Annotated in this window: 102 protein-coding genes (2 of these 102 cut by a window edge); 67 read left to right on the top strand and 35 right to left on the bottom strand. The window is 56.6% G+C overall.

What is annotated here, in order from left to right:
* The 7 genes from ACR0MI_RS10070 to ACR0MI_RS10040 form a co-directional block, all read left to right on the top strand.
* Positions 1-671, top strand: partial view of a M24 family metallopeptidase gene (locus ACR0MI_RS10070; protein ID WP_170614520.1) — the 3' portion only. Its footprint begins 475 nt before the window's first position; the window shows 671 of its 1,146 coding nt (coding positions 476-1,146); its start codon lies off the left edge, out of view; the stop codon is at positions 669-671.
* Positions 668-1,378 carry an aspartate racemase/maleate isomerase family protein gene (locus ACR0MI_RS10065; RefSeq protein ID WP_170614521.1) on the top strand — a complete coding sequence of 237 codons (711 nt, stop codon included), beginning with the start codon at positions 668-670 and terminating at the stop codon, positions 1,376-1,378. The genes ACR0MI_RS10070 and ACR0MI_RS10065 overlap by 4 nt, the downstream gene beginning before the upstream one ends.
* A 136-nt stretch (positions 1,379-1,514) precedes the next feature.
* Complete coding sequence (locus ACR0MI_RS10060) at positions 1,515-2,615, top strand: ABC transporter ATP-binding protein (protein ID WP_170614522.1); 1,101 nt, start codon at positions 1,515-1,517, stop codon at positions 2,613-2,615.
* 103 nt (positions 2,616-2,718) lie between these two features.
* Positions 2,719-3,810: an extracellular solute-binding protein gene (locus tag ACR0MI_RS10055; protein WP_480854265.1), complete on the top strand. Its 1,092-nt coding sequence runs from the start codon at positions 2,719-2,721 to the stop codon at positions 3,808-3,810.
* 72 nt (positions 3,811-3,882) lie between these two features.
* On the top strand, positions 3,883-5,157 hold the full coding sequence (locus ACR0MI_RS10050) for an ABC transporter permease (protein WP_170614524.1): 1,275 nt from the start codon (positions 3,883-3,885) through the stop codon (positions 5,155-5,157).
* 5 nt (positions 5,158-5,162) lie between these two features.
* On the top strand, positions 5,163-6,374 hold the full coding sequence (locus ACR0MI_RS10045) for an ABC transporter permease (RefSeq protein ID WP_170614525.1): 1,212 nt from the start codon (positions 5,163-5,165) through the stop codon (positions 6,372-6,374).
* A 162-nt stretch (positions 6,375-6,536) separates the two neighbouring features.
* Positions 6,537-7,757, top strand: coding sequence for an aminopeptidase P family protein (locus tag ACR0MI_RS10040; protein WP_170614526.1), 1,221 nt, complete (start codon positions 6,537-6,539; stop codon positions 7,755-7,757).
* Positions 7,758-7,975: 218 nt separating this feature from the next.
* Here ACR0MI_RS10040 and ACR0MI_RS10035 read toward each other — a convergent pair whose 3' ends face one another.
* From ACR0MI_RS10035 to ACR0MI_RS10010, 6 genes are read right to left on the bottom strand one after another with little or no spacing between them, the layout of a single operon-like run.
* Positions 7,976-8,752, bottom strand: a complete 777-nt coding sequence (locus tag ACR0MI_RS10035) for an SDR family oxidoreductase (RefSeq protein ID WP_170614527.1) — start codon at positions 8,750-8,752, stop codon at positions 7,976-7,978.
* Positions 8,753-8,768: 16 nt separating this feature from the next.
* Entirely contained in the window at positions 8,769-9,527 is a 759-nt protein-coding gene (locus tag ACR0MI_RS10030; RefSeq protein ID WP_170614672.1) for an SDR family oxidoreductase, read from the bottom strand.
* A gap of 35 nt (positions 9,528-9,562) precedes the next feature.
* A complete protein-coding gene (locus ACR0MI_RS10025; RefSeq protein WP_480854261.1) occupies positions 9,563-10,378 on the bottom strand; it encodes an ABC transporter permease in 816 nt (271 codons plus the stop codon).
* A gap of 9 nt (positions 10,379-10,387) precedes the next feature.
* A complete protein-coding gene (locus tag ACR0MI_RS10020; RefSeq protein WP_170614529.1) occupies positions 10,388-11,239 on the bottom strand; it encodes an ABC transporter permease in 852 nt (283 codons plus the stop codon).
* 27 nt (positions 11,240-11,266) lie between these two features.
* A complete protein-coding gene (locus ACR0MI_RS10015) occupies positions 11,267-12,430 on the bottom strand; it encodes an extracellular solute-binding protein (protein ID WP_170614530.1) in 1,164 nt (387 codons plus the stop codon).
* A gap of 30 nt (positions 12,431-12,460) precedes the next feature.
* Entirely contained in the window at positions 12,461-13,591 is a 1,131-nt protein-coding gene (locus tag ACR0MI_RS10010) for an ABC transporter ATP-binding protein (RefSeq protein WP_170614531.1), read from the bottom strand.
* A gap of 117 nt (positions 13,592-13,708) precedes the next feature.
* Here ACR0MI_RS10010 and ACR0MI_RS10005 point away from each other — a divergent pair, with 117 nt between their 5' ends.
* Complete coding sequence (locus ACR0MI_RS10005) at positions 13,709-14,503, top strand: helix-turn-helix transcriptional regulator (RefSeq protein ID WP_170680549.1); 795 nt, start codon at positions 13,709-13,711, stop codon at positions 14,501-14,503.
* A 108-nt stretch (positions 14,504-14,611) separates the two neighbouring features.
* On the opposite strand, the gene ACR0MI_RS10000 is transcribed toward ACR0MI_RS10005, so the two are convergent.
* The 3 genes from ACR0MI_RS10000 to ACR0MI_RS09990 all read right to left on the bottom strand — a co-directional run bounded on the left by ACR0MI_RS10000 (position 14,612) and on the right by ACR0MI_RS09990 (position 17,564).
* Positions 14,612-15,877 carry an NAD(P)/FAD-dependent oxidoreductase gene (locus ACR0MI_RS10000; protein WP_170816701.1) on the bottom strand — a complete coding sequence of 422 codons (1,266 nt, stop codon included), beginning with the start codon at positions 15,875-15,877 and terminating at the stop codon, positions 14,612-14,614.
* A 127-nt stretch (positions 15,878-16,004) separates the two neighbouring features.
* Complete coding sequence (locus ACR0MI_RS09995) at positions 16,005-16,247, bottom strand: hypothetical protein (protein WP_170614534.1); 243 nt, start codon at positions 16,245-16,247, stop codon at positions 16,005-16,007.
* Between the two features lie 15 nt (positions 16,248-16,262).
* Positions 16,263-17,564 (bottom strand): aromatic ring-hydroxylating oxygenase subunit alpha, encoded by a 1,302-nt coding sequence (locus ACR0MI_RS09990; RefSeq protein WP_480441274.1) that lies wholly within the window; start codon positions 17,562-17,564, stop codon positions 16,263-16,265.
* 375 nt (positions 17,565-17,939) lie between these two features.
* On the opposite strand from ACR0MI_RS09990, the gene ACR0MI_RS09985 reads away from it, so the two are divergent.
* From ACR0MI_RS09985 to ACR0MI_RS09965, 5 genes are all read left to right on the top strand, one after another.
* Positions 17,940-19,049: an extracellular solute-binding protein gene (locus tag ACR0MI_RS09985; RefSeq protein ID WP_170614535.1), complete on the top strand. Its 1,110-nt coding sequence runs from the start codon at positions 17,940-17,942 to the stop codon at positions 19,047-19,049.
* Between the two features lie 146 nt (positions 19,050-19,195).
* Positions 19,196-20,278: an ABC transporter ATP-binding protein gene (locus tag ACR0MI_RS09980; RefSeq protein ID WP_480854256.1), complete on the top strand. Its 1,083-nt coding sequence runs from the start codon at positions 19,196-19,198 to the stop codon at positions 20,276-20,278.
* A gap of 50 nt (positions 20,279-20,328) precedes the next feature.
* Positions 20,329-21,237: an ABC transporter permease subunit gene (locus ACR0MI_RS09975; protein ID WP_480441272.1), complete on the top strand. Its 909-nt coding sequence runs from the start codon at positions 20,329-20,331 to the stop codon at positions 21,235-21,237.
* A complete protein-coding gene (locus ACR0MI_RS09970; RefSeq protein WP_170614538.1) occupies positions 21,238-22,080 on the top strand; it encodes an ABC transporter permease subunit in 843 nt (280 codons plus the stop codon).
* A gap of 70 nt (positions 22,081-22,150) precedes the next feature.
* Positions 22,151-22,714, top strand: coding sequence for a TetR/AcrR family transcriptional regulator (locus ACR0MI_RS09965; RefSeq protein WP_170619664.1), 564 nt, complete (start codon positions 22,151-22,153; stop codon positions 22,712-22,714).
* Between the two features lie 24 nt (positions 22,715-22,738).
* Here ACR0MI_RS09965 and ACR0MI_RS09960 read toward each other — a convergent pair whose 3' ends face one another.
* The gene (locus ACR0MI_RS09960) at positions 22,739-25,198 is read right to left on the bottom strand and encodes a GcvT family protein (RefSeq protein ID WP_480441270.1); all 2,460 of its coding nucleotides are present in this window, start codon (positions 25,196-25,198) and stop codon (positions 22,739-22,741) included.
* Between the two features lie 188 nt (positions 25,199-25,386).
* Here ACR0MI_RS09960 and ACR0MI_RS09955 point away from each other — a divergent pair, with 188 nt between their 5' ends.
* On the top strand, positions 25,387-26,166 hold the full coding sequence (locus ACR0MI_RS09955) for a class I SAM-dependent methyltransferase (RefSeq protein WP_170614541.1): 780 nt from the start codon (positions 25,387-25,389) through the stop codon (positions 26,164-26,166).
* A 33-nt stretch (positions 26,167-26,199) separates the two neighbouring features.
* Here the strand turns inward: ACR0MI_RS09955 and ACR0MI_RS09950 are convergent, their stop codons facing one another.
* From ACR0MI_RS09950 to ACR0MI_RS09935, 4 genes are read right to left on the bottom strand one after another with little or no spacing between them, the layout of a single operon-like run.
* Entirely contained in the window at positions 26,200-27,579 is a 1,380-nt protein-coding gene (locus ACR0MI_RS09950) for an aminotransferase (protein ID WP_170614542.1), read from the bottom strand.
* A gap of 13 nt (positions 27,580-27,592) precedes the next feature.
* The gene (locus ACR0MI_RS09945) at positions 27,593-28,768 is read right to left on the bottom strand and encodes an aminomethyl transferase family protein (RefSeq protein ID WP_170614543.1); all 1,176 of its coding nucleotides are present in this window, start codon (positions 28,766-28,768) and stop codon (positions 27,593-27,595) included.
* Positions 28,765-30,297, bottom strand: a complete 1,533-nt coding sequence (locus ACR0MI_RS09940) for a phytoene desaturase family protein (RefSeq protein WP_170614544.1) — start codon at positions 30,295-30,297, stop codon at positions 28,765-28,767. Before ACR0MI_RS09940 ends, ACR0MI_RS09945 begins: the two co-directional genes overlap by 4 nt.
* Positions 30,294-31,940 carry a phytoene desaturase family protein gene (locus tag ACR0MI_RS09935; protein WP_170614545.1) on the bottom strand — a complete coding sequence of 549 codons (1,647 nt, stop codon included), beginning with the start codon at positions 31,938-31,940 and terminating at the stop codon, positions 30,294-30,296. The genes ACR0MI_RS09940 and ACR0MI_RS09935 overlap by 4 nt, the downstream gene beginning before the upstream one ends.
* 129 nt (positions 31,941-32,069) lie before the next feature.
* Between ACR0MI_RS09935 and ACR0MI_RS09930 the strand changes: the two genes are divergently transcribed.
* Positions 32,070-32,708: a TetR family transcriptional regulator C-terminal domain-containing protein gene (locus ACR0MI_RS09930; protein ID WP_170614546.1), complete on the top strand. Its 639-nt coding sequence runs from the start codon at positions 32,070-32,072 to the stop codon at positions 32,706-32,708.
* 79 nt (positions 32,709-32,787) lie between these two features.
* Entirely contained in the window at positions 32,788-34,089 is a 1,302-nt protein-coding gene (locus ACR0MI_RS09925) for an MATE family efflux transporter (protein WP_480489616.1), read from the top strand.
* 18 nt (positions 34,090-34,107) lie between these two features.
* Here the strand turns inward: ACR0MI_RS09925 and ACR0MI_RS09920 are convergent, their stop codons facing one another.
* A complete protein-coding gene (locus ACR0MI_RS09920) occupies positions 34,108-35,400 on the bottom strand; it encodes an NAD(P)/FAD-dependent oxidoreductase (RefSeq protein ID WP_170614548.1) in 1,293 nt (430 codons plus the stop codon).
* Between the two features lie 80 nt (positions 35,401-35,480).
* Between ACR0MI_RS09920 and ACR0MI_RS09915 the strand changes: the two genes are divergently transcribed.
* The 11 genes from ACR0MI_RS09915 (at position 35,481) to ACR0MI_RS09865 (ending at position 46,997) form a co-directional block, all read left to right on the top strand.
* Positions 35,481-35,810 carry a DUF6614 family protein gene (locus tag ACR0MI_RS09915; RefSeq protein WP_170614549.1) on the top strand — a complete coding sequence of 110 codons (330 nt, stop codon included), beginning with the start codon at positions 35,481-35,483 and terminating at the stop codon, positions 35,808-35,810.
* A gap of 23 nt (positions 35,811-35,833) precedes the next feature.
* Entirely contained in the window at positions 35,834-36,646 is an 813-nt protein-coding gene (locus ACR0MI_RS09910) for a TetR/AcrR family transcriptional regulator (RefSeq protein WP_480854246.1), read from the top strand.
* 75 nt (positions 36,647-36,721) lie between these two features.
* On the top strand, positions 36,722-38,788 hold the full coding sequence (locus ACR0MI_RS09905) for an oxidoreductase (protein WP_170614550.1): 2,067 nt from the start codon (positions 36,722-36,724) through the stop codon (positions 38,786-38,788).
* 53 nt (positions 38,789-38,841) lie between these two features.
* Positions 38,842-39,294: a GNAT family N-acetyltransferase gene (locus ACR0MI_RS09900; RefSeq protein WP_170614551.1), complete on the top strand. Its 453-nt coding sequence runs from the start codon at positions 38,842-38,844 to the stop codon at positions 39,292-39,294.
* 201 nt (positions 39,295-39,495) lie between these two features.
* Positions 39,496-40,518 (top strand): BMP family protein, encoded by a 1,023-nt coding sequence (locus ACR0MI_RS09895; protein WP_170614552.1) that lies wholly within the window; start codon positions 39,496-39,498, stop codon positions 40,516-40,518.
* The gene (locus ACR0MI_RS09890) at positions 40,518-42,056 is read left to right on the top strand and encodes an ABC transporter ATP-binding protein (protein ID WP_170614553.1); all 1,539 of its coding nucleotides are present in this window, start codon (positions 40,518-40,520) and stop codon (positions 42,054-42,056) included. The genes ACR0MI_RS09895 and ACR0MI_RS09890 overlap by 1 nt, the downstream gene beginning before the upstream one ends.
* The gene (locus tag ACR0MI_RS09885) at positions 42,046-43,095 is read left to right on the top strand and encodes an ABC transporter permease (protein WP_170614554.1); all 1,050 of its coding nucleotides are present in this window, start codon (positions 42,046-42,048) and stop codon (positions 43,093-43,095) included. Before ACR0MI_RS09890 ends, ACR0MI_RS09885 begins: the two co-directional genes overlap by 11 nt.
* Positions 43,095-44,039: an ABC transporter permease gene (locus ACR0MI_RS09880; protein WP_170614555.1), complete on the top strand. Its 945-nt coding sequence runs from the start codon at positions 43,095-43,097 to the stop codon at positions 44,037-44,039. Before ACR0MI_RS09885 ends, ACR0MI_RS09880 begins: the two co-directional genes overlap by 1 nt.
* Positions 44,039-45,313, top strand: coding sequence for an amidohydrolase family protein (locus ACR0MI_RS09875; RefSeq protein ID WP_170614556.1), 1,275 nt, complete (start codon positions 44,039-44,041; stop codon positions 45,311-45,313). Before ACR0MI_RS09880 ends, ACR0MI_RS09875 begins: the two co-directional genes overlap by 1 nt.
* A 367-nt stretch (positions 45,314-45,680) precedes the next feature.
* The gene (locus ACR0MI_RS09870) at positions 45,681-46,058 is read left to right on the top strand and encodes a nuclear transport factor 2 family protein (RefSeq protein WP_170614557.1); all 378 of its coding nucleotides are present in this window, start codon (positions 45,681-45,683) and stop codon (positions 46,056-46,058) included.
* Positions 46,059-46,151: 93 nt separating this feature from the next.
* The gene (locus ACR0MI_RS09865) at positions 46,152-46,997 is read left to right on the top strand and encodes a universal stress protein (protein ID WP_480854242.1); all 846 of its coding nucleotides are present in this window, start codon (positions 46,152-46,154) and stop codon (positions 46,995-46,997) included.
* Positions 46,998-47,080: 83 nt separating this feature from the next.
* Here ACR0MI_RS09865 and ACR0MI_RS09860 read toward each other — a convergent pair whose 3' ends face one another.
* Both ACR0MI_RS09860 and ACR0MI_RS09855 read right to left on the bottom strand, forming a co-directional pair.
* Positions 47,081-47,632: a flavodoxin domain-containing protein gene (locus tag ACR0MI_RS09860; protein WP_170614559.1), complete on the bottom strand. Its 552-nt coding sequence runs from the start codon at positions 47,630-47,632 to the stop codon at positions 47,081-47,083.
* Positions 47,633-47,942: 310 nt separating this feature from the next.
* The gene (locus tag ACR0MI_RS09855) at positions 47,943-49,247 is read right to left on the bottom strand and encodes a ferredoxin reductase family protein (protein WP_170614560.1); all 1,305 of its coding nucleotides are present in this window, start codon (positions 49,245-49,247) and stop codon (positions 47,943-47,945) included.
* Positions 49,248-49,539: 292 nt separating this feature from the next.
* Here ACR0MI_RS09855 and ACR0MI_RS09850 point away from each other — a divergent pair, with 292 nt between their 5' ends.
* Both ACR0MI_RS09850 and ACR0MI_RS09845 read left to right on the top strand, forming a co-directional pair.
* Positions 49,540-50,043, top strand: a complete 504-nt coding sequence (locus ACR0MI_RS09850) for an Hsp20/alpha crystallin family protein (protein WP_170614561.1) — start codon at positions 49,540-49,542, stop codon at positions 50,041-50,043.
* Positions 50,044-50,364: 321 nt separating this feature from the next.
* Positions 50,365-51,855 (top strand): S1 family peptidase, encoded by a 1,491-nt coding sequence (locus tag ACR0MI_RS09845; protein ID WP_170816705.1) that lies wholly within the window; start codon positions 50,365-50,367, stop codon positions 51,853-51,855.
* On the opposite strand, the gene ACR0MI_RS09840 is transcribed toward ACR0MI_RS09845, so the two are convergent.
* Both ACR0MI_RS09840 and ACR0MI_RS09835 read right to left on the bottom strand, forming a co-directional pair.
* Positions 51,856-53,472 carry an MFS transporter gene (locus ACR0MI_RS09840; protein ID WP_170614563.1) on the bottom strand — a complete coding sequence of 539 codons (1,617 nt, stop codon included), beginning with the start codon at positions 53,470-53,472 and terminating at the stop codon, positions 51,856-51,858. It lies immediately after the preceding gene.
* A 45-nt stretch (positions 53,473-53,517) separates the two neighbouring features.
* Positions 53,518-54,738 (bottom strand): amino acid permease, encoded by a 1,221-nt coding sequence (locus ACR0MI_RS09835; protein WP_170614564.1) that lies wholly within the window; start codon positions 54,736-54,738, stop codon positions 53,518-53,520.
* Between the two features lie 607 nt (positions 54,739-55,345).
* On the opposite strand from ACR0MI_RS09835, the gene ACR0MI_RS09830 reads away from it, so the two are divergent.
* From ACR0MI_RS09830 to ACR0MI_RS09795, 8 genes are all read left to right on the top strand, one after another.
* Positions 55,346-56,446, top strand: coding sequence for an MHYT domain-containing protein (locus tag ACR0MI_RS09830; protein WP_170614565.1), 1,101 nt, complete (start codon positions 55,346-55,348; stop codon positions 56,444-56,446).
* A gap of 140 nt (positions 56,447-56,586) precedes the next feature.
* On the top strand, positions 56,587-57,420 hold the full coding sequence (locus tag ACR0MI_RS09825; RefSeq protein ID WP_170614566.1) for an FAD binding domain-containing protein: 834 nt from the start codon (positions 56,587-56,589) through the stop codon (positions 57,418-57,420).
* Positions 57,421-57,433: 13 nt separating this feature from the next.
* On the top strand, positions 57,434-57,928 hold the full coding sequence (locus tag ACR0MI_RS09820) for a (2Fe-2S)-binding protein (protein ID WP_093963851.1): 495 nt from the start codon (positions 57,434-57,436) through the stop codon (positions 57,926-57,928).
* Entirely contained in the window at positions 57,925-60,342 is a 2,418-nt protein-coding gene (locus ACR0MI_RS09815; RefSeq protein WP_170614567.1) for an aerobic carbon-monoxide dehydrogenase large subunit, read from the top strand. Before ACR0MI_RS09820 ends, ACR0MI_RS09815 begins: the two co-directional genes overlap by 4 nt.
* Before the next feature lie 53 nt (positions 60,343-60,395).
* On the top strand, positions 60,396-61,262 hold the full coding sequence (locus tag ACR0MI_RS09810; protein ID WP_170614568.1) for an AAA family ATPase: 867 nt from the start codon (positions 60,396-60,398) through the stop codon (positions 61,260-61,262).
* Positions 61,262-62,449, top strand: a complete 1,188-nt coding sequence (locus ACR0MI_RS09805) for a VWA domain-containing protein (protein WP_170614675.1) — start codon at positions 61,262-61,264, stop codon at positions 62,447-62,449. Before ACR0MI_RS09810 ends, ACR0MI_RS09805 begins: the two co-directional genes overlap by 1 nt.
* A gap of 12 nt (positions 62,450-62,461) precedes the next feature.
* The gene (locus ACR0MI_RS09800; protein WP_170614569.1) at positions 62,462-63,274 is read left to right on the top strand and encodes an XdhC family protein; all 813 of its coding nucleotides are present in this window, start codon (positions 62,462-62,464) and stop codon (positions 63,272-63,274) included.
* A gap of 106 nt (positions 63,275-63,380) precedes the next feature.
* Positions 63,381-63,833 (top strand): SRPBCC family protein, encoded by a 453-nt coding sequence (locus ACR0MI_RS09795; RefSeq protein ID WP_170614570.1) that lies wholly within the window; start codon positions 63,381-63,383, stop codon positions 63,831-63,833.
* A gap of 146 nt (positions 63,834-63,979) precedes the next feature.
* Here ACR0MI_RS09795 and ACR0MI_RS09790 read toward each other — a convergent pair whose 3' ends face one another.
* The 13 genes from ACR0MI_RS09790 to ACR0MI_RS09730 form a co-directional block, all read right to left on the bottom strand.
* Positions 63,980-65,869 carry an amidohydrolase gene (locus tag ACR0MI_RS09790; protein ID WP_170614571.1) on the bottom strand — a complete coding sequence of 630 codons (1,890 nt, stop codon included), beginning with the start codon at positions 65,867-65,869 and terminating at the stop codon, positions 63,980-63,982.
* Positions 65,870-65,944: 75 nt separating this feature from the next.
* Positions 65,945-67,339, bottom strand: a complete 1,395-nt coding sequence (locus ACR0MI_RS09785) for an alpha/beta fold hydrolase (protein WP_170619667.1) — start codon at positions 67,337-67,339, stop codon at positions 65,945-65,947.
* Between the two features lie 168 nt (positions 67,340-67,507).
* Positions 67,508-67,873, bottom strand: coding sequence for a cupin domain-containing protein (locus tag ACR0MI_RS09780; RefSeq protein ID WP_170816707.1), 366 nt, complete (start codon positions 67,871-67,873; stop codon positions 67,508-67,510).
* A gap of 57 nt (positions 67,874-67,930) precedes the next feature.
* Entirely contained in the window at positions 67,931-69,463 is a 1,533-nt protein-coding gene (locus tag ACR0MI_RS09775; RefSeq protein WP_170614574.1) for a phospholipase D family protein, read from the bottom strand.
* A gap of 232 nt (positions 69,464-69,695) precedes the next feature.
* Entirely contained in the window at positions 69,696-70,811 is a 1,116-nt protein-coding gene (locus tag ACR0MI_RS09770) for a Gfo/Idh/MocA family protein (protein ID WP_170614575.1), read from the bottom strand.
* On the bottom strand, positions 70,808-71,884 hold the full coding sequence (locus ACR0MI_RS09765) for a Gfo/Idh/MocA family protein (protein ID WP_170614576.1): 1,077 nt from the start codon (positions 71,882-71,884) through the stop codon (positions 70,808-70,810). Before ACR0MI_RS09765 ends, ACR0MI_RS09770 begins: the two co-directional genes overlap by 4 nt.
* A gap of 12 nt (positions 71,885-71,896) precedes the next feature.
* Positions 71,897-72,904 (bottom strand): ABC transporter permease, encoded by a 1,008-nt coding sequence (locus ACR0MI_RS09760; protein WP_170614577.1) that lies wholly within the window; start codon positions 72,902-72,904, stop codon positions 71,897-71,899.
* Positions 72,901-73,842, bottom strand: a complete 942-nt coding sequence (locus ACR0MI_RS09755) for an ABC transporter permease (protein WP_170614578.1) — start codon at positions 73,840-73,842, stop codon at positions 72,901-72,903. Before ACR0MI_RS09755 ends, ACR0MI_RS09760 begins: the two co-directional genes overlap by 4 nt.
* Complete coding sequence (locus ACR0MI_RS09750) at positions 73,839-75,323, bottom strand: sugar ABC transporter ATP-binding protein (protein WP_170816708.1); 1,485 nt, start codon at positions 75,321-75,323, stop codon at positions 73,839-73,841. Before ACR0MI_RS09750 ends, ACR0MI_RS09755 begins: the two co-directional genes overlap by 4 nt.
* Before the next feature lie 75 nt (positions 75,324-75,398).
* The gene (locus ACR0MI_RS09745; RefSeq protein ID WP_170816709.1) at positions 75,399-76,436 is read right to left on the bottom strand and encodes an ABC transporter substrate-binding protein; all 1,038 of its coding nucleotides are present in this window, start codon (positions 76,434-76,436) and stop codon (positions 75,399-75,401) included.
* A 45-nt stretch (positions 76,437-76,481) separates the two neighbouring features.
* Positions 76,482-77,396, bottom strand: coding sequence for a sugar phosphate isomerase/epimerase family protein (locus tag ACR0MI_RS09740; protein WP_170816710.1), 915 nt, complete (start codon positions 77,394-77,396; stop codon positions 76,482-76,484).
* A 10-nt stretch (positions 77,397-77,406) separates the two neighbouring features.
* Positions 77,407-78,561 (bottom strand): Gfo/Idh/MocA family protein, encoded by a 1,155-nt coding sequence (locus ACR0MI_RS09735; RefSeq protein WP_170614582.1) that lies wholly within the window; start codon positions 78,559-78,561, stop codon positions 77,407-77,409.
* A 12-nt stretch (positions 78,562-78,573) separates the two neighbouring features.
* Entirely contained in the window at positions 78,574-79,302 is a 729-nt protein-coding gene (locus ACR0MI_RS09730) for an SDR family oxidoreductase (RefSeq protein WP_170614583.1), read from the bottom strand.
* 175 nt (positions 79,303-79,477) lie between these two features.
* On the opposite strand from ACR0MI_RS09730, the gene ACR0MI_RS09725 reads away from it, so the two are divergent.
* The 4 genes from ACR0MI_RS09725 (at position 79,478) to ACR0MI_RS09710 (ending at position 83,128) form a co-directional block, all read left to right on the top strand.
* Positions 79,478-80,506 (top strand): LacI family DNA-binding transcriptional regulator, encoded by a 1,029-nt coding sequence (locus ACR0MI_RS09725; RefSeq protein ID WP_170614584.1) that lies wholly within the window; start codon positions 79,478-79,480, stop codon positions 80,504-80,506.
* A gap of 78 nt (positions 80,507-80,584) precedes the next feature.
* Positions 80,585-81,745, top strand: a complete 1,161-nt coding sequence (locus ACR0MI_RS09720; RefSeq protein WP_170614585.1) for a fatty acid desaturase family protein — start codon at positions 80,585-80,587, stop codon at positions 81,743-81,745.
* Positions 81,745-82,056 carry a MocE family 2Fe-2S type ferredoxin gene (locus ACR0MI_RS09715; RefSeq protein WP_170614586.1) on the top strand — a complete coding sequence of 104 codons (312 nt, stop codon included), beginning with the start codon at positions 81,745-81,747 and terminating at the stop codon, positions 82,054-82,056. Before ACR0MI_RS09720 ends, ACR0MI_RS09715 begins: the two co-directional genes overlap by 1 nt.
* A 22-nt stretch (positions 82,057-82,078) precedes the next feature.
* Positions 82,079-83,128 (top strand): hypothetical protein, encoded by a 1,050-nt coding sequence (locus ACR0MI_RS09710; RefSeq protein WP_480854230.1) that lies wholly within the window; start codon positions 82,079-82,081, stop codon positions 83,126-83,128.
* A gap of 504 nt (positions 83,129-83,632) precedes the next feature.
* Here ACR0MI_RS09710 and ACR0MI_RS09705 read toward each other — a convergent pair.
* The gene (locus ACR0MI_RS09705; protein ID WP_170614588.1) at positions 83,633-84,667 is read right to left on the bottom strand and encodes a LacI family DNA-binding transcriptional regulator; all 1,035 of its coding nucleotides are present in this window, start codon (positions 84,665-84,667) and stop codon (positions 83,633-83,635) included.
* 130 nt (positions 84,668-84,797) lie between these two features.
* Between ACR0MI_RS09705 and ACR0MI_RS09700 the strand changes: the two genes are divergently transcribed.
* The 14 genes from ACR0MI_RS09700 to ACR0MI_RS09635 all read left to right on the top strand — a co-directional run bounded on the left by ACR0MI_RS09700 (position 84,798) and on the right by ACR0MI_RS09635 (position 97,788).
* On the top strand, positions 84,798-84,983 hold the full coding sequence (locus ACR0MI_RS09700) for a hypothetical protein (protein ID WP_170614589.1): 186 nt from the start codon (positions 84,798-84,800) through the stop codon (positions 84,981-84,983).
* Between the two features lie 22 nt (positions 84,984-85,005).
* Positions 85,006-86,151, top strand: coding sequence for a TRAP transporter substrate-binding protein (locus ACR0MI_RS09695; RefSeq protein ID WP_170614590.1), 1,146 nt, complete (start codon positions 85,006-85,008; stop codon positions 86,149-86,151).
* A 112-nt stretch (positions 86,152-86,263) separates the two neighbouring features.
* The gene (locus ACR0MI_RS09690) at positions 86,264-86,776 is read left to right on the top strand and encodes a TRAP transporter small permease (protein ID WP_170614591.1); all 513 of its coding nucleotides are present in this window, start codon (positions 86,264-86,266) and stop codon (positions 86,774-86,776) included.
* Positions 86,777-86,787: 11 nt separating this feature from the next.
* Positions 86,788-88,116, top strand: a complete 1,329-nt coding sequence (locus ACR0MI_RS09685; protein WP_170614592.1) for a TRAP transporter large permease — start codon at positions 86,788-86,790, stop codon at positions 88,114-88,116.
* 12 nt (positions 88,117-88,128) lie between these two features.
* Positions 88,129-89,436 (top strand): histidinol dehydrogenase, encoded by a 1,308-nt coding sequence (gene hisD, locus ACR0MI_RS09680; protein ID WP_170614593.1) that lies wholly within the window; start codon positions 88,129-88,131, stop codon positions 89,434-89,436.
* Positions 89,429-90,190 (top strand): SDR family oxidoreductase, encoded by a 762-nt coding sequence (locus tag ACR0MI_RS09675; protein WP_170614594.1) that lies wholly within the window; start codon positions 89,429-89,431, stop codon positions 90,188-90,190. Before hisD ends, ACR0MI_RS09675 begins: the two co-directional genes overlap by 8 nt.
* Complete coding sequence (locus ACR0MI_RS09670) at positions 90,187-91,167, top strand: alcohol dehydrogenase catalytic domain-containing protein (protein ID WP_170816711.1); 981 nt, start codon at positions 90,187-90,189, stop codon at positions 91,165-91,167. The genes ACR0MI_RS09675 and ACR0MI_RS09670 overlap by 4 nt, the downstream gene beginning before the upstream one ends.
* A 27-nt stretch (positions 91,168-91,194) precedes the next feature.
* Positions 91,195-91,605 carry a universal stress protein gene (locus ACR0MI_RS09665; RefSeq protein ID WP_170619671.1) on the top strand — a complete coding sequence of 137 codons (411 nt, stop codon included), beginning with the start codon at positions 91,195-91,197 and terminating at the stop codon, positions 91,603-91,605.
* A gap of 62 nt (positions 91,606-91,667) precedes the next feature.
* Positions 91,668-92,174: a sulfopyruvate decarboxylase subunit alpha gene (gene comD, locus ACR0MI_RS09660; protein WP_480854225.1), complete on the top strand. Its 507-nt coding sequence runs from the start codon at positions 91,668-91,670 to the stop codon at positions 92,172-92,174.
* Positions 92,171-92,725 (top strand): sulfopyruvate decarboxylase subunit beta, encoded by a 555-nt coding sequence (comE, locus tag ACR0MI_RS09655; RefSeq protein ID WP_170614598.1) that lies wholly within the window; start codon positions 92,171-92,173, stop codon positions 92,723-92,725. Before comD ends, comE begins: the two co-directional genes overlap by 4 nt.
* Complete coding sequence (locus ACR0MI_RS09650) at positions 92,725-93,819, top strand: alpha-hydroxy acid oxidase (RefSeq protein WP_480854223.1); 1,095 nt, start codon at positions 92,725-92,727, stop codon at positions 93,817-93,819. Before comE ends, ACR0MI_RS09650 begins: the two co-directional genes overlap by 1 nt.
* A 264-nt stretch (positions 93,820-94,083) precedes the next feature.
* The gene (xylB, locus tag ACR0MI_RS09645; protein ID WP_480854221.1) at positions 94,084-95,541 is read left to right on the top strand and encodes a xylulokinase; all 1,458 of its coding nucleotides are present in this window, start codon (positions 94,084-94,086) and stop codon (positions 95,539-95,541) included.
* Complete coding sequence (locus ACR0MI_RS09640) at positions 95,538-96,497, top strand: aldose epimerase family protein (protein WP_170614601.1); 960 nt, start codon at positions 95,538-95,540, stop codon at positions 96,495-96,497. Before xylB ends, ACR0MI_RS09640 begins: the two co-directional genes overlap by 4 nt.
* The gene (locus ACR0MI_RS09635) at positions 96,487-97,788 is read left to right on the top strand and encodes a cytochrome c peroxidase (RefSeq protein WP_170614602.1); all 1,302 of its coding nucleotides are present in this window, start codon (positions 96,487-96,489) and stop codon (positions 97,786-97,788) included. Before ACR0MI_RS09640 ends, ACR0MI_RS09635 begins: the two co-directional genes overlap by 11 nt.
* On the opposite strand, the gene ACR0MI_RS09630 is transcribed toward ACR0MI_RS09635, so the two are convergent.
* Positions 97,789-99,300, bottom strand: a complete 1,512-nt coding sequence (locus tag ACR0MI_RS09630) for a CRTAC1 family protein (protein WP_170816022.1) — start codon at positions 99,298-99,300, stop codon at positions 97,789-97,791.
* The gene (locus ACR0MI_RS09625; protein ID WP_170614604.1) at positions 99,290-100,507 is read right to left on the bottom strand and encodes an ROK family transcriptional regulator; all 1,218 of its coding nucleotides are present in this window, start codon (positions 100,505-100,507) and stop codon (positions 99,290-99,292) included. Before ACR0MI_RS09625 ends, ACR0MI_RS09630 begins: the two co-directional genes overlap by 11 nt.
* Positions 100,508-100,694: 187 nt before the next feature.
* On the opposite strand from ACR0MI_RS09625, the gene xylF reads away from it, so the two are divergent.
* The 12 genes from xylF to ACR0MI_RS09565 all read left to right on the top strand — a co-directional run.
* Positions 100,695-101,678, top strand: coding sequence for a D-xylose ABC transporter substrate-binding protein (xylF, locus tag ACR0MI_RS09620; protein ID WP_480441309.1), 984 nt, complete (start codon positions 100,695-100,697; stop codon positions 101,676-101,678).
* Positions 101,679-101,740: 62 nt separating this feature from the next.
* The gene (locus ACR0MI_RS09615) at positions 101,741-103,039 is read left to right on the top strand and encodes a sugar ABC transporter permease (RefSeq protein WP_170614606.1); all 1,299 of its coding nucleotides are present in this window, start codon (positions 101,741-101,743) and stop codon (positions 103,037-103,039) included.
* A complete protein-coding gene (locus tag ACR0MI_RS09610; RefSeq protein WP_170614607.1) occupies positions 103,039-103,842 on the top strand; it encodes an ATP-binding cassette domain-containing protein in 804 nt (267 codons plus the stop codon). The genes ACR0MI_RS09615 and ACR0MI_RS09610 overlap by 1 nt, the downstream gene beginning before the upstream one ends.
* Positions 103,843-103,851: 9 nt before the next feature.
* Positions 103,852-105,159 carry a xylose isomerase gene (xylA, locus tag ACR0MI_RS09605; protein ID WP_170614608.1) on the top strand — a complete coding sequence of 436 codons (1,308 nt, stop codon included), beginning with the start codon at positions 103,852-103,854 and terminating at the stop codon, positions 105,157-105,159.
* A 245-nt stretch (positions 105,160-105,404) separates the two neighbouring features.
* On the top strand, positions 105,405-105,989 hold the full coding sequence (locus ACR0MI_RS09600) for an ANTAR domain-containing protein (RefSeq protein ID WP_170614609.1): 585 nt from the start codon (positions 105,405-105,407) through the stop codon (positions 105,987-105,989).
* Positions 105,986-107,155: an ABC transporter substrate-binding protein gene (locus tag ACR0MI_RS09595; RefSeq protein ID WP_170614610.1), complete on the top strand. Its 1,170-nt coding sequence runs from the start codon at positions 105,986-105,988 to the stop codon at positions 107,153-107,155. The genes ACR0MI_RS09600 and ACR0MI_RS09595 overlap by 4 nt, the downstream gene beginning before the upstream one ends.
* 292 nt (positions 107,156-107,447) lie before the next feature.
* On the top strand, positions 107,448-108,812 hold the full coding sequence (locus tag ACR0MI_RS09590; RefSeq protein WP_170614611.1) for a CmpA/NrtA family ABC transporter substrate-binding protein: 1,365 nt from the start codon (positions 107,448-107,450) through the stop codon (positions 108,810-108,812).
* A 73-nt stretch (positions 108,813-108,885) separates the two neighbouring features.
* The gene (locus ACR0MI_RS09585) at positions 108,886-109,968 is read left to right on the top strand and encodes an ABC transporter permease (protein WP_170614612.1); all 1,083 of its coding nucleotides are present in this window, start codon (positions 108,886-108,888) and stop codon (positions 109,966-109,968) included.
* A gap of 5 nt (positions 109,969-109,973) precedes the next feature.
* Positions 109,974-111,653, top strand: coding sequence for an ABC transporter ATP-binding protein (locus tag ACR0MI_RS09580; RefSeq protein WP_170614613.1), 1,680 nt, complete (start codon positions 109,974-109,976; stop codon positions 111,651-111,653).
* A gap of 4 nt (positions 111,654-111,657) precedes the next feature.
* A complete protein-coding gene (gene nirB / locus ACR0MI_RS09575; protein WP_170614614.1) occupies positions 111,658-114,093 on the top strand; it encodes a nitrite reductase large subunit NirB in 2,436 nt (811 codons plus the stop codon).
* Positions 114,090-114,422 (top strand): nitrite reductase small subunit NirD, encoded by a 333-nt coding sequence (gene nirD / locus ACR0MI_RS09570; protein WP_170614615.1) that lies wholly within the window; start codon positions 114,090-114,092, stop codon positions 114,420-114,422. The genes nirB and nirD overlap by 4 nt, the downstream gene beginning before the upstream one ends.
* Positions 114,422-115,343, top strand: the 5' portion of a protein-coding gene (locus tag ACR0MI_RS09565; RefSeq protein WP_170816712.1) for a nitrate reductase. 1,718 nt of this gene lie beyond the right edge of the window; 922 of the gene's 2,640 nt are visible here — the first part of the coding sequence; its start codon is at positions 114,422-114,424; its stop codon lies beyond the right edge, outside the window. The genes nirD and ACR0MI_RS09565 overlap by 1 nt, the downstream gene beginning before the upstream one ends.

The following is a 115,343-nucleotide window of genomic DNA, read 5'->3' as shown; positions in this document are numbered from 1 at the left end:
AGGCAGAGATCACCAAAATCGAAACCGCATGCGGCATAGCCGGTCGGGCATTCGCCCGAGTTCCCGAGATTGCCCGGGTCGGCGTGCCTTTGGATGAGGTTTTTCGTCGTTTCCAGATACTCTGTCTGGAGGAAGGTGCCGACTGGGTGCCGTATCTCGCGGGTGGGGCAGAGCAGGGCGGTTACTCTGACGTGATTTCGCCTGCCTCTTCGTCGCCTTTGGCGATTGGCGATGTACTGATGCTTGACACCGGCCTGGTCTGGGATGGGTATTTCAGCGATTTCGACCGCAACTGGTCTGTGGGTCCTGCAAATCCCGACGTGAAATCTGCTTACGCTAGGCTGATTGAAGCGTCCGGCGCTGCGTTCGAAATCGCGCGGCCCGGCGCGACCGCGGCGGACTTGTTTCATGCCATGAATACGGTGCTGACCAAGGACTCTGAAGGCACGGATGCAGGGCGATTGGGACACGGATTGGGAATGTCGCTGACCGAATGGCCGTCTCTTATCCCGACGGACCAAACCGTCCTTGAACCTGGTATGGTGCTGACGTTGGAGCCGGGTATTGCGGTTGGTGACAAGATATTGGTTCACGAAGAAAACATCGTTGTAACAGCCGACGCCCCGCGGTTTATCAGCCCGCGCATCGGGCCGGAGATGATCGAGCTATGACCCACGTTCCCTACACGCTTGACGAAGACGACCCGCAGGCTTCGCCGCTTGGGTTGATTGTTCTGCAAGTCGACGAAACGATTGAGCCGGAATTCAGTGCGTATTTCTCAGACCGGAAGAACCCGCTTTACATAACGCGAATACCCAGTGGAATCGAGGTAACAACCGAGAGCCTTGCGGAAATGGAGAAAGCCCTGCCGGCGGCGGCGGGGTTGTTGCCAGGCGCGCGGCCTTTTCGGGTGGTTGGATATGGCTGCACGTCGGCCAGTTCGGTCATTGGATCAGAGCGTGTGGCAGAGCTTGTAAAGCAGGCGTGCAATACAGATGAAGTGACAAATCCATTGCGTGCCGCTACGGCCTGCGCTGCGCACCTAGGTGTTTCGAAATTCGCGCTGCTTTCTCCTTACATCGAGGAGGTCAACGCACCGCTGCGAAACGCGTTCTCGGAAAACGGAATAACCATGGATGTATTTGGAACCTTCGGGCAGGCCGAAGAGGCAAAGGTTGCGCGGATTTCGGTCCAATCCGTGGTTGAAGCCGCAACTGAACTGGGATCTGATCCGTCGGTTGAAGCCGTCTTCCTTAGCTGCACGAACCTTCGCACCCTTGATGCTATCCCCGAGATTCGTGAGCAGATCGGCAAGCCGGTTCTTTCGAGTAATCAAAGCCTTGCATGGCATATGCGTCGCCTCAACGGTGTTCACTGAGCGGTAAAGTTAAATTCAAAATGCGGAAATGCGCTATATATTGTTGCCAAGTGCCTACTGCATGGTCTTAACTGCTGCTTACAGATCAATGAAATCCGATACTCTCGGATAATCATTTGACGAAACAGGGGGTCTTGTGACCGGTACATTAAACGACGCCGCGTTTGTCGAATTCCAACGCGTTCAGAAGTCTTATGATGGCGAGAACCTCGTCGTTAAAGATCTAAATCTTGCGATGCCCAAGGGTGAGTTTCTGACAATGCTCGGGCCGTCAGGTTCGGGTAAGACGACATGTCTTATGATGCTCGCAGGGTTTGAAACCGCCACCCACGGTGAAATCCTGCTTGATGGCAAGCCCATCAACAATATTCCACCGCACAAGCGCGGAATCGGTATGGTTTTCCAGAACTATGCTCTGTTTCCGCACATGACAGTGGCCGAAAACCTTTCGTTCCCGTTGGAGGTCCGCAAGCTGGGCAAGTCCGAGCGGGAGGAAAAGGTTCAGCGCGCTTTGGATATGGTTCAGATGGGCCAATTTGGAGGTCGACGTCCGGCTCAGTTGTCCGGTGGCCAACAACAGCGGATCGCCTTGGCGCGCGCCCTGGTTTTCGAACCCGAACTGGTTTTGATGGACGAACCCCTGGGCGCATTGGACAAACAGCTGCGCGAGCATATGCAGTTCGAAATCACGCGCCTTGCGCATGAACTGGGAATCACCACGGTCTACGTTACTCACGACCAGACCGAGGCCCTGACCATGTCAGATCGTGTTGCCGTGTTTGACGATGGCCGCATTCAGCAGCTTGCGCCGCCTGATCAGCTGTACGAAGAACCGGAAAACAGCTTTGTTGCGCAATTCATCGGGGAAAACAACACCTTGGAAGGTGTCGTTAAATCGATTGGTGGTGGCACATGTGTTGTCCAACTGGATGATGGCTCTGAAATCGACGCGGTTCCGATCAATGTTCACAAACCGGGTGAACGGACCAAGGTGTCGATCCGGCCTGAGCGGGTAGAATTCAACAAGAATCGCCTGCACGCGGATGCGCATACTCTGAAGGCAACCGTCGAAGAGTTCATTTATATGGGCGACGTTTTCCGGTTCCGGATGTCCGTCGCAGGGAACGATGACTTCATAGTCAAAACCCGGAACGCACCAGACGCAATCCGCCTGTCCCCGGGGCAGGAGATCGAGATTGGTTGGCTGGCTCAGGATTGTCGTGCGCTCGACGCATAGACCAAGTCGCGCGGAACAAGCGCGACCTCACTGAGGGACTGGCTGGTGAATACCCGTGCATCAGCCGACCACACACATAAACGGGAAGAACTGGGAGTTATACATGAAAACAACCAAAACATTGTTGACAGCAGCGGCACTCGGGGTGATTGCTGGCGGTGCCTTCGCACAGGAAATGACCATCGTTTCCTGGGGCGGGGCCTATTCCAAGTCGCAGCTGAAGGCCTATCACGAGCCCTATTCCGAGAAGACCGGGGTGACCATCCTGAACGATGACAGCTCGAACGAAGCTGTGGCCAAGCTGCGTGCGATGAACGAAGCGGGCAACATCACCTGGGATGTGGTTGACGTTGTCGCTGCGGATGCAATTCGTCTGTGCGATGAAGGGCTTGCGCTTGAAATCGACTTTGACACCCAACTCGCTCCGGCGCCCGATGGAACACCGGCCTCCGAGGATTTCGGCGACCTGCTGGTCAGCGACTGCTTTATCCCGCAGATCGTCTACTCCACCACCTTCGGTTACCGCACCGATCTGGTGGGCGATACTCCACCGACCGACATCTGCGCCGTGTTCGATCTGGAAACCTATCCCGGCAAGCGTTCGCTGGAAAAACGCCCGATCAACAATATGGAATGGGCGCTGCTTTGTGATGGCGTGGCCAAAGATGACGTCTATGACGTCTTGGCCACTGCCGATGGTCAGGACCAGGCGCTGGCCAAGCTGGACACCATTAAAGACAGCGTTGTCTGGTGGTCCGCCGGTGCGGACACACCGCAGTTGCTGGCCGATGGCGAGGTTGTGATGGGTTCGACCTATAACGGTCGTTTGTTCAGCGTGATCGAAGAGCAGAAGCAGCCCGTCGCCATGCTTTGGGACGCGCAGGTGTTCGATCTGGACGGCTGGATCATCCCGGCCGGCCTGAGCGAAGAGCGTCAGCAGCGTGCGCTGGACTACATTATGTTCGCGACCGATACGCAGCGTCTGGCGGATCAGGCCAAGTACATCTCGTACGGCCCGGCACGCGCTTCGTCGGCTCCGTTGGTTGGTCAGCACGCCGATCTGGGTATCGACATGGCACCGCACATGCCGACCGATCCGGAGAACGCCAAGAACACGTTCCTTTACAACTACGAGTTCTGGGCTGACTACCGCGACGATATCGACGCCAAATTCCAGGCGTGGCTGGCGCAATAAGCAGCCGTTGAATTGGTGACACTGTCAGGGGCGGATTCCTGCCCCTGACCCAGAAAAAGCCAAGGGACAACAATGACTGACGCAACCCAAAACGCGGGCCCCATGCTGGCCGCTGATGGAACACCGCTTAAGCAGTCGCTGGCGCGTTCGCTACGACGGCAAAAGCTCCGGGCGTTGATGTTGGTTGCGCCGCTTCTTCTGTTTGTCCTGTTTTCATTCCTTGTTCCCATTGCATCGATGCTGTTCCGGTCGGTTGAAAACAGCATCGTGTCCGACACTCTTCCATTGACTGTTGAGGCCCTGAACAACTGGGACGAACAATCAGGAGAGTTGCCGGGCGAGGATGTGTATGACGCATTCGTGCGCGACATGATTGTTGCGATTGACAACAAAGAGCACACAAAGCTCGGCACGCGTTTGAACTATGAAGAGACTGGTATGTCCTCGATGTTCCGCAAATCCGGGCGTCAGATCAAAAAACTGGATCCTGAAACGGACGGGCCGTTCAAGGAGAAGTTGATCGAGATCCACGACGGCTGGGGGGATCCACAAACCTGGCGGGTGATGAAAACCCATTCACCGACGATCACCAACGGTTACTTCCTGAATGCCGTCGATATGCGCAGAACGCCGGAAGGGGCGCAGGCCCAACCGGAAGACAAGCAGATCCTCATCAAGCTTTTCGGACGCACGCTGTTCATGTCGCTCGTCATTACGGGTGCCTGTATCTTGCTTGCGTACCCTGTCAGCTATCTATTGGCGACGCTTCCGATGCGGGTGTCGAACCTGTTGATGATCCTGGTGCTGCTGCCATTCTGGACATCCCTTCTGGTTCGGACATCGGCCTGGAAAGTCATGTTGCAACAACAGGGGGTCATAAACGATACACTTGTTTGGTTGGGGCTGGTAGCGGACGACTCTCGACTGATCATCATCAACAACCAGATCGGCACAATCGTCGCGATGACGCATATCTTGCTGCCGTTTATGATCCTGCCAATGTATTCAGTGATGCAGACCATTCCGGCCACTTACACGCGCGCGGCCAAATCCATGGGTGCGACGAACTGGACGACTTTCTGGCGTATCTACTTCCCGCAATCCATTCCGGGGATCGGCGCCGGGTCGATCCTCGTGTTCATTCTGGCGATCGGTTACTACATTACGCCCGAGATCGTGGGCGGAACCAAAGGCGTCTTTATTTCGAACCGGATCGCCTATCACATCTCGTCCTCATTGAACTGGGGGCTTGCCGCGGCCTTGGGTACGATCCTTCTGGGGGTCGTGCTGCTGCTCTACTGGGTCTACGACAAGATCGTGGGCATCGATAACGTGAAGTTGGGATAATCAAGATGGCTGCACTGACACCGATATCCCGCAAACCCATGTCCATGGTTCTGCCCAGTGTCGCACTGGCAGGGGCTTTTGCCGGCATCTTTGTCGGCGCAGGAAATGGCTCGGTTTTTCTTGGCATTCTGGGTGGAGCTGTCCTGATTACGGGGCTGGCCTGGGTCTACATAAATCTTGTTAAGAATGAAAAACTCGCACGGTGGATCAACATCGTCGGATTCGGCGTCATAGGGTTTTTGGTGGCCGGCCTGATGGGCGGCGTCTTGGGTTTACTCGGCGGCTGGTTTTTCGTCTGGTTTATCTACTGGCTGTACGAGGGGCGCTATCGGCGCAAGCTTTTGCCGTACCTGACAGCGCAACAGGTGTTTTACCACTATCTGTTTCGCGTGATCTGTGGTGCGATCTTCGTCTTCCTGATCACGCCGATCCTTGTGGTGCTGCCGCTGTCGTTCAACGCGCAGGACTTCTTCACCTTTACGCCCGAGATGCTGCGGCTGGACCCGGAAGGCTATTCGCTCAAGCACTATCGGGACTTCTTCACCAACAACGAATGGCAGCGCAGCTTCAAGAACTCGCTCATCATTGCGCCGATTGCGACGGTTATTTCGGTATCGCTGGGAACTCTGGCCGCCATTGGTCTTAGCCAGTCCCACGTTCCCGGGCGCCGCGCGATCATGGGTATTCTGATTTCTCCGATGATTGTCCCGCTGATCATCTCGGCGACGGGCATGTTCTTTTTCTACAGCGATATCGGACGGTTCCTTGAAGGCACGCTGGGCATGAACAAGAACTTCGTGGGCTATCTGAAAGTGATTTTGGCCCACGCCGTGCTGGGTATTCCCTTTGTGATCATAACCGTGACGGCGACTCTGGTCGGTTTTGACCGGTCCCTGACCCGGGCTGCGGCCAATATGGGCGCGGGGCCGGTGCGGACCTTCTTCAAGATCCAGATGCCGCTGATCCTGCCCGGCGTCATCTCGGGTGGTCTGTTTGCCTTCATCACGTCATTCGACGAAGTGGTCGTGGTACTGTTTGTCGGTTCCGCCAGCCAGAAGACCTTGCCGTGGCAGATGTTCACCGGCCTGCGTGAGCAGATCAGCCCGACCATTCTGGCGGTTGCGACAATCCTGGTGGTCTTGTCGATTGCCCTGTTGACCACGGTCGAACTGTTGCGGCGCCGTTCCGAACGGTTGCGGGGTCTTTCGCCCGCTTGACGTAGCAAACAGTCTGATCTATCGATTCACCTGTTCATCTCCGCCGCGATGGCGTCGCGGCGTCTAAGGAGGTGATCGGCTCTCGGACCCCGAGACCGCCTGTCCTGAACGCCGGGACATGTGGCCGGGGATTGCACACCCGGCAAGGATGAGAGACCAAAGATGACTGACATTTCAAACCGCCCCGAGTTCTTCACCTGCCACAATGGTGACAAGGCCCCGTTGCCGTTCAGCAAGGCCGAGTATGACCGCCGTCTTGGCAAGCTGCGCGCCATCATGGCCAAGCGGGATATCCCCGTCGTGCTGCTGACGTCGATGCAGAACATCGCCTACTACTCGGGCTTTCTGTATTGTTCCTTCGGTCGCCCGTATGGCTGCGTTGTGACCCAAGACAACTGCACCACCGTGTCCGCCAATATCGATGCCGGGCAACCGTGGCGCCGGTCGGTTGAAGACAACGTGATCTACACCGACTGGAAGCGCGACAACTACTGGCGTGCCGTTGCAAGTCTGATCGGAAACGCCAAGCGGGTCGGGATCGAAAGCGACCACATGACCATTGCGGCGCGTGAAACTGCCCTGCGCATGCTGGGTGCCCCCGAGTTGGTCGATGTCGCGCCCGATACGATGGCGGCTCGTATGGTCAAATCCGCAGAGGAAATTGAACTGATCAAGGGCGGCGCGCGCACTGCGGATGTTGGCGGTGCGGCCATTCACGCGGCCATCCGCGAAGGCGTAACCGAGATCGAAGTTGCAATGGCGGGTCGAGACGCGATGGAAGAGGAAATCGCGCGTGCCTATCCGGATGCCGAATACCGCGACACCTGGGTTTGGTTCCAATCCGGTCTGAACACCGATGGCGCACATAACCCGGTGACAAAACGCGCGCTGCAAAAGGGCGATATCCTGTCCCTGAACACCTTCCCGATGATCTCGGGCTATTATACCGCACTGGAACGGACCCTGTTTCTGGGCGAGCCGGATGCCGACAGCCTGCGCCTTTGGAAGGCAAACGTGGCCGCGCACGAACTTGGCCTCAGCCTGATCAAGCCAGGCGCCACCTGTTCCGGCATCACTGCCGAGATCAACCGGTTCTTTGCCGACGAAGGCCTGCTTCAGTATCGTTCTTTCGGCTATGGCCACTCTTTTGGTGTTCTGAGTCATTACTATGGTCGTGAGGCCGGTCTGGAATTGCGTGAGGACATCGACACTGTGCTGGAACCCGGAATGGTCGTATCGATCGAGCCGATGCTGTGGATTCCCGAAGGCCAGCCCGGTGCGGGCGGTTACCGGGAACACGATATTCTGGTGGTGGGTGAAGACGGGGCCGAAAACATCACCGGTTTCCCATACGGACCGGGTCACAACATTATCGGTGCCTGATGATCAAGGGGGTGGAGCTTTGGCTCCACCCTTTTATGGATGCGCGCCGAGCAGGTATACATCGGCAATAATAGTGTTCCGGTTTTCGACGTATGGAGATTTCCCGAAAGTCGAAATTCCCTCGAGATGTAGATTTAGTCAGCCAGAAGCGGGCAGGGCGGCCGTCCTTCTGGGAATGCCAAGCCTTCGGAAATCAGTTTCCACCCGCTCTCCAGTCTTCAACCCTTCGCGTGCCAGCCGTTGTCGACATAGGTGGCTGTTCCATTGACGAAACTCGCATCATCCGAGGCGAGGAATACCACGGTTCTGGCCACTTCTTCAGGGTAGCAGATGCGCCCCTGCGTTGCGGCCATGCCGCTGTCCTCCCATTCCTGGCCGGCGGCGTCCAGTTCAGCAATTTCCTTCAGCCCATGTGCTGTTTCAACAAATCCGGGACAGACCGCGTTGCAGCGTATTCCGGCGTCCCGATACTCGGTCGAGATCGTGCGGGACAGTTGCAGGACGGCGGCCTTGGACATGCAGTAGACGGACTCCAGCGCGTACCCCAACTCGGCAGCGATCGACGAGGTGATGACGATCGAACCACCGCCGTTCTCGGCCATCTCTTTCACCGCGCGTCTGCAAACAAGGAAAGCAGATTTCACGTTCAGGTCCATCAGCCAATCGTATTCTTCTTCCGATGTCTCATGCAGTGATTTTACGATGATCGAGCCTGCATGATTGAACAACACATTGTATGCCCCGAACTCGGCGACGCTGGCATCAAATGCGGTGTCGATATCACGGGCGCTGGTGACGTCGCAGTGAAAGAACTTAGCTTTGCCGCCCTGATCACGGATCATCTGAGCTGTTTTCTGACCCTCGTCATCGTTGATATCGAAGATCGAAACAGTTGCGCCTTCCTGCGCGAACAACAGGGCCGTTGCACGCCCCATCCCTGTTGCTCCGCCGGCGATGACAGCCGTCTTTCCTTCCAGTCTTGCCCGGTGTGCCATCAATCCCTCCCGTTTTTCAGATACACTCACCCCCGTCGATCACCAACGCGTGGCCCGTTATGAAGGTGGACATGTCAGAGGCCAAAAACACGACCGCGTCGGCGATTTCATCGGCCTTTGCCCAACGCCCCATGGGGATGCTGTTCGCGATATAACTTTCCAAAGCCACCCGCCCGCCCATCTGGGTTTCAAAGCCAGCGTTGAATGGTGTGTCGACCCAACCGGGGCACAGCGCATTGAACCTGATATTGTCCTTGGCATAGTCCGCAGCCATCTGGCGCACCATCGCCACAACTGCGTGCTTCGTGGTCGCATAGGCAATCATTTCGCGGTCATACTGCACCCCAGAATTGGACGAAGTGATGATGACGCTGCCGCCGCCCTGCGCACGCATCTGCCCGACCACCGCCCGTGCCGCAACGAAATGCGCCCGTACGTTCAACCGCCAGCTTTCATCCATGCCTTCGGGGCTGACCTGTTCCAACGTGCCCTCGACCTGAATACCTGCGTGCGAATGCAGTATGTCCAGTCGGCCTAGTTTTTCGATTGTCGTCCGGAGTGCGCCAACAACGGCGCCGTCATCCGTCATGTCCAGCGCAATGCTGTCGGCACTGCCGCCATTTTCCATGATTTCTTGGGCCGTCGCTTCGGCCAGTTCACCGACAAGATCGGTTACGACAACGTGCGCCCCGCACTCAGCCATCGAGATGGCACTTGCCCTTCCGATACCGGATCCTGCCCCGGTCACAAAGGCAATGCGACCGTCGAGAGAGATCTTTTCAGAACGTGTCTTCATGAGCTTAACAGCTGTCATTTCTTCTTGTCTCCCCTCCGCAGAAGGACCTGGGCTGTGATCAATAGGACCAATGACGCGGCCAGAACCATTGTGCCTATGGCGTTGATCTCTGGCGTGACACCGCGGCGGATTGACGAAAAAACGTAAATTGGAAGCGTTGTCTCGGACCCTGCGACAAAGAATGCGATGATGAAGTCGTCAAAGCTGAAGGTGAAGCTTAATAGAAACCCGGCCAAAATCGCTGGAAAGATCAATGGCAAGGTGACCTGTCTAAACGTGCCAAATGGCGTCGCATAGAGATCCGACGACGCCTCGGTCAGGGTGGCGTCCATGCCGGAAAGTCTTGCGCGAACAATGATCACGACAAGGGCCATCGTGAACATGGTGTGCGCTGCAATGAGAGAGCCTATACCCATGTTGAGCTTTGGCGGCTCAGCCCCTTCGGGCCAGAGCGCTGCAATGCCCGGGTTCACGAAGTTGAACACAGTGACAAGTGCGATCAGGGTCGCAATTCCGATGACGATGCCGGGTATCATGATGGCCACGTAGATCAAACCGTCGAAGGCCGTGCGCATCGGCCCGCGGATACCTTGCAGACCCACAGCCGCCATTGTTCCGAACAAAGAGGCCAGAGTGGCCGATACAAGTGCCACGATAAGGCTGGTTTCCAACGCATCCATAACGAACGGGTTGTTCAGCGCCTTGCCGTACCATTGCGTGGACAAACCTTGCAGCTGGCTGGCATGGCGTCCGGCATTAAAACTAAAGAGCGCTATGACCCCGATTGGGATATAGAGAAACAAGTAAACGCACAGAGCATACAGTCGCATTTCATCCCCCTACATCAACGATACGTCTTCGCGCTGGGTCCCCAGTCGCGAGATCAGGCGCATGTAGATCGTGACCGAGATCAGCATGATGAACACCAGCGTCGCTGCCACCGCCGATCCATAAGCCCAGTTGCGCGATTGCAGGAACAGATCGACCAGCGCGTTGCCAACAAAGAACACTTTGCCTCCGCCCAGCAGCGCCGGGATCAGGAATTCCCCCATCAGGAGTATAAACACGAGCAGACAGCCCGTGGCCACGCCGGGCACCGACAATGGCAAAGTCACTTGCAGGAAGGTCCGCATAGGTGTGGCACCAAGGTCTGAAGAGGCTTCGAGCAGACGCTTGTCCAGCCGGTCGAGACTGACGAAGATCGGAAACACCATCAGCGGAAGGTAGCCATAGATGATACCAATCAAGACCGCGAAAGGTGTATTGATAAGACGTGGCTTTGCGAACCCGATAAAGTCGATCAGTTCTGGAATTCCGCGACCGCCCAGCAGGAATATCCACGCATAGCTGCGGATCAGGATCGAGGTCCAGAACGGAACGATCACCAGAACCAGCAGGATGGTTTTCCATTTAGGATCAGCCCTGACGGCCAGAAAATACGCCAGCGGATAGGCTATGAACAAGGCGGCAATGGTGCCGACCGGGGCAAGCACCATCGTGTTTTTGAACGCCGTCCAACGTGCCGGAAGGTTGGCGTATTGTTCCAGCGTGAAAGCCGGCACATATCCGCCAGCCGGGCCGCGTTCCCCAAAGCTGAAGATAAGAACGACCGTCAACGGCAGCACAAGCATCACCAGGAACCAGGTCCCGGCCGGGGCCAGCAAGAGCCAGTTGCGCGTTCTCGCATTCATGTCGTTCTCATCTCCGGTTTGCGGACTTTAGGCAGATTTGAACCGGGCCATAAGTTCAGCGCGGTTCGGGTCGGTCAGCGTTACCGCCGCACCGAATTCAAGCGCGTCCAGAAGTTCCTGCGCCGGATACAGGATCGGGTCGTTCTGCAACTCCTCAGGCAACATCGCGATCGATTTCGCATCTGCTGTCGGGTAGCCGTGCGCCAGCACCTCTTTAACGTTCACGGCGGGATCCAGCAGGTAGTTGATCAGCGCATAGGCTGCATCTATGTGGGGCGCCCCTTTCGGGATGGCGTAGTAATCGCTCCACAACTCGCCGCCTTCCTTGCCGAGGATGTACATGATCTCGGGCATGTCGGTGTTCAGCTGTTTGCCGTCACCAGACCAGGCCATCGCCAGTGTCGCGTCTCCGCTGCGCATGGACGGCTGGATGTCCGATGAAATTGCAAACAGGTGCGGCTTTGCGTCAATGAGCAGTTTCTCGGCGTCGGCCAGTTCCTTCTCGTCGACCGAGTTGAAGGAATAGCCAAAGTATTTCAGCGCGTTCCCGATCGTTGTCAGCTGATAGTCATGTACGATTGTACCGCCAGACAGATCTCCCATCGTCAAATCAAAGAATTCTTTCCAGCTCGACGGCGTGGGCGCACCGTTGAGTTGGCTGGTATTGGCGACAAAACCGGTCGAGCCCCAGTTTTTGGGAACGGCGTAGAGCTTGCCATCGACCGAGCCGGCCTCGGCATAACGCGGGTCATAGGCGGACGCGTCGTAGTTCGGCAGCCGCGATGTATCGAGCGGTTCGATCAGGTCTTCACTGACATAGGTGGTGATGGTGTAGTTGGTCGGGACGTACACGTCCCAGCCGGTTGCCCCGGCCTGAAGCTTGGCCAACATCTCTTCGTTCGACCCAAAGACGTTGACCTGAACATTGGCACCGGTCGCTTCGGCAAAGGCGTCGAAATTGGCGGTGTCGTGGTAGTTCGGCCAGGTGGCGAGAACCACGCGATCCCCAATATCGCCGGATGCCCAGGCGGGACCCGGCCGAAGACCCGGCACGGCCGAGCCAAGCACAGCCGTCGCCGCCCCCAGACCCGTCACACCGAGAAAGTGCCGGCGTGTGACCGAACCGCGCTTGTAGCGGTACAGCTCTTCCATGAATTTCTGCTTCGAGATGTGATCCGGTGTTTTTGTCATGAGTTTTCCCCTGTTGGCTGGATCGTTAGGTTAGTCTCCGGAAAGGATGAGCGCTCCGCTGGCGTTCCAGGACGCAAAGAGCGGCTCATCCACTTTGAACGATCCCTCGTTCAATTCTGACTGGCGTGGCGACAACACCAGGAACTCTCCCAGTGTGTCATGCCTGACCAGGTATTCGGTATGTTCCCCCAGAAAGATGCGATTGAGGACTGTGACCCCAAGGTCGGTTTCTGCCTTTGATGTCCTGCTGAGGTGGATTTGTTCAGGCCGAACGCTCAGGCCGACGGCTTCTCCCAAATTCAGATTGAATGGGTTCTGTCCCGTGACGGATTGCCCGGTAACCAGCTGCACATCGGCATTTTGGTTACTTGTTGCAGTGATCGAACCGTTGAAGATGTTGGTCGTGCCAACAAAACCAGCCACATATCGGTTTGCTGGCCGGTCATACAGGTCCTGTGGGCTGCCGACCTGCTCGATCCGGCCGTCGCGCATGATGCAGATCCTGTCACTCATCGACAGCGCTTCTTCCTGATCGTGGGTTACTAGGACAAAGGTAATGCCCAGACGGCGCTGGATGTTTTGCAGCTCGATCTGCATTTCCTTGCGCAATTTTCTGTCCAGCGCCGCCAGCGGTTCATCAAGCAGCAGCAGCTTGGGTTCGTTCACGATAGCTCGGGCAAGTGCTACGCGTTGTTGCTGTCCACCGGACATTTCCCAAATTCGGCGCGCTTCGTACCCTTCGAGCCGAACAATTTCCAATGCCTTGCTGACCTTTTGCGCGATCGTCGCTTTGGGCAGCTTCGGGCGCCGCTGTTTCAGACCGTATCCAATATTCTGTGCAACGGTCAGGTGCGGGAACAGTGCGTAATGCTGAAACACCATGTTGACCGGACGCAGATGGGCATCCAGCGAGTTCACCACCTCTCCGTCCAGCAAAACATCGCCTTCCGACGGGCTTTCAAAACCTGCCAGCATTCTAAGAGCCGTTGTCTTGCCGCACCCGGACGGACCTAGAAATGACAGAAACTCTCCTTCTGCGATTTTCAGGTTTAGATCATTGGCCGCCAACACGTCCCCAAACCTTTTGGACACGCCGCGAAGCTCGGCGATTGTGCTTCCTGTCGATCTGTCCGATTGTTGGGTATATTCACCGTTTGGCATTTTTTCGGGACATATCCTCATTTTTGAAATACCACTTGTTTCAGGTAAACGGTAAAAAGTTTGTCGATTCTTGTATATATCACGAATGTGGTATTCAAATTTGAGTAGGAGGCGGCCGTGACAGATTGGTTGACCGAAGCAGGCGCAGTCATAGCTGCTATCGGAACAGACGATTTCTCCCAGACGCTTTCAAAATCTCTGCAGGAAATCAGTGGGTTCGACTATACTGTCATATTTGGGTATCTCGGATCAGCGCGCCCGATCGACCTGTTTGACGATTTCCCAAAATCGAAGCGGAAGATCATGGTTGAGGATTATCAGGAGGGTCCATATCTTCTGGATCCGTTTTATCTGGCCAGCGCAAACTCCATTGATCCAGGTCTGTACCGGTTACGTGATCTGGCACCAGATCGGTTTTATCAGGGTGAGTACTTTCGAAATTACTATGTTCAGACCGGTTTGGCCGAAGAGATTTGCTATGTAGTTGACCTGCCTGACGAGGCAACCGTTTGTGTTTCCTTAATGCGGGCCGAAAAGGCTTTCAGTGCCAAGGACTTTCGGGAACTGGGGAAGGCCTGGCCGGTGGTCAGTGAAACCTGCAGGCATCACTGGAACGGATTGGCCGGAGAGTTTGGACAGAAACCGGCAAACACGCGCCGCAGGGGGCGGGTGCTGAATGTGGACGAGGCGTTTGAAAAGTTTGACGAAGGCCTGCTGACGCCTCGCGAAAAGGAGGTTGTCGAGTTTACCCTCAAGGGCCATTCCGCTGACGCAGTTGGCCGAATACTGGGTATTTCTCCAGGAACGGTTCGTATTCACCGCCGGAACATATACTCCAAGCTTAGAATCCGGTCTCAGGGAGAGTTGTTTTCGCGGTTCATCGACGCGCTGTTAGGGCCGGAAGAAAAGTGAAGCCCTCAGCGACGAACCGTTTGGCGCTTTCCAGAAACCGTTCCCAGCGGTGGGATGTTTGGCAGGCATAACAATTGCGCTTGCTGGGCCGGAATGGTTCCCGGTTTGTCAAAGCAACTGAGCCACCACATCTTCCGCCGCTCGCAAACCTTCCAGGTGGGCGCCACTGACAGAGCATTGTTGGTTGGGATGTGTCGCTTCGCCAGCAAAGTGGACCCATTCTGCATGGGGTTGTCGCAAAACGGCACGTTGGCCATAGCCCCCCGGCTGGGATCCTGCGTAAGACCCAAGCACGTATGGTTCATGTCGCCAGGCGGTTGCGTGTCCCTTGATGAATTTTTCTCTGATGGCCGAGCCGAAGAAACCAACCAGCGTCTCGAGCGCATGTTCGATGGCGCTTTCAGGTCCTGCGTTCTGCAAGTCCTTGGAAAGGCTTCCGGAACTTTCAAAGCTGGTGAGGCCGGTGCTTGAGATGTTGCAAAGAAAGCCTCCGCCGCGGGCCACTCCGGACGCGTCGGGTTCTAAGTGGTAGGTCAGCCATGTGTCGGGTTGCACGGGTAAGGCACCGGGGTGAAAAAGAAGGCCTGCGTGATTGTAGTCTCCCATAGTAATGAGTTCGAGCGCTGCGCGCCGGTCGGATTCAAGGGGAGGATCAAAACGGATGACGTCTTCGGCCAGCACCCCGACGGATACTGTTACGACCACGGTGCGCGCTTTGGTTTTGCCAGTCGCCGTGGTTACCTGCACACCGTCACTAAGGGCTTCGATTTCTGTGACCGGACTGGACAGTTTAATTGGAAGACCCTGCGCCGTGCACGCGATGAGGTGCCCGAAACCTTCACGGCAAAACCAGTCGTCGCCACCCTCCCAGGCAATGATGTCTCGCAGGGATGTGTCCGGCAAATCCCTGGCAAGCGACAGCGCAAATGTCATGGCTGCCGTAAATGACCAAGGTCCCTTGTCTTCCCAGATGTCAGCCAAAGACCGGTCGGTTGGAACTCCGGTACTTGTTTCAATTTCTGCATCGATGCGCGCCGCTTCAGCTATGTCTTTGTGGATGTCCTCTACTTCGTTCCAAAGAACGGCATCATTTTTAAGACCGTATGTCATTGCGTTATCCGGGGCCGCGTAAAGGTCAAGGCCAAGCGCAAGACCCGGCGCTTTCAGAGCGTTGGCATGTTCAGCGTGCATCCAATGCGCCCCCACGTCGAAAGGGACGCCAAAGATTTCCGTATCCGTGTGGGTGCGCCCCCCGACGCGGTTCGATGCCTCGACACAGACAACTGACAAACCTGCCGACATAAGAGCCCGGGTCGCCGCGATTCCCGCTGCGCCAGCGCCCACAACGACGACGTCATAGTCAAACGCGTTCACTTTGTTTCCTCCGGCGCATTGAGTGGCCTGTGTGTTGAATTCAAAGATTGCACTTCGACTGCTCGCCGTCGCGACGCCCACCAATCATCAGAAGCTTTCTGAGGTGTGATCCTTATCGCAGGCGTTATCATGCCTCAGTGCATCCATCCAAAACGCCAACCATTTCTGTCACTGAAACCCCTTCGTAACGGGCCAGATCAAGCGGGTCTTCGGCGTCAAATTTGCTGCACCTCCGGTAAATTTCCAGCATCTCGGCAGAGATTCTGCCGTTCTGATAAAAGTACATTGCGGCCGCATACCTTGTGGCGCCGGAGCCTTGGATTCCGACTTCCGTCACAAGGAGTTGTTTTTGAAGTTCTGCTTCCGACATAGAACGCGCCCTTGTTCACGTCTTGGGCGCAGCCGACATGGCGGTATTGAGCGACGCGACTTCATCTTCGCCTGGCGCGGTTTCTGAATTGTAGACGGGCAGTATTTTGCGGAGGTGGTCGTGATGTGACCGGACACCATATTCGAGGTCCGAAAGGTAGAAACCCTCGAACGATTCCGAAGCCATGGATTCGTTCGACCAGATCGTCAGTTGAATATCTTCCTCCACGGTTTCGCGATCAATCCGGGCGGCGAGATACCGGGCTGCCCTTTGTTGGCGATCTTCGTGCGGATTTCGATATGTTGCGCTCCGCAGCACGGACTTTTTCGTCGTGATTGGAAACTCCTGATAAAACAACATTGTCTCGGGAGTCACAGCAATTACAGCGTTTGGAAAAATGCCATAGTAAAGCCAGGTTTTGTGCAAGTGTTCGGGCAGGTGGGGTTGGGGCTTTGTGAACTTCTTGTAGTTGCGAACAGCCCATCTACGCCCTTTCGTCGGTGTGAAACTTGCATCAGAGCGTGAGACGCCATCGACATAAGGTTCGTCTGAATAGGTTGAACCGTACAAATCCTGCAGGGCAGGGTGCGCAAGCGGTACGTGGTACCCTTCGTTGTCCACGTCTCTGATTGATTTCCAGTTGACCGGCGTCTCCTCCGTCCAGATCCCGTCTGTCGGAACATGTTCGGCCATTTTGTAGGCTGAGATTTCCTGTTCAATCGGGGCCAGAAGTTCCGCCACAGATGGCTGGGGGCCCGGTTTGAAGCGAATAAACACAAGACCGTGCCAGATTTCCATTTCAAGTTCTTTCAGGCCGAACTTGTGCTTGTCCAGGTCCGGAAAGGACTCTGGCCGGGCGGCACCACGCAGCGTTCCATCAAGATTGTAAACCCAGCCATGAAATGGGCAAACCAAGGCGTTTTCACACTTTCCTTGATCTTTGGGAACGAGCCGTGATCCGCGATGACGACAAACATTAAGAAACGCTCGAATGTCCGAATTGTTGTCTCGTACGATCAGTGCGCGCTCGCCGCACATGTCGAAACAAAGAAAGCTGCCGGGTTCCGGAACATCCGAAACGTGACATGCTATTTGCCAATGGGTTTTGAACAGATTGCTCTTTTCAAGGTCCAGAAGAGCGGTGCTGTGATAGCACCAGCCCGGCAGTCCACGTCTGTCCCAATTGGCTGGAACTTCGATGTTCCGGGGTTCGTCATGCATCAGTTCAATCCGCGTAGTTTTGACTTGATCAGCCAGTGTTTTGGTCAGTTCGGCCAAACCAAGCCTGCGATCTTGGATTTCAGTTGGATCAGCCATCGTTCGATTAATTGTAGATTTTGCCCAATTTGGTCCGTTCGTCAATCGTTTCTGACTGAATGGTCATTCAAAGATAGATCCAAAATGGTTCCCTGCGACCCAATTGAGGTTGATGCGTGCGCGGAAAGTTAGAAAGTTTTCTGTCAATTAAGCGACTTGTCGGCTTTTGATCAAAATTGGATCAGCTTTGCTTGACAGCGGCGATTTCATCAGACTACCGTTTTGAATGGCCAGTCAGATAAATTCATGATGATTGGAGGGCAATGGGGTGCAAGATGAGCAAACCTGTCAAAAGGGGGGCTCATAAAAACAGTGTTCAGCAGACAAAGTAAGCAAAATTGCTGCAGCCACCACTCAGGGAGAGGAAGCGAAATTATGAACTCAATCAGGAAAGTCGCCGGGGTTACCGTTCTCGCAGTAACGGCTACTGCAATTTCCGGGTCGGTACTTGCACAAGAGCGTGTATTGAAAGTCACAAACTGGGGGGAATACATCGCTGAAGACACGATCGAGAACTTCGAAAAAGAGTACGGCATCAAGGTAATTTACGATCCGTACGACTCGGCTGAAGCAATCGATGCCAAGCTGCTGGCAGGAAACAGCGGCTATGATGTGGTCAGCCATGCAGGCAGTGATACGGCGCGGCTGATTAAGGCCGGCATCGTCGCGGAGCTTGATATGTCGAAGCTGGACAACGTTCAGCACATTGATCCGGCTATCATGGAGCAACTGGCTAGTGAGTGGGACCCGGGCAACAAGCATTTCATTCCGTATATGTGGGGAACACACGGGGTCACTTATAACGAAGAATTGGTGAAAGAGACGTATCCGGACGCGCCCATCGGTTCGATGGACATGGTGTTTGATCCCGTGCACATGAAAGAGCTGTCCAAGTGCGGTGTTTCTTTCCTGGATTCTCCGGGCGACATCATACCGATGGCTTTGGCGCACATGGGGTTGGATCCGAATTCCACGAACGCAGAAGACTATGAAAAGGTCGGAGAAATGCTGGCCGCAGTCCGCCCGTACATCAAAACCTTCGACAACTACGCGTACCAAAGAATGCCTCAGAAAGAGTTCTGCGTCTCAACCACTTGGGGACCGGATGGCCTTCTTGCGATGTCCGGGGCAGCCGAAGCCGACACTGGGGTTGTGCTGGACTTCTTCCTGCCTGAAGGCGAGCGCACCGCGCAGTTGTGGATCGACGGTTGGCTTATACCGGAAGACGCAGCCAACAAGGAAGACGCGCATCTTTTCTTGAACTATATGATGCGCCCTGAAGTTGCGGCCAATGACAGTAACTTCACCTGGTATGCGACTGCCAACCTTTCGGCCAAGCCAATGGTTGACGAAGCCGTCACATCCAGCCCGGCCGCATTCCCGACGTCTGATCAGGTTGCCAAGATGTACACAACTGCGGTTCTTCCTCCCAAGGTCGAGCGTTTGCAGACCCGTACCTGGACTGACTTCAAAGCCGGTAACTAATCCACTCACACCGGCAAGTGCAGTAGCGAACCTATTTGGATCGCTACTGCACTTCGGATCCATTCAGGCAGACTGCGAGGCCCAAATTGACCGTTTCCAAAGCTGTCAGTGCAGCACCTTGGCTAGACCAAACAGAACAACAACCATTGGTTCAGATCAGAGGTGTGACAAAGAAGTACGGTGAAGTAACGGCCGTCGATAACGTCGATCTGGATATCTACAAGGGTGAGTTGTTCTGTCTTCTGGGCGGATCAGGGTGCGGAAAGTCCACTCTGCTGCGAATGCTCGCAGGATTTGAGGATCTGAACGCCGGCTCAATCATCATTGATGGCGTCGATATGGCTGACGTTCCTGCCTACGAACGCCCCACCAACATGATGTTCCAAAGCTATGCGCTGTTTCCGCATATGTCTGTCGAAAAGAACGTATCTTTCGGGTTGGAACAAGACCATGTCCCAAAATTTGACATAGCCGACAGGGTGCACGACATCCTCAAGCTTGTCGAACTGGAAGACTTCAAAAAGAGAAAACCCAAGCAATTGTCAGGCGGGCAACGCCAGCGCGTTGCGCTGGCTCGTGCGTTGGTCAAACGCCCAAAGCTGCTGCTTTTGGATGAGCCTCTGGCTGCGCTTGACAAGAAGCTGCGCAAGCAAACGCAGTTTGAGCTTGCCAATATTCAGGACAAGGTCGGTGTCACGTTTATTGTGGTGACCCACGATCAGGAAGAAGCGATGACGTTGTCGTCGCGCATGGCGGTTATGGATGCTGGGCGGTTCAAGCAGATTGGAACGCCAACAGAAATATACGAGTTTCCCGCGTCTCGCTTTGTCGCCGACTTCATCGGGTCAGCGAATATTTTTGAGGGCAGGGTAACCGAGGAAGGTGCAGATCATGTTCGGGTCGAGACTGAATTCTGCGAGGTTTTCATAGATCACGGTCACTCCGTGAAAGTTGGCAGCAAGATCTGGGTGGCTTTGAGGCCCGAAAAAATCCGTCTTTCGAAATCCGATGAAGTTGCTCCAGGCCCCAACCAGACATCAGCCATCATCGACGACGTGGGTTATTTAGGAGAGACGTCGATCTACAAGGTGAGGCTTCCCAATGGAGAGATATTTGATGTCACCAGGCCCAACCAGTCACGCCCAACGCATGCCACCCAGCGCATTACGTGGGAGGACAAGGTGAATATCAGCTGGGATCCGTCCAGTGCCATGTTGCTCCACTCATGACGGATTTCACGGGAGATAGGCCTGAACCGTTACAGGTTGAACGACAGCCGATGCTTGGCCTATTTATGCGGCGCTTGCAAAGCAAGTGGCGACAGATCGTTACCGTCATACCGTTCTTCTGGCTTCTGGTTTTCTTCCTGGCACCGTTCTTTATTGTCGCCAAAATCAGCTTGGCTGAACTTGCCATTGCAAGCCCTCCATTCACCAGTTTGATCGAGTGGTCGGACAGCGGGATCATGACGATCCGTCTGGTGTTCGACAATTTTATCTACATCTGGGAAGACAGCCTTTATTTTGACACCTACGTCAACTCGCTCAAGATTTCGGTGACATCGACCTTCTTGTGCCTGTTTTTTGGCTACCCCATTGCCTATGCAATCGTGCGATCAGGCCCAGTCGCCAAGCCGCTATTGCTTTTCGCAATAATCCTGCCGTTCTGGACGTCGTTCCTGCTGCGCGTCTACGCGTGGATGGGATTGCTTGCAGATCAAGGTACGATCAATAACCTGTTGATCGCAATTGGTATAATCGACGAACCGATCCGGATGCTGTACACGGAATTCGCTGTCTATATTGGTATCGTCTACACCTACATGCCCTTCATGATCCTGCCGCTCTACGCGAACATGGAAAAGCTGGATGACAGCCTGAATGAAGCTGCAGCGGATCTCGGATCCCGGCCAACGAACACGTTCTTCAAAATCACGTTACCCTTGACGATGCCCGGCATCATCGCGGGCTCATTGCTGGTCTTCATTCCTGCGACTGGGGAATACGTTATTCCCGATCTTTTAGGGGGTGGAAACGTGCAAATGATTGGCCGGGTTCTCTATAACGAGTTCTCCAGAAACAGTGATTGGCCGGTTGCTGCTGCGGTGGCAATTGTTCTGCTGGTTATTCTGGTGCTGCCCATCATGGTGTTCCAACACTACCAGGGCAAAGCGTCGGAGGAGCAATAGATGTACAGCAAACGCTCCCGCTTCCTGACGATCATGCTGACACTAGGTTTGGCATTCTTCTATATCCCGATGATTTTGCTAATCATTTACTCGTTCAACTACTCCAAGCTGGTTCCGGTCTGGGGGGGATGGTCCTTACGATGGTACAAGGAGCTATTTCAATCTGCAGAAGTCTGGAGCGCGGTTTCCCTTAGCCTTCAGATCGCGGTTGTAAACGCAACCTTTGCAACAGCGCTTGGTACGCTTGCAGGTCTTGCGATGGTGCGATTTGGCCGGTTCAAAGGCCGGACTTTGTTTGGTGGCATGTTGGTCGCGCCGTTGGTGATGCCCGAGGTGATAACCGGATTGTCCTTGCTGGTTTTCTTTATTTCACTGAACCAGCTAATCGGATGGCCCGCCGAGCGCGGGTTCGCGACGATTACGATCGCGCATATTACTTTTTCGATGGCCTATGTCGCTGTGACAATTCAGGCACGATTGACCGGCGTGGGGCAAACTCTGGAAGAAGCTGCCGCCGATCTCGGTGCCAAGCCTTTTAAAGTCTTGACTGCAATCACCATTCCTCAGCTGACACCGGCCCTTATTTCAGGTTGGCTGCTGGCGTTTACTTTGTCTCTTGATGACCTGGTCATAGCCAGTTTTGTTACAGGTCCGGGTGCAAATACCTTGCCAATCCTGATCTTTTCGCGCATTCGACTGGGCCTCAGGCCGGATATTAATGCGCTTGCGACTATAATGATCCTCGTGATCGCCATTTGCGTCGCTATCGCAGCTATCGTTATGTTCCGGCAACAAAGGGCGGATCTGCTGGACAGACAAATGGCTGAACGAGAGGAAGGATAAATTGGAGTCGCACGAGCTTCAGAAAAAACGACGCACCGAACCTCCGGAAGTTCGCCGCCTGCAGTTGATAATGGCGGCCATAGACTCGATTTCGAGGCGCGGGTTTTCTGACACAACGCTGAAACACGTGACCGAAGCTGCCAATCTGTCCCATGGGGTTGTGAATTACCACTTCGACAGCAAGGAAGCATTGTATGACGCCGCGCTGGGTTTTCTGGCACAAGAGCACTACGAAAATTGGCTAAGGTATTATGACGACGCGGAACCTACGGCCGCACATCGGCTTGCGGCCATTATCCGCGCGGATTTTGACAAAAGCATCTGCACGCACAAGCGCCTAGCGGTTTGGTTTGCATTCTGGGGGCAAGCAAAGTACCGTCCTAATTACTTGAAGATTCACAATAAATTTGACAACGAGAGATACGATCGAATTCTGCGTCTATGTGGAGAGTTGATCGCCGACGGCGATTACGACGATCTTGAGGCCGAAAAAACAGCCCGAGCTGTTGAGGCAATGTCTGACGGCGCCTGGCTCAGCCTGATGTTGTATCCCAAGGTGGCTGACCGGCGAGAGTTCAGGGATGTTTGCCTGCTTTCGCTGTCGCGGTTCTTTCCAAAACACTTTCCGGTTTAAGCCGCAATACCCTGTAATTGTGCTTCAGCACTTTATCTTCTTCATCCCGGGGTCGTAGAGCGGCTTTAGCGAAGCAGTGGCGTCGAATTTCTCGCCGGCAATTTCGATCTGCCAGTGTCCCTTTGCGACGATGTCTGCCGTCAGCGGTTCTTCGGTTTCTGCAAAACCAATCCCGACAGCCGCGCCAAGCGTGTGCCCATACCCGCCAACCTGAATGTACCCGACTTCCTTGCCGTTCAGATAAATCATCTCGTTGCCATACATCAGGGGCTCATCGTCTTTCAGCAGAAACTGTAGCATTCGGTTTTTGGGTGTGCCTTTTGCATTTATTGCAGCCAGCGCTTCCCTGCCGATGAATCCTCCGGGTTTGTCCAGTTTGATGGCAAAACCAAGCCCGGCCTCAATGGGGTTGTCCGTGTTGTCCACATCGATTCCGAAATCACGATAGGCCTTTTCGAGTCGCAGGGAGTTTAGGGTTTGCATGCCCGCGTTTCGAACCCCCAAGTCACGACCCGCTTCCATTATCAGATCATATGTTTGAACGGCCTGAATGGCAGGCACATGAAGCTCCCAGCCAAGTTCCCCGATAAAGGTCACGCGATAGGCCAGAACAACGGCATACCCGACATCAATCTCTCGGGCCGTCATGAATGGGAAGCCTTCGTCCGACAAATCAGCGCCGGATATTCTGCTCAGAAGATCGCGTGACTTTGGGCCGTGAACGTTGATTTGGCAGCGCGCAGCAGTGATGTCTGTGATGACCACATTCTCATCGTTCAGAATGTGCCGCCGCATGCGCATTTCGGTATGACCTGCCGAGTTTTCGCCGACAATAACCCAGTACTTCCGCTCGGACAGTCGAGTAACCGTAAGGTCGGCCTCAAACCCACCTTGTTCATTCACCCAGGCAGTGTAGACCACGTGGCCAGGCTCAACATCAACCTCATTGCAGGAAAGGCGCGAGAGAAGGGCGCATGCATCTGGACCTTCGACGCTGAAACACGCCATTGATGTCATGTCCATGACGATGACTTCCTCGCGCGCTGCCTTGTGTTCTTCGGCGTGCCATTCAAACCAGTTTTGGCGATACCAACTGTATTTCTCGACCTTGGCCTGTTCCGGTGTCGGGGCAAACCAATCAGGTTGTTCCCAACCACTTCCTTCGCCGAAAAACGCCCCTGCATCCTTCAGGCGGTCATACAGCACGGAACGCTTTACGTTTCTGGCCGTCTTGTAATTCTCATTGTGGTAATGCTGGCCAAAGAGCTTGCCCAGCAGCTCCGGCGTTCTGTCGCGCCGGAACGCCGGTGTGGCCATTTCACGCGAAAAGCGATTGACGTTGATGCCCGTGACATCGATTGGGGGCAAGCCATCCACAATCCAATGGGCCAGAACCATACCGGTACCGGCGCCATTGAGGATGCCCAAAGAGTTCATCCCGCATGCAACCCAGAGGTTGCGAAGTTCCGGTGTCGGGCCAACAAGCGGTGCAAGATCGGGCGTAAAGCTCTCCGGTCCGCAGAACAGTTTCTTGACGCCATAATTCATCGTGTCAGGCACGCGCGAATAGGCTTTTTCAAGGTCGGGGCCAACACGTTCCCAGTCTGGCTCGATCTCTCCGAATTGCCATTCGTCGGGGATACCACCCAGCTTCCACGCCGCAGCACCTGGTTCGAAAAGACCCAACATCATCCCCCCAACTTCTTCGCGGTAATAAGTGTACGTGGAAGGGTCTTCGAGAACGGGCAGATCGCGGGGCAAGCCCGGGATGCTCTCGGTAATCAGGTAGTAGTGCTCAGCCGCTTGAAGGGGCAGGTTGACGCCATGCTTGGCCCCTAACTGGCGGGACCACATGCCACCGCATATCACAACGTTTTCAGCCGTGATGGCGTGACCGTTCGCAGTGCGGATTCCAGTCGCGGTGCCGTTCTCGACCAAAATCTCGTCGACCCGAACACCTTCGAAGAAGCGGGCGCCTCTGCTTCTGGCCCCCTTTGCCAGCGACATTGTCACGTCCACCGGGTTGGCGCGCCCGTCCTCGGGTATCAGGAACGCACCAACGACGTCCGACAGGTCACCAATAGGGAACAAATCCTGCGCTTCTTTTACTGAAACTTCGTGATTGTTTATCCCGAAACGGCGCATGAAGGCTGCGACACGGCGCATTTCATGCAGGCGTTCTTTGTTGGTCGCAATCTGCAGATATCCAACGTCCCGAAAACCAGTGGAAATACCGGTTTCTTTCTCAAGGTTGGCGTATAGATCGCGTCCATGCGTGTAGATTGCACATTCCGCTTCCGACTTGAGCAGGCCGGCCACGATAAGGCCCGCGGCATGCCAAGTCGTTCCGGATGTCAGTTGCCCCTGCTCAAGAACCACAACATCGGTATGGCCAAGCTTGGTCAGGTGATAGGCCGTATTCGCGCCAATGGAACCTCCCCCGATGATGACGGTCCGGGCGTGCGTCGGTAGGGTGTCAGCCATGGCGAGAATGTCCTTTCGTGGCGTTCATTTTCTCGCATATCAGTCATGGCGCTCAATGTCTACTGACTGAATGATCATTCAATAGTTAATTTTGAGCATCGCCTTCCTATCTGGAAAAGGGCTTGCCAAGGCAGCGCGATCAGGCTTCACTGTGTCGGTGAACTGGCAATCAGATGCGGGGGAAGCTTGTGTCAGACGATATCCTTTACGACCGTCAGGTGATCAACTTCCTGGAAGAGCTTTGGGGGGAGGGGTTCCTTTCGCCAGGAGGCCCCGAGGAAGTTGCTCGGGTTGTTGAGGGGATCGATCTCAAAGGCAAGCATATCCTTGATATTGGGTGTGGATCAGGGGCAATTGCAGTGCTGATGGCGCAGAAGTTCGGTGCGGGGAAAGTGACAGGCATTGATGTGGAGGCTCCCGTCTGCGCGGCGGCGAGAGAGCGAGTGAAGCGGGCCGGGTTGGAAGAAAGGGTGGAAATCCTTCAGGTCACTCCGGGCCCAATGCCTTTCGAAGATGGTACTTTTGACGTCGTGTTCTCAAAAGACTCGATCATCCACATTCCCGACAAAGCCGCGATGGCTGCCGAGGCCTTTCGGGTGTTGAAGCCGGGTGGTCGGTTTGCCGCTTCTGACTGGCTGACCAATCATGACGGGGACATGTCACCTGAGATGGCGCATTATGTGAAGATGGAAGCTTTGGAATTTCAAATGGCGTCGCCTTCCAAGTATCGCACCGCGATGGAGGCGGCCGGCTTCGAAGGCGTGGAATTGGTTAACCGCAATCCATGGTATGCGGAAGTTTCCGCCGCAGAACTTGCGGATTTGACCGGGCCGAACCGCGCTGGCTGGGAAGCCCGGCATGGTGCCGAGTTTATCGAACACCAAATCGAGATCTGGGACGCGATGCAGCCTGTGCTTAAATCCGGAGAGCACTGCCCGCATCACATCCGAGGTCGAAAGCCAGCATGACTTTGCCGGCGCCAAGTTGTGGCGTCGTGGCCGCTATTCGCCGTAGTCCTTACTGACCTGCGCCATTCCTGCCTCCATGATGTCGAACATGTCGTCTATCTGGGAAGGAGTGATGATCAGAGGAGGAGAGAACACGGCCATGTTTCCAAATGGTCGCAAAAGCAAACCCAACTCTTCACATGCGTCGTCCAGTTTCTGCCCAAACTTGACGTGTGCTTCATAGCTTTCGACCTTCAGCCCGGGGCGGCATTCGATACACCCCAGAAGACCGTCGCCGCGCACGTCCCCGACGATCGGGAACTTTTCCTTGATCTGGCGCAGGCGTTCTTGAAATTGCGGTGTTACGCGTTGAACGTGCCCAAGAATATCCTCCCGCTCCATGATCTCGATGTTTTTGATTGCTGCAACACAGCTCACCGGGTGCCCTGAATAGGTATAGCCATTGTAGAAGACATCGCCGCCCGGAGCGTCAGAGATGCGTTGCATTACTGCGTCCGAGATGATGCAAGCGCCAAGTGGCAGATACCCGGAAGTCAGGCCTTTTGCGCATGTAATAATGTCTGGAACGATGCCAAAAACGTCTTCTGATGCGAACCAATGTCCCAGCCTGCCAAAGCCGGTTACGACCTCATCCGAGATGTACAGAATGTCGTTTGCACGGCATATTTCGAGTGTGCGCTTGTGGTAGCCCGGAGGCGGGACAATCACGCCGCCAGAACACAGGATCGGTTCGGCGATAAATGCGGCAATACGGTCGGCACCTACCTCGGCAATCAGGTTTTCAAGGTCGGCGACCTTGGCGTCGCACCAGGCATCGACACTCATTCCCTCGGGCCGGTGATAAGGGTTCACGTCGGGTAGGAAACGCACCAAATCCTGCGCCTTTTCAAAGCTTGTTTCGAAGCGTTCTTTCCCGGTGACCGTTGCAGCCAGAAAAGTCGATCCGTGATAGCCTTTCTCCCGGCCGATCACGATTTTCTTTTCTGGCCTGCCAAGCCGCTTGTTCATGAAAAGCGCGGTTCTAAGTGCGGTATCGACGGCCGTGGACCCGCCGGTTGTAAAGTGCACTGTATTCAGGTCGCCTGGAGTGCGTTCTGCGATCATACGGGCCAAAACGGCCGCGGGCTCAGTCGTAAATGACCAGGGCGACGCGTAGGGCATCGTCATGACCTGCTGCGAAATGGCGTCGGCCATCTCCCGGCGGCCGTAACCGATCTGTGTGCACCACATACCGCCCGGGCCATCGATATAGCGCTTTCCGGCAGCATCCCAAAGGTAGATACCATCCGCTGTGTTGACCCGCATGTACTCATCGGAACCAAAGCCTTCGGTCCCGGCCCAAGGGTGTAGATGATGGTCGCGATCCCAGGTGACAAGATCGCCATCGGTTGGAGTGTTGCCAAGTGTGTTCACGTCTTCTTCTCCTTTAGGTGCGGGCGGGCGGTGTCGCACGTGCGCGCGGCGGTGCGAAAAAGGCTTTGGTGACGGGCGTGAGACGCGCCATTCTGGTATCCCATTTGCCTTCCTGCAGTGTGTAGATTTCCGCCATCAAACTGGATGAGCGGCTTGCATCCGGCATACGAACATGTGCCAGTGCGATGTTACGTTTGGCGGTGGGGGACCAAATTCCGGAGGTCACGTGCCCAACTTCTTTTCTGCGCCGGTTGTAGACCAATGACCCTTCCGAGGGTTTGAAGCCTTCGACATCGAAACGCATGAGGAGGCTTCTGGGAGCATCGCGTTTCGACAGCAACGCACGGCGACCATTGAAGTGGTCTTTCTCGAAGTCGACCAGCCGTCCTAGGCCGAGTTCGAATGGCGTTTGGCCCCGGTGCAACCGCTCGGTCGCATGAACGGGCTGAAAGTCCACCCCTGCGGTCAGAAATCCCGCCTCGATGCGTGCGATATTGACAGCATCGTACCCAATGGCGCGCAGTCCCTGATGCAAGCCACCTTTCCAAATTCTGTCCCAGAGATCTTCTGCCTTGTCCCAGTCGCACCAAAGCTCATAGCCGAGGTCACCGGTAAAGCCCGTCCGTGAAATCATGAGGTCAGGTTCGATCTGGACCAGATCGAATGGTTTTAGCGCGCCAACATCTAGTCCCGCAGCTTCCAACACCGCATAGGACGTCGGACCTTGCAACGAAAGGCCGGCAACGCTGTGAGTTTCATCCCGAACCGCAACATCGAAACCCCATGCCGCGTCCAGCAACCACGTCAGCATCGGTTCCTGACAGCACAAGCGCCAATCGTTGTCGCCGAGATGGAAAAGAGTCCCGTCATCGATGACCATGCCCTCTTCATCGCACCAGATTGCGTATCCAACGCGGCCCGCTGCGATCTTGCGGACGTCACGCGTGACCAGGCGATTGAGCATTGCGGTCGTGTCAGGACCTGTCAGCCTGTATTTGTGCATCGGTGAGATATCGAACACAGAGGCCTGATTGCGCAGCGCGAAATACTCGAACTCGACACTGTCGAGAACTCCGGGGGCAGCGTAACCCGCCCAGTCATACCAGTTTTGAGCGCGATTCTGCTCTTCGAGCTTCTTGTGAAAGGCGGCGGGGATTAAGCCAAGTTTCGGGTCGGTGAAGATGCTCATGGCTGCTCCTCCAGCGCCGCCAGGGCCGCATTGCGACCGGCGAGGCCCATGACATCGCCTCCGGGGTGGGTTCCAGCGCCGCACAGGTACAGCCCCTTGGGACCCATGGAATAGCGGCACATTCCGTTTGCGGGGCGAAGTGTCAGAAGCTGGTCCAGGGACATTTCCGCGTGGTGCCAGTGGCCCCCGGGCGCTCCGGTTGCGCTTTCGATTTGATCCGGTGTTATGACTTGTCTGCCTGCGATGTGATTCTTCAGGCCGGGCAGGGCGCGGCCCAGTGTATCTACGGCGATTTGCGCAAGCTGATCTTTCGCGGCTTCAGTCCAGCCGCCTTCTAGGTCGGATGGCGCGTATTGCATTATGGTCGACAACCAGCCTGATCCATCGGCTGTCTGCATCTTGAAGGCTTCGATCACCGGGGCCTTGGACATTTGTCGATATTTTGCTGGATTGAACGCAGCTTCCACGTATTCTGCGGAGGGGGCATAGATCAGACGACTATTTGCCAACCCTTCAGGCAAGCCGGGCAGTGGCATGTTGTCCTTTAATTTTAGGTTGACCTTGGCTGCTGTTCCTCGTGCCCGGATGTTCCGAATGCGCCGCATCGTTTCGATGTCAAAAACAGATGGCCCGGTCATACGGCTTGTTGGCTTAGGTGCGAGGTTGCTCAGCACGAGAGGTGCGGTCAAAGTTTGCCCATCGTTGGTTATGACGCCAGAGACGGCATCCTTGTCCACGAGAACGCGGGAAACCTCGGTTCCCGGCATCAGGACGCACCCCGCCTTTTGCGCTGCTTCAACGATTAAATCTGTCAGCGCAGACACTCCGTCCGCAGGTTGGGTAATGGTGCCCCCGTGACCCATCCGGTAGATCAGGTTGAACACGGTTCCCGAAGATCTTGGACCGGCGGCTGCCCCCCAGATTGCATCAGCAGCAAGCATCCCAGCCGCCGGTCCGTCCGACAAGTCATCAAGGACAATGTCATAGACATTGGACAGAACGACCTGCAGGAAGCGCCGCATTTCCGATTTACCCAGCCTTTTCAGTCCGATGCCCAATTTCGCCAGGCGCAGAACCTCAGCCATTCCGCCCCGCGAAAGCACAGCTTTGTGACCGCCGGGTGGTGGGGCTTCGGCGAGTTGGCGCAACAAGCCGCCATACGTAATCAACTGTTGCGTCAGATCGGACCAGGCTTTGGAGTCCGGGTGCGCTGTCCCGTCACTCCAGCAGACGCCTTCGTCACTGAAGACGATGTGCCGACCATCTTCAGCCAATGAGACCGTGGAGGTCGGTTTCCCGGCCAAAACAGGGTGTTGCAGGTCCAAACCGATGTCACTCAGGGCGCGCGGGCTGAGGTTGTAAAGCGAGTGGGCCAATGTTGGCCCCCCGTCCACGGAGTAGGACGCCATTCCACCAAAACTGTCAGATTTTTCAACGATGCAGACATTCTTGCCGCGCCGACCGAGAAGCGTTCCGGCAATCAACCCGTTGACGCCGCCACCCACGACAATTGCATCAAACTGGTTCATGCGGCATACCCCTTCATTCGGCCATGCCGTGTTTCGTTCCTCAGGATTGCGCGGGCCGCGTTGGCGCCGGGCGCACCCATAACTCCGCCACCCGGATGTGCGGACGAACCGCACAGATACAGCCCCTGGATTGGCAGGCTGTACTGCGACCACCCCGGGACCGGGCGATTGAAGAAAAGCTGGTCAAAGGTCAGTTCGCCTTGGAAAATGTTGCCTTCGGTCAAACCGACCTCGCGTTCGATTTCCAGCGGTGAACGGACTTCCATGTGCACAACGCGCTCGCGAATGTCAGGGCAAGCCACAGCCATCTGGTCCAGTACAGTTTCAGACATTGCCTTGCGCTGTTGGTCGTCCCAGTTGTCTGCCGACCGGACGCCGCCGACTTCCAGATCATATGGGGCGTACTGAACAAACACCGTCATCATATGCGCACCTGTCGGAGCCATCGTTGGGTCGATCTGGCTGGGGATCAGCATGTCAATGTACGGCTTTTCCGACCAGCGCCCCAGCTTCCAATCATCATAAGCCTTTTCCAGTTCAAAGAGGCTCTGCGACACATGCAGATCGCCCCTCAGAAAACTGGTGTGGTCTGGTGCGGCAGGAAAGTTTGGAAAGCGGTCAAGGGCGATGTTGAGTTTCGCCGAAGACCCGCGAATTTTGAAGTTCCGCACCGCTTTGGTGAAGTCATCCGGCAGATCGGCGGTATCAACGTGGTGTAAAATGGTGCGCTTGATATCCATGTTGGATGCGACGACTGGGGCATGGAAAACCTTGCCGTCTTCCAGCGCCACGCCTTCCACGCGTCCATCTTTGCTCAGGATTCTCTCGACCCCTGCACCTGTATGGATCGTACCGCCGTGATCTTTGAAAGACGCCGCAATAGCATTGGAAATCGCGCCCATGCCGCCGCGGGCGAAACCCCAGGCTCCGATGCCACCATCGATATCGCCCATGTAGTGGTGCAGCAGAACATAGGCGGTTCCGGGCGAATATACCCCAAGACCAGTACCGATAATTCCCGATCCAGCCAAATGTGCCTTGATCAGGTCGTTCTCGAAATGCTCATCCAGAAAGTCGCCAATGGACATTGTCCAGAATTTCAGCGTTTCACCAAGTTCGCGACTTCCCAGTCCGTGGGCCTTTTTGACAAGGTAAGCCATTTCGCCCAGGTCACGTGGGCGGAGCGAAGCAGGGTCCGGTGCGTCTCGAAGCAGAAACGGTCGGATAAAGCGGCATTGCCGCATGATAGATTGCGAATAGCGACGATAAGCGTCTGCATCACGTGCAGAATGGCGCGCCATCTCGCGCTTTAGGGCGTTGTGATCGGAGTAGTAGGCGAAGTAATCTCCGTCGCGTGTGAAGCTCGCACCACCTTCGTAGGGGATAACCTGAAGCCCGTATTTCGGGAGTTCGAGGTCTCTGGCGATTTCGCGCCGCAAAAGAGAGCAGACATAAGAGCAGTTCGAGTAAGTCCAGCCTTCGTGCAGCGAACGGCTGACTGCTGCGCCACCAATCCAGTCATTCTTTTCGACGACCAAAACACGCATGCCCGCACGGGACAAATAAGCGGCGGCTGTCAATCCGTTATGACCGGCACCGGCCACAATCACGTCGTATCTGTTCTCAGTCGTCAAATTTTTCATCCCTTTCCTCTCCGTTTACAGACCGGACATGATTCCGTAAAGTTTATTTGAGCGCTCAAATAAATTTTAGACCATTGACGCGTGTTTTTCGCGCACTGTAGATGGCGGTAATTCTAGGAGGAGCGGCAATTGGTCGACGCAGAGCGGAAACGCCCCCGCAAAGAGCGGAAGGAAAACGCAGATCGCCGCCGCCGGCAGCTGCTGGACGCGGCGTGCCGTTCCATACTGGCGCATGGATTGGCGAAAACGACACTTGCGACGGTCGCGTCCGAAGCCGAGCTGTCTCAGGGCGTTGCAGCCTTTTATTTCAAATCAAAGGGTGGCCTTCTCACCGAAACGCTTCGCGACTTGTACCGACGCTATGAGGAGCACTGGACGACCTCTCTGGAACAGGCAGGGGATAAGCCAGCGGAAAAGATAAGGGCACTCATCAATGCGGACTTCCACCCTGATGCATGTGGTCCGAACGTCCTGCCTTTGTGGTATGCGTTTTGGGGGGAACTCAGATTCCAGCAGCACTATGATGAGGTTGCGGAACACTTTGAAGCGCGGCGGCGCGAAACTTTGTATGCGATCTGGCAAGAATTGCTGGCCGAGGATGATGTTGCCTCTCCGGATCAAATGACGGAATGGATGGAGACGTTGACGGATGGTTATTGGCAGCGCCTGCATCTTGCGCCGGAAAACCTGAGCCGAGAAGAGGCGGAACAAGCTGCATGGGGATGCCTCGTGCGCCTGGTGCCGGGCCTGCTGACTGAAACGCCATAGCCACTTTCGGCTGAGAGGCCCCGATGTCATGACGCGAGTGCGGATCTCACAACAGCCGCTGCCGCCCAGGGCTGCGATAGTGCAGGAAGCGCGTGATGTTGCGCGACTTGCCCTGCCAATAGTCATTTCCCTTGCCGCCGCTGCTTTGATTGGCGTTGTGGATACCGTGATGGTGGCCCCATTGGGAACGCTTCCTCTGGCAGCAGTGTCGATAACGGCCTCGGTACTGATCATCTTTTACTCTGCGCTTTATGGCTTTGTGTCCGCAATTGGCGTGCGAATGGCGGAAGCCTTCGGCAAGTCCAGCGAGGAAGGGCTTGCTTCGGCCACAACTGCCGGGCTTTTGGTTTCTCTGCTCGTCGGGGTTGTCGGTGCGAGCGTAATGATCTGCCTGAAACCGGCTCTTTCCTGGATCGGACAGCCCCCGGAAGTCGTAGGCTTGCTTGGCGGCTACTGGAACGCGATGAGCCTTCTTTTGGTTCCATTCACTGTTTTCTACGCGTTAAAAGCTCTGTTTGACGCCATGAACCAACCTTGGATTGGCGTTGGGCTTGCGTTTCTTGCGGTCGGTTTCAACATTCCTTCGAATTATGTGTTGATCCACGGTGTTGCTGGCTGGCCTGGTCTGGGTCTTGTTGGGGCAGGGATCGCAAGTCTGTTGTCTCAGACGGTGCCTTTGATTGCGGCATTTGTGATTTTGGGCGCAAGGAAACGGAAATGGGACCTTCTGAGGACCGAAGGTTTTGACTGGTCTGAGTTCAAGGCGCAGATCAAAGAAGGGATCGTCATCTCCGTCGGTTACCTGGGGGAGGGGGCCGCTTACGCCGTAGCAGGCCTGATGCTTGGGTGGTTCAGCGCCGCCGCGCTTGCAGCACATCAAATCGTTTCTGCGGTCAGCGACGTTATTTACATGGTGCCGTTGGGCGTTTCGATTGCAATCTCAATACGCGTGGCTCAGGCAATCGGTGCCGGTGATAAGGACAGGCTGAAGCCAATTGTATTAGCGTCGCTTCTGGTCGTTGTGAGTTGGATGACAGTCGTTATCCTGGGTATTTTGGTTGGCCGTATTCCTCTGGCGAACAGCTTGTCAGATGATCCGAATGTCGTTTCTCTCGCGATTTCGATGTTCCTTGTGATCGCCGCAATGCAGATCGCAGATGGCGTTCAGGGGACAATGCTGGGCGCATTTCGGGGCATGATGGACAATCATGTTCCGGTTGCCATTACCCTGATTGCCTATTGGATCGTTGCTTTGCCGCTTGGATATGGATTGGGCTTTTGGCTCGGGTTCGGACCCAACGGTGTTTGGATTGGGTACGGCACGGGCCTCTCACTGGCCGCGATCGCATTGACCTATCGCTTCTTCTCCAAAAACCGTTAACCAGCGCGGTTTTCTGTCTCAAAGACCCAACTTGTCCAGGAGTTTCAGGCGCAGGATTTCTGCTTCGACAAGGGTCTCTCGGGCAAACGAAAAAGGTAGAGGTTTGAGGGGGGTAACCGGAAACTCAAGCTCATCGACTTTGATCCCGGCCGCCCACCGGGCCAGGACCCGCCCCATTGCGGTGGCGATGGCAACGCCGCGACCGTTGTAGCCCAGACCTGTCATTACGCCCGGGGTGAGTTCATGCAGGTGGGGATAGTGATCCCTCGTCAGCGCCACATACCCGCCCCACTCATATTCCCACTGAACTCCGGACAATTGGGGGAAAAGTTCAACGGAAATGCGTTTCAGTCGCTCAATTTGTTTGATGGTGGAATTGTCATAGTAGGTGCCGCGACCGCCCATCAGGAACCGGCCGTCTGCATCTTGCCTGAAGTACAAAAGAAGGCGTCTTGCGTCGGACAAGGCGTTGCCTTCTGGCAGAATTGTTTGGCGGATATTGTCGGACAATGGCGCCGTCGCCACCTGAACTGACCGAACGGGCAGGACGGATTGCGCCAGGCGCGGATGCAGATCACCAGAATAGGCGTTTGTGCAAATAAGGACCTTGTCCGAAAAGACAGCTCCGTTAGGTGTCTCAACCCGAAAGCGGCTGCCCTCTGACGAGAGCCGGTTGGCGGGCGTTTCTCCGAAGATTTCCACGCCAATGCGACGGGCTGCTTCGGCCAGTCCAAGTGCATAGTTCAGTGGGTGCAAAACTCCGCTGCGTCGGTCCAGAACTCCACCCAGATAGGCTTCTGTCCCGGTCAGACGCTGCATTCCGCCTTGATCAAGCTGAACCATGCCGCCGCCGTGATTGTCCCAATCCTCAGCAAGTTTGTGCAATTCGTTGAGTGTTTTGGTCGTATGCGCCGCGCGCAGCCATCCCGGGCGGTTTGCATCGCACCTAATGTCGTGCCGAGCGATCAAATCGAAAACAAGATCGGCCGCGTCACCGGCCATTCGGATCATTCTGTTTCCCCAGAAATCTCCAAACTTGGCCTTGATGCCGGTTGGCCCGTCCTTGAGGCCTACATTGATCTGCCCACCGTTGCGCCCAGACGCGCCCCAGCCCGGGTGTTGGGCGTCGATCAGAACAACTTTGATGCCTTCCTCGGCCAGGTGAAGGGCTGCCGAAAGGCCAGTGAATCCGGCACCAATCACCGCTACGTCTGATTGTCGCTCGCCAGTGAGTGGCGGGTATTCGGTTGAATAGCCTGCCGTTGCTGACCACAGGCTGTTTGCAATGACGGGGTTTTCGTTGCGGATCATCTATTGGCCTCGCGCGCTTGCCTTGCGGGGGGAATTGCATAGGTTTGGCGGGTGACGCCTTTCCGGACAGTATGTGAAGAATGCCTAGACTTTTGAACCAATTCGAACTGAAACCAGCCGTCAACCTCGACGCGTTCGAGCAGGCCTGGAACGCGTTTGTCGGACATTTGGTCGCGACGGGTCTGGCAACGAACGGGACGCCTTTGTGTAAACGCATTCCAGCAAGCGGTTACGATACCGACGAACAACGTGACCATTCGCTTATGGCTGTGATCGAGTTCAGGGATCAAATGCAGGCCGACGCGGCCTGGGCTGCCATCGAGGATCGCATTGAGCCACTGGGAGAATTGCATCGCAGTGTCATTTCTATGGTGCACGACCCGGTTTTCACCTTTTGGTCGGAGCTCTAGATCCATGATTGCGAACATTCGTATTGTTTTCAAATCATTTATCTTCATCATTGAATGATTATTCAATCAATGGCATAAACTCTGCAAATGTCAAACAGCCTCTTCCTGTTAAAGCGGGGCTAGGGGGCAAAGCCGATAACGAACTTGAGAAGATGGGAAGCATGCCGGTGAGTCAGACGCCAAGCGATAACACAAAACCGACAGGGCGCCGGCGTACCGAGTCCAAGGAGGTGCGGCGCCAACAGCTGATCAACGCCACAATCGACTCGATCGCACAAAACGGAATTGGTGGAACGACCATGTCCACCGTGACCGAGATTGCCGGCTTGTCGCTGGGCATCGTCAACTTCCACTTCAAAAGCAAACAGAACTTGCTGGAAGAAACGCTGTTGTTTCTTGCAAAGGAACACCATGAACAGTGGTTGGACGCTTTTGACAATGCAGGTTTACCGGCGCCCGAAAAGCTGTTGGCCATCGTCGATGCGCATTTTCACCCGCGGATTTGCTCGCCGAAGAAACTGGCCGTCTGGTTTGCGTTTTTTGGAGAGGCAGGGCGGCGCAAAGTTTACCGCAAACTGATCAATGACATCGATCTGGAGCGTTACAGCATCGCGCTGCGCCTGTGTTCGGAAATTGCTGAGGATGGCGGGTATGACGACATGCCGCCAAGGCAAGTCGCCAATATCCTGGAGGCTCTGTACGACGGAATCTGGTTGGAGCTTTTGACCTACCCGGAGAACTTTCGGCGTTCCGAAGCCCGGGATCACATCGTCGCCTTCCTGTCCAAGGTCTACCCGGATCATTTTCGAATGCCAGAATTCAAGAGCGGCAGTTGAGACAGTGCGGGTCAAATTTCCGGTTTTACAGACAAAACGGGCCTGCGCACTGCGCAGCAAACAAAAGGCACACGAATGAGCAGGGATCCTCGCTACGACATCCTTTTCGAACCAATACAAATCGGACCAGTCACTGCGCCAAACCGGTTCTACCAGGTTCCGCACTGCACAGGCATGGGCTGGCAATACCCGCGTACCCTTGCGGCCATGCGCAAGGTGAAAGCGCAAGGTGGATGGGGGGTCATATGTACGGAATACAACTCGATCCATCCATCATCTGACGACCTGCCGCATCCTTACGCGTCCCTTTGGGATGACAGCGATGTTCGGGCGCACGCTTTGATGACGGACGCGGTGCACGAATATGGCAGCCTTGCGGGTGCTGAGCTATGGTACGGAGGCGCCAACTCGAACAACCTGTTTTCCCGGTTGCCGAGCATGGACGTCGACAGCCGACCCAACGTTAAAGGGCATCCCTATCAAACCCGCGCGATGGACAAGCAGGACATCCGGGATTTGCGCCGGTGGCACCGCAAGGCCGCCTTGCGGGCGCGAGACGCGGGCTTTGACATTGTCTATGTCTACGCGACGCACGGATACCTTATCTCGAACTTTCTGCATCCACGGGTGAACACGCGCAGCGACGAATATGGCGGCAGCCTGGAAAACAGGGTGCGCCTGACCCGTGAACTGATCCAGGAAACCAAGGACGCCGTTGGGGACCGGTGCGCTGTGGCGGTCCGTTTCTCAGCAGACGAAGAGATCGGTGAGGATGGCCAGCCCATCTATGGTGAGCGTCGCGAGATGTTCGAGATGCTCGCTGATCTTCCGGATTTGTGGGATATCAACATCGCAGATTACTCGGTCGAGATGGGCGTTTCCCGTTTTACCAAAGAGGCAGCTCTTGAACCCTACATGTATTGGGTCAAGGCCGTGACGGATAAGCCCGTCGTGACTGTGGGTCGCTTCACGTCACCCGATACAATGGTCTCGCAGGTCAGGCGCGGAATTACGGATTTTATCGGTGCCGCGCGCCCGTCAATCGCTGATCCTTACCTTCCCAAGAAAGTCGAAGAAGGGCGCCTGTCTGCGATCCGTGAATGCATCGGGTGCAATGTCTGCTATGCCAGCGACACGATTGGCGTGCCAATTCGTTGCACGCAAAACCCGACAATGGGAGAGGAATGGCGCAAGGACTGGCATCCCGAAATCATTCGAAAGAAAGCTTCCGATGCACGCGCTCTGATTGTCGGGGCAGGGGCTGCTGGTCTTGAAGCCGCGCGGGCGCTTGGGGCGCGTGGGTATGATGTCCTGCTGGCAGAGGCTTCTCGTGAAATAGGCGGTCGGGTTGTGCGCGAAGCGGCACTTCCGGGCATGAGCGAGTACATTCGCGTCAGGGACTATCGCGAGCAGCAATTGATCGAAATGCCCAATGTTGAAATCTACCGGGAAAGCCCGCTGACGGCTGACGATATCTTCGCGGTTGAAGCTGACCACGTTGCAATCGCCACGGGCGCGACCTGGCGAAATGATTACCATGACGAGGAACGTTTCGTCCCGGTCGCGGAAGGAGCCGCCTTGAACCGCGTTTACACTCCCGATGACATCATGGATGGAAGGATTCCCGATGGGCCAACTCTCGTTTTTGACAGTGATGGCTATTACATGGCCAGCGTCATTGCCGAAAAAATTAGGGCGCGAGGTCACACCGTAACGTTTGTCACACCGTCCGACAGTGTGGCTGATTGGGCTGGAAAAACGTCCGAGCGTTGGCGCATCCGAACACATTTGCTTCGCCTGGGGATCGAGATCATGCCGTCAAAGACCCTCGGTCAGTTCGATGGCGAAATGGCGCATTTGAATTGTCTCTACGGCGGATCAGGTAAGACCTTACCCGTTGCCAACATTGTGATGGTGACAGCCCGGAAACCAAATGACGGCTTGTATCGGGAATTGAGCAGTCGGACGAAAACTGCGGAATTGCCATTCAGCCTCCGCCGCATTGGCGATTGCGATGCGCCCGCGATTATCGCGGCAGCAGTCTATGCCGGGCATAGATACGCCCAGGAATTGGATAGTTCCGTGGATGTGGACGTCCCGCTCAAACACGATCGTGTCGATGTCGGGCAACAGCTCATTTGACCGCTCGGTGCGGCCATCTCGATAAACACCTTGAAATGCAGGAGAAATCTGTGATGCCGGAAGGTCTGGTTATCCGCCCGCTTGAGTCGAAAGACAAGGAAGAGTGGCGCCGCTTGTGGACTGCCTATCTGGAGTTCTACGAGACCACCGTCCCGGAAGAAGTCTACGAGATTTCTTTCAGCAGGCTGTTGTCAACAGATACAGGTGAATACAACTGCCTCATTGCTGAACTGGACGGACAACCGGTTGGATTGGCACATTACCTGTTTCACAGGTTTATGTGGTCCGTCGAGGATACCTGCTATCTGATGGATCTGTTTGCAGACCCCGAGGTCCGAGGAAAGGGTGTCGGCCGTGCTCTGATCGAGGCCGTTTTTCAAACCGCAAAGCAGCATGGTGTTCCAACAACTTACTGGACCACTCAGGAGTTCAACTACAAGGGCCGAATGCTATACGACGAAGTGGCAAAACGAACGCCATTCATTGTCTACGAAAAAGACGAATAGTCAGCAGCGTCATTTCTGAAGGCCTTGGGCTGAGGAGGGCGGGTGTCTTTGACCACCTCGTTCAATGATCAAACCCAGCGCATTTGCTTGATTCAAGACCAATGCCGAGATCATTCGCCCAATATTCGGCACGTTTTCTTTGCGTTACACGACGTTCTTGCTACTGTCGGCTGACAACAAAGTCGATAGGGGGAATATGTCATGAAACGCGCCGAACTGCTTTACTCTGGAATTGATCGTCGGAGCCTGCTTTTGGGCGCGAGCGCCGCAGCCAGCCTCGCGACATTTCCCAAACGCCTCATTGCGCAAGAGCCTTTGAGCGTTGCGGGCATTTACACCGTTCCAGTTGAACAGCAATGGGTCAGCCGCATCCACATTGCGGCGGAAGCGGCGAAAGATGCGGGCCAGATTACTTATGCCTTTACCGAGAACACGGCCAATACCGACTATACCCGGGTCATGCGGGAATACGCCGAAGGCGGCGCCAAGCTGATCGTGGGCGAGATTTTCGGGGTCGAGGCAGAAGCACGGGAGGTGGTTCTGGATTACCCCGATACCGCGTTCCTGTTGGGTTCGTCTTTCCTTGAAGATCCGGCCCATCCCAATCTGGCCGTTTTCGACAACTATATTCAGGACGCTGCCTATCTTACCGGTATCATCGCCGGCGCCATGAGCGAGTCTGGCAATATCGGAATGGTTGGCGGTTTCCCGATACCAGAGGTCAACCGGCTCATGCACGCGTTCATGGCTGGCGTGCGCGAAATGAAACCCGACGCGACCTTCCAAGTTTCGTTCATCGGCTCGTGGTTCGATCCGCCCAAAGCGAAAGAGACGGCTTTTGCGATGATCGAAAATGGTGCAGACGTGATGTATGCCGAACGCTTCGGCGTTTCCGACGCGGCGCAGGAGCGCGGCGTTCTGGCGATCGGCAATGTCATCGACACTCAGGCGGACTATCCGGATACGGTGGTTGCCTCGGCGCTCTGGCATTTTGAACCTACGATGCAAGCGGCTCTTGCGGCGGTCGCCGACGGCAGCTTTTCGGCGGCCAATTACGGGCTTTACTCCTACATGAAGGAAGGCGGCTGCTCGCTCGCGCCTCTGGGCACATTCGAGGGCAAGGTGCCTGCCGATGCGATGGCGCTTGTTGCTGAACGAGAGGCTGCAATTCGGGCGGGTACTTATGTTGTGGAAGTGGACGATTCAGAGCCTGTGTCCTCCTGATGTCCAACGGTAGTTCGGCGCAGGAGGTTGTCCTGCGCCTTAATGGCATCACCAAGCGATTTGGCAATTTAACGGCCAATGACTCGGTTGACGTGACGCTTCACCGGGGCGAGGTCATCGCGCTTCTTGGTGAGAACGGCGCTGGCAAGACGACGCTCATGAACATCCTGTTCGGGCACTACACTGCGGACGAAGGAACCGCAGAGGTGTTTGGTCAAGTCTTGCCTGCCGGTGCAACCGGTGCAGCGCTGCGGGCCGGTGTCGGCATGGTTCACCAGCATTTCACGCTTGCCAATAACCTTACTGTTCTCGAAAATATCCTTCTGGGCACTTCTTCCCTTTGGTCGTTGGGCCGTGGCCGCCAGAAGGCGCAGTCACGCGTGATGAAACTGGCCGAAGAATTCGGGCTGGCCGTCGACCCATCGGCCAAGACAGGGCAGTTGTCGGTCGGCGAGCGGCAGCGCGTGGAAATCCTGAAGGCACTGTATCGCGATGCCCGCATCTTGATTTTGGATGAGCCGACAGCGGTGCTGACACCACAGGAAGCTGACGCGCTGTTCGAGACACTGCGCCGGGCTGTCGATCAGGGCCTTTCCGTCATCTTTATTTCCCATAAACTGCACGAGGTTATGGCAATCTCGGACCGGGTTCTTGTGCTGCGCCATGGCAAGCTGGTCGGGGAAACGCGCACGGATGAAACGACGCCTCATGCCCTTGCTGAGCTTATGGTCGGGGAAGAGATTACCCAACCCGTTCCATCCGAGGCCAAGCCCGGTGCCGTTCTACTAAGCTTGCGCGGTGTCTCTGCGCATCCGCCTGGGCACCGAACCGGCCTTCGAAACATCGATCTGGATCTGCGTGCAGGCCAGATAATGGGCCTTGCCGGTGTGTCCGGAAACGGGCAGGGCGCACTGGCCGATTTGCTGTCGGGCGAAGCCAGGCCAGAAAGCGGAGAGATGTGGCTTGGTCAGGAAAAGGCGCCACCCTGGTCTCCTCGCGCGTCCCTTGCGGCCCGGATCGGGCGCATTCCCGAGGATCGCCACAGCACTGGCAGCATTGCAGATTTCTCGTTGACCGAAAATGCCATCCTCGAAAGCTACAGGAATCCGGGGATCAGCCGAGCAGGTTGGATGCGCTGGGCCGCGGCACAAGCCTTCGCGCAGAAGGTGATCGCGCGATACGATGTGCGTTGTCCCGGTCCGGATACGCGAATTCGTCTGCTTTCGGGCGGCAATATGCAGAAACTCATCCTCGGGCGGGTTCTTGAATCCGATCCGGAAATCATCCTCGCCAACCAGCCCGTGAGAGGGCTTGATATCGGGGCCGTAACCTACGTTCAGGAGCGTCTGATAGCAGCCAGAGATGCGGGCGCGGCGATCCTGCTGATATCGGAAGACTTGGACGAAATCATGGGGCTTGCGGACGTGATCCGGGTGATGTCCGACGGCCGGCTCTCGCCTGAGTTCCCCCGTGGAACGATAACCCCCGCCGAGCTTGGGCGATGGATGGCCGGGGAGGGGTTTGAACGTGCGGCTTGAACCGATTGCCAACCCGTCCCTCGCCCGATCCGTGGGATTTCCAGCGGTGGCATTGGGGCTTTCGATCGTTATGGTATCGTTTCTCGTTCTACTTGCAGGGGCCAATCCTTTCGCCACGTTGGGACTGATACTAAAAGGAGCCGCAGGTTCGAAGTTCGCCGCGCTTGAGACCCTGAACCGGGCAACACCTTTGATCTTCACAGGTCTGGCGGTAGCCGTCGCCTTCCGCGCAAAGCTGTGGAACATCGGGGCGGAAGCACAGCTTTACATTGGCGCGCTTGTGACAGTCCTCTTCGGGACGTCGGCGTTGGGCCTGCCGGGGCCGCAACCACTGATACTGGTCGGTCTCGCCTCGATGCTGGGAGGGGCGCTGATGCTGCTGGGCCCGGTCATTCTCAAGACGCGTTTCGGCGTTGATGAAGTGGTGACGACATTGCTGCTCAACTTCATCGTGCTTCTTTTCATCTCGCTTCTGCTGGAGGGACCGCTCAAGGATCCCATGGGGATGGGGTGGCCGAAATCGCCCAGGCTGGATGCAGAAGCGCGCCTTCCTCGGATTGTCGAAGGGCTTCGTCTGCACTGGGGCTTTGCGCTGGCACTGATCTGTGCCGTGGTCGTCTGGGTGATTGAGACCCGGACCACGCTTGGTTACGAAATCCGGGCGGTGGGTCAGAACCCGACGGCTGCCCGTTTTGCGGGTATCCCTGTAAATCTTGTGCTCTTGAAAACCGCGTTTCTTTCGGGCGGGCTTGCGGCTCTGGCAGGTTTTTCGGAAGTCGCGGGGCTCAAGGGGTCCCTTACGCTGGATCTGAGTCCGGGCTTTGGCTACACGGGCATTATCGTCGCCATGCTTGCGCTACTTCACCCTCTTGGCGTCGTTCTTTCGGCGATTTTCGTAGCGGGCGTATTCGTCGGTGCCGACGGTATGAGCCGCGCTGCGAGTGTTCCGACCTATATCGCAGACCTTCTATTGGCGACCGCACTTTTGTTCATGGTCCTCGCCATCTTGCTGACGCGGTTCAGGATCGTGAGGGGCTGATGGAGATCTTCGAAATCCTCCTCTCTGCCAGTTTTTGGGCAGCTGCTGTGCGCATTGCTTCTCCGTTGATCTTTGCGACGATGGGAGAGTTGATCTGCGAACGCGCGGGGGTTCTGAACCTCGGGATCGAAGGAATCATGGTGGCCGGCGCCTTTGCCGGTTGGATGGCGGTCTATGTCGGTACCGGACTGTGGGCCGGTGTTTTCATTGCGATGCTGGCAGGTATGCTTTTCGGGCTTTTGCATGCGACGCTCACGGTGCCCTTTGGGTTGTCGCAGCATGTCGTGGGGCTTGGGATTACGCTTCTGGCGACATCAGCCGCCTATTATGCGTATCGCCTGGCCCTGCCGGAAGTCTCAAGCCCCCCGCGGATCAAACCCTTTCAACCACTTGAGGTTCCGATACTGTCGAAGATACCCGTTCTGGGGCAGGCGCTGTTCAACCAAACCCCGTTAACCTATCTGGCTTTTGTTATCGTTGGCGTAACTGCCTTCGTACTGTACCGGACGCCGCTGGGACTGGCCCTTCGGGCAGCCGGAGAGAATCCCTCTGCTGTAGAGGCTCAGGGTCTGTCTGTCACCGCGCTTAGAATGGGGGCGGTCATCATGGGGTCTGGTCTGATGGCTGTCGGGGGCGCGTTCCTCACCATGTCGGCCTTTGACAGCTTTTTCTTTGAGATGGTCAACGGGCGCGGCTGGATCTGTATCGCATTGGTGGTTTTCGGTGCTTGGCGGCCAGGCAAGGCATTGTTGGGTGCGCTACTTTTCGCTGCCTTCGATGCCCTGCAAATCCGCCTGCAGCAGACGGGGCTGGGGGCCCTCGTTCCCTACCAGATCTTCTTGATGATCCCTTACATCCTTTCGATCCTTGCATTGATCCTGATGTCGCGTCGTGCCGAAGTGCCAGCGGCGCTGATGATACCCTACAACCGCGGAGAACGCTGATGGCAAGCTTCGATATTCTTGTGAAGGGCGGGCGGCTGCCCGACGGAAACGTCGCCGATATCGGAATAACAGGCGACCGTATCACGGCAATCGGGCAGTTGGACGGCGCCGAGGCTGGTGCAATCATCGACGCGACCGGCGACCTGGTCTCGCCGCCTTTTGTCGACCCCCATTTTCATTTGGATGCAACGCTTAGCTATGGCATCCCTCGGATAAACGCATCGGGTACGCTGCTGGACGGGATCGGCCTTTGGGGCGAACTCAAGCAGGTGACAACGGTCGATGAAATGGTCGACCGAGCGCTTTCATACTGCGACTGGGCGGTCTCTATGGGCCTGCTTGCGATCCGGAGCCATGTGGACACCTGCGATGACAGCCTGAAGGGCGTCGAGGCCATGTTGCATGTGCGCGAAGTCGTTCGGCCTTACCTGGATCTTCAGCTTGTCGCCTTTCCCCAAGACGGTCTGCTGCGTGACCCCACAGCCCATGCCAATACATTGCGGGCGCTCGACATGGGGGTCGATGTCGTCGGCGGTATCCCACATTTTGAGAGGACCATGGCGGATGGCGCTGCCTCGGTCCGCATCTTGTGCGAAATCGCCGCTGAACGGGGCCTTCCGGTCGACATGCATTGTGACGAAACCGACGATCCTCATTCTCGGCATATCGAAACATTGGCCTATGAAACGACGCGACTGGGATTGCAGGGGCGGGTGGCAGGGTCTCACCTGACCTCAATGCATTCCATGGACAACTACTATGTCTCAAAGCTGCTTCCTCTGATCGCCGAGGCCGAAATCAGCGCCATTCCGAACCCACTGATCAACATTATGCTTCAGGGTCGGCATGACACTTTCCCGAAACGGCGCGGGCTGACCCGGGTGAAGGAAATGCAGGCTGAAGGTATCCGAGTTGGCTGGGGGCAGGATTGTGTGCGCGACCCCTGGTATTCGCTGGGAACCGCAGACATGCTTGACGTTGCTTTCATGGGGTTGCACGTCGCTCAGATGTCGTCTCCAGAAGATATGAGGCGGTGTTTTGACATGGTCACGGTTGAAAATGCTGCAATCCTCGGACTTGAAGACTATGGCCTTTACGAGGGCGCCATGGCCTCGCTTTTGGTTCTGGACGCCGGGGACCCCATTGAAGCTGTCCGCCTGAGACCTGACCGGTTGGTGGTGATCTCAAAGGGAAATGTGGTTTCCAAAAAGCAACGTAACGATAGCCGCCTCGCCCTTCCTGATCGGCCGAAAAGCGTGCGTAGGCGGCACTAGGGTTTCTGTGACGGTCTCGTCATGATTTTTCTTTGAAGGGTCGGGGGCTTTCGTAGCCTCACTCAATGGTTTTACGATTGGACTGGACGAACTATAGCCCGGTCTAGTCTGCGTTCTGTTTTGCGTACAAGCTACTGTTAATAAATAATAAGTGGAAACGCGACATTTGCGTGAATCCCGTTTTGAAACCAATATCTGGATCGATGAACCGTAGCTGAAAATCATGAAATAGCTGGGTGTGCCTTGACCCGTTTACCAAGGCGGACCGCAGGAAATGCTGGCGAACAGGGTCTCTGACCTCATTGATCTTTGTCAATATTGGCAAGGGTCAGAAGTGGTACAATCGGCGATAACAAAGGGGGTTCCCATGGAAGACTTAGTCCAAATTGGAAGAGCATTCGTTCAGGCCATGCGTGATCGCAGGGGGCTTATAAGCGTTGACGAAATGTACGCCGAAAACGCCCAGTCGATTGAGGCGGTTGTGCCGCCGGTTCGACAGTTTCGTATCACAAAGGGCCGGGACGCCATCAAGGGAAAGAGAGAGGATTGGCTGGCAGCGCATGAATTCCACGAACTCGATGTAGACGGACCCTATGTGCATCCACCCAACCGCTTTGCAGTGCGATTTAGTGCCGAAGTAACCCAGAAGGCCACAGGAAAACGTATGACCCTGAGCGAGATCGCCGTCTATTCTGTGGCAGAAGGCAAGATCGTAATGGAAGAGTTCTTCATGTTGCCGAAGTAGGAAGAACAACCATCATCTAAGTGGCTGCTTTTGTTGGGTTTGTGCGCTCGGCGAGTTTCCTGCCCGCAGTGACATCCTGGAGGGAGATCCGGAATGCAACGCAGAACTTCGACGTATTTCATTGGCGCGGATACTAGCGATGTATCGATACTTGAATGCGCCGATGCTGCCCAACGTCAGCGCGGCCATTTGACTTGCCTTCTGATCGCGGCGCTACCGAACCTGCCTTACTTGAAGTACGGATCCAGCAAATTCGTCGAGGCGGGTTTGCCCGCAAACTGGTTGGATCAATTGGAAGAGAAAAAGGCGACCTTAAAGTCCCGTGCGCGTGAAGTTGAAGCACTGCTTGCGCGCTCGGGCGCATCGGCGAGCGTCACGGTTTTCATGGGTTCCGGTGCGGACCTTAAGACTCTGGCGGCGCGCCAATCGTACTGCTGTGATGTCGCATACCTGGACCCGGAACTGCGCAATGACCCCGAAGTGTTTCACGAGGTTTGCCATGGCGTCTTGTTCCATTCGCCAGTCGCCATGATGATCAACGGAGACCCATATACCCAACGCGAGCGCATTTTTCTGGCGTGGAACGATAGTCTTGCTGCATCCAGAGCGGCCCATTTGGCTTTACCCTATTTTCTGGAAGCCAAGGAAGTTGTGATTGGTTGTTTCGATCCGCCGTTAGCACATGACCCGGAAAGTCAGGACCCCGGTACGGACATCGCCGCATGGCTCAGACACCACGGCTGTAGCGTGACCGTAGCGCATTTCCCGAGCGGCGGACTACCGATCGAACAGTGCATACAGGAACGTGCGAAGGAGGCCGGCTCTGACCTTATTGTTATGGGCGCTTACGGGCAGTCATACCTACGCGAGTCGATTTTTGGTGGAACTACAAGGGCCATGCTGCAACAAACCGGTCTTCCGGTTCTATTTGCGCACTGACTGACGCAAGTGGACGTCCAGTGTTTGTCTGGGTTCGATGGTCAGGTCCAAACACTATGAAAGAATGGGTTCAGTGTATTGAGTTAGGAATTGTCTGATATTGTCCGGTAGTTCCCATCCAGAAACCCCTTCACAATCGACGTGAGTTCGTCCCAGTCTGTGAATTCCCGCACGCCATCTCTCGGATCGATCTTCCGACCCAACAAGACGACGTGTTTAACGATCTCTTTCTCAAAATATCCGTAGCTGTCGGGTCTCACCGCGCCTGCGACCAATGCTGACGCATCTGGTTCGAAACTCGTTCGCAACAACATCTCGGTGAGGTAGTCGCGGGCTTCCTCGCGCCCCGATGCAAAGGCCGCCTTTAGACCCACAGAAAGCACGAGTGTTTTTCGTTTCACCAACTCGTCTTTAAACGACGCGATGAAAGCTTCGAATGAGGCAGGGTGTCGACGTTCGTGAACAGGGGCCAACAGAACAACGCGATCCACATCGTCCAGTTTTACCTGACCGGGAAGTTGATCGGTATTGATCAGTCTTGTGTCAAAGCCGGATTTCTTCGCGACATTGCTGATAAAATGCGCAATTTTGGCCGTCTGGCCCTCAACAGTGGCAAAGACGATAAGTACTGTCATTCCGATCCTCCCACAAATCGGTCTGAGAAGCGTTTCAAGTATTATGAATTGGCGTGAGTTCGCCTTTGATCTTAATCAAAGGCGCAAGTTGAGGCTGGCGATTCCAATACATTGAACGTGTTTCTGAAATTTGCATGACGACGCCTTACGCGGGGAAGAATTTCTGCTGTGATGGCTGGTCTTCTCTGCACTACCCAGTGGACGTCCGCGCTATCTCAGGGCAAATAATAAGATTGCGACGCAAACAGTAACATTGATGGACCACACTGCCAGTTTGACCCGTCGGCGCGCGGACAGGTTTCTAAACGGATCAATCATAGTCAAACCTTTCAGACAGAACCCGATGCGAAGGTGTTCCCCGGGCAACAAGGTGATCTTCGACAGTGTCCATCATGGCAGTGGGGCCGCAGAGTACGAAAAGCCAGTTGTCATAATGTTCTGAAGAAAGCGTTCGGTCCAAGAGGGCGCCGTCGATCCAACCTGTTTCACCGCTCCAGTTCTTCGGGGGCTCGGATAGAACAAATACAGTATCTTCCCTGGTCAGTTCTTCCCGATAAACAATCTGCTCCTCGATCCGGTTTCCATAGATGAGCTTGATATCGCGTCGCTCTGCGCTCAGACGAACTTGGCGCAGTATGCTGAGCAAAGGGGCGATGCCGACACCACCTGCGATAAGAACAATGCCTTGTTCAGCGCGTTTGCCGACCGAAAGGTTCCCGTGGGGGCCATCGAGATAGGCCAGCGTATCCGGCGCGATCTGCCCGAGACTGCCTGTGAAATCCCCAAGCTCTTTTATCACGAATGAAACTTCAGGACCTTCACCCGGTGCCGAGCTAATCGAAAACGGATTTTCACGCTGTGAAAAGACGTTGTGCCCCACATTGAGCCAGGCAAACTGGCCCGCTTCAAAGCTGAGGCCCTGGTGACCGACCGGTTTGAGGCGCAATTCCCATTGCTTCGGTGTCAGACGAGTGACCGAGGAAACACGCCACGGTTTCCGCATCTTAAACAAGGGGCGGACAAGATAGACATAAAGCAGAGTACCAACGGCAATGCCGGTCATTGCGAGCCACAGATATGTCAGTGACGGATGCCCACCGTAGCGACCTGCATGGATTGTGTGATGAAGAAGCAAACCGGCCAATGACAGAGCACCGAGACCGTGCAAAAGACGCCATGTTTCGTATTTGTATTCAAGGCTTTTTCGGGCGACCGCCGAGGCGACCAGAACGACGATCAGAAAAAAGGCCCCAATCCCCGAGGATAGCACTGGAAAGTCTGTCGTAATCGTCAGTTGGCGCGATACGTCCCACGGGCGGTGTCCGCCAGAAGGCGTGCCCTGGTAAAGTAGCGGGTGTATCAACGCAAAAACGAGTGCCGCGCGCGCCATCAGCTGATGCATGCGCATGGTCACATCCATGCCCACACCGGACGAAATGAACCTGAAGCGCCCGGAGAGCAGGAACTCTACCAGAATGATCGAAAATCCAATCATTCCCAGCCCGGATGCAAGTTCTTGGTGAAAAGATCGCGGTGGCCAGCCAAGTGACCAGGAAAAGCCCAACGGCGCCAAGATCAGCAGAACATAGATCAGCGCCAGATAGGGCCATTTCATATGGTTTTGCTCCACTGCGCCAGAGTTAGGCCATTCCCGCTGTCTCAAGTGGCTAGGCTAGGCGAGCCCCGGTTGGCGATCAAGCTTCCTGTGATCGGGTGTTTTCCCGTCCGGAACACTATGCCTGTTGGAGTGCTGTCATGTTCCGAAATGGTGGCAGAAGACTGGCCGGTCCGAACGGCCAGGCGGGAAAAAGATGCGAGCATTCCCTTGCGCAAGATCAAGGTCCTTGACCGGGGTTTCTGCGATAATACGGCGTCCGTATAGCCGGACAAAAGGAGGAGGTTCAGAAATGCTTGAAGACAAAAAGTCCCCGCAACTTTTCACCGGAACGCATCCGCTCTCCGACAACTTTCGACGTGAAATGGAAACCCTGATGTCCCGGTTCTTAGGAGGCGGATCTTCGTTTTTGCCACTGGAAACGGCTGCGCAACGTACGGGTCTGCCATCTCTTGATATGTCCGGCGCAATTTCCCCGGCCATTGATGTTCAGGAGACGGATACGGCAATCGTTCTGACGGCGGAATTGCCCGGTCTGGAAGAGGACGATGTTGAAATCGAAATCAAGGATCGCCGCCTCACCCTGCGAGGCCAGAAGAAGATCACACATGATGAGACGGGCGACCTGCGTGTCAGCGAAAGAAGCTATGGCAGCTTTTCACGGGCAATGACGCTGCCGGACACTGTTGATGTCGAGAATATCTCGGCCACCTTCGACAAGGGCGTTCTGAGCATCAACATGCCGAAAACCGAACCTCGGGATCCCAGCCGCAAGATCAAGGTTTCATCCAAATAGGTGGCATTTCGGCTGGGGCTTGAAACTGAAGGCCGATCATCGGTCGGCCTTCTTTGATTTGCAATCCAAGGAGTGTGCGGTTTGGTGAACCTGCTGGCACGGATTTGATGCTAAACTGACAGAGAAATCCAATCCTTCCTAGCGCCCAAAACGAAGCAATAGGTTTTGTACAGCCGTGTGCTAAAGTACCTCTGCTTGGCCTTTGAAAAGGGGGCTAAATTGCGGAACTCAGACGCGGCTGACACAAGCTCATCGCCGTGCCCCGACGAGGGGGGCGTGCGTGCCCTCCTTGAAAATTTGACCGGACCGTCGCGCGGGAACGTGAGCTGGTTGGCCGACAATGCCCTTACTGTTTCGGTTGGTGAAAGCCGGGCGTTGAGTCTTCGCCCCAAAGACGACATGCCTCCGCACGACAACGATATCGCAACTCTTCAGTGGGCGGACGGTGGCTATTCAATAACTGCGTCGTCTGGGCGTAATGTCTGGGTGAATGGGCGCAAAATATCGTCCGCGAGTCTCGGGCACGGCGACATGATCGAGTTCGGCGAAAAGGGCCCAATGTCCCGGTACAGGTTATGTAGCAAAACCTACCCGGCGCGTCATACGGTCGAAGAAATCCTAAGTGACGCCTACGCTTACGCCCGAACAAGCCGGCGGCCGTTTGCCAAAAGGATGTCCGGCGCGCTGCGCGACAGCAGTCGTCGGCTAGCGTCTCAGACGACAGTTCTGTTCAGGATCACGGTCGTCGCCGCACTTCTTCTGATCGCGGGCCTTGTGTTTCTGCTTTATCAAAACGATCAAAGGTTGGCGGACAGTATCCAACAGGAATCCCGCAAGATCGAAGCGGTTGCGGTGATGCTTGCACAGACACGTGAAGATGCGCTGACCCCGGATGATCTGGCCTCGTTGCGGGATGCCTTTGAAAACCAAGTCACGTCAACCGAGCAGCGTCTCGGAACCCTTGAACAGCGAGCAGGCGCATCGACACGGGTAATTACCGCCTCATCTAAGTCTGTCGCATTCATTCAGGGTGCCTACGGGTTGCGTCATCTGGAAAGCGGGAAGCTCTTGCGGCACATGTTGGGGCCGGACGGAGAAAACCTGAAAACCCCGTTTGGGCAGCCCTGGATCGAACCGGACGGCACGGGCGAACCCGCTGAATTCCAGTTCACGGGAACCGGTTTTCTGCTGGAAGGTGTTCCGCTTATGGCCACCAATCGCCATGTTGCCTTGCCGTGGACGTCCCGCGATCGGGTGGACGCTTTGAAAAGTGCGGGGTTGGAAGCGGAAATGCTGAGGCTGCTGGCCTATTTGCCAGGTCAACCGGATCCGATTGAGGCCAAGTTGGAGAAGTTCAGCGAAACGGCCGATGTCGCTCTTTTGTCAGTAGCTCCTGATCGGGTTCAGGGGCTGGGCGTGCCGTTGGCGGATGAACCGCCAAACGCTGGCGAAGAAGTCTACCTGTTGGGATACCCGACAGGCCTGAAGGCGCTGATTGCGCAGGCGGGGCCGGGCTTTCTTCAAACACTGGAGAAGGAAGGTTCGGTCAATTTCTGGTCCGTTGCTTCCCGATTGTCCGAGCAAAGCAAGATTCATCCGCTGGCCAGCCGGGGGATCGTTGCCAGAGCAAGCCCGGGTTCCATCGTTTACGACGCCGAAACCACAACCGGCGGAAGCGGAGGACCCGCCTTGAACCGGCGAGGCGAGGTAGTCGCCATCAACGCCGCGATCCTGCCTGAGTTTGGCGGCTCCAACATTGGCGTTCCGGTTGCGCACCTCAAAGAACTGTTGAGCGAGGCAGAAGGCCTGTAGTCAGTCGCTCGTTCGGAAGCGGGACTTCTGTACAAGGAAAACCGCCGCCAGCGGGACCGTGAGAGTGATCAGGGCGGCTGCAATCAGCAGATACCCGAGTTGGCTGTAGTCGGCAGTCGAGGTAACGACACCCGTTTCCGGATTGGTCACCGCGCGTGTAACGACGAATGTTTGGTTCAGGTATTTTGTTCCGAGACTGGCCGCCGACAACGCCATGTTGGTGAACGATGCCATCACCGCAAAAAAGGTCGCTTTCAGTTGGACCGGGGCGTTGCGTGCGATCCAGGCCAGCAACGGGACCATGGCAATTTGCCCAAGAGGCGATTCAACAGCCGTGTCGAGAATGGCAATGAATCTGGCGTCGACAACTCCGCCTGTATGCGCTGCTGTCCATTCATGAACGCCGTAGTAAAGGGCAAGGTTTGGAAGAGAGAGCAGACCAGCCGCGATCGTAAGCACCACCACCACGTGGGCGATTGAGCGTTTGGCCATGAATGGCCGCAGGACGATCAATCCAAGCAATGCCAGCAAGGACGTCAGCAGAGCCAGGATTGCCAAAAACTGCTCGTCGAACCCCAATTCGTCAATTTCAAACCACGTCAGTCCCGGCCCCGGCAGCGGAACTGCACGGAACACGAAAATGATTATTGCCGTACCGACCAGGGCTTTCGCATGGGCGGGTTCCAGTTCTTTCAGAAGACGGGACATGAGGTACAGGATCACCGTGAGAGAAACGGTAAACACCACCTCTTGCGCAAACTCGAATTCCGCAGTTCCCAACACAATGCTGAACACAACAAATGCGAGGCCACCAAGCAATATGGACCATTTAACCTCGGTCACCTCATCCGGGGTATGCAGTGGGTGACCTTGACGAAGCCGCTGACGTTGTATCAGTGAGTGCAGCACCACACCGCTGACGGACAGCACAGGGATGATCAACGCAATCAGGTAAACCTGGCCGTAGAGAGCAAGCCGGTCAGACTTTTGCAGATCTTCCGTTCCTGAGAATATCCAGATGTTGACGGCCGCAACCGCTGCAAACCCTGAGATGATCGAAACTCTGCCCAAGGTCTGCATTGTCGTGTGCTGGGCGCGGGTTTCTTCAGGCGTAAACGCAAGGCCGTCCTGGTCGACCTTGGGAACCGCCTCGACCGTCATGGCGTCGGCGACAACATCCTGAATGGCATAGCCGGAAGGCGCCAGAAGCAGGGCGACAACATACCAGTCTTCCAGCGGCATGACGCCGGCCATCCGAGTGGGCGCGGTCACAAGCCCGTACATTGTGAGCAGGGACAGGGTAATCAGGGACGCGCCAAACAGGATCAACAGGGATTTCCAGCGCCAGAACAGATCCACGATGTGGCCCAGCGGCATTTTGAGAATCCAGGGAAGACCGGCCCAAAATGCCAGACCTGCGACAAAAGACGCTGATAAATCGAGGTAATCCTTCAGGAAAAAGGCACCGACAACCGAGGTCAAACCGGAGACGCCAGCCGCGAAGTAGACCATCAAAGGCGGCAGATAGGACCATTGCAACTGCTGAGCCAGATCCACAAAGGTTCTGTGCCACCAATCTGAGAGCTGCGTTCCTGTCGAAGATCGGTCAGTGGTCATATGCCAACCTGGAATTGCTGATGGCCCGTTTGCCTTTGCATTTAGTTAGAGAAATCCAGCTCCGAAAAGCAATGCACTGGTGATCACGCCAAGGATCGGAACGAAAAGAGGCACCCGGAAGTGTTCTTCAGACCCGTTCGGTTTCACCTTCAGAAGGATCAGCGAGACATTGACGAGGACAAAGACCCCCAGAACAATCTGTGATGTGCGCTCCGCCAAGATCCCAATCGGTACGGTTTGGGTCAGAAGAAGGATTGTTGCGACAACGAGCAGTGTGGCAACCACAGGCGTCTGGGTTGCTTTAGGCACAATGGCCAGGGCTTTTGGCAGGTGGTCCCTGTCAGCCAGCCCATAGATCACCCGCGATGCCATGATCATCTGGATCAGGACACCATTAACCGTCGCCACGATCGCAACTGCAGAAAATCCCTGTTTGATCACCTCGGGGGCATTAGCAAAAACAAGTGCAAGTGGCGCAGCAGACGCTGATAGAACATCGATCGGGACAACCAGCAGCACCGTCAGCGATGTCCCAAGATACAGTACCGTCGCCAGTATGAGCGTCAGCAAAATTGCTTTCGGGATGGTACGAACAGGGTCAATGACTTCTTCGGCGACATTTGCCATGTCCTCAAAACCGACAAATGCAAAAAAAGCGAGAAGAGATGCAGCGAAGATGCCTCGCCACGCTTCAAGCTCAAGTGGAGGGAGCATGGAGCTGACATTATATCCCTGCGGGTCCTGAACCGACATGCCCCAGCCGATCACAAAGAGAAGCCCCGCAATCTCGATGATCGTGATGGCCGCAGCAACAAGCACCGATTCTGTGATCCCCCACAGCGCGATAAGCCCCATAATCAACACAACGCTGACAGTCAGAAGCGGTATTGCCAGACCCGTTAATGCGTGAAGATAGGAGGCTGCGCCTATCGCGACGGCAGAGGCCGAGATAACGCCCGAGGCCGCAACCGCCAGACCGACCAGCATTGCCATCCAGTTTTTCTGAAATCCCGCCTCGACATAGGCTGCCTCTCCTGCGCTGACCGGAAAACGCGTTGCGAGTTCCGCATATGAAAGTGCGGTCAGTGAGACGACGAGTGCAGCCACGACAAACGAAAATGCGGCATACGGGCCGGCTATGTCCGCCGTCGCGCCGACGAGCACATAAATTCCTGCTCCGACCGTTACGCCCAGGCCATAAAGCGTAAGCAACGGTGCTGTAAGCGCCCGTTTGAGTTTCTGTTCTGGCGGTTCAACGGTGCTCATCAGAGTTTATACCGAATATCTTGCTGGCACGTCGCCAGCGGTGTCGTTGTTGTCACCGTCCGCATTTGGCGGTCCGGCCAGGTCTTGCGATCAAATTCGCGCCGTATTCCTTGCGTCTCAACGTTCAGGCTCTTTGGCGGCTTGTGAACAAAGAGGGGGCTCGCCACCACTCCTGCCGAGCCCCCGTGTGGAACGTCCACGCTATTCAAATTCCGCTCACTGTCATGTTTGCTTGGGGACAGGTCAGTGAACGTAGATCATGATTAATATTCGTATTTCACTATATGAAGGTTGCAAGTGCATTGATCTGTGTCAATCGGTACGTTCTGCGGGCCTCGTTTGGTTGCTTTGGAAAAGACAGTGATCTCCAGTGACTTTAGAGTTGATATGGTGCTTTGGTTGTGAAGTTCTGGAAATGTGAGGTGCCATTGGTGGCGGTCGCCAAACGTCGAAATAACCGGCCAGCACGAAACAGAATGCTTTCGTTGAATCCCGTCTTAGTCACAGGTTCCAAAAAGATTTGACTGATGGATCAGTCGAGCCGATTGTGCCAATAAAACAGGTTTGTTAACGTCGTCCCTGCGCCAGGGAGGGCGCATGTACCTACATGTTGGACTATTCGCATAACGGCTGGCTTGTGGCGGCATCGCTTGCCGTGGCATTGATGGCCGGTTTTACCGGGCTCTATCTGACGCATGGAGCCTCAAAGCTGAACGACCAAAGACGCAAGTTCATCGTCGCTCTGGCTGCGATCATACTGGGTGGCGGCATCTGGTCCATGCACTTTGTGGCAATGCTGGGTTTGCAACTGCCAATTCTGTTTTATTACGACGCGCTGATCACATTGATTTCAGCTTTGGTGGCAATTCTGATGGTCGGTCTGGCCCTGCTGCTTTTGCATTTCCGTCCCCGGACAGTGCAAACAATGATCGGCGCCGGTGTCATCGTCGGCCTTGGAATTGTGGTAATGCATTACGTGGGCATGTCAGGGATGCAGCTTTGCCGCCCAGTCTACAATGCTTGGGATGTGGCAATTGCAACGCTTGCGTCGGTTGTGCTCTCCGTTGCCGCCATTTGGGTTGCGTACGACAATCGAACCCAGCGCAATATCCTGCTGGGCACGGCCTGTTTTGGCCTGGCTGTATTCACGATGCACTTCGTGGCAACCGGCCTGACCGACTTTGTCGCGACGGACAACGCAGGCGGAGCCGGACCGGCCCTGAACAATCAGGTCCTGGCGATGGGTGTGACTGTTTCGGTGTTTCTGATTTGTGGTGCCTTTCTGCTGACCGGCATTTCGTTTGTCGGCCCCGAGACGGCCACCGGCGCTGCGCCTTCTGTGGAACCCGAACCGGAACCGGCGCCGGTCGTACCGCGTGCAGGTGTTCCGTACGAGCGGGACGGCCAAACCTTCTTTGCCCAACCCGGAAAAATAGCCGCAATCCGGGCCGAGGGGCATTACACCGTGCTGTATATGGATGCCGATAAGCTTTTCTGCCCCTGGTCGATTACCGAGGCCGAAAGCCGGCTAAAACCAGATGGTTTCCTGCGGGCGCATCGTAGCTATCTTGTCAATCCCGAACATGTCTCAAGCTTTGAGAGGCACAAGGACAACGGCACCTGCTACTTCGACGGGGTTGACGCGTTGGCCAAGGTTCCGGTCAGCCGATCCCGCCTGACGGACATTCGCGAGGCGCTGGGCCTTTAGTCGCAACTCGTGCAGCTAATTCGCGTTTCGTGAAACAAGCTGCGCGCCCCGTTTCCACCCGCTGGAATGGCTGCCCCCAGTGTTCTTTCCTTCCCCGCAGGTCCCCCAAGGCATACCGCTCGGACCCAGGGAGGAAAAACATGATACCAGCCGGTTTTGAGTATCACCGGCCAGGCGACATCGCCTCGGCCATTGGCATCTTACAGGAACACGGAGATGAGGCGCGTGTGATCGCAGGCGGCCACAGCCTGATCCCGATGATGAAGCTTCGCATGGCCGAAATGGGCCATCTGGTTGATCTGCAGGCCATTGATGAACTGAAAGGCATCGAGATCGGGGCTGATACCGTCTCGCTGGGCGCGATGGTCACTCAGCATGAGTTGATCACGCATGACGGTCTGGCATCGGCCGTTCCCTTGATCCGCGAGGCCGCGTTGCAGATCGCTGATCCTCAGGTGCGTTATATGGGTACCGTTGGCGGCAACGTCGCAAACGGTGATCCGGGTAATGACATGCCGGGCCTGATGCAGTGTCTGAACGCGACGTTCGAACTGTCTGGTCCTGATGGCAACCGCAGCGTGGCAGCCCGCGATTTCTATGAGGCTGCCTATTTTACCGCGCGCGAGGATGAGGAAATCCTGACCCGGATTTCGATCCCGGTACCGGGTGCGGGCGTCGGACAGGCGTATGAAAAGCAGAAGCGCAAGATCGGCGATTACGCGACCGCTGCGGCCGCGGTGATGGTTGGCAACGGCCAGGCCTCGGTCGCTATGACCAATCTGGCGGATACGCCCATCTGGTCTGAGGCGGCCAGTAGAGCGTTGGCCGGCGGCGACGTCGACGGCTGCGTCGCAGCAATGCTCGAAGCGATTGATCCAGTGGCTGACAATCGCGGCCCCGTCGAATTCAAGAAACACGTGGCCGCCGTGATGCTGCGCCGCGCCATAGACCGTGCGCAAAGCCGCGCGGGCTGAGGGAGGAACACTTATGTCGAAAATGCACGTCAAACTCACCGTGAACGGCAAGCAGGTCGAAGGTCTGGCCGAGCCGCGCACGCTGCTGATCCACTTCCTGCGGGAAGATCTGAAAATCACCGGTCCTCATATCGGGTGCGAGACTAGTCATTGCGGTGCCTGCACCGTGGATATCGATGGCAAGTCCGTCAAATCCTGCACCACCTTTGTGGCGCAGGTGAACGGCGCCGATATCACCACTGTCGAAGGGTTGACCAATGACGATGGCAGCCTTGGTGTTCTGCAAGAGATGTTCCGGGAACATCACGGGCTGCAATGCGGATTCTGCACGCCGGGCATGATTACCCGCGCGCATCGCTTGCTGCAGGAAAACCCGAACCCGACTGAGGAAGAAATTCGATTCGGTATGGCTGGGAACCTGTGCCGTTGCACCGGGTATCAGAACATCGTCAAGGCGATCTCGGCCTCGGCTGACATGCTGAACGCTCAGAAGGAGGCCGCGGAATGAACGATCAAACCATGACCCCCGAAGAACGCGCCGCCAATCTCAAAGGGATGGGCTGCGCCCGAAAGCGCGTCGAGGATGTGCGCTTTACCCAAGGCAAGGGCAACTACGTCGATGACATCAAGCTGGACGGGATGCTGTTCGGCGCATTCGTCCGTTCGCCTTACGCCCACGCCCGCGTTGTCAGTGTAAACAAAGACGCCGCGATGGCCGTGCCCGGTGTTGTTGCTGTGTTGACGGCCGAGGATCTGGCTCCGCTAGGCTTGCATTGGATGCCGACGCTGGCAGGTGACAAGCAGATGGTGTTGGCCGATGGCAAGGTTCTGTTCCAGGGCCAGGAAGTCGCTTATGTCGTCGCCGAAAACCGCTATATCGCGGCGGATGCGGCTGAGCTGGTCGAGGTTGACTACGAAGAACTGCCCGTTCTGACCGACCCGTTCGAGGCGCTGAAATCGGACGTTGTCCTACGTGAAGACCTTGCGGGTCAGACCGAGGGCGCACACGGACCGCGCAAGCATCACAACCACATCTTCACCTGGGAACAGGGCGACAAGGACGCGACCGAAGCCGTTCTGGGAGAGGCCGATGTCGTGGCCGAAGAAATGGTCTATTACCACCGCACCCATCCCTGTCCGTTGGAGACCTGCGGCTGTGTGGCGTCGATGGACAAGGTAAACGGCAAGCTGACGCTGTATGGCACCTTCCAGGCCCCCCACGCGATCCGAACCGTTGTGTCGCTGATCTCGGGTCTGGCCGAGCACAACATTCGCGTGATCAGCCCTGATATCGGTGGTGGCTTTGGCAACAAGGTTGGCGCTTATGCGGGCTATGTCTGCTCGGTCGTTGCCTCGATTGTCACCGGCCAGCCGGTAAAATGGGTCGAGAACCGGATGGAAAACCTGATGTCCACCGCCTTTGCCCGCGATTATTGGATGCAGGGCAAGATCGCTGCGACCAAGGATGGCAAGATCACTGGCCTGTGGTGTCACACCACGGCGGATCATGGCGGGTTCGACGCCTGCGCCGACCCGACCAAATTCCCGGCCGGTTTCATGAACATCTGCACCGGGTCGTATGACATCCCCACCGCTTATCTGGCTGTGGATGGTGTCTACACCAACAAGGCACCGGGTGGTGTAGCCTATCGCTGTTCGTTCCGGGTGACCGAGGCCGCCTATTTCATCGAACGGATGATCGAGGTTCTGGCCATCAAGCTGAACATGGACGCGGCTGAACTGCGCCGGATCAACTTTATCCGCAAAGATCAGTTCCCGTATCAATCGGCGCTCGGCTGGGAGTATGACTCGGGCGATTACCACACCGCTTGGGATAAGGCATTGAAGGCCGTGGGCTACGAAGACTTGCGCGCCGAACAGGCGCAGCGGATTGAGGACTTCAAATCGGGCAAGACCCGCAAGTTGTTGGGTATTGGGCTGACGCACTTCACTGAAATCGTAGGCGCGGGACCGGTGAAGAACTGCGATATTCTCGGGCTCGGCATGTTCGATTCCTGCGAAATTCGAATCCACCCGACTGGGTCGGCCATCGCGCGGTTGGGGACGATCAGTCAGGGTCAGGGCCATGCCACGACCTTTGCCCAGATCATCGCCAGTGAGATCGGCTTGCCTGCCGACGATATCACGCTGGAGGAAGGTGACACGGACACCGCGCCTTATGGACTTGGCACCTATGGCTCTCGATCCACGCCTGTGGCGGGTGCAGCGACGGCAATGGCTGCACGTAAAATCCGTGCCAAAGCGCAGATGATCGCCGCCTACCTGTTGGAAGTCCATGACGACGACGTTGAATGGGACGTGGATCGGTTCTCAGTCAAAGGCGCGCCCGAGCGGTTCAAGACCATGAAGGAAATCGCCTTTGCCGCCTACAATAAGGCGATCCCAGGACTGGAACCCGGTCTTGAGGCCGTCAGCTACTATGACCCGCCGAACATGACCTATCCGTTCGGAGCTTATATCTGCGTCATGGAGATCGACGTGGATACAGGCGAATGGGACGTTCGGCAATTCTATGCGCTGGACGATTGCGGCACCCGGATCAACCCGATGATCATCGAAGGTCAGGTCCACGGTGGCGTGACCGAGGCGCTGGCCATCGCGATGGGTCAGGAAATCGCCTATGATGAGATGGGCAATGTGAAGACCGGTACTCTGATGGACTTCTTCCTGCCCACGGCATGGGAGACGCCCAATTACACCACTGATCACACGGTGACGCCATCTCCGCATCACCCGATTGGTGCCAAGGGCGTGGGCGAGAGCCCCAATGTGGGCGGCGTGCCCGCGTTCTCGAACGCGGTGCATGATGCATTCCGCCCATTTGGCCTTGTTCAGAGCCATATGCCGCATGACCACTGGCGTATCTGGAAGATCGCCAACGGTCTGGGAATGCACGGCTAACAGGAAAAGCCGCCGCGCTACATCCCAACGCGGCGGCAATCCGGGAGAATGGCATGAGCTTGCAGGACATACAGCAAGGCCTCGCCGAGGTGGGCTATGTTGCCGACGACCGGTTGGCGATGGCACTGCATCTGGCGCAGACGCTTGGGCGTCCACTGCTGCTGGAAGGCCCGGCTGGGGTCGGCAAAACCGAGGTCGCCAAGGCGCTGGCAGCACAGCGCGCGGCGCGGTTGATACGGTTGCAGTGCTATGAAGGGCTGGATGCCAGCCACGCGATTTATGAGTGGAATTACCAGCGCCAGTTGCTGGCCATTCGTGCAAGCGAAGCACAGGGCGGAACCAGCGAGGCCCAGCTATTTACTGATGACTATCTGCTGAAGCGACCATTGCTGGAAGCAATCAGCGAAGAAGTGCCACCTGTTCTGCTGATCGATGAAATCGACCGCGCGGATGAGGAGTTTGAGGCCTATCTGCTGGAAATCTTATCCGACTTTCAGATCACCATTCCGGAACTCGGAACGATCAAGGCGCGTTCGCGGCCTATTGTGATCCTGACTGCGAATGGGACTCGGGACTTGTCGGACGCGCTGCGGCGTCGGTGCCTGTACAGCTTCCTCGATTACCCATCGCGTGAAACGGAAATGGCTATCCTGAAAGCCCGCATGCCCGAAGTCGAAGGGCTATTGGCGCGCCAGATTGTTGGCGTGGTGCAGGCGCTGCGCAAAGAAGACTTGGAGAAGACTCCCGGTATTGCCGAAATGTTGGACTGGGCGGCGGCCCTTTCGGGGCTGGGTGTAAATGACATGGCGCAATCCCGCGAAGAGGTTCAGGCGACGCTTGTCTGCCTTCTAAAAACTGCCGCCGACTATGACGCTGCCCCGCCCGAAGTGATGGATCGCCTGATAGGAAAGGTGGCGTGATGCAAGTCACCCGGTTCCCCACTCGCGCATCTGGTTTGGCGGATCGCATGTCCGGCTTCATCGCACATCTGCGTATGAACGGAATGCGTGTGGGACCGGCTGAAACGGGGGACGCATTGGCCGCGCTGGCGGCGGTTGAGGCAACGGATATCAGACAGGCCCAGCGGGCGCTTTGCGTGTTACTGGCCGGCGACGCCGACGATTGGCGGCGCTTCGATGACCTGTTCGAAGCCTATTGGTTCAATGCAGGAAAGCAGCGCGCGGGAACAGCCCAAACGGCGCATGTGCGGGTTCAATCCGCCAAGCCGATGATCTGGCAGCAGGAAAGCCAGGCTGCTCAGGAAACGGAAACCGGCACGGATCAGGCTACTGCGCCTGATCCCGGCGACGGGGAGGCCGTGGGGAGGAACGGGAAGCTGATTGCAACCCGTACGGCCAACCTGTCGCGTCAGGATTTGCGCGAGCTGATGGACGAAGACGCGCTGCGGCAAGCGGAACTGGCCGCAACTGCCATCGCGCGCGCCATCCGCGACCGCCGCTCGCGCCGGCGGAAACAAGCGCTGCGCGGCCCATCGCTTGATATGCGCCGGATCCAACGCGCCAGCCTTGCAAGGGGCGGAGAACCGATGGACCTGTATCGCCGCGCTCGTCCACCACGCCCGATGCGGATTGTGGCCTTGTGTGACGTAAGCGGTTCGATGACGGTTTATTCGCGGGTTTTTCTGGCCTTCCTCAAAGGTCTGATCGGCAGTGGCACAGAGGCGGACGCCTATCTCTTCCATACCCGTCTGATGCGCGTCACGGATGCGCTGCGCGATCACGACTCCTTGCGCGCGGCCGGGCGGCTGTCGTTGATGGCCGAAGGGTTTGGCGGCGGCACGGATATCTCGGGCAGTCTTGAGCATTTTCTGAATGGATACGGCGCGCGGTCTTTGAACGGGCGGACCATCGCGCTGATCTTGTCCGATGGATATTGCAGTTCCGACCCGCAGGCGCTGGGCGATGCGCTGGCGCGCATCCGACGTAAAGCGCGGCGGATCGTATGGCTGAACCCCTTGAAAGGCTGGCGTGACTATCAGCCGATTGCTGCCGCGATGCAGGCGGCGGAACCCTATCTGGATGCACATTTGCCAGCCAACACGCTGGAAGCGCTGGCGGCGTTGGAACCGCAGTTTCGTAAGCTGTGAAAGGAGTCTGAAATGGCTAACTTCGACATATTCGACACGATTGAACAGCTGCGCAAAACCGGTGAGGCCTTTTGTGTGGCAACGGTCCTGCGCACGGCGGATGCAACGTCCGCAAAGGCCGGAGGAAAAGCTGCGATCACCAAAGACGGACGCCTTCTTGGACATCTCGGAGGGGCTTGCGTGCAGCGCGCCGTCCGAACCTCGGCCCGGACGGCGCTGACCACCGGTGAGCCGCAGATGATCCGTGTCAAACCTTCGAACAAGGTGGTGAGCATGACAGATCCCGACGGAGTGCAGACCTTCAAAAGCGGCTGCCCCTCGGGCGGCACTGTCGATCTGTTGGTCGAGCCGTATCAGCACACCCCGCGTCTGGTGATCTTTGGGACGTCTCCGATTGCCACAGCGCTGGCAGCGCATGGGGCGCTGGCCGGCTTTCGCATCTGCCTTGGTGACGAGGCAGAAACAGACGGCGACTACGATAGGTTTACGCTGGAAACCATCGACCATTTGGACATCGAATCGCAGGATTTCGTTGTTGTTGCCTCGCAGGGTCGCGGAGACGCTGACGCCCTGAAAGCGGCGCTGCAAACCGAGGCGGCCCATGTCTCCATGGTGGCCAGCCGCCGAAAGGCTGATGCGCTTACGGCAAAACTCATCGCTCAAGGTTTGGCGCCGGAGCGCGCGGCGCAGCTCAAATCCCCGGCCGGGCTGGATATCCATGCGATCGATCCGCATGAAATCGCCCTGTCGATCCTGGCCGAGATCGTGCTGTGGCGAAACACGAACAAATCCAGAGAGGCATCTGATGATGAAAAACGTGCTTAATCGCCTGCGGCGTTTGTGGCTGGTGCGCCCGGACGTAACGCCGGAAGAGGCTACCGAGACCGCACTTCTGGTCTATCCAAGATGTTGTTGAACAAAGGAAACATGAATGGAACTCAGTGACGAAATCCACATTGCCACCCCGCGCGACGTCGTTTACCGCGCTTTGAACGATCCGGATGTCCTGCGCGAGTGCATTCCCGGCTGCGAGGAGTTGATCCAGCATTCGCCAGAGCACCTTGAGGCCAAGGTTGTCCTCAAGATCGGCCCGGTCAAAGCGCGGTTCTCGGGTGAGGTGACGCTGAATACTTCAAATGCACCTGAAGGTTTTTCCCTGACCGGGGAAGGCAAAGGCGGCGCGGCCGGGTTTGCCAAAGGTGGTGCCGACGTAACGCTTACCTCAAATGGGGATGAGACCATTCTTGCATACACCGCTAAAGTTGAAGTCGGCGGAAAGATTGCGCAATTGGGTAGTCGATTGATTGCTGGCACCGCGAAAAAGCTCTCGGGCAAGTTCTTTACGCGTTTTGGCGAGATCGTCTCGGAGCAATCGGTTTCTTAGAACCAGTATCAGTAGAACTTGGGATTGAGTGGCTGGGAATTGATCATCGTTCAGAGGTGACAAAACCCAGCTCATTTGCGTGCCCATTTGGCCTAACCCTGCCTTAATGCGACCGGTTCGAGTTGTCCTGCAGTGCGATTCAAACTTCAAAGATGCGCGTGAACAACGGAAAGGGCGTGGGTTAACGCCCTCTCGGCGAAATCTATATTGCCTGTGAAGTCGCTGCCCTTTCGGCTTGCGTCTTCCTGCAAGTTTTCTCCGACTTTCTGAATGCGTCCCTCCGCAATCGTGCCCCAAACCGCGATATCCTTGATCTTCATCGGGTCGACGGTCAGGGGGTTCTCTGCCAAAATCGTGAAGTTGGCGAGCTTGCCCGGTTTGATGCTGCCCCGTTCTTCTTCAAGGCGGTGAGAATACGCCGCATTGATCGTGACCCCGCGCAGGGCCTGTTCGGCAGAGATCTTTTGGTCGCTGCCGGCTACGCGACCGGAACTCGTGACCCGGTTTACCGCGCACCACATCAGGAACAGCGGGTCGCCCGGTGCCATGGGCATGTCAGAGTGCAACGACCACGAGATACCCGATTTGTCCAGATCGCCCAGCCGCACCATCTGGTCCGCGCGCTCGGGTCCCAGGCCGGTTTCGCTGTAGCGATCTGATAGCGCGGTGACGTAGTAAGGATTAGCGCTGACGATCGCGCCGAGGCGTTTGATACGCTCGACCTGGTCGGGTGCGCTGACGGCGAAGTGGACAATCACCGTACGATGATCAAAACGCGGGTTGCGCAATAGGTTATCTTCCAGCGTGTTCAGAACACGGTCGAGACCGGCATCGCCGTTGACGTGCACATGCACCTGATAACCGGCGTCCCAATAGATCCGGAAAGCACGTTCGAAAGCATCCTGATCCATCATCCATTCACCGTGATAGTCACCGATGGCGGGGGCGCGAAGTTGGATTGCGAGGGAATATATGGCGCCGTCAGAGAACAGTTTTACGCTGCCCTTTGCCATGCTGGTCATGCCGCCGTACCAGTCGACCAAAGCCTCGGTTTGGCGGATCACGTCGGTATCCTGATCGTAAGTAGCAACCAGGCTTTTGCCATCGGGAATGAACGTCCACCGGAAGGGCATCGATGGCGCCGACATCACCGCATTGACCGCATCCTGAATGGGCTTTGCAAGAATACCGCCCGGTTCGTTTCCGAAGGTCACACCCTTGGCGTGCATATAGTCGCGCATGGTCAGCAGGCCGGAACGGAACTTTTCAGGGTTTGCGACCATCGGCGCTATACTCGGCAAAACGGCAAACAAACCCTGTTCCCAGAAGTGACCATCTTCGAAACTGGATTGCGATTTTTCTGTCTCTGACCAGCTGGCGATCAGGTCTTCGGTGACGCCCGCGGCGTTCATCGCGGCTGTATTCAGGATGAACTCATGGCAGGATCTGGCCCACGCGAATATCGGCCGCTCGGCGCTGATCGTGTCGAGGTCGGCGCGGGTCAGAGGGCCATAGAACGCGGCATGATACCCCCAAGTGAGCAGCGGTTCAGCCGGATCATCCAGCCGGGTCTCGGCTGCCGCAAGGCGCGTCATGAAGTCATCCTTGTCATTGAGGGCAATCGCGGTGCCGTCGGGCAGTTCCCAATCCTCAATGGACAGGATCAGGGATGACATTGTCAATCCTGCCAGGATCGGATGGTCGTGCTGCGCAATGAAACCGGGAACGATAACGTGGTCGTCGAATGTTGTGTCCAGATCGTACGGTTTATCTCCAAGGATGCCCTTGACATCGTCCAGCGTTCCGGTTGCAAGGATCCGATCTTTTATCACCGCAACGGCCTGAGCTGACGGTTGATCCGGGTCGAGCGTCACGATCTCGCGCGCAGTGAAAATCGTGGCGGTCTCCAAACCCAACATCGCAGCGCCAACGTCCGAAAGAGAGGTCGCTTGAGCCATTGCCTGTCCGGCCAAAGCTAGGGCAGTTGAGTTGATCAGGGCGAATTTTAGGAAACGCCTTCTGGAAATATCAGTCATTACGTTCTCCGGAAATCACGTTGTTGAGGAAACAGCGGGTACAAATAACGTCAGCACCATTAAAGCGTAAGGTACTCAAAAATCACCATGTTCTTTCAGAAACGGTCCGATTTCCTGAAAGAACTCATCGAACCCCGGATGGCCGCGTATCATGCAATGATTGGCCCCGGGCAGTTCAACGAACTCAGCCGTCGGGATTTCCCGGGCTGTCTCACGGCCTTCACTGATGGGTGCTGCCATGTCGCCTTGGGCATGCAACACCAAAGTCGGAACACTCACGCGCTGCGCATCTGTGCGTACGTCCATGTAGCTGTTCATTTCCATGATCCGCAAGGCCGTTTCCGGGCTGGCGGAGATGCGTTGCATTTCGTCGAAACTTGCCCCTTCTTCCGGTGTGGCATCCGGCATGTAGCAAGACGTGAAGAAATGGCGGTACACCGGGTTGGGGGAGCCCCAGCCGGCCGATACCATGGCGCGAGATGCTTGATAAAACTGTTCGGCTTCGGCGTCCCCGCGCATCATGCGCCCGCGCAAATAGCCCCCCAGCAGGATAAGAAATTTCACACGCTCGGGGTGTCTTGCCGCAAATCGAATTGAAAATGCAGACCCCTGACTGATGCCGAACAGGCCAAAACGATCCAGCCCGGCCGCATCGGCCACGGCAATCATGTCGTCGATCATACGATCTTCTGAAATGTCCTCAACTTCCCAGTCTGAAAGCCCGTTTCCCCGTTGGTCGAACCGGACCAATCGACAGAGTTTGGACATCTCGGACAGGAAATCCCCCCAGACCGGGCTGGTCCACTCATACTCGATGTGATTAAGCCAATTCGGGGCTTTCAGCACAGGTGTACCTTCTCCGGTCGAGGCCCAGGCAAGATTTACGCCATCTGCCGATTTGCAGAACTTCACGCGCTGTTGCAGTGAAATCTCAGGAGCCGCACGCACGGGCGCCGCCTGAGGGGACCATTGCCAGACACGAATGGGTCGAGTGATGTTCTTGACGCGTTGGCCGCCCATGTCGCGAAATGGAGCGTCGACCCGGTCCTGAATTGCCTGATGCACGATATCCGAAACGCACACGCCGCCGGGTTCTGCCAATCCTTCAAGCCGCGCGGCGACGTTCACCCCATCTCCGAAGATGTCACCGTCGTCGAAAATGACATCGCCCAGATTGATGCCGACGCGAAATCGGATTCTCTTGTCGTCCTCCAGTTCGGTTTCCCGAAGGCTCATCGCTTGCTGAATGCTGACGGCGCATTGAACCGCGTCCTGAACGGATTCAAATGAGGCCAGCATGCCGTCTCCGGTCGTTTTGATGATGCTTCCTCGGCGCCGGGTTATTTCCGGATCGATCAATTCGCGCCGGTGTTTCTTTTGACGTGACAGAACACCCAACTCGTCCACTTCCATCAAGCGCGAGTACCCGACCATATCGGCCGCCATAATGGCTGAGAGGCGTTGTTCCATGGCAATCCCCCCTCTGCGCCAGCGGTGGTTTGATCGCTGTCAATCAGGTTCTGGCGCGAAACAATGACCCCAGTATAGCCGGAAATCTTCAGGCCGTAACGGTGCTCTCAAATGTAGGCTGTTGATGGGGCTGGTGAAGGTTTGAAGAGATCGTGGAATTTTCCGACTTCACTCGAACTGAATAATGACCGCCTCAAAATCCTCGAAGCTTGTAACTTTGGTATGATGACCGCGTCCGAACTTGTCTGCCATGTGCCAAACGTCCCCGGGTCCTATGTCCCGAAAATTGCCATCGCTTGCGGTAACGCGGATCTTTCCGGCAAGGCACCCCAGCCTTTGCGCCACTGGCGTCGGGTGGATCGGTTCGTTCCAACCTGATCGAAGCCTCAGGAACATGGTCTGTTTAGCATGCTCCGGCTCGGAGACCTCAATTGCCTTTGCTGGTGGCGCAAAGCTTCGCTCTGCCAGCGGAACTTCGATCTCGGACCAACGGCTTTCGCCTGCGGCGTCGGCATACAGGTTGTAGTACTTCACGATCAAAACCCTTCCGGAGATTTGCCAAAGCCAGGCTGATTGTCAAAATCATCAACCCTAAAGCTGTGAACCAATTGGCAAGATGCTCAAAAAGCCGGCGACGATGTGATCCCATGCCGTACCTGTCGGCTCGGAGTCATATTCCAGGATCGTGCCATCCTCGTTCCGGGTCCGCCACTTAAGTTGGCCTGCACGCTCCAACGTCACGTGATAGGTGTAGGCTGGCAGCGCTTGGTCCAAGGCAGCCATGGTTTGACTGGCCAAAGCGGGCGAATCCATCAGAATCCCCATTTCGGTATTGATGTGGACCGAACGCGGGTCCCAGTTGAACGACCCGACGAACAGATATCGGTCATCCACCGCGAAAGCCTTGGAATGGAGGCCGGATCGGGATTGCGCCCAGTTGATGCCGCGACGTTGGACTTGATAGGCATCGGGCCTCAGTTCATACAGGTCGACCCCGCCGCGCAGCATTGCCCGACGTTTCTTAGCGTAGTGGGCGTAGACCGGTGCGACGTCGTTCGAGGCCAATGAGTTGGTGACAACTTTGACCTCGACCCCGCGGTTTTCCAGTTCGGTCATCCATCTCACGCCATTGTTGCGCGGTACAAAATAGGCCGAAATAATGTTCACTTCGCTTTTGGCATTTTCGAAGTAGGGCAGAAGTTGGGATGCGAGAATTGGATCCGAGTTTTCCAGGCCTGCCGCCTTGGACGGCGGGTCCGCATACAATCGGGCAGGAAGCCAATCCAGTGACAGCGCGCCGTCTGCAAAATTCTCTTCGGCTGATCGTCGCAGGGCGGCGCCGTATTGCGTTTGCTTCGCCTCTTCCACCAGCGCGTTGAGCCTGCCTCGCGCGTCGCTCAGGCTGAAGGCCTCCGGTTCACCGACGACCACGCGGGCAGGAACGGCAAATTCGCTGTTCCAGTATGCGTCGAAGCTTTTGGAGACCTCTTTTACAACAGGACCTGCGGCCAGAACGTCCAGATCGGCATAGTTCATTTCTTTACGGGCCAGAAAGTACTCGGCACCGATGTTTCGCCCACCGACAATCGTGAACACGTTGTCCGCCGTCATGGATTTGTTGTGCATTCGTCGATTGATGCGTTTGAAATCAGTCAGCCCCGCAACCAGCAGGCTTTGATCGCGCCAAAAGGGGTTAAACAGCCGGATTTCGATGTTGTCGTGGTAATCAAGCGCAGCGGTCATCGCGTCGTAGCCGGATGTATCCATGTCATCCAACAGCAACCGGACACGCACCCCCCGATCTGCCGCTTGTAAAAGACTGGCCGCAAAGAGATGCCCGGTCGGATCGTTGTGCAAAAGATAGTATTGGGCGTCGATCGTTTGCTCTGCCGCTGCGGCCATCAATAGCCTTGAGACCAGAGCTTCTTCGCCGTCGCTGATCAGCTTTACACCCGAACGACCGTCTTTTGGGTCTCCGAGACGGTTGACGGTCTGCGCAAGATTGCTGCCCGAGCTTGCAGGAACAGCACTTGATACCGTCTTTTCATAGGTTCGAACCCGGGGAGAGCAAGCGACAAGGCCCAACGTGCAAACGACACAAACCACGATAGCCCATGGTTTCATAGTCTTCCTCCAACCATCCGTTACCAAGTGACTACGTATCAGGGCGCGAATGCAAGTTTCTTCTTTGCAGTGTCTGGTTGTTTCGCATCTGTCCCCGGGCGGTGTGTGGTAGGGATCGCAGTATGGCGACCATTAAAAGCCACCTATTAGCGTGTTGGACTAGGGGGCGAGGCTGGTCGAAGGATATTGGCAAAGGCCTGAATTCGTACCCGTTTTGCCTGAAAATACCCGTTCAGGCGTCGACTGTTCTGATGCTTCCGATCTCGATTTCTCGATTTTGTTTGGACGAGGCAATTGCCGCAAAAACGATGGCCAACGACTTTAGGTTGTTCTTTGCGGATACCGAGGGCACTCGGTCCTCTTCTATCGCACAAAGAAGCTCGCCCATGGTTCCGCGAAACCCGTCGTTGAACCATTGTCCCTTGAGCGCTGGGCGCGCGATGCCCTGCGCTGTCTCAAGCGTCACAGATTGCGATGAAAGATCCGGTCCCCTTGATGTAAGGCTTCCGGTTGTGCCAGCCACATATGTTGTGTCACGCGGGCCAAAAGGAACGCCCCCGTCAAAAATCAGGCTTGCTTGGCCTTGGTCCAAACGCACCAGCGCCTGTGACATCAAAGGGACCTTGTTGGCCTGGCCACGTGCCGGTGTCGCGGTTGCAAAGACGCTTTCCGCCCTGTCGCCAACAAGAGACGCAAGAAAGTCGAACCAATGCACACCAAAATCATAAAGGATCAGGTGCTCCATTTCGTCAAACGGCGTACCTGCGGTCCAGCCGTGATCCCAGTGAATTGAAACATGTGCAGACAGAACGTCGCCGATCAACCCAGCTGAAACCGCCTCGCGCATCCAGGACAGGTGCGGAGCCCAGCGACCATTTTGGTTTACCGCGAGTTTAACACCCTGATCATCTGCCAACTTCACAAGGTCATTGCCAAGATCGAGGTCTGTAACAAACGGCTTCTGGCTGAGCACGTGTTTGCCCGCCTGCAAAGCAGCCTTGAGGATTGGCACGCGTTGTTCCGGATGAAGCGTGACGTCGACAACGTCGATTTCATTGTCGGAAAGAAGCGCCTGCCAATCATCTTCGATGCGCGCCGACGGGCAGTATTCGGAAGCCTTTTCTTCGGCTTTCGCGCGCGTCCGGTTCCAGATTGCGGCAATGTCCCAGCCGGCCGTTCGGTAGGCATCCAGATGGCTTACGGAAATTCCGCCCGTACCAATTATTCCGATCCTAGGCCTGTAGTTTTGAGGCACCGGTGGAGAATACGGCAGGTCCGGGGCAGGGACTTCGGGCAACTGGGCTGACTTTAAGGCATACTGGTCGGTTTTGGCACTGTCCTCGCTCATGACAGCAACCTGAGAGTTTGTTTTTCGCGGGCTGAACGGAGCGCGGTATCGACGATCCGCTGTGCTGTCAGACACAGGGCCGGATCAAGCGGCCCTTCGACCCGGGTTCCATTGGACAAGCAGCCAAGGACGTATTCGATGGCATTTCGTTCGCCAGCAGCCAACGGGGTCACCGGTATCTCGTGCCGTTCGGGTTTTGCGCGGGTCTGAACCGTTATGTGGCTGGCATAGTCGGGCGACGAAATGGTGCCGTCGGTGCCGACAAAAACAAACCCGCAAGTGGGTTGCGGCTGCGTTGTCCAAGGATCGGTGAACGTACCCCAGCGCGTTTCCATCTTCGACAGGCCTGTTTCGTAACGGCACACGGCGATTGCATGCTGATCGACCTCGATACCTGGTGTTTCGTCAACCGTGCATGTGACCTCGATCGGTGCACGGCCGCCCATGAACCAGGTTCCAAGCGTCGCGCCGTATCCCAGGTAATCAAGCAGCGAACCGCCGCCTGATGACCGTTTGTACCACCAGGAGTCCGGCTTTTGACGCTCGACTTCCTCGGGGGTTACTTCGACCTTGTCGGCCAGATGGTACAACGGTCCGCGATTTCCGTCATAGAAATGAACCTCACACAAATCGCCGATCATGCCTTCGTCGATCAACCGCTTGGCCGTCACGTGGCTTTCGACCCATCGCAAGGGCCAGTTGATGACCAGCTGATTTCCGGTTTCGTTCATTGCCGTCATCATCCGGCGGGCATCGTCAACGGATGCGGCAAAGGGTTTTTCGACAAAAACATGCATGTCATGAGGAGCCAGCCGTTCCGTGTAGTCCGCATGTTGCGCTGTCGCCACGCATAGAATGGCCATATCGTAAGGACCCGCCGTCATACATGCGTCGAATTCCGTAAATACCCGATCTTCCGGAATATCGAATGCCTTCACTGCCGCCTGCATTTTGTCCTGATCCGGATCGAAGATCGCGGCGATTTCGGCGTCAGGATGCTCGTGCACCATCCGAAGCAAATCACCCATATGCATGTGATCGAAACTGACGCCGACGATCCGGAATTTTGCCATTGGAAACCTCCTTTAGCGTGTGCCGGTGATCCTGACGTAGAGCGCAGTAACCGCGAGGATGATCAGCCCAAACAGGGCCGTGCGTGCGCCTTCCGGCATCTGCATCAAGGTTAGCATGGTATCCAGCACACGCAGAATAAGTGCGCCCACAATTGCACCCGCGAAGCTGCCACGCCCCCCAAAGATTGATGTGCCGCCGATCACCGCCGCGGCGACCGAGGGCAACAACAACGGATTTGCCAGGCTCAGTGAGGTTTGACGGATCATGCCGAGATAGAGCAAACCAGCCAGTGCGGCGATAAAGCTGGATAGCACGTAGAGCGCCAGATAGACCTGCCAGGCCCGTACACCGGATAATTTGGCGGCCTGTTCGTTGGAACCTAGTGCAAACAGCAACCGGCCAAACCCGGTATAGCGCATCAGCCACAGGATAAAGAGCGCGAACGGAACGAATACAAAAAGTCCGTTCGGCATTCCTGCGGTTCGACCGGTCCCGAGCCATGAAAGGAAAGCGGGAATCTCGGTGCCCGCATTGATGACGAGGCGTTGGTAGACCTGCAGGCATCCGGTGGCGATCAATCCCGTTCCAAGCGTCATGATCAAAGGATGGACACGCACCAGTCCAACCCCGATGCCATTTACAACGCCAACAATAAGGCCTGCGGACAAAGCAATCAGGACTGCGGGCGTTACGCCCCATATTGCACTGAGTGTCGCGCAGACGAAGGCTGAAACGGTGGCGACCACTCCGACCGACAGGTCAATTCCTGCGGTCAGCATCGTCAGTACCTGACAAGCGGCAAGCATCGCCAGAGGAATTGCGAACTTGATCAGGTTGCCGACCCAAAAGGTCGAGATCAGCCCGTCCCGACCGGCCCGGAACGGGGTGACGATACCCGGCCGCAAGACTTCGAGCACAGCGATCATCAGGAACAGGAAGACCAACAGGGGGATGATCGGGTTGTCACGAAGATACCGCGCAAAGCGGACCATTGGCAGGTCAGTGGTGTCCATGCTCATCGGCGGGCCCCCCTTAGTGACGCCGCAGTGCCCAGCATGACAACGAGGACCATGATTGTTCCTTCGATAATGGTTGTCACGTTTGGATCGACGGCCAGCAAAGTCAGGATCGTTCGGATGATCCGCAGAATGAAAACGGCGATGATCGGGCCAAGAAGGCCGCCTTTGCCACCACCCAGAACGACACCGCCAAGAACCACCGCTGCGACAGAGGCCATAAGATACGGACCAGGCACCGGCTCTCCTATTCCGGTCAGGGCGGCCAGGCTTAATCCGCCCATGGCGCAAAACAGACCGCATAGGGCGTAGGCGATAACTTTCGTTCTTCCGACCCCAACGCCTGAACGGAAGGCAGCCAGTTCGTCCGACCCGGTTGCATAGATCGAAAGGCCAAGTTTGGAGCGCCGGATCGGCAGCCAGACCACCGCGATGCCGACAGCGATGACGACAAGCGCCTTTGGCAGCCCGTCGAACAGAAAATGCCCTCGGATCGATTGTTCCAGCCAGTCCGCCGTCGCGCCACCGGGTGTTTCAAGGATCAGCAACGCAGCGCCTTCCCAAACAAAAAGCATGGCGAGTGTAACGACGATGTCGGGTACACGCGTCACGACAATCAGTAGCCCGTTGATCAGCCCCATCAAAAGCCCGACACCCAGAACTAGGAGGAGGGCGGGCACACCGGCCATGCGTTCCATCAAAACGGCAGCCGTCACGGCGCATACCGCCATCATCGACGCAACGGACAAATCGATGCCGCCGACGATCACGACGATGGCCATACCGGCGGTTGCAAAAGCAAAGGGCAGGGCGGCACGGGCGATACTCTCAAGCCCGGACGCGCCGAAAGTGGGTTGTATCACCTTTGTGATGGTCAGAAGAACCACAAGAAGTAAAACAAGCCCCATTACCCAGGAGTGTTTTCGGATGGTCCCGCTCACGCTGCGCCCTCCGCTTCGGTCAGGCCATAAGCCGCGCGCATCAGTGTTTGTTCATCGGCGTTGGCAGCGTCTATCACGTCAACCACCCGCCCGTTGAAGATTACGACCGCACGATCGCAGGCCAGAGGGATTTCTTCCAACTCGGATGTGTAGAACAGAACCGCCGCGCCCTGATCAGCCAACTCGCGAACCAGTGGGTAAATCTGGCGTTTCGTGCGGACATCAATGCCACGAGTCGGGTCGAACAAAAGCAAGGTTTCGACACCGGTCGCCAGCCAGCGACCAATGGTGACTTTCTGCTGGTTGCCACCTGAAAGTCGTTGCACTTCGCCCTGCGCGCGTGTGTCGATCTGCAGCTTTTCGACCGCATAAGCGACCCGGTCCCGCTCGTGACGGAGTTTTATCGGCCCCCAGTTTCTAAGACGTGCCGAGAATGGTAGGGCAATGTTTTCCCTGACGGACCTTTGCGCCATCAAAGCATCAGAACGGTCGCCCGGCACGAAGGTCAGCCCGGCCGCAATGGCGTCGGCGGGGTGGGCGAAATGAACAGGCATTCCGTCCACTTCCATTGACCCTGACGTTGGTCGGTCAAAACCCGCGAGCACCTCGAAAAGCTCATCCTGTCCCTGACCTTCAAGCGCGACTACCCCCAGTACTTCGCCGGGGTACAAGTCGAACGAGACGTCCGAGAAACTGGGCTCGAACGCAAGCGACTGAACGTGCAATCGGGGTGTCTGTGTTTGTGGTCCGTTTGCTTGAAGTATCTGGCGCTGTCCGATGTCTATCTTTTGACCCAACATCAACTCGACAACGCGTTCTTCGACACCGGGTTCTATGTCGAGATCCCCGACGGACATGCCATCCCGCAACACCGTCGCCCGATCGCATAGTTCCGAAATTTCGGTGAAGCGGTGGGAAACATAGATCACCCCCATCCCGTCATCTGCCTTGCGTCGTACGGTTTTCAAAACACGTTCAACCAAATCTGTGGGCAGTGCAGCGGTCATTTCGTCCAGCAGGAGAACGTCAGGTTCAACTGCCAACGCGCGGGCCAGATCGAGAATGCGAAGCGTGGCGAGCGGCAGGTCGCCGATCATTGCCGACAACTTCAGGTCTTTGATCCCAAGTTCCGAAACCCAGTCACGGAACTGATCGACCGGTGTGTCGGTCAGCCTGAGATTGTCGGACACGTCGAGATCAGGAATAAGCGACGGTTCCTGGTAAACAGGCACCAGACCGGAACGGCGCGCCTCGGCCGGGTTTCCGACATGCGCCGGTTTCCCCCGGATCAGCACCTGGCCAGCATCAGGTTTCAGGGCACCCGTTATGATTTTGACAAAAGTCGACTTCCCGGCACCATTTGCCCCCATCAAGGCAACAATCTCGCCTTCGGCGACCGTAAGCTGGGCTTTGGTCAGGGCATGTACGGCGCCAAAACTTTTGGCCACGTCAGACGCGTCGAGTAGTGCTGTGCGGCTCATGGAATTCCTTGAATGCTGGAGATGCACTGTGTGTGCCCTCCGCCCCGCCGGGGGCGGAAGGCCAGTCTGTTGGGATCAGCCTTCGCCGGGTCCCTTGCAGTCGATGATCTGTTCCATCGTGTAGTCAGTCCATCCGGGAACCGTCACGGAAACGGGCCATTCGGGATCCAGATTGGGATTCTGAGCGGCCTTGATCGTTTCGCGGCCAGCATCTGTCGCGTTTTCCCAAAGCACGGGGTCGACAAGGACAGTGTTACTGTCAGGGGCCTCACCGTTCAGGATGTCGACGGCCAAAGCGATGCCCGCGCCGCCAACCGAGCCGGGGTTTGTCACCGCTGCGCCATTCAATCCCTCAACCTCGGTCAGGTATTGAACAAAGCCCGCATTGTCCGCTCCGACGATGGGTACCAAAGGCGCTCCGGATTCCGTGAACGCGTCGACGATTACATTGTCGATGCCGCTGGTCCAGACACCGTCAAACGGGATGCCCGTGGCAAGGAAATCAAAGATCTGTTGCTTGCCCTGGTCCTGCTGCCATCCGGTGAACACCTCGTGCACCACGTTGATCTCGGGATGTTCAGCCAGTGCGCGCTTAAAGCCGTTGTCGCGGTCCGTATCCGCCGAAACCCCGGCGATACCGCGCATGTAAACGACGTCACCTTTCCCGCCGAGCTGCTCGAAAAGCCACTTGGCACCAAGGTAGGCGTATTCTTCCTGATTGTTCGACAGAATGTACGCGCCTTCGGCCGAAACGCCGGCATCCACGGCCACAACGACGATGTCTTGCGCCATCGCCTTTTCAAGCGCCGAGTTCAAGGCGTCGGGATTGGATGGGTTCAGGACAATCGCGTCGACACCCGCTTCGATCAGGTTGTTGATGTCTTCCAGTTGCCCGGCAGAATCTGTGTTGCGATGCGCAACGATCAGGTTTGTGACATCGGCTTCAACCAATGCCTGCGCGCGCATGGCGCAGATCATCTGTTCGCGCCAACCGTTACCTTGAACGGTGTTGGACACACCGATGGTGTATTGCTTGTGCCCGTCCGCAAGCGCCACAGTTGCAAGAGAAGCAGATACTGCTACCGCAGCAACGCCATAAAGTAGGTTTTTCATTTCGTTTTCCTCCCAGTTTTCAGTCGTTTCACGTTTGATGTTGCTTCATTTGATGAATGGCGAAAGGACATCCCGGGCCAGCAGGAACCCCCGCTTGACCTTTTCGTCTGTGCCTTCGAACAGCCTGTCTTCATGCTCGATGATGATGGGACCGTCGTATCCGACGCGGTAAAGTCCGGAAAAGAAACCAGACCAGTCCACGTCACCCAGCCCGCAAAGCCGCGGGACTTGCCACCCCATGCCGGTTGACATCACCCCGTTCTCATACAGCCCGTCCTGATCGACCATCACATCCTTGGCGTGGACATGGGCCATGTGAGGGCCGAACTCCTTGATAAAGCGCGTCTGATCGATGAATTGCCAAATCAGATGCGAAGGATCGAAATTCATGCCAACCGCATCGCCCCACTGCTCGAATATCCGTCGCCAGATCTTGGGCGAATAGGCGATGTTGTGACCCCCGGGCCATTCGTTATAGCTGAAGATCATCGGGCAGTTCTCAAAACACAGGCGCACGCCAGAGCTTTGCGCGTGCTTGACGATCGGATCGAAAATTTCGGTCGCGCGTTCCCAGTTCGCGTCGAGGTTCAGCGTCCGGACACCGCCCACGAATGTGTTGACGACATTGATACCCATCACCCCGGCAGCGGTGATGACCTTCATGAGGTGCCCGATAACTTCTGCCCGATGATCCGCATCGGCATGAAGTGGGTTGGGGTAGTATCCCAGACCGGAAATCTCGACCCCATGACCGCCAAGTTCCGCGATAATCTCATTCCCCTGATCTGCAGAAAGGCCGTCCACGTTGATGTGGCTGGTTCCCGCATAGCGCCGTTGCTCGCCGCCTGATGCAGGCCAGCAGGCGACCTCCATCGCTGAAAACCCATTGGCACCGGCCCAGGCCGCCACATCGGCCAGTTGAGAGTCTTCGAATGGTGCAGTCAGTAAGCCCAGTTTCATGTCATCGCCCTCAAATCTCGCTCAAATCCACCCAGCGGCTTTCTTTTGCCGATTTCACGACAGCGTCGCAGAACCGCATCTCGTAATGGCCGTCCTCGAATGTGGCCCATGTGCTGCCTTGCTGACGCCCGCCTGCGATGACATCGGCATAGACGGCCCGAAAAAAGTTGAAGAAGGAATCCGCGAAGCCCTCGACATGTCCGGGTGGCAATGTGGCGGCGGCAACCCCGGGGCCGTTCATCAACGTAAAGTCGCGCATCAGAGTCTGGTTCGGTGCGTCACGGTGCCCAATGAACAGATGGTCAGGGGTTTCACTGTCCCAGGCGGCGCTGGCCTTTGCCCCGGCGATATCCCATTGCAATGAATTCTTTCGGCCCATGTTCACCTGAGACGTGCTCATCACACCGCGTGCGCCGTTTTCATAACGGATGAGGATCATCGCCGCGTCGTCGGTATCGATAGGGACAGTTTCGGTTTCGCCGGTTCCGCTGGAAAACGTCTCGACCGAGCCGAGAGGTTTCTGGCGTTCCGGAATGAAGGTTGTCAGCTCTGCAAACACAGAAGCAGCTTTCAACCCGGTGACGAAACTTGTCAGATCAACCCAGTGCGTTCCAATGTCACCGACTGAACGCAGCGCTCCGCCCATTTCGCTTTCCAGCCGCCAGTTCCAGTCATCTGATTTTGCCAGCCAGTCCTGGTGGTAATGCCCTGTTATGAAACGAATATCACCAAGATCGCCTGTTTGAACCATGCCATGAGCTTGCTGGTTCAGCGGGTAAAACCGGATGTTGTAACAAACCGCCGCGACCTTTCCTGACGCATTGGCCAGGTCCACCATTTCAGCGCTTTCGGCGGACGTCATGGCAAGGGGCTTTTCACAGATGACGTGTTTGCCTGCCGCCAGAATCGACTTCACCTGCGGATAATGTGCGTGGTTCGGGGTCGTTACGTGCACCACATCGACGCTTTCATCCGCCAGCAGGTCGTCCAGAGATGCGTAAGCGTGCGTCACGCTCATCGCTTGGGCCCGATCCCGGCCGCGCTCTGGCGATGATCCAAGAACGCCTCTTACGTCCACGCCCAGACGCCGAAGGGCCTGAACGTGCGCCGTTCCAATGAATCCAGTCCCGATCACTGCCGCGCCAATTTTTGCGAAGTCACTCATCGTGTGCTCCAGTCAAACAACCGAATACCCTCCGTCCACGGTCAGGCATGTACCCGTCACAAAAGCCGAGGCATCTGATGCAAGAAACATGGCTGATCCTGCGATATCTTCCGGCTGACCCCAGCGCGCCAACGGTGTGCGGGTTTCGACCGCTGTTGTGAAATTTGCATCTTCCCTCGCCCGGGCCGATTGTTCGGTCACGATGAACCCCGGTGCGATCGCATTCACCCGAATACCGTCCTTGGCCCAGGCGATTGCCAGCGATTTTGTCAGTTGTTCCACACCGGCTTTCGAGGCGCCGTAAGCCGGGTTTTGCGGTGAACCAAATCGCGCATACATCGAGGCCACATTGATGACGCGTCCTTTTGCGGCCGAAAGGGCAGGGTGCAACGCCTCGGCGCAGCGAAACGACCCGGTCAGATTGACGTCCAGCACGTGTGAGAAGAAGTCGGGCTCCATCTCCTCGCCGCGCCGTGTGATCGCGGCACAATTGATCAGCACATCAATATGGTTCCGTGCTCCAGCGAATTTGTAGACTTCGTCCGTGTTGGTTACATCCAACTGACTGTAGCCAAACCGGGTTGCGTCCTCTTCGATGCAATCCGGTTCCACGCCGGTAATTTCCACTTCGGCGCCCGCGTCCTGAAATGCTCTGGCAACAGCTGCGCCAATACCGCCCCGGCTGGCGCCAATCACCAGGACCTTTGCCCCGGTAAAGTCGAAGGAGGTCTTCGAAGTCATCAAAGAGCCCGGCTTCTGCTGCTTTTGAATTCGGATGCCATCACTTCCCTCAATCGGCGAGTTTCCTCTGCAATCGATTACATTTTCGAAAAAACCTGCTTTTCAAAAGTTGTAATCGATTACATAATCGGCATCACAATAGATTCGAGTCAAGCTGGAAATTTTCTGACTGGTCATGAACAAGAAGCCCAAACCTGCCACGATACAGGATGTTGCCCGTTCCGCGATGGTGTCTACGGCCACGGTCAGTCGTGTTTTGTCCAATCCTGGTCTGGTGTCGGAAACAACGCGTTTGGCAGTGCAGGAAGCCATTCATGAGACAGGTTACCGCGTCAACCAGGCCGCCAGAAACCTGCGCATGCAAAGGGCGGGCGCTGTACTGATCCTGGTCCCCAATCTAGGCAAACCTTTCTACTCGGGCATCTTGGCAGGTATTAGCGAGGGGTTTGCCGGATCGGACTACGCGGTTCTGATCGCTGACACCGAAAGCAATCCATTGCAGGATGAAACTCTTGCCGGGTACTTTCGGGATGGCCGGATCGACGGTGCAATTTCGTTGGACGGCGGGATATCGTCGGCCGCGTTGCAGCAATGCATCAGGTACGGGGCGGGTGACCGAATTGTCTTTTTGTGTGAATGGGTCGAGGGCGCGTCCTTTCCGGTGATTTCCAGTGATAACGCCGAAGGTGCGCGATTGGCGATCAGGCATCTGCATAATTTGGGCCACAAGAAAATCGCGCATGTGACCGGCCCCGACGGGAATGTTCTGACAACGGCCCGGCGTGAGGGCATGGTCGAAGAACGGACGCGGCTGGGGCTTCCGGCGAGGCCCGAGTGGATCATCAGGGGCGATTTCTCGCTGGAATCAGGACATGAGGCCGCCAGAAGAATACTCGCGATGGATGACCGCCCAACGGCTGTATTCTGCGCGGCGGACATGGTTGCCTTTGGGTTGATCTCCGGGCTGGTCGAAGGCGGGCTGAAGGTGCCCGAAGACATTTCGGTTGTCGGTTTTGACGATATCGAAATGTCAGGTTCTTACGTTCCCGCGCTGACAACAATCCGACAAGACCGGCATCAACTGGGACGCCGTGCAGCCGAGGTGTTGCTGGGCCAGTTGGCGAATACAAGCCGGAACCTTCCGACAAAAACGGCAGTCTCCGTGGAACTTGTCACACGGGCGAGCACTGCGCCGCCCAGTTGACAGGCCAAAATTCGAGGCGACTTTGCTATGGTCAAGGAAGCCGCGTAAGAACTGCTATGAGCGATGAAGAGAGGGGATATGAGTAAGTCGACCGCATCCACTGGCTCGGATTTTGCTGTTCGGGACTATTCCCTGACCGGTACGAGTACGCGCCAGGCGATAGAGGCCGGTCTGTCGGCCGCCGAGTGGTATCATAGCGAGGTTCCCCGAAAGAAGCTGAAGTCTCTAATGAAGCGTCGGGATGCGCCTGCCATGCGTGACACAGTGATCTGGATCGCCTTGCATTTTGTGTTTGCGGCTGGCGGGCTTTACTTTTGGGGCAGCTGGCTTTGCGTGCCTTTCTGGTTTGCTTACGGGGTTGTGTACGGTTCGGCCTGCGACAGCCGTTGGCACGAATGTGGTCACGGAACAGCGTTTCGAACCCGCTGGATGAACGACTTCGTTTACCACATCGCGTCCTTCCAGATCATGCGAAACCCGGTCAATTGGCGCTGGAGCCACGCGCGGCATCACACCGACACACTTATTGTTGGCCGCGATCCCGAAATAGCGTGGATGCATCCGATCAACCTGATCCTTAAGACGCTTGCATTTGTAGGGATTGTTGAGACCTGGACTTCGCTCAAAGTTCTGATGCGAAATGCCATGGGGAACCTGTCGCAGGAAGAGCGGGACTACATTCCGGAAAGCCAGTGGCCGAAAGCAGTATTCTGGGCACGGGTTCACGTCGCAATCTACGCCGCTGTTTTATTGGTCTCATCGGTATTGTTTGTCTCTGGGGCAGCTTGGAAGTCCCTGATCCCGATACTCCTGATCGGCGGCCCCCGGGTCTATGGATGCTGGCATTTTGTAATGACGGGGCTGCTTCAGCATGGAGGATTGGCCGAGAACGTTCTTGATCACCGGTTGAACTCCCGAACGCTCTACATGAACCCGATCAGCCGCTGGGTTTACTGGAACATGAATTACCACATCGAACATCATATGTTCCCGATGGTGCCCTATTACTCACTTCCAGCGCTTCATGAGTTGATCAAGGATGACCTGCCGCCGCCGAACACTTCAATTTGGGATGGCTACAAAGAAATGATGGGCTCCGTCATGAAGCAACGCATTGATCCGAAATATGCAATTCGAAAAACACTTCCAACGACGGCGCGACCTTATCGAGAGCATTTGCACATGGCTGTTCCCGAGCGAAAAACGAGACCTGCAAGCAGCGACCGGGAGGGAGTGTAATGCCTTGGGTCGACGCGTGCGCCGTAGACGATGTTGACGAAGAGGACGTCATTCGTTGGGATCACGAGGGCCGTACATACGCAATTTTCCGTAGTCAGGATAATGAGTTCTACTGCACTGATGGTCTCTGTACACACGAACAGGTGCACTTATCGGACGGCCTGGTGATGGACTATGAGATCGAGTGCCCCAAGCACAACGGGCTATTCGACTACCGCTCGGGCAAAGCTCTACGAGCGCCTGCATGTAAAGACCTTCGTACCTACGAAACCAAAGTCGGAAATGGTCGTGTGATGGTTCTGGTGGAATGATGTTTTGGGTGAGGTATCAATTGTGATCAACCTGTCCGCTACTGGTATCCGGCTTTCCTTCGATTTGCAGTTGGGGTTGATCGAGAGCTTTTGCGTAAATGACGGCGGTACCGAGATCTCGCCGCTGCATCGCGCGCCTTGGGTCGGAACGGGCGAAGCCATGCCTGAGGGTATTGCGCCTCATCTGGAAAAGCTCGGTGGTGATTTTTTCTGCGCGCCTTTCGGGGCAACCGAGGGCGCGTCGCCGCTGCATGGATGGCCGCCCAATTCACGCTGGGTATTGAAGGAAAAGACCGAAAACTACTTACGAGCCGAGCTCGAAAAAACGGTCTATGGGGCAAGGCTGCAGAAAGAGATCACACTGCGCCCGGGGCATCCATTTGTCTATCAGCGACATACGTTCATTGGTGGCGACGGGTTGGTGCCGGTAGCCAATCACGCGAACGTATCTTTGCCAAATGGCGGGATCATTCAAACCTCTCGAAAGCAGTGCTGGAGAACACCTGAGACTCCGCTGGAAGTTGATCCGTCATTGGGCCATTCAGCGCTAAAATACCCGGCTGAAAGTGATACGTTGACGTCTTTCCCTGGTATGGGAGACGAATTGGACCTGTCACACTATCCATGGTCTTCGAAAAGCGAAGATTTTGTTGTTGGGCTGGAGCCCCCTGAATTGAAACTGGGGTGGACTGCGGTTATTCGCCCGGTGGAGGGTGACATTTTCCTGTCACTCAAATCGGCACAGGCTTTGCCGATGACAATGTTGTGGCATTCCAACGGAGGTCGCTACTATGCTCCGTGGTCGGGCAGGCACTTTGCCTGCCTTGGGGTCGAGGAGGGGGCTGCGTCGACCGTTCTGGGCGCTGATGAAAACGGTTTTCCCAAAGGTCGTGGAGCCATTCTACTGGACCCCGACGGCCAAGTTGAGATTAGTCATGTCGTCGGTGCGTTTCGTTGGCGTGATGGGAGCGGGGTGAGCGCCATTGAGATCAAGAAAGACCAACTTTTGATCCGAAACACGAAGAACGAGGAGTTCTTTTTGTCGTTTGACCTGCAAGCACTCGGCATTTGATTGGACTAAAGCTGCGCATCCACACAATTGATGCACGACATCAAAGGCGCCACTCAATGCTTCACTCTCTACGCCTGCTTCATCCGCATTGCGGCGAGCCGGCCTTTTTGACCGAGCGTCCGCACTGATCCCTAAAGGCTTTGCACTGGTCCGGCATGAGGCTTTGCGTTCGACCATCCAGAAACTCGCCAGAGTTCGAGCGGTATAGATGGCAAGGCGGTGCACCACGATTTCCAGAATACGGCACCAAGATGATAGCGATTATTTCTTATCTATTTTAGGGTGTTAGGGTGACGCGTCAAAACCGGCGCAGGCAAAGCTCTCTGAATGCAGACCCAGATCGAACTGCGGCGACAGACTGCGCCCATCACTGCCGGTCAAGTTGACGTTGCTGGGAAGGTTGCCGACCGTGCTTTGGGTACAGTGCGCTTTGGTCGGGCAGTTGGCTATCCGCAAATGTCTGACTTCACTGGGGCGAAAACGGAGGATGCAAACCCCACGCGTCTATTGCGATGTGTGGCAGTCGGGTTCTGCCAGCGAATGTCGGCTGACCAGCCTTGTATTGATGCAGATTGAATGGCCTTCCGATTTGCCCTCAACCATTGCAGTCAATTCACGCGCGGCCTTGCGACCCATTTCCCGGTGGGGAACATGTACGGTCGTCAAGGCCGGGCTGACGATCTCGGCCAATTCTATGTCATCGAAACCCGTTACCGAAACTTGTTCCGGCACCTGTATTCCAAGTCGTCGGGCCTCGCACAGTGCACCTGCGGCCAGAACATCGTTGCCGCACATGACCACTGTTGGCCTTGGGGTGAGGGCCATCAGTTGCCGAAAGGCTTCAGCGCCCTTGTCAATTTCGTAAGTGGTTTCGATCAAGGTCAAGGCATCGGCGTCGAGGTTGCTCTGTGACATAGCCTGCCTGACACCTTCGACGCGGTTTTGCGCCCGATCGTTTCCTTTTGTCTTGCCCGAAATCATGGCGATCCGCCGGTGGCCTGCTGCAATCACGGTTCGCGCCAGTTCCCCCATAGCATCCTTGTTGCTGAAACCGACGGACGGCCGCTTGACGTCCGGGTCATAGGACCAGGCAACAAGTGATGGAACCTGGTGGCGCTCCAGATACTCATAAATGTCTGCGTCACGCTCATGTCCGATAAGAAGCAACCCGTCCGCACCGCGGGCGACAAGCGTGCGGATCTGCTCTCTCTCCACCTCGGGGTCGTAAGCGGAACTGGATACCAGAAGGGTATATCCGCTTTCACGAAGCTGGTCCTGAAACTCCTGCAATCCGCGGGCGAAGATTGCGTTGTCCATTGTGGGAATAATCGCACCGATGGTGAAGCTGCGATTCGCAGCCATAACACGGGCTGCAAAATTCGGCGTATAGCCCAACGATTCGACCGCTTGCATGACCCGACGCCGGGTTTGCTCGATTACCCGTTCCGGCGAATTCAGGCATCGCGACACAGTGGCGGTGGAAACGCCGGCCGCCTTTGCAACGTCGTTAAGTGTCGGAGCTGTACGGGTTTTTCCCATGCGGAGCCTGCTGTTTCTTTGGCACCGTCTTACCACAAAAAACCGGTCTTGCCATCTGTTGATGTAAGCGCTTGCATTATTGATGTAAGCGCTTACAAATAGATTTGAGAAAACAATCCGGGGTTTTGCGATGTTCCTTTGGGCTGCTGCTGTCGTCTTTGCCGTATTTTTCACAAATGTGGCGCTGGGCGCATTTGGAGGCGGCGGATTCCTGGGGGATGTCGGTGAGATGCTGGTTCTGTTTGCTGCCTCGATCCTGTTCGTGGCGGCCATTCTCAAGCGAGAGGCTGACCAAGAAAACAACAACGGCAGCTGACGGATTCAATGGGAGGAAGAAAATGACGAATGGCAAGGATGGCCTCAAATCTGCTGAGCGCCGGAATTTTCTGAAGCTGGCTTCAACTGGCTCGTTCACAGCGGCGGTGGTGGCCGGAGCTGGCGGCGTCTTGTGGTCTTCGGAGGCCGCAGCGCAAACCGCCAAAGAAGAGAAAGAACGCGAGAATGCAGCCGAGCATGTGATGACCGTCGCCACGGCTTACGTACTGGGCGCATCGCGCAGTTATCCGATCATGCAGCTGGATCTGAAGGAAAATATCCAGAACGCGACCAATGGCAAGATCTACGTCAAGCTGGCCCCCGGCGGGCAGTTGGGTGCGGGCGGCGCGCTGGTTCAGAAGGTTCAGGGCGGCACAATTCAGGCAGCACAGCATTCGCTGTCGAACTTTGCGCCTTTTGCCTCGACCGTCGATCTGATCAACATGCCGTATCTGTGCGGCTCGAACCAGCGGTTTACCAATCTGGTGCATTCCGACACTTGGAAGAACGAAGTGCATCCCAAGGTCGAAGCCGCCGGGTTCAAGGCGCTTTTCTACGTTGTGATTGATCCACGGGTTGTCGCCGTGCGTCAGGGCGGAAACGCCATTCTTACCCCGTCGGACATGAGCGGTGTGAAATTCCGCGTGCCGGGTTCGAAGATGCTGCAGCAATACTATCGGATGGTCGGTGCCAACCCGACACCTGTCGCATGGGGCGAGACGCCATCGGCGATCAAGCAGGGTGTGGCCGATGCGCTGGATCCGTCGGTCGGTGCGTTGTATGTCTTTGGCTTCAAGGACATTCTCAGCAACGTCACCTTCACGCAGGCCGTGCCGGACAGTCAGGTCTATTCCTGTAATCTGGAATGGTTCAATTCACTGCCATCCGATGTGCAGGAGGGGATCATGTGGGGGTCGGAAATGACCAGCCACCAGAACCTGTCCAAAGTACCGTCGGCGCGGGCCTATGCCATGGCGGAACTGAACAAGGCAGGCGTGCAATTCCATTCGCTGTCCGATGATCAACTGGCCGAGTGGAAGGATGCCGGTGGCTATCAGCGTTCGGAATGGGATCCGTTCAAAACCGAACTTGCTGGCTCGATGGACAATTTCGAAAAACTGGTCGAGGCGGCTGGAACGCAGGGCAAGTACTACGTCCACGACGCATAAGATCCGACGGGCGAGGGGGCTGACCTCTCTCGCCCGTTTTACCACGTGCAACCAGATGGCGGCGGTCCAAGCGGACCGGCAGGTCTAATGTTGCCAGGGACCGGGGCCGGAAATGACCATATTGCAAAAAATCGACCGAGACGCCGAGCGCTGGCTGCTACTGGTGTTCTACGTGATGCTTGTCATCACCATGGCGATCGAGGTGTTGCGGCGGGAAGTGTTCGCCTTTTCCTCGATCTGGGGCGAAGAGATCGTCCGCTATTCCTTCATATATCTCGCCTGGATCGGCGCGGCGGCGGCCGTCAAGGAACGCGCCCATATCCGCATCGACGTGATCATGCATTACCTGGGGCCACGCCCTAAGGCGGCTTTGTACATCTTCGGCGATTTGGTGATGTTCGTGGTGGCCGTTATCGCGCTCTACTGGTCGTATGAGGCGGTTCATGTCTCGGCCAAGTTCGGTTCGGTCACGGACGGGTTGCGGGTCTCCAAGGTCTGGTTCCTAATGGCTGTGCCGACCGGATTTGCGCTGATGATATGGCGGCTGATCCAATCCCTTTTGCGCGACCTGAAATCCCTTCGCGACGGCACGCCCGTCTTCGAAGGCGACAAGCTGTTTGACTGAGGAGAACTCGAATGCTCTGGAACTCCCTCAATCAGACTGTTGAGCTTGGATGGGATTTTTACCTGCCGGTGATCCTGTTCGTGGGCCTGATCGCTTTGGCGGTGCCGGTCTGGGCCGCCATTGGCACCGCGGCGATTGTCATGCTGATTATGTCGGGCGACCTGCCGCTGAGCGCCATCGGTGAAAGCCTGTTCACCGGTATCGACGCATTTGCACTGACAGCTGTGCCGCTGTTCATCCTGACCGGCGATGTGCTTGTGCGAACCGGCCTCAGTAAGAAATTTCTGGATGTGGCCGAGGCGCTGACCTGCTGGACGCGCGGCGGTTTCGGATCAGCGACCGTTCTGGTCTGCGGGATGTTTGCGGCGATCTCGGGCTCGGACGCGGCGGGTGCCGCTGCCGTGGGGCGGATGACAATCGCGCGGCTTGTCGAAAGCGGTTACCCCCGACCCTATGCCTGCGCCCTGGTGGCGGCTGGCGCCTGTACCGGCATCCTTATCCCACCTTCAATCGCGTATATCATTATCGGCCTCGTGCTGGGCATCTCAGCGTCAACACTGTTTCTGGCGGCGCTTATCCCGGGTCTTGCGATCCTGGTGTCGATCCTGATCACCAACATCATCATGAACCGCCTTTATACCTATGAGACCGGCGGCAATATGGGGCTGAGCGAGTGGATGGGCAATCTGGGTCAATCGTTGAAATCCGGCTGGTATGCCTTCATCGTGCCGGGAATCATTTTCTACGGCATCTTTTCGGGCCGACTGACGCCGACCGAAGCCGGTGCAACGGCGGTGGTCGTAACCATCGTGATGGGTTTCATACTGGGCACCCTGAAGCTGTCGGACTTTCCGGCGATGCTTGTCAGCTCTGCCAAAGTGAACGGGGTGATCCTGCCGATCATCGCATTTTCAGCCCCGCTGGCCGAGGCGCTGGCAATCATGGGCGTGCCGCAGGGCTTTGTCACGGCCGTAACCGGGCTGACCGATGATCCGGCCATGCTGATCCTGTTGATGATCTGCATCCTGATCGCAGCGGGCTGCGTTATGGAGACGACGCCCAACATCGTGATCCTGGCGCCAATCCTGAAACCCCTGGCCGACAACATCGGCATGAACGAGATCCAGTTCTGCATCATGATGATCACCGCGCTGGGCGTTGGCTTCATCACACCGCCCCTGGGGCTGAACCTCTTTGTTGTCTCCGGCATTACCGGCGAGTCGATCCTGAAAATCGCAGCCCGTGCCGTTCCCTTTGTTCTGACAATGCTGATCGTCGTGCTGCTGATCGCCTATTTCCCGCCGATCTCGACCACTTTGCTTCCTGATATCTACAAGTAGGACCCCCTGGAAATGACCCGTGAATATCTGAAAAAGGCCACCCTGACTCCCAAGTCGGACGCGTCTGAAACTCATAAGATCGTGCAGGGCATCCTCGACGACATTGAGACTGGAGGCGATGCCAAGGCTCTGGAATATGCCGCAAAGTTTGACCAGTACGAGGGCAACGTGCTGCTGACGCCGGAAGAGATCGAAGCGGCTTGTGCACTGGTCCCGGAGAAACTGAAGGCCGATATTCGGTTTTCCCATGACAATGTTCGTCGCTTTGCCCAGCTGCAAAAAGGCACCGTGCATGACGTGGAAATGGAAATCTCGCCCGGTTTCGTGACCGGGCAAAAGGCGATCCCGGTGGATGCGGCCGGATGCTACGTGCCGGGCGGGCGCTACAGCCATATTGCAAGCGCCATCATGACTGTGACCACCGCCAAGGTGGCAGGGTGCAAGCATATCACCGCCTGTTCGCCGCCGCGCCCCGGCGTCGGTGTGGCCCCGGCCATCATTTATGCCGCCCACATCTGCGGCGCGGATAAAATCATGGCAATGGGTGGTGTTCAGGGGGTTGCGGCAATGACATTCGGTCTGTTTGGCTTGCCCAAGGCAAACATCCTGGTAGGCCCCGGAAATCAGTTTGTTGCCGAGGCGAAGCGTATTCTGTTTGGCCGCGTTGGCATCGACATGATCGCAGGCCCGACAGACAGCCTGATCCTGGCTGACGGCACAGCGGACGCCCACATCGTCGCCACCGATCTGGTGAGCCAGGCAGAGCATGGCTACAACTCTCCGGTCTGGCTGGTTACCGACAACCGCGCCCTGGCGGAAGACGTGATGCGGCTGGTGCCGGATTACATCAACGACCTGCCCGAGGTGAACCGCGAGAACGCCGCAGCGGCCTGGCGTGACTATGCCGAGGTGATCCTTTGTGCGGATCGCGAGGACATGGCCGCCTGTTCCGACGAATACGCGCCCGAGCACCTGACCGTGCAGGCAGAGGATCTGGATTGGTGGCTTGAGCGGCTGACATGCTACGGCTCATTGTTCCTGGGTGAAGAGACTACAGTTTCCTACGGCGACAAGGCCGCAGGGACCAACCATGTGCTGCCGACTTCGCGCGCGGCAAGCTACACTGGCGGGCTGTCGGTTCACAAATACATGAAGATCGTCACATGGCAGCGCGCAACCCGCGAGGGTTCGAAACCAGTGGCCGAGGCCACCGCGCGGATTGCCCGGCTGGAAGGGATGGAGGGGCACGCGCGTGCCGCCGACGTCCGGTTGGCCAAGTACTTCCCGGACGAAGTCTTTGATCTGACCGCAAATGGCTGACCCGCGAGCCCTGTTCGATCTGACAGGCCGAACTGCCTGCGTAACCGGTGCCAGTTCCGGTTTGGGACGGCAAGCGGCAGTGACGCTCGCTGCCGCCGGAGCGCAGGTTGTGGCGGTCGCACGGCGTGCCGAGGCATTGGAAGGTCTGTGTGCGGAAATCGGGACTGGCGCTGCCCATGTGGTGGCGGATGTGGCGGACCGCAGCGGGCTGAAGGCGCTGGCAGAAGCGATTTCGGCCCCCTTCGGAATGCCGGATATTCTGGTGCATGCGGCCGGGATCAATACACGGCAGCCAGCGGACGAAGTGACGATTGCGGATTGGGACCAGACGCTGGCTTTGAACCTTTCAGCGCCGTTCTTTATCAGCCAGGCATTTGTGCCTGCGATGAAGGAACGGGGGTGGGGGCGGATCGTCAATTTCGCGTCGCTCCAGACCTTTCGGGCTTTTCCCGGGGGCATCGCATACGGAGCCAGCAAGGGCGGGGTCGGTCAGATGACCCGCGCCATGGCTGAAGCCTGGTCGCCCCACGGCATCACCGCCAACGCGATCGGGCCCGGGTTCTTCCCGACCGAGCTGACACAGGCCGTGTTCAGCGACAAGGCGCGCGCTGCGGGCAATGCGGCGCAAACCTGTATCGGCCGCAATGGCCGGCTTGAGGATATCGACGGACCGCTGTTGTTTCTGTGTTCCGAAGCGTCGGGTTATGTCACCGGGCAAGTCCTGATGGTTGACGGAGGGTTCACGGCAAAATGAAAGCGCTTGTCTATGAAGGGGTTGAGAAGCTTGGCTTTCGCGATGTGCCGATGGCTGCGGCCCAGGCAGGCGAACACCTGATCCGCATCCATGCCTCGGGCATCTGCGGGTCCGACATGCATGCCTATATGGGTCATGACGCCCGGCGTCCTGCGCCGCTCATATTGGGGCACGAGGCGGCTGGAGTAACCGTCGGCGGGCCGCGTGATGGTCAACGGGTAGCGATCAATCCGTTGGTCACCTGTGAAGAGTGTGCCGCCTGTGTGTCCGGGTGCGAAAACCTCTGCGCCCGCCGCGAGATCATTTCAATGCCCCCGCGCGAGGGTGCCTTTGCGCAGTTCGTGGCAATCCCCGAGCGCAATCTGGTAACGGTGCCGGATGACGTGCCGCTGGAAAAGGCGGCGCTGAGTGAACCGCTGGCCGTAAGCTGGCATGCCGCCCGACTTGCGCTCGAAGCGCTGAATCCACAGATGGAGCGTCGGGCGCTTGTCATCGGCGGCGGAGCGATCGGGCTGGCGGCTGCCTTGGCGTTTCGCGCCATGGGTGTGGATGATGTAACGATACAGGAACCCAACGCCGCCCGCCGTGCCTTTCTGATAGAGCGCTGCGGCCAACAGACAATCGACGCGTTTCAGGGCATGGTGCCGCTGGTGGTGGATGCGGTGGGATATGCTGCCACCCGTGCCGCAGCCTCGGCGATTGCAATGCCGGGCGGAGTAATTGCGCATGTTGGTCTGGGTGAGGATACAGGCGGTCTGGATATCCGCCGCATGACCTTGCAGGAAATCACATTCATCGGCACTTATACCTATACCGCGCAGGATTTCCGTGACGCCGCACAGGCAATTTTTGAAGGTCGCCTGGGCCCGCTCGACTGGCCCGAACTGCGCCCGTTGTCTGACGGCGCTGCCGCTTTTCACGACCTGCGGTCCGGCTTGGTGGCCGCACCCAAGATTATCCTCGACCCGTGGGCCTGAACGCCTGCGATAAAACGGAGAGAACCCATGTATGACAAAGTCCTGGTTCCCATGGCCCTGGATCACGGAGTTTCCGGCACCACCCTCAGGGCCGCCACGACATTATGCAATCGGGGTGGGCAGATCATCGCTCTGCACGTCTACGAAGCGCCGCATGGCTCAGTCGGCACTTATTTGGACGAAGACGTCGTGCGCGAAGGGTTTGAAACGGCCCGCCGCCAGTTGGCCCAGAAAACGTCAGACCATGACAACGTAACAGCCGAGATCGTGAAGGGCCGTTCGTATCGCGGCATCGTCGAATACGCGGAAAAACACGGCGTGGACTGCATTGTCGTTGGTTCTCACAAGCCCGGCCTCAGCGACTATTTTCTGGGCACAACGGCAGCCCGTGTTGTTCGCCATGCTCCGTGCGCGGTGCATGTCTGCCGCACCGCCTGAACTCCGATACTGACACATCCAACCGCGCGTTATGCGCCACAGACAGGACTGATATCCCGGATATGGACATAGACAAAAAGATAACAGACGACCTGGTTGCGAACGATGTTTCGTTCGTAACCACCGTCCCTTGCAAGCAATTGGCGGGCGTGATCGATGAAATCGACCAGCGCGACGGCATCTATCACATACCTTCGAACAAGGAAGACGAAGGCATGGGCCTGTGCGCCGGGGCATGGATGGGCGGCAAGCGCCCTGCGATTATCATGCAGAACACCGCCATCGGCGTTACGATCAACACGTTGGCCACACTGATCCAGTACTACCGGATGCCACTGCCCATGCTGATCTCGTATCGCGGTGAGTTGCGCGAACCCATCGCCTGTCAGGTCGAGATGGCGGTGCACACCAAGGCACTGTTGGCCCAGCTCAATATCCCGACCTATCATTTCCACCATCAGTCGGATGTCGAGGAACTGGACGCGATCCTGAAATATACCTTCATGTGCAACAAGCCGGTCGCCATCCTGACCGACGCCAACTTCTGGGGAGGCTACGGCGACCAATGATCCGTTCTGAAATCTTGAAGGAAATCGCTCCGATCCTGCGTAATCAGCTGGTTGTCTGCAATATCGGCATTCCCAGCCAGGAACTGCACGCCATCGACGATCAGCCGACCAACTTCTACATGCTGGGCACCATGGGACTGGCCTCGAGCATCGGTCTGGGGCTCGCCCTGTCGCAGCCGAAGCCGGTGATCGTCATCGATGGTGACGGCTCGATCTTGACCAATCTTGGTACTTTGCCCACCATCGCCAACAACGTGGCCGACAACTATATCCTGCTGATCGTGGACAATGGCTCATACGGGTCGACCGGGGATCAGCCGACCTATGCCGGGCAGAAAACGTCCCTGACGAAAATGGCCGAGGCCGCCGGCTGCGAGCGGGTGATCGAATGTGCCGCCCAGGACACGGGCCGTGTGCTGCAAGAGGCACTGGATGCCAAACAGATGACCATCATCGTCAGCAAATGCGAAAGCGGAAATGCCAAGATGCCGCCGATCACGATGGACCCGGTCGTCATCCGCGACCGCTTCATGAAGGCCGTACAGGCCTGATGGCCGCAGGCACCATCCATAGCGCCGAAGACGCCCGCCGTCTGGCTCGGCGGCGTCTGCCGTGGATGGTGTTCGATTATATCGACGGCTCCGCCGGGGCCGAAACCGGCGCGGCGCGCAACCGTGCCGCATTGGACGCCATAACCTTGCGACCCCGTATCCTGCGCGATGTCAGTCAACGGTCGATGGCGTCTCGGGTCTTTGATGTCGAGGCAGACAGGCCCTTCGGTATCGCCCCCATGGGGATGTGCAACCTTGCCGCCCCGGGCGCTGATTTGATGCTTGCGAGGCTTGCGGCGCGCTACAGCGTGCCACATGTCGTATCGACCGTGGCCTCGACGCCGATGGAAGAGATCATTACCGAGGCCGAAGGTAATGCCTGGTTTCAGTTGTATTTCAGCGGAGACGGGATGGGATCTTTCAAACTGGCCGAGCGTGCGAAACAGGCCGGGTATGACGTCCTTGTCCTGACCGTCGATGTCCCCGAGGTCGGCCGTCGCCCGCGCGAATTGCGCCATGGGTTCAAGATGCCGTTCCGCATTGGCCCGCGCCAGTTCATCGACTTCGCGCTGCACCCGTACTGGTCATTGAACACCCTTCTGAAGGGCAAGCCTGTGATGGCCAATTTCGAGATGGAAGGCTATGACTTCGATCGCACCGAAAGCCGGGCGCGTGCCACATGGGACACTTTGGTGCAATTGCGCGAGCTTTGGCCTGGAAAACTTGTCGTCAAGGGCGTGCTGGACGTCGAAGATGCCCGCAGCCTGATGTCGGCAGGCGTGGATGCCATCCAGGTTTCAAGCCATGGCGCGCGTCAGCTGGATTCCGCGCCTGCGCCGATTGACATGCTTGCAAGGATCCGTGCCGATCTTGGGCCAGACTTTCCCGTGTTCTACGACAGCGGCGTCCGGTCAGGCGAAGATGTTCTCAAGGCATTGTCGGTCGGGGCGGATTTCGTATTTATCGGAAGGATCCTGCAGTATGCCATTGCGGCCGCGGGTGAATCCGGTCTGGAGCAATTGTGGGACGCGCTTAGCGAAGAACTGAGCATTGCCATGGCGCAGACCGGGAAGACCTCTCTAACCGGACCCTGACTGCGAGCACTGCGCGCCTAAAACACCCGACAATCCGGCCGAAATAGCGGTCGCTTACGGCTTGACCTATTTTGCGGAGCTGCGACGCTTGGGGGAGGCCGTTGAGTTCGGCTCGGGCCGGCGCTGCACCACCTCTTTTGCGGAACTGCGGGACAGAAGGGACTTCATGTCGTGCCCCACACGGAGTGGTTTGATAAGCGCCTTGACAAGATCTCGGGTTCAATTAATTTTATCAACTAAAATAAAAACGGGGATTTGCGTCGAATGTACCTTGGGTTGGATTTGGGAACATCTGGTCTCAGAGGGATTTTGGTAGATGAAAACGGCTTGGTCGTAAGCAGCGCCGAGGTCAGTGTTTCAACTTCGACGCCGAAGCCTGGATGGTCCGAACAGAACCCATCAGATTGGATCGATGCGTGCGAAGAAGTTGTCAGGCAAATCCGCGTCAGCAACGAAAGTGCCTTCGCAAAACTGCTGGGTATCGGTCTTAGCGGACATATGCACGGTGCCACCCTTCTGGATAAAGCCGGCAATGTTTTGCGACCATGTATTCTTTGGAACGACACACGGTCCGCTGATGAAGCGAGGATGTTGGATCAGACACCGCAGATGCGCGCCATATCAGGGAATATCGTGTTCCCGGGGTTCACAGCGCCAAAATTGGAATGGGTGCGCTCACATGAGCCGGAGGTATTCGCAAAGACCGCTAAAGTTCTGCTGCCAAAAGACTATTTGCGATTCTGGCTGACGGGCGAATATGTCTCGGATGTGTCAGACAGTGCGGGGACCTCCTGGTTGGATGTTGGCGCTCGGCAATGGTCGGAAACCGCGCTGGCCGTTGGCCACATGCGCATGGACCAAATGCCTCGATTGGTTGAAGGCAGTGAGCCCGGTGGAGAGTTGAAAGCCGAGTTGCGGCAGGAGTGGGGGCTTTCCGGGCGTGTTGTCGTAGCCGGAGGAGCCGGGGACAACGCCGCAGCTGCCTGTGGTATTGGCAGCATTCGGGACGGGGCAGGCTTTGTCTCACTGGGAACCTCCGGCGTTTTGCTTGTTGCCAGGGATACCTATGCGCCTGCACCTGAAACTGCTGTGCACTGCTTTTGCCATGCTATCCCGGACAAGTGGATACAAATGGGGGTTATCCTGTCGGCCACAAACAGCATGAACTGGCTGTCACGGAACCTCGGCAAACCAGTGGAAGAACTGGTTGCGACGTTGCCTGACGGGGTGACTGGCCCTTCGTCGGTTACGTTCCTTCCCTTCCTGTCCGGCGAACGAACCCCGCACAACGACAGCAAGATCCGGGGCGCATTTCTGGGCGTGGACGTGGCATCCGAACCTGTCGATCTGACCCGGGCGGTGATGGAGGGTGTTGCATTTGCGATGAGAGATTGCCTTGAAGCCCTGAAAAGTACGGGGACAGAACCAAACAGCCTGATGGCCGTAGGAGGGGGAGCGCGGTCGAGGTTTTGGTTGGAAACACTCGCCACCGTTTTGCAGGTGCCGCTGGACGTGCCCAAAGGCAGTGAGTTCGGAGCGGCCATGGGCGCCGCGCGCCTTGCCATCTGTGCTGCGAACAACGCCGAACCGGCAGATGTCATGACGCCGCCGGACATCGAGGAAACTATCGAACCGCGTAGTGATCTGATCGACCTTTATGAAAGCGAATACGGGCGATACCGGCAATTCTACAAGGCGCTCGCGCCGTTGGCGGCAAGATGACGCTGGACACGGACAAGCTCTCTCGGGTCGAAACAGCTGTGTTGACGGATGGGGAAATGCGGGCCTCGGTCCTGAATTACGGCGCAATCACGCAAGAGTGGTTGTACAAGGACAGGCCGCTCATTCTGGGGTTCAATGACCTGTCCGCGTACTTCAAAGATACAAGTTATACGGGTGCAATTGTCGGACGCGTCGCAAACCGGATTGGCGGTGCGCGCTTTGATCTGGAAGGCACTGGTTTTGAACTGAGCGCCAATGAAGGTGAAAACACCCTTCATGGTGGAGAGAGGGGACTTTCCAGTCAATTCTGGGATCTCAAGAAGATGGCGCCAAACGAGGTCTTGCTGAGCTATCTTTCACGCGACGGGGAAAGCGGCTTTCCGGGGGAGGTTAGGTTCGAAGTCCGGATCTCGCTGCAGTTTCCGCGATTGATTTATTCGTTCACGGCGCATCCGGACCGGCCCACGCCCATTAGCTTGACGCAACACAACTACTACACCTTGGGAAGCTCAGACGGGGTCGACGCGCACAAGTTGAAACTTGCTTCAAACCAGTATCTGGAAATCGACCATCAAGGAATTCCTTCCGGTCGGGTCTGTTCGACCGCGGAAAACGAGTTGGACTTTCAAGAGTCAAAATCGATCGGAAGTATTTCTGCAGGGATCGATCACTACTTTTGCTTCGACCACACCCGTGATCCAAAGGCTCCGGTAGCGGTATTTTCGGCACCTTCTGGTCTTGCTTTGACAGTCTATTCTGACCAGCCTGGGGCGCAGGTTTATTCAAGGGCGAAGATGGCAAAACCGTTTCGTGGTTCGTCTGGTCTCTGTATTGAGCCATCGGGATACCCCAACGCCCCAAATATCCCGTCGTTTCCGTCGATTATCTGTACACCTGAGAACCCGTACCGTCAGGTGCTTGCCTTAGAGATCTCTGAGGGTTGGCATGAGGGCTAAGTCGCTAATCACAGTTTTCAGCCTGTCCATGTGGGGCGCCGGTGGCATAAGTGCTCAAGAGCTTGGGCCGAGGCCGGAGTTCCTTGAGCCTGATTTCGACAGCGTCGAGTTGGGACGGTTTCTGTTCTACGACCCGATCTTGTCGGGCAACAAGAACATCAGTTGCGCGACCTGTCATCATCCCAGGCTGGGTACGTCAGATGGTCTTTCCCTTGGCATCGGGGAAGGGGGAATAGGGCTGGGTACGGATCGCACGCTGGATCCCCTGAACACGCCCGAACAACGAATTCCGCGAAACTCGCCAGGTCTTTGGAACCTCGGAGCCATTGAGTTCACGACGTTCTTTCATGACGGGCGGCTTGAGACGGACCCAAGCCAAGTCAATGGCATCAGGACGCCGCTGGGAACGCACATGAGGCCCGGCTTCCAGTCGGCTCTGGCGGCACAAGCCATGTTCCCGGTTTTGTCGGCGGACGAAATGGCAGGTCATTATTCCGAGAATGACGTCAGCAAAGCGGTGCGACTTGGTTTTTTGACACAACCAGGCGGCGCATGGGATCTGATTGCAGCCCGTGTCGCGGCTGTTCCGGAGTACCGGCAAAGGTTCGATGAGATCACGCCGGGCAAAGAGATCACATTCACGGATATTGCCAACGCAGTCGCGGATTTCATCGCATTTGAGTGGCGCGCGGATAACAGCCCGTTCGACCGCGCGATGAGAGGTGAAGGTGAGTTGTCGGAAAAGGCCACATTCGGCATGAGCCTGTTTTACGGCAAGGCTGAGTGCAGCAGTTGCCACTCGGGCTGGTTCCAGACGGATCATCAGTTTCATTCAATCGCGATGCCCCAAATCGGCCCCGGAAAAGCGGCGCGGTTTGAGAGCCACACGCGGGACGACGGGCGTCTCCGCGTGACTGGTCGCGTTGAGGATACATTCGCTTTTCGAACGCCCTCACTGCGTAACGTGACACTGACTGCTCCGTATGGACATAACGGAGCTTTTGCCCGTCTTGAGGACATGGTGCGCCACCATCTGGATCCGGTGACGTCCTTGAAAAACTACTCGATTGAAATGGCCCGGTTGCCAGACTTCCCGGGTTCCGAAGATCAAAATCCAATGCTGGACCAGCAAAATGTGGATGCGATTGCCGAAAGTAACGGCTTGCCGAAAATCACCCTGACAGATCAAGAGATTGAGGCGCTGCTGAGCTTTCTGGCAAGCCTTGAACATCCGGCGGAGCGGCTCGGAGTGCCCAATCAGGTCCCCAGCGGTCTGCCCATTGACAAGTGACTAACGCTGAATTCGGAAGATCTGGTTGGCGGGGGGTTCCAGCCACTCGCTTGTCTTTCCATCCGGCCAGATCACACGAACCTGCACGCGGTCCTCATTCCCCAGGCCAAAATGATGGAACCCGGCTATGCCCCCGGCATGACCGCCGCCAACTGTTATTTCGCGGGTCTGAACACCTTGCGAAGTTCTGAGTTCGACAAACCCTCCTATCGCTGCTCGATTAGATTGGTCCTGGGCAAGATCAATCAACAGCCAATTGCCACCCTGCGAGATGTTCTGGCTGACTTCGAGTGCCGAACCACGGTTCACGACCACCAGATCCAATCTTCCATCGTTGTTCAAATCTGCCATGGCCGCACCGCGAGACTTTGCCATCGACGCCACCCCGGCATCGACTGAGGCTTCGACGAACTGACCTTCCGGGGTTTGCATGAGCAGGTTGTTGGGATCGTTCAGGGCGGCGTCGGGCATTTGCTCGACATTGCCTTTCGCAACGAAGATGTCGTCCTTACCATCGTTGTTGACGTCGCCAAATTGAGCGTGCCAGCCGGTCGACGGTCTTCCGTCACCGCCACTATGCGGTCTGTGGGCTGTTGTTCCCTTTTCGTAGGTCGCATCGCGCCAAGTCGGGCCGTTGGCGCTTGGGTCGAAAACCTGAAGCTTCTGATCGCCCATGGACGTCAGATAAACCTCCGGAAAGCCGTCCCCGGTAAGATCCCTTGATGCGATCCCCATTCCCCAGATCGAATAGGGTAACCAGCCTTCGTTAGAGCCATACAATCGCGGTTCGGCTTCCATGGCCCACAATTGCTCTTGTCCACCCCTGACGTAGTAATGGCGGTCATTGCTGACGCGAAGGTCCGCGCGTCCGGTCCGGGCCCAGTCGGAAAACATAATTGAAAGCGAACAGTGACCGGGTTCAAGGTGCAGCGGCTGCTGGTAGCCGCTGCCATGGGGGCGGTAGAGGAGGGTAGGTCCGCAAGTTTCAAAAGGGCCGTCGGGATCGAACCGATCAACATAAGCCCCGAATGCCAGCGTCGGCAAGGACTGCCCATCTTCCCAAGTGGCTGAAAAACCTGTGGTCCAGTGGTCTTCCGACAAGAAGCCAAGGTTATCAAAAGGGCCGAACCGACAATTTGGGCGGCCTTTGAGAAGAAGGTCCGGACCAACACGCAAAACCGCCAGATCCATCAAACCGTCGCTGTCGATATCCAGCGGATACGCGCCGGTTACGCCGGTCAGAGACAATTCATCGGGCGTCTCGACCTTAAAAGAAATCGTGCCCTGCGAGGTGTTGTGGAACAGTTGCGACCGGTTCGATCCGCCGGCCACGAACAGTTCGGGTAAAGAATCTCCGTTGCAATCGAACACGGCGACACCGCCGCCGACAAAATGCTCCCAGCCGCCATCGTAAATATGTTCAGGCACCTCGATGCCAACGAACTCGGGGGCGTTCGGCCCGGCATTTGCTGTGGTGACAAGAACCACAAGGGCAGCAAACTCAGGACGCATTCGCCGAGAGTTCCTTGACCTTTAGGATCGAAATCTGTTCGATCCCGTATGCTGCGGCGCCTTTGGCCCACATCAAATCGCCCCAATGGTGAACTTTGATATCCGGCAAGGGCGCATCGACTTTAACGACGCCGCTTCGGATGCGGGTCATAACCTCGCTTGAACACAGATGCTCAAAGCTTTTTTGCGTGCCCGAGACGATAATGCATTCTGGGTCAAAAAGGTTGATCAGATTGGAAACCCCAAGTCCAAACATCTGACCAGCACGGGCCAACACGGAAGACGCTCTTTCATCTCCAGAGTCGGCCAGATCATGAATGTCGGAAACAGCCTTCATTTCATTGGAATGGCCTGTGACCGTCATTTCACGGATCAGTGCATAATCTCCGACATAGGCTTCCAGACATCCGCGTTGACCGCATTGGCACAATGCGCCGTCAAGCTGTACCTTGGTGTGCCCAAACTCAGCTCCGCAGCCGCGCTCTCCTCGATATAGCTTTCCGTCCAGAACAATACCCAGACCGACCCCATGTTCGATCGTGACAACAAGGAAGTTGCTCAGCCCCTTACCAAGTCCGAACAACTGTTCAGCCTTTGCAACAAGGTTCGCGTCGTTATCCACGAAAGCAGGGCAGGACAGTTCTTTGGACAGCAGGCGATTGAAATCGATGTTTCTTTCGGCAATCGAAGATGACCAGTGCACGAAGTTTCCTCTGGCATCAACAAGACCAGCCACCCCGATTGAGACGCCAGCAAGGTCGCCGACAGAGGCATCAATCTTTCCGCAGGTCTCCTCGAGTGCCTCGCGGATCGCCAGCACAAAATCCGTCGACGACATTCTGGCGGATTCCAGCGCATACTTGTGTGAAGCCACCTCATTGCCTTGGAAGTCGACCAGAATGACCGAGATCACCTGACGCGCGACCTTGAGCCCTGCCACAAGGTAAGACTGACCGTCCAATTGCAGCAAAACCCTTGGTCTGCCTCTTTTCCCGGATTTCAGCTGCGCTTCGCTTTGGGTTTCTTTGATCAATCCGGCCGAGATGAGATCTGCCGTCGCCGCCGTTACCGTAGCAGGGCTGGTTTGCAAGGCCGAAGCGATATCGATCCGCGAGACGGATCCTTTTGTTCTGATGTGCTCCAACACCCGTAGCCGGGTTGCATTTCTTTGTTCCAAAGAAACCGGAGAGGCTTTGCTTTTCAGCATCTTGTCCTCGCGAATCTCACCGTTGGCTCAACTTATTTGAATTTCAGTTCGTCTAATAGAGTAAATATTTTACCGGCTGAAATAAATATGCTATTCAAAATTGTGAGAGCCGCGAATCGAGAAGCGATGGCTCGGCATATGGGAGGAAATCATGAAACGAATTCTCAGCTTTTCGGCTGCGGCCACTATGCTGGCCACGGTTGCATTCGCAGAGCCGGTGGTCGGTGTAAGCTGGTCCAACTTTCAGGAAGAACGCTGGAAGACGGACGAAGCGGCCATCAAATCGGCGCTGGAAGCAGGGGGCGCCGAATACATTTCGGCAGATGCGCAATCGTCTTCCGCAAAGCAGCTTTCGGACATCGAAAGCCTGATCGCCCAGGGTGTGGACGCCCTTATCATTCTGGCGCAGGACGCACAGGCTATCGGACCGGCGGTTCAGGCGGCGGCTGACGAAGGCATCCCGGTCATTGCTTATGACCGCCTTATCGAGGACGACCGTGCGTTTTACCTGACCTTTGACAACGTCGAGGTTGGCAGAATGCAGGCCCGGGCCGTTTTTGCGGCCATGCCCAAGGGCAACTACGTCATGATCAAAGGTTCGCCGACCGATCCGAACGCTGACTTCCTGCGGGGCGGCCAACAAGAAATCATCGGAGCAGCCGTCGACAGTGGTGACATCGTAATTGTCGGCGAGGCCTATACGGATGGCTGGCTTCCCGCGAACGCACAGCGGAACATGGAGCAGATTTTGACCGCAAATGAAAACAAGGTGGACGCGGTTGTCGCTTCGAATGACGGAACTGCAGGCGGTGTTGTTGCGGCCCTGACGGCACAGGGCATGGAAGGCATTCCGGTGTCGGGTCAGGATGGCGACCACGCAGCGCTGAACCGGGTTGCACTGGGCACTCAAACCGTTTCGGTTTGGAAAGATGCCCGTGAATTGGGCAAAGCGGCTGGTGAAATCGCATTGGCGCTGAGCGGTGGCACAAGTCCTGCAGATGTTGAAGGCGCGGTCAGCTGGACTTCGCCGGGTGGCACTGCGATGAACTCGGTCTTCCTGGCGCCGGTACCGATCACCAAAGACAACCTGACTGTTGTGGTGGATGCCGGATGGATTCCTCTGGAAGACTTGTGCCAGGGCGTCGAAAACGGCCCGGCCCCCTGTAACTAAAACCTAAAGTCCCTGGCCCTTTTTGGGGGCCGGGGACTATTGCTGACTATGAAAGATCGGAAATGACCGAAACTTCGTCTCAGCCGGTACCTGAAAAAGCGAAACCCAGCCTGTTCCAGCAATTGGAACTGGATATGCGGCTTTTGGGAATGATCGGCGCGTTTGTCATCCTGTGCATCGGGTTCAACATCGTCACCGATGGGCGGTTCCTGACACCTCGCAACCTGTTCAACCTGTCAATTCAGACGGTTTCGGTGGCAATCATGGCCTGCGGGATGGTGTTCATAATCGTCACGCGTCACATTGATCTGTCGGTCGGCGCGTTGCTGGCAACGACTTCGGCCGTGATGGCAATGACGCAAACCGAACTTTTGCCACAGGTCCTCGGGATGGGTTTGAACAACCCGGCAACCTGGGCGATTACCATAGTCGTGGGGTTGTTTGTCGGCACATTGATCGGTGCTTTTCACGGCTGGATGGTCGGGTACCTGACGATACCGGCCTTCATCGTCACTCTAGGCGGGTTTCTGGTCTGGAGGAACGTGGCATGGTATTTGACCAGCGGCCAGACCATTGGTCCTCTGGACAGTAAGTTCCTGATGTTTGGCGGAACCAACGGAACCTTGGGGGCAACGACAAGCTGGCTGTTTGGCTTGTTTGCCACCGGGATCGCCATCTGGGCCTTGTGGAGCGGCCGTCGCGCAAAAGCCGCGCATGGCTTCCCCGTTAAGCCTGTTTGGGCCGAGGCCACCCTGGCCGGGATAATCGCAATTGCCATCCTTGGCTACGTCTACATCGTCAACAGCTACGCCATTCCGACGCGCCGATTGCAGCGGATGTTCGAGGCGCGCGGAGAAACGATGCCCGAAGGGCTGGTCGTCGGGTACGGCATACCGATTTCTGTCCTCATCCTGATCATCGTGGCGGTGACACTTACGGTCGTGGCGCGAAAAACCCGGTTCGGGCGCTACATCTTTGCCACTGGTGGCAACCCGGATGCGGCAGAACTTTCGGGCATCAATACACGTCTGCTGACCGTGAAGATTTTTGCACTGATGGGCTTTCTGTGCGCTGTTTCGGCCGTGGTCGCCTCGGCCCGCCTTGCAAACCATTCGAACGACATTGGCACGCTGGATGAACTGAGGGTCATTGCCGCTGCCGTCATCGGTGGAACCGCGTTGTCTGGCGGCATCGGCACCATATACGGCGCGATCCTTGGCGCATTGATCATGCAAGCGCTGCAATCTGGCATGGCCATGGTTGGCGTCGATGCACCGTTTCAGAACATCGTGGTCGGTAGCGTTCTTGTACTGGCCGTCTATATCGACATCGTCTATCGCAAGCGACTGGGGGCAAAGTGATGCAAGCTCAGGACACGCAGAAAACACCAACCAATGCTGGCCGCGGATCTGGCACGCCGCCATTGGTCGAGATGCGCGATATCTCGATCTCCTTCGGCGGGATCAAGGCCGTCGACCATGTGTCTGTCGATCTCTATCCCGGTGAGGTGGTTGGTTTGCTCGGGCATAACGGGGCCGGGAAATCCACTTTGATAAAGGTCCTGTCCGGTGCCTATCAAATGGATCAGGGCGAAATTTTGATCGACGGCAAACGTGTCGAGATCGGAAACCCCCGTGATGCCCGCGCGAACAACATCGAAACGATCTACCAAACGCTCGCCTTGGCCGACAATCTGGATGCAACGTCGAACCTTTTCCTGGGGCGCGAGATGACGACGCCTTTCGGGTTGGTCAACGATGCAGCCATGGAGGCTGAGTGCCGCAAGATCATGGCGCAGCTGAACCCCAATTTTCAGAAGTTCAATGACCCGGTTTCCGCGTTGTCGGGGGGGCAAAGACAATCCGTGGCAATTGCCCGGGCTGTCTACTTCAATGCGCGCATTCTGATTATGGACGAGCCGACAGCGGCTCTTGGGCCGCATGAAACGCAGATGGTGGCGGATCTGATCCACCAGCTAAAGGCGCAAGGTATCGGTATCTTCCTGATCGATCACGATGTTCATGCCGTTATGGAGCTGTGTGACCGCGCCTCGGTCATGAAGAATGGGAAACTGGTCGGAACGGTCGATATCGCAGATGTCACCGATGACGACCTTCTGTCGATGATCATTCTCGGCAAGCAGCCAGAACAAAAAGCAGAGTAGGGGGCAGAAATGCCAAGCGGATTTTTTGAAGGGATCGAGCGGATCCGGTTTGAAGGCGCGGACAGCAAAAACCCGCTGGCCTTCCGGCACTATGATCCAGACGAGATTGTCATGGGCAAACGCATGGAAGATCATCTGAGGTTTGCAGTCGCCTGGTGGCACTCATTCGCGTGGGAGGGCGGAGACCCCTTCGGTGGTCCAACTTTTGAACGCCTGTGGCATCCTCAGGATGATATGGGGCGGGCTCGTTTGAAGGCAGATATTGCTTTTGAGATGTTCGAAGTGCTCGGCCAGCCCTACTTCTGCTGGCACGACGCTGACATCCGGCCCGAACAGGGAAATTTTGCGGAAAACCTGAGAACTCTGGAAGAAATCACGGATTACATAGGCCAAAAGATGCAGGTGTCCGGCACAAAGTTGCTTTGGGGCACGGCCAATATGTTCAGCCATCGCCGCTGGATGGCCGGCGCCAGCACCAATCCTGATCCCGACGTTTTTGCCTTTGCAGCGGCCACGGTGAAATCCTGCCTGGACGCGACCCACAAGCTCGGTGGTGAAAACTATGTACTTTGGGGCGGGCGCGAAGGGTACGAGACCCTGCTGAACACGGATATGAAAACCGAACTGGACCACATGGGTCGGTTTCTGAATATGGTCGTGGAGTATAAAAACAAGATCGGGTTCAAGGGCACCATTCTGGTAGAACCCAAACCACAGGAGCCGTCCAAACACCAATACGACTATGACGCGGCAACCTGCATCGGGTTCCTCAGGAAATACGGTCTGGAGAACGAGGTGAAACTAAATCTCGAGCAGGGGCATGCGATCCTTGCAGGGCACAGCTTTGAGCATGAAATTGCAGTGGCCGCAGCCGAGGGAATGCTGGGCTCGATCGATATGAACCGCAACGACTACCAGTCGGGTTGGGACACTGACCAGTTCCCAAATAACACGCCGGAAGTAGCCTTGGCTTATTATTACATATTGAAGGCCGGCGGCTTTACCACCGGAGGCACAAATTTCGACGCAAAAATCCGACGCCAGTCCATTGATGCAAAAGATCTGGTGGCTGCCCATGTCGGGGGAATGGATATCTGCGCCCGGGGTTTGAAGGCCGCTGCCGCCATGATTGAAGATGGCGGTTTGGAAGCTGAGCTGTCGAAGCGTTACTCGGGCTGGAACACGCCTTCAGCGGCGACGATGCTGGATAGCGGTCTGGAAGAGATTGCTGCGCGCGTTTTGCGTGAGAACATAAATCCGAGGCCGCAATCGGGACATCAGGAAATCCTGGAGAACTATGTAAACAGGTTTGTCTGAACAGGGGCTGCATTCAATAAGCGGGTACTGAGAGATTGACACATTTGGCAGTCCATAGCGCTTGCGGGACCTGTCCAACAAATTGATCCGCAGAACAATTCGACATGCCGACATGTCAGTCAATCTGCCCTGTATCTTTGCATAGCGCCAATGATCGCTGAATAATTGAGCAATTCTGCCGCCGAAGGAAGGGGTGGAGGACTTTCCAATTGTGGTTGAGGTGGGCAGAGCTCAGTTGACTAGTCATGAGCCAAAACCTGACCGTCGTTGTGGTCGAGCAGAACCACGACCGCGCTTTCGCTATAGTTGACGCCTTGAAAGCGTATGGGGATGTAGATGTCTTTGTGATCGGCAATGTTTCGGGCCTGGCGCGCAAGATTGCCACCCACGACCCGGATATTGTGTTGATTGATATCGACAATCCGTCCCGCGATATGCTGGAGGAACTGACGGTCGCGTCCGGCCCGTTGGAGCGCCCGGTTGCGATGTTCGTGTCCGGCGCGGCAGGGGGATTGGCAAGGGCAGCGGTCGAGGCCGGAGTGTCGGCTTATGTCGTGGATGGATTGCAGGCCGACCGCATCAAGCCAGTGATGGATATTGCAATCGCCAGGTTCCAGGTCCTGCGCCAAATTCGCGTGGAACTGGCGGAAACGCGCCGCGCCTTGGAAGAGCGCAAGGTGATTGACAAGGCCAAAGGCTTGATAATGAAGTCCAGAGGCGTGCCGGAAGATGAAGCTTACGCCCTGTTACGAAAGACGGCCATGAATCAAAACCGTCGGGTGGCCGAAGTGGCCGACGCACTGGTGACGGCGTCGGGGTTGTTGTCATGAGAACCGTGACGCTCCCGGTTGCTTATATGCCTTTGGTGGATGCTGCCCCCTTGGTTGTCGCCCGCGAGATGGGCTTTGACCACGCCGAAGGGATCTCGCTGGATCTTCGTCCCGCACCGTCCTGGTCTTCGTTGCGCGACATGTTGGCTTTTGGGCACGTCGATGCTGCACATTTATTATCTCCGATCCCTGTCGCAATAGCACTTGGGCTGGGTGGGATCACGACCCCGATATCCGCTGTTTCCGTTCTGTCGCTGAATGGCAATGTCGTCGGAGTTGGCGCACAACTGGCCCGGAAGTTGGTGGATCAGGGATATGGTTTCGACTTCATCGATGCAAAAGCTGCCGGCGCTGCACTCGCAAAGGCCGCCGACGACACTCTGATCTTCGGGGTGCCGTTTCCATTTTCAATGCATGTCGAGTTGCTGCGATATTGGGTGGCCGGAACCGAGCTGGCTTCAAAAAACGTCGAGATCCGTACTGTTCCTCCACCTTTGATGGCGCAGGCGCTTGCTGCACGAGAGATTGATGCGTTCTGCGTTGGGGAACCCTGGGGGTCGTTTGCTGTCGAGGACCAGTTTGGGGCTTTGCTGTTGCCCGGTCGGGCAATCTGGAATTGCGCGCCGGAAAAGGTGCTGGCCGTCAGAAACGATTGGGCCCAGACCGAACCACATCTTCTGGGCAGCCTTATGCGCGCGGTTTGGCGTGCCGGGCGGTGGTTGTCCAATCCCGACAGCCGTTCTACGGCGTCCGAGATGTTGGCGCGCAAAGCCTATCTGAATGTGTCCCCGGAACTGGTCGATCGCGCCTTGATGGGGGAATTTGCGATCTCTCCAAGTGGAGAACACCGCCATGTTGAGGGGTTCGTAGAGTTTTTTGAAGGCGCGGCAACTTTTCCGTGGCGCAGTCAGGCCAAGTGGATTGCACATCAAATGGCGAAGCGAAACGGCCTTGAAGTTGGTGCTGCCGAACATGCAGCAGCCAAGGTCTTTCGGAGCGACTTGTACCGTCAAGCGATGCATCGATCAGGAATTGAGACCCCGGGTGCGTCCGAGAAACTGGAAGGTGCCTTGCCGGAACCAATGGCAGTTGCATCAGCCAAGGGCAGCCTGATTCTGTCTCGGAATGTCTTCTTCGATCGACGTATTTTCGAGCCTTCCGAGTAGGTGTGCACATTTTTTCCGCATTGCAGCATCGCGCAATGCTGCAATGCGGAAAAATTTCAGACATCCTTCAAAATACAGATGACGCGACCACGTTTTGTCGGCTTACTGAAGCCATCGGCAGGCAACGGAGCCATCCGACAGAATGCGCCCATGTCCATGGGCATCTATCAAGAGCAAAGCCGCTCGACCAACCGCCAACTCCTCCCGGCGGTGTGTGTCGGCGGCTTTTTTTGTGCCCGAAGGCAAACGGGCAGCCACGCGCCCTGATTGGGCCGAACCGAAGGGAAATGTGATGAAGAAACTGATCTTGAGCTTTGCGGCAACTACCGCGCTTGTTTCTCCCGCTCTGGCCGAACTTGAACTGGAAAAAGATGAACTGACCTTTGGTTTTATCAAGTTGACGGACATGGCACCGTTGGCAGTGGCCTATGAGCAGGGATATTTCCTGGACGAAGGTTTGTTCGTCACGCTTGAGGCGCAGGCCAACTGGAAAGTGCTGTTGGACGGTGTGATCGACGGGCAGCTGGACGGCGCGCATATGCTGGCGGGGCAGCCACTGGCTGCGACCATCGGATACGGGACCGAGGCGCATATCATCACGCCATTTTCGATGGATCTGAACGGCAACGGCATCACCGTGTCCAACGAAATCTGGGAAGAAATGAAACCGAATATCCCGGTGATGGAGGATGGTCGCCCGCAGCATCCGATCAGTGCCGAGGCTCTGGCCCCGGTGGTAGAGAAGTACAAATCCGAAGGCAAGCCCTTCAACATGGGCATGGTTTTCCCAGTTTCGACGCACAATTACGAATTACGCTACTGGCTCGCCGCTGGCGGTCTGCACCCCGGCTACTACAGCCCCGAGAACGTAACTGGCCAGATTGGCGCGGATGTGTTCCTGTCCGTAACCCCTCCGCCGCAGATGCCTGCGACGCTCGAGGCTGGTACGATCTATGGTTACTGCGTGGGGGAGCCGTGGAACCAGCAGGCCGTGTTCAAGGGCATCGGCGTTCCGGTCATCACCGACTATGAGCTCTGGAAGAACAACCCCGAAAAAGTTTTTGGCATCACCGCCGAATTTGCGGAGGAGTATCCGAACACCACGCTGGCCGTGACCAAGGCCTTGATCCGCGCCGCCATGTGGTTGGATGAAAACGATAACGCCAACCGCCCCGAGGCCGTCGAAATCCTCAGCCGTCCAGAATATGTCGGCGCGGATTACGACGTTATCGCGAACTCGATGACCGGCACATTTGAATACGAGAAGGGTGACAAGCGCGAAGTTCCTGATTTCAACGTGTTTTTCCGCTACAACGCGACTTACCCGTTCTACTCGGACGCTGTCTGGTACCTGACCCAGATGCGCCGATGGGGTCAGATCGCCGACGCAAAACCGGACAGTTGGTATGACGAGGTCGCCAAGTCCGTCTACAAACCCAAGATCTATCTGGAAGCCGCGCGCCTGCTGGTCGACGAGGGCTTGGCCAATGAGGCTGACTTCCCTTGGAACAGCGACGGTTACAAGGCGCCGACCCCGGTCGAGGATATCATTGACGGCATCGCCTATGACGGCCGCACCCCCAACGCCTACCTCGAAAGTCTGTCCATTGGTCTAAAGGGCGATCAGAAGATCGTCGGTTCGGACGTGCAAGGCTAACCCCGCAACACTGCGCCCGGCTTGGGTCAGGCGCGACGCTCACAAGTGCCCCGCCATCGCAAGGACACATCAGATGACAACGGTCGATCCAGAATTCAATGCAGACGCCGCCCGAGAGGACCGCCGCGCCCGCCTTTTTACCCGTATTAATGCCGCCGATAAATGGTTTCAGGTCCTTGGCCTCAGTTGGGCCACCCCGGTGCTGAAAGCAGCAGCGGGGGACAACCCGCGCGCCCAGATGACCGAGATCTGGCGGTTGCTGGTGGTCCCCCTTTTGTCGATTTGCGCATTTCTGCTGCTGTGGGCGACTTTGGCCCCCAAGGTGCAGACCTCTTTGGGTGCGGTCCCCGGACCGGCTCAGGTTTGGGCGGAAATGGTCAATCTGAACGAGGACGCGCAAGCCAAAGCCGCCAAACGCGCCAAGTTCGAGGCGATGGTCGAGAAGCGAAACCAAAAGCTGATCGACGCCGGCCGCGCGGAAGAGGTCAAGCAGGTCGCTTACACGGGCGCGCCATCCTACTACCAGCAGATCTGGACCTCGATCAAAACCGTGTTCTTCGGGTTTCTGATCGCAACGGTGGTGGCCGTCCCGCTTGGCATTGCGGCGGGTCTGTCGCCAACAGCAAACGCTGCGCTGAACCCGCTGATCCAGATATTCAAACCCGTGTCTCCACTGGCATGGCTGCCGATCGTCACCATGATCGTCTCGGCAGTTTATGTCACCAATGACGGGTGGTTTGCCAAGTCCTTCCTGATCTCGGCTATCACCGTGACCTTGTGTTCGCTGTGGCCAACGCTGATCAACACTTCACTGGGTGTAGCCTCTATCGACAAGGACCTGGTTAACGTCTCCAAGGTACTGAAAATGAACACCTATACCAAGATCACTAAGCTGGTGCTGCCTTCGGCCCTGCCGTTGATCTTTACCGGTCTGCGCCTGTCGCTTGGTGTTGGCTGGATGGTCTTGATCGCGGCTGAAATGCTGGCGCAGAACCCCGGTCTTGGCAAGTTTGTCTGGGATGAATTCCAGAATGGCTCGTCCAGCTCTCTGGCCAAGATCATGGTTGCGGTTTTCACCATCGGCATCATCGGCTTCTTGCTGGACCGGGTGATGTACGCGCTGCAATCCCTCTTTACCTTTACGAATAACCGGTGATCGAGATGAGCATTCTGAGCTTCAAGAACGCCTCGAAATCCTTTGGTGAAGGCACCGCGCGGACCGTTGTTCTGAAAGGGATCGATCTGGATGTGCAAGAGGGCGAGTTTCTGGTGATCCTCGGCTTCTCGGGTACCGGCAAGACGACGCTGATCAATTTGATGGCCGGCCTGGATATGCCGACCAAGGGCGAGGTCACGTTCAAAGGCACTCCGATCAAGGGGCCGGGCCCGGAACGTGGCGTGATCTTCCAGAACTACTCGCTGATGCCGTGGTTGACGGTCAGCGGCAATGTGGGTCTGGCGGTGGATACGGTCTTTCCTGGCCTAAGCAAGGCCGAGAAAGCCGAGAAAGTGGCGGATTACGTCAAGATGGTTGGACTCAGCCACGCCGCCTCGCGCCGCCCGGCGGAGTTGTCCGGCGGGATGCGCCAGCGGGTTAACGTGGCGCGCGCGCTGTCGATGAACCCCGAAGTTCTTCTGCTTGATGAGCCTTTGTCGGCGCTGGATGCGCTGACCCGCGCCAATCTGGCCGATGAGATCGAACATATCTGGGAAGCCGACAAAAAGACCTGTGTCCTTATCACCAATGATGTGGATGAGGCGATCATCCTGGCCGACCGGATCATCGCTCTGAACCCGGACGGGACTTTGGGGCAGGAGTTCCGCGTGTCGATCCCGCGTCCACGGGATCGGGGCGCGATGAACAACGACGAGACCTTCAAACGTCTGCGTGCAGACGTCACCAAGTATCTCATGGATGTGGGTATCGAGGCCAAAGTCGAAGGCTCGCGCATCCTGCCCGATGTCACGCCAATCCACGGAGTCCCCACTGCTGTTGCCGAGGCACAGAAAGGAATGATCGAGAACCGCTTTCTCGATTTCTCGCAACTGCACAAGGTCTACCCGACGCCCAAAGGTCCGCTGACCGTGGTTGAGGATTTCGATCTGAAGATCGACAAGGGCGAGTTCATCTCACTGATCGGCCACTCCGGCTGTGGCAAGTCCACGGTTCTGACTATGGCTGCCGGGCTAAACGAAATCTCGAAGGGTGCGATCAAGTTGGATGGCCGCCACGTCGAAGGCGCCGATCCCGAGCGCGCCGTGGTGTTCCAGTCGCCCAACCTGTTCCCCTGGCTTAGCGCCAAGGAAAATGTCGCCATTGGCGTCGACAAGGTCTACCCCAAGGCCAGCATGGCCGAGCGGCAAGATGTGGTCGAATACTATCTGGAACGTGTCGGTCTAGCTGACGCGATGGACAAGTCTGCCTCCGATCTGTCGAACGGCATGAAACAACGCGTCGGCATCGCCCGCGCCTTTGCGCTGTCGCCCAAACTGCTACTGCTGGATGAGCCCTTTGGGATGCTCGACAGCCTGACGCGCTGGGAATTGCAGGAAGTCCTGATGGAGGTCTGGTCCCGTACCAAGGTCACCGCGATCTGTGTGACCCATGACGTGGACGAGGCGATCCTTCTGGCCGATCGCGTGGTGATGATGACCAATGGTCCGCAAGCGACCATCGGGAAAATCACCGAGGTCGACCTGCCGCGCCCAAGGACCCGTAAGGCATTGTTGGAACACCCCGATTACTACGCCTACCGGCAGGAAGTTCTGGACTTCCTTGAAGAATACGAACACGGCGCCAAGCCGAAATCGCCTGCCCCCAAGGCGATTGCAGCGGAGTGAAACCATGAAACAAAGACTAGTTGTCATAGGCGCAGGCATGGCTTCGGGCCGGGTGCTGGAGCACCTGACCGATGCTGCACCAGATGCGTTCGATATCACCCTGTTCAACGCGGAACCGCGCGGAAACTACAACCGCATCATGCTCAGCCCGGTTCTGTCGGGTGAGAAGACCTATGAAGAGATCGTCACCCATGACGACGCTTGGTACGCCGAGCGAAGGATCACCTGTCGCTTTGGCGAAAAGGTGGCCAGGATCGACCGCGAGATGAAGGTGGTCGAAGGGGCGAACGGCCATGTTCCATACGACAAGCTGTTGATCGCGACGGGGTCAAACCCGTTCATGATCCCTCTGCCTGGGCATGATCTGGATGGCGTGATCGCTTATCGCGATCTGGAAGATACCCGGCAGATGATGGGTATGGGCCCGGGCAACAAGGTCGTTGTGATCGGTGGCGGTTTGCTGGGTCTTGAGGCGGCTGCAGGCATGGCCGCCCACGGCGTGGACGTTACCGTCGTTCACATCATGGGCCACCTGATGGAGCGCCAGCTGGACGAAGCAGCCGGGTATTTGCTGAAGAAGTCGCTGGAGGACAAAGGCATCAGGATTTGCCTGCAGGCGAACTCCAAGGAAATCCTCGGACAGGATGGCAAGGTCCGCGCGCTTTTGTTGGACGATGGGACCGAGTTGCCCTGCGACCTGCTGGTCATGGCAGTTGGAATCCGCCCCAATACGGCACTGGCGCAGGAGGCCGGTCTGGCCACTGGGCGCGGCATTCATGTGGATGACCAGATGCTGACCTCGGACCCGGACGTTTTTGCCGTGGGCGAATGCGTCGAACATGACGGAGAAATCTTTGGCCTTGTCGCGCCGCTTTACGATCAGGCGAAGGTGGCAGCGCAGTCGTTGCTGGCGGAAGACGCTGCATTCGCACAGAAAACCCTCTCGACCAAGTTGAAAGTCACCGGCTGCGACCTGTTCAGCGCAGGCGATTTTGCCGAAGGCCCCGAGCGCGAGGATATTGTGTTCCGAGACCCCTCGCGCGGGGTCTATAAACGGCTTGTGATCGAAGAAGATCGTCTGGTTGGCGCCGTGATGTATGGCGACACTGCCGATGGCAGCTGGTTCTTCGGGCTAATCAAAGACGGCACCAGCATCGAAGAGATGCGCGAGACGCTGATCTTCGGCCCTGCCTATCAGGGGGGTGACACTGCGGACCCTCTCTCAGCCGTTGCAGCATTGCCGCTTGAGGCGGAGATTTGCGGCTGCAACGGCGTATGCAAGGGCAACATCGTCGAGGCGATCAATGCAGGGGCCGGCGATCTGGGCGCGGTGCGCGCTAGCACCAAGGCCAGTGCCTCCTGCGGCACATGCACGGGTTTGGTCGAACAGGTCTTGCAAGTCACTTTGGGTGATGACTTCCAAATGCCAACGGCGCAACCCGTCTGCCGCTGCACGGATCTGACCCATGAGGATGTGCGCCGCCTGATCAAAGGGCAGGAGTTGAAAAGCCAGGCTGCCGTCTGGCAGGAGCTTGGATGGAACACGCCCAACGGCTGCCATGTCTGCCGCCCCGCGATCAACTATTACTTGCTGGCTGATTGGCCGCTTGAGTATCAGGACGACCCGCAAAGCCGGTTTGTCAACGAACGCAAGCACGCAAACATCCAAAAGGATGGCACGTTCAGCGTGGTGCCCCGTATGTGGGGTGGGATTACCACACCAGAAGAACTGCGCGCCATCGCGGATGCGGCGGATAAATACGACGTGCCAACCGTCAAGGTCACTGGTGGCCAGCGGATCGACCTTCTGGGCGTGAAGGGTGAGGACCTGCCCGCGATCTGGTCGGATCTGAACAAGGCGGGTCTGGTCTCGGGCCATGCTTATTCCAAGGGTTTGCGCACGGTGAAGACCTGTGTCGGAACAGATCATTGTCGGTTTGGAACGCAGAACAGCAGCGGGCTTGGGATCAAGCTTGAGAAAATCCTGTGGGGGTCGTGGACGCCTCACAAGCTGAAGCTGGCCGTGTCGGGCTGCCCGCGCAACTGTGCCGAGGCCACCTGCAAGGATATCGGCGTGGTTTGCGTGGACTCTGGGTTTCAGATCAGCATCGGCGGAGCTGCCGGAATGGATGTGAAAGAGACCGAATTGCTGTGCCAGGTGCCAACCGAAGACGAAGCAATCGAGGTTGTGATGGCCGTCACTCAGGCCTATCGGGAAGGCGGCAAGTACTTGGATCGTTTGTATAAATGGATGGGCAAAGTCGGCATGGGTTGGATCAGGGGGCATGTGGTCGACGATCTGGAAAACCGCGCGGCTCTGGTCGAAAGGTTCGAGCTGTCTCAAAGCATCTACCGCAAGGACCCGTGGGCCGAACATGTGCGGGACAAGGCGCAAACCTACGCGCCGATTGCAGATTTCACATTGGAGGCCGCAGAATGAGCTGGATCGACGTCGGGCATATCGATGAGGTGCCACTGCGCGGGGCGCGCCTGATAAAAACTCATATCGGCTGCATTGCGATTTTCCGAACTGCCGAGGCCGAAGTCTTCGCAGCTACCAATAATTGTCCCCATAAGGGCGGCCCGCTGTCCGAAGGCATCGTGCATGGTCAGTCGGTGACTTGTCCCTTGCACAATTGGGTCTTCGATCTGAACACGGGCGAGGCTCAGGGCGCGGATGATGGTCGCATCACCACCTATCCGGTGCGGCTGGAAGGCAGTCGTATCCTGCTGGACGACAAAGCGGCAACCCGGCGGAGTGCGGCCTGATGGACGGAACCGGGCTGCCTGAAATCCGGTCCACCTGCGCTTATTGCGGTGTTGGTTGCGGTGTTCTGTTGCGCCCTGATGGCGCCGGCGGTTTGGCGGTACGCGGCGATCCGGATCATCCGGCGAACCATGGGCGTTTATGCTCAAAGGGATTGGCTTTGGGTGAAACGGTCGGACTGGATCAACGCCTTCTGGCCCCGCAAGCATTTGGAAAGGATGTGCCGTGGGACGAAGCCCTGCAACTGGTCGCCGATCGCTTTTTGTCCACTATCGAGGCCTACGGACCGGACAGTGTCGCGTTCTACGTGTCAGGGCAGATGCTGACCGAGGATTACTATGTCGCCAACAAGCTGATGAAAGGGTTCATCGGTTCGGCCAATATCGATACGAATTCCAGGCTCTGCATGGCCTCAACCGTGGCTGGCCACAAACGCGCCTTTGGGTCAGACACTGTGCCGGGTACCTACGAGGATATTGATCAGGCCGACCTGGTGGTTCTGGTCGGGTCCAACCTCGCCTGGTGTCATCCGGTTTTATACCAGCGCGTTCTGGCGGCGCGACAGTCACGTAGGACAAGGATCGTTGTTGTCGACCCGCGCCGTACAGCAAGCTGCGATCAGGCCGACCTTCATCTGGCTTTGCATCCGGGCAGCGATGTTGCTTTGTTCAACAGATTGCTTGTCAGCATTCACGAAGGCGGACACGTCGTGCCTGAATTTCTGGAGCAGACTGTCGGCTTTGATGAGGCGCTTAGAACGGCGCAGCGGGACGACCCGACAGTTACGGGCCTGACCACCGAAGAGATCGAGACATTTTGTGATCTTTGGACCGGGACCGAGCGTGTGGTCACCATCTTCAGTCAGGGCGTGAACCAATCCTCTAGCGGGACGGACAAAGTGAACGCGATCCTCAATTGTCATC

This window comes from Ruegeria sp. D4 (assembly GCF_056534475.1).
The sequence above is the reverse complement of the archived record's forward strand: the minus strand, read 5'-3'. Positions and strand labels throughout refer to the sequence as shown.

Excerpts from the sequence above, each read along its gene's own strand:
- ACR0MI_RS10065 (WP_170614521.1), top strand. The coding sequence starts at position 668 with ATGACCCACGTTCCCTACACGCTTGACGAAGACGACCCGCAGGCTTCG.
- ACR0MI_RS10055 (WP_480854265.1), top strand. The coding sequence starts at position 2,719 with ATGAAAACAACCAAAACATTGTTGACAGCAGCGGCACTCGGGGTGATT.
- ACR0MI_RS10050 (WP_170614524.1), top strand. The coding sequence starts at position 3,883 with ATGACTGACGCAACCCAAAACGCGGGCCCCATGCTGGCCGCTGATGGA.
- ACR0MI_RS10045 (WP_170614525.1), top strand. The coding sequence starts at position 5,163 with ATGGCTGCACTGACACCGATATCCCGCAAACCCATGTCCATGGTTCTG.
- ACR0MI_RS10040 (WP_170614526.1), top strand. The coding sequence starts at position 6,537 with ATGACTGACATTTCAAACCGCCCCGAGTTCTTCACCTGCCACAATGGT.
- ACR0MI_RS10035 (WP_170614527.1), bottom strand. The coding sequence starts at position 8,752 with ATGGCACACCGGGCAAGACTGGAAGGAAAGACGGCTGTCATCGCCGGC.
- ACR0MI_RS10025 (WP_480854261.1), bottom strand. The coding sequence starts at position 10,378 with ATGCGACTGTATGCTCTGTGCGTTTACTTGTTTCTCTATATCCCAATC.
- ACR0MI_RS10020 (WP_170614529.1), bottom strand. The coding sequence starts at position 11,239 with ATGAATGCGAGAACGCGCAACTGGCTCTTGCTGGCCCCGGCCGGGACC.
- ACR0MI_RS10015 (WP_170614530.1), bottom strand. The coding sequence starts at position 12,430 with ATGACAAAAACACCGGATCACATCTCGAAGCAGAAATTCATGGAAGAG.
- ACR0MI_RS10010 (WP_170614531.1), bottom strand. The coding sequence starts at position 13,591 with ATGCCAAACGGTGAATATACCCAACAATCGGACAGATCGACAGGAAGC.
- ACR0MI_RS09995 (WP_170614534.1), bottom strand. The coding sequence starts at position 16,247 with ATGTCGGAAGCAGAACTTCAAAAACAACTCCTTGTGACGGAAGTCGGA.
- ACR0MI_RS09990 (WP_480441274.1), bottom strand. The coding sequence starts at position 17,564 with ATGGCTGATCCAACTGAAATCCAAGATCGCAGGCTTGGTTTGGCCGAA.
- ACR0MI_RS09985 (WP_170614535.1), top strand. The coding sequence starts at position 17,940 with ATGAACTCAATCAGGAAAGTCGCCGGGGTTACCGTTCTCGCAGTAACG.
- ACR0MI_RS09975 (WP_480441272.1), top strand. The coding sequence starts at position 20,329 with ATGCTTGGCCTATTTATGCGGCGCTTGCAAAGCAAGTGGCGACAGATC.
- ACR0MI_RS09970 (WP_170614538.1), top strand. The coding sequence starts at position 21,238 with ATGTACAGCAAACGCTCCCGCTTCCTGACGATCATGCTGACACTAGGT.
- ACR0MI_RS09965 (WP_170619664.1), top strand. The coding sequence starts at position 22,151 with ATGGCGGCCATAGACTCGATTTCGAGGCGCGGGTTTTCTGACACAACG.
- ACR0MI_RS09960 (WP_480441270.1), bottom strand. The coding sequence starts at position 25,198 with ATGGCTGACACCCTACCGACGCACGCCCGGACCGTCATCATCGGGGGA.
- ACR0MI_RS09945 (WP_170614543.1), bottom strand. The coding sequence starts at position 28,768 with ATGAGCATCTTCACCGACCCGAAACTTGGCTTAATCCCCGCCGCCTTT.
- ACR0MI_RS09940 (WP_170614544.1), bottom strand. The coding sequence starts at position 30,297 with ATGAACCAGTTTGATGCAATTGTCGTGGGTGGCGGCGTCAACGGGTTG.
- ACR0MI_RS09935 (WP_170614545.1), bottom strand. The coding sequence starts at position 31,940 with ATGAAAAATTTGACGACTGAGAACAGATACGACGTGATTGTGGCCGGT.
- ACR0MI_RS09920 (WP_170614548.1), bottom strand. The coding sequence starts at position 35,400 with ATGATCCGCAACGAAAACCCCGTCATTGCAAACAGCCTGTGGTCAGCA.
- ACR0MI_RS09915 (WP_170614549.1), top strand. The coding sequence starts at position 35,481 with ATGCCTAGACTTTTGAACCAATTCGAACTGAAACCAGCCGTCAACCTC.
- ACR0MI_RS09905 (WP_170614550.1), top strand. The coding sequence starts at position 36,722 with ATGAGCAGGGATCCTCGCTACGACATCCTTTTCGAACCAATACAAATC.
- ACR0MI_RS09900 (WP_170614551.1), top strand. The coding sequence starts at position 38,842 with ATGCCGGAAGGTCTGGTTATCCGCCCGCTTGAGTCGAAAGACAAGGAA.
- ACR0MI_RS09895 (WP_170614552.1), top strand. The coding sequence starts at position 39,496 with ATGAAACGCGCCGAACTGCTTTACTCTGGAATTGATCGTCGGAGCCTG.
- ACR0MI_RS09890 (WP_170614553.1), top strand. The coding sequence starts at position 40,518 with ATGTCCAACGGTAGTTCGGCGCAGGAGGTTGTCCTGCGCCTTAATGGC.
- ACR0MI_RS09880 (WP_170614555.1), top strand. The coding sequence starts at position 43,095 with ATGGAGATCTTCGAAATCCTCCTCTCTGCCAGTTTTTGGGCAGCTGCT.
- ACR0MI_RS09875 (WP_170614556.1), top strand. The coding sequence starts at position 44,039 with ATGGCAAGCTTCGATATTCTTGTGAAGGGCGGGCGGCTGCCCGACGGA.
- ACR0MI_RS09870 (WP_170614557.1), top strand. The coding sequence starts at position 45,681 with ATGGAAGACTTAGTCCAAATTGGAAGAGCATTCGTTCAGGCCATGCGT.
- ACR0MI_RS09865 (WP_480854242.1), top strand. The coding sequence starts at position 46,152 with ATGCAACGCAGAACTTCGACGTATTTCATTGGCGCGGATACTAGCGAT.
- ACR0MI_RS09860 (WP_170614559.1), bottom strand. The coding sequence starts at position 47,632 with ATGACAGTACTTATCGTCTTTGCCACTGTTGAGGGCCAGACGGCCAAA.
- ACR0MI_RS09855 (WP_170614560.1), bottom strand. The coding sequence starts at position 49,247 with ATGAAATGGCCCTATCTGGCGCTGATCTATGTTCTGCTGATCTTGGCG.
- ACR0MI_RS09850 (WP_170614561.1), top strand. The coding sequence starts at position 49,540 with ATGCTTGAAGACAAAAAGTCCCCGCAACTTTTCACCGGAACGCATCCG.
- ACR0MI_RS09840 (WP_170614563.1), bottom strand. The coding sequence starts at position 53,472 with ATGACCACTGACCGATCTTCGACAGGAACGCAGCTCTCAGATTGGTGG.
- ACR0MI_RS09835 (WP_170614564.1), bottom strand. The coding sequence starts at position 54,738 with ATGAGCACCGTTGAACCGCCAGAACAGAAACTCAAACGGGCGCTTACA.
- ACR0MI_RS09830 (WP_170614565.1), top strand. The coding sequence starts at position 55,346 with ATGTTGGACTATTCGCATAACGGCTGGCTTGTGGCGGCATCGCTTGCC.
- ACR0MI_RS09825 (WP_170614566.1), top strand. The coding sequence starts at position 56,587 with ATGATACCAGCCGGTTTTGAGTATCACCGGCCAGGCGACATCGCCTCG.
- ACR0MI_RS09820 (WP_093963851.1), top strand. The coding sequence starts at position 57,434 with ATGTCGAAAATGCACGTCAAACTCACCGTGAACGGCAAGCAGGTCGAA.
- ACR0MI_RS09815 (WP_170614567.1), top strand. The coding sequence starts at position 57,925 with ATGAACGATCAAACCATGACCCCCGAAGAACGCGCCGCCAATCTCAAA.
- ACR0MI_RS09810 (WP_170614568.1), top strand. The coding sequence starts at position 60,396 with ATGAGCTTGCAGGACATACAGCAAGGCCTCGCCGAGGTGGGCTATGTT.
- ACR0MI_RS09805 (WP_170614675.1), top strand. The coding sequence starts at position 61,262 with ATGCAAGTCACCCGGTTCCCCACTCGCGCATCTGGTTTGGCGGATCGC.
- ACR0MI_RS09800 (WP_170614569.1), top strand. The coding sequence starts at position 62,462 with ATGGCTAACTTCGACATATTCGACACGATTGAACAGCTGCGCAAAACC.
- ACR0MI_RS09795 (WP_170614570.1), top strand. The coding sequence starts at position 63,381 with ATGGAACTCAGTGACGAAATCCACATTGCCACCCCGCGCGACGTCGTT.
- ACR0MI_RS09790 (WP_170614571.1), bottom strand. The coding sequence starts at position 65,869 with ATGACTGATATTTCCAGAAGGCGTTTCCTAAAATTCGCCCTGATCAAC.
- ACR0MI_RS09785 (WP_170619667.1), bottom strand. The coding sequence starts at position 67,339 with ATGGAACAACGCCTCTCAGCCATTATGGCGGCCGATATGGTCGGGTAC.
- ACR0MI_RS09775 (WP_170614574.1), bottom strand. The coding sequence starts at position 69,463 with ATGAAACCATGGGCTATCGTGGTTTGTGTCGTTTGCACGTTGGGCCTT.
- ACR0MI_RS09770 (WP_170614575.1), bottom strand. The coding sequence starts at position 70,811 with ATGAGCGAGGACAGTGCCAAAACCGACCAGTATGCCTTAAAGTCAGCC.
- ACR0MI_RS09765 (WP_170614576.1), bottom strand. The coding sequence starts at position 71,884 with ATGGCAAAATTCCGGATCGTCGGCGTCAGTTTCGATCACATGCATATG.
- ACR0MI_RS09760 (WP_170614577.1), bottom strand. The coding sequence starts at position 72,904 with ATGAGCATGGACACCACTGACCTGCCAATGGTCCGCTTTGCGCGGTAT.
- ACR0MI_RS09750 (WP_170816708.1), bottom strand. The coding sequence starts at position 75,323 with ATGAGCCGCACAGCACTACTCGACGCGTCTGACGTGGCCAAAAGTTTT.
- ACR0MI_RS09745 (WP_170816709.1), bottom strand. The coding sequence starts at position 76,436 with ATGAAAAACCTACTTTATGGCGTTGCTGCGGTAGCAGTATCTGCTTCT.
- ACR0MI_RS09740 (WP_170816710.1), bottom strand. The coding sequence starts at position 77,396 with ATGAAACTGGGCTTACTGACTGCACCATTCGAAGACTCTCAACTGGCC.
- ACR0MI_RS09735 (WP_170614582.1), bottom strand. The coding sequence starts at position 78,561 with ATGAGTGACTTCGCAAAAATTGGCGCGGCAGTGATCGGGACTGGATTC.
- ACR0MI_RS09730 (WP_170614583.1), bottom strand. The coding sequence starts at position 79,302 with ATGACTTCGAAGACCTCCTTCGACTTTACCGGGGCAAAGGTCCTGGTG.
- ACR0MI_RS09725 (WP_170614584.1), top strand. The coding sequence starts at position 79,478 with ATGAACAAGAAGCCCAAACCTGCCACGATACAGGATGTTGCCCGTTCC.
- ACR0MI_RS09720 (WP_170614585.1), top strand. The coding sequence starts at position 80,585 with ATGAGTAAGTCGACCGCATCCACTGGCTCGGATTTTGCTGTTCGGGAC.
- ACR0MI_RS09715 (WP_170614586.1), top strand. The coding sequence starts at position 81,745 with ATGCCTTGGGTCGACGCGTGCGCCGTAGACGATGTTGACGAAGAGGAC.
- ACR0MI_RS09705 (WP_170614588.1), bottom strand. The coding sequence starts at position 84,667 with ATGGGAAAAACCCGTACAGCTCCGACACTTAACGACGTTGCAAAGGCG.
- ACR0MI_RS09700 (WP_170614589.1), top strand. The coding sequence starts at position 84,798 with ATGTTCCTTTGGGCTGCTGCTGTCGTCTTTGCCGTATTTTTCACAAAT.
- ACR0MI_RS09695 (WP_170614590.1), top strand. The coding sequence starts at position 85,006 with ATGACGAATGGCAAGGATGGCCTCAAATCTGCTGAGCGCCGGAATTTT.
- ACR0MI_RS09690 (WP_170614591.1), top strand. The coding sequence starts at position 86,264 with ATGACCATATTGCAAAAAATCGACCGAGACGCCGAGCGCTGGCTGCTA.
- ACR0MI_RS09685 (WP_170614592.1), top strand. The coding sequence starts at position 86,788 with ATGCTCTGGAACTCCCTCAATCAGACTGTTGAGCTTGGATGGGATTTT.
- hisD (WP_170614593.1), top strand. The coding sequence starts at position 88,129 with ATGACCCGTGAATATCTGAAAAAGGCCACCCTGACTCCCAAGTCGGAC.
- ACR0MI_RS09675 (WP_170614594.1), top strand. The coding sequence starts at position 89,429 with ATGGCTGACCCGCGAGCCCTGTTCGATCTGACAGGCCGAACTGCCTGC.
- ACR0MI_RS09670 (WP_170816711.1), top strand. The coding sequence starts at position 90,187 with ATGAAAGCGCTTGTCTATGAAGGGGTTGAGAAGCTTGGCTTTCGCGAT.
- ACR0MI_RS09665 (WP_170619671.1), top strand. The coding sequence starts at position 91,195 with ATGTATGACAAAGTCCTGGTTCCCATGGCCCTGGATCACGGAGTTTCC.
- comD (WP_480854225.1), top strand. The coding sequence starts at position 91,668 with ATGGACATAGACAAAAAGATAACAGACGACCTGGTTGCGAACGATGTT.
- comE (WP_170614598.1), top strand. The coding sequence starts at position 92,171 with ATGATCCGTTCTGAAATCTTGAAGGAAATCGCTCCGATCCTGCGTAAT.
- ACR0MI_RS09650 (WP_480854223.1), top strand. The coding sequence starts at position 92,725 with ATGGCCGCAGGCACCATCCATAGCGCCGAAGACGCCCGCCGTCTGGCT.
- xylB (WP_480854221.1), top strand. The coding sequence starts at position 94,084 with ATGTACCTTGGGTTGGATTTGGGAACATCTGGTCTCAGAGGGATTTTG.
- ACR0MI_RS09640 (WP_170614601.1), top strand. The coding sequence starts at position 95,538 with ATGACGCTGGACACGGACAAGCTCTCTCGGGTCGAAACAGCTGTGTTG.
- ACR0MI_RS09635 (WP_170614602.1), top strand. The coding sequence starts at position 96,487 with ATGAGGGCTAAGTCGCTAATCACAGTTTTCAGCCTGTCCATGTGGGGC.
- ACR0MI_RS09630 (WP_170816022.1), bottom strand. The coding sequence starts at position 99,300 with ATGCGTCCTGAGTTTGCTGCCCTTGTGGTTCTTGTCACCACAGCAAAT.
- ACR0MI_RS09625 (WP_170614604.1), bottom strand. The coding sequence starts at position 100,507 with ATGCTGAAAAGCAAAGCCTCTCCGGTTTCTTTGGAACAAAGAAATGCA.
- xylF (WP_480441309.1), top strand. The coding sequence starts at position 100,695 with ATGCTGGCCACGGTTGCATTCGCAGAGCCGGTGGTCGGTGTAAGCTGG.
- ACR0MI_RS09615 (WP_170614606.1), top strand. The coding sequence starts at position 101,741 with ATGACCGAAACTTCGTCTCAGCCGGTACCTGAAAAAGCGAAACCCAGC.
- ACR0MI_RS09610 (WP_170614607.1), top strand. The coding sequence starts at position 103,039 with ATGCAAGCTCAGGACACGCAGAAAACACCAACCAATGCTGGCCGCGGA.
- xylA (WP_170614608.1), top strand. The coding sequence starts at position 103,852 with ATGCCAAGCGGATTTTTTGAAGGGATCGAGCGGATCCGGTTTGAAGGC.
- ACR0MI_RS09600 (WP_170614609.1), top strand. The coding sequence starts at position 105,405 with ATGAGCCAAAACCTGACCGTCGTTGTGGTCGAGCAGAACCACGACCGC.
- ACR0MI_RS09595 (WP_170614610.1), top strand. The coding sequence starts at position 105,986 with ATGAGAACCGTGACGCTCCCGGTTGCTTATATGCCTTTGGTGGATGCT.
- ACR0MI_RS09590 (WP_170614611.1), top strand. The coding sequence starts at position 107,448 with ATGAAGAAACTGATCTTGAGCTTTGCGGCAACTACCGCGCTTGTTTCT.
- ACR0MI_RS09585 (WP_170614612.1), top strand. The coding sequence starts at position 108,886 with ATGACAACGGTCGATCCAGAATTCAATGCAGACGCCGCCCGAGAGGAC.
- ACR0MI_RS09580 (WP_170614613.1), top strand. The coding sequence starts at position 109,974 with ATGAGCATTCTGAGCTTCAAGAACGCCTCGAAATCCTTTGGTGAAGGC.
- nirB (WP_170614614.1), top strand. The coding sequence starts at position 111,658 with ATGAAACAAAGACTAGTTGTCATAGGCGCAGGCATGGCTTCGGGCCGG.
- nirD (WP_170614615.1), top strand. The coding sequence starts at position 114,090 with ATGAGCTGGATCGACGTCGGGCATATCGATGAGGTGCCACTGCGCGGG.